General features: G+C 68.2%; 100 protein-coding genes, 1 tRNA gene and 2 riboswitches. Of the genes, 69 read left to right on the plus strand and 32 right to left on the minus strand.

The window, feature by feature from the left end; genetic code table 11:
* Positions 1-252: 252 nt before the first annotated feature.
* Positions 253-1,452 (plus strand): NAD(P)-dependent malic enzyme, encoded by a 1,200-nt coding sequence (locus tag ACYVF3_RS17015; protein WP_461155202.1) that lies wholly within the window; start codon positions 253-255, stop codon positions 1,450-1,452.
* A 359-nt stretch (positions 1,453-1,811) separates the two neighbouring features.
* Positions 1,812-4,601 carry a bifunctional diguanylate cyclase/phosphodiesterase gene (locus ACYVF3_RS17020; RefSeq protein WP_461155355.1) on the plus strand — a complete coding sequence of 930 codons (2,790 nt, stop codon included), beginning with the start codon at positions 1,812-1,814 and terminating at the stop codon, positions 4,599-4,601.
* A 12-nt stretch (positions 4,602-4,613) separates the two neighbouring features.
* Here ACYVF3_RS17020 and ACYVF3_RS17025 read toward each other — a convergent pair whose 3' ends face one another.
* Positions 4,614-6,146 carry a bis-aminopropyl spermidine synthase family protein gene (locus tag ACYVF3_RS17025; RefSeq protein WP_461155203.1) on the minus strand — a complete coding sequence of 511 codons (1,533 nt, stop codon included), beginning with the start codon at positions 6,144-6,146 and terminating at the stop codon, positions 4,614-4,616.
* Positions 6,147-6,335: 189 nt separating this feature from the next.
* On the opposite strand from ACYVF3_RS17025, the gene ACYVF3_RS17030 reads away from it, so the two are divergent.
* The 4 genes from ACYVF3_RS17030 to ACYVF3_RS17045 are packed head-to-tail and all read left to right on the plus strand — an operon-like array spanning position 6,336 to position 9,611.
* Complete coding sequence (locus tag ACYVF3_RS17030) at positions 6,336-7,418, plus strand: ABC transporter ATP-binding protein (RefSeq protein ID WP_461155204.1); 1,083 nt, start codon at positions 6,336-6,338, stop codon at positions 7,416-7,418.
* Positions 7,415-8,056 (plus strand): ABC transporter permease, encoded by a 642-nt coding sequence (locus ACYVF3_RS17035; RefSeq protein WP_461155205.1) that lies wholly within the window; start codon positions 7,415-7,417, stop codon positions 8,054-8,056. Before ACYVF3_RS17030 ends, ACYVF3_RS17035 begins: the two co-directional genes overlap by 4 nt.
* The gene (locus ACYVF3_RS17040) at positions 8,056-8,739 is read left to right on the plus strand and encodes an ABC transporter permease (RefSeq protein WP_461155356.1); all 684 of its coding nucleotides are present in this window, start codon (positions 8,056-8,058) and stop codon (positions 8,737-8,739) included. The genes ACYVF3_RS17035 and ACYVF3_RS17040 overlap by 1 nt, the downstream gene beginning before the upstream one ends.
* Positions 8,736-9,611: an ABC transporter substrate-binding protein gene (locus ACYVF3_RS17045; protein WP_461155206.1), complete on the plus strand. Its 876-nt coding sequence runs from the start codon at positions 8,736-8,738 to the stop codon at positions 9,609-9,611. The genes ACYVF3_RS17040 and ACYVF3_RS17045 overlap by 4 nt, the downstream gene beginning before the upstream one ends.
* A 33-nt stretch (positions 9,612-9,644) precedes the next feature.
* Here the strand turns inward: ACYVF3_RS17045 and ACYVF3_RS17050 are convergent, their stop codons facing one another.
* The gene (locus ACYVF3_RS17050) at positions 9,645-10,427 is read right to left on the minus strand and encodes an IclR family transcriptional regulator (protein WP_461155207.1); all 783 of its coding nucleotides are present in this window, start codon (positions 10,425-10,427) and stop codon (positions 9,645-9,647) included.
* Between the two features lie 77 nt (positions 10,428-10,504).
* Between ACYVF3_RS17050 and hutH the strand changes: the two genes are divergently transcribed.
* The 7 genes from hutH to ACYVF3_RS17085 all read left to right on the plus strand — a co-directional run bounded on the left by hutH (position 10,505) and on the right by ACYVF3_RS17085 (position 19,290).
* Positions 10,505-12,040 (plus strand): histidine ammonia-lyase, encoded by a 1,536-nt coding sequence (gene hutH, locus ACYVF3_RS17055; protein WP_461155208.1) that lies wholly within the window; start codon positions 10,505-10,507, stop codon positions 12,038-12,040.
* Positions 12,037-13,683, plus strand: coding sequence for a urocanate hydratase (gene hutU / locus ACYVF3_RS17060; RefSeq protein WP_461155209.1), 1,647 nt, complete (start codon positions 12,037-12,039; stop codon positions 13,681-13,683). The genes hutH and hutU overlap by 4 nt, the downstream gene beginning before the upstream one ends.
* The gene (locus tag ACYVF3_RS17065; protein ID WP_461155210.1) at positions 13,680-14,864 is read left to right on the plus strand and encodes an allantoate amidohydrolase; all 1,185 of its coding nucleotides are present in this window, start codon (positions 13,680-13,682) and stop codon (positions 14,862-14,864) included. The genes hutU and ACYVF3_RS17065 overlap by 4 nt, the downstream gene beginning before the upstream one ends.
* Before the next feature lie 4 nt (positions 14,865-14,868).
* A complete protein-coding gene (locus ACYVF3_RS17070; protein WP_461155211.1) occupies positions 14,869-16,158 on the plus strand; it encodes a formimidoylglutamate deiminase in 1,290 nt (429 codons plus the stop codon).
* A 14-nt stretch (positions 16,159-16,172) separates the two neighbouring features.
* Positions 16,173-17,333, plus strand: coding sequence for an imidazolonepropionase (hutI, locus tag ACYVF3_RS17075; protein ID WP_461155212.1), 1,161 nt, complete (start codon positions 16,173-16,175; stop codon positions 17,331-17,333).
* A gap of 108 nt (positions 17,334-17,441) precedes the next feature.
* The gene (locus ACYVF3_RS17080; protein WP_461155213.1) at positions 17,442-18,206 is read left to right on the plus strand and encodes a class I SAM-dependent methyltransferase; all 765 of its coding nucleotides are present in this window, start codon (positions 17,442-17,444) and stop codon (positions 18,204-18,206) included.
* Positions 18,207-18,324: 118 nt separating this feature from the next.
* Positions 18,325-19,290 carry a zinc-binding dehydrogenase gene (locus tag ACYVF3_RS17085; RefSeq protein WP_461155214.1) on the plus strand — a complete coding sequence of 322 codons (966 nt, stop codon included), beginning with the start codon at positions 18,325-18,327 and terminating at the stop codon, positions 19,288-19,290.
* A gap of 44 nt (positions 19,291-19,334) precedes the next feature.
* On the opposite strand, the gene ACYVF3_RS17090 is transcribed toward ACYVF3_RS17085, so the two are convergent.
* From ACYVF3_RS17090 to ACYVF3_RS17125, 8 genes are all read right to left on the minus strand, one after another.
* Positions 19,335-19,511, minus strand: coding sequence for a DUF6104 family protein (locus ACYVF3_RS17090; protein WP_186459597.1), 177 nt, complete (start codon positions 19,509-19,511; stop codon positions 19,335-19,337).
* A gap of 201 nt (positions 19,512-19,712) precedes the next feature.
* Positions 19,713-23,336: a multifunctional oxoglutarate decarboxylase/oxoglutarate dehydrogenase thiamine pyrophosphate-binding subunit/dihydrolipoyllysine-residue succinyltransferase subunit gene (locus ACYVF3_RS17095; protein ID WP_461155215.1), complete on the minus strand. Its 3,624-nt coding sequence runs from the start codon at positions 23,334-23,336 to the stop codon at positions 19,713-19,715.
* Between the two features lie 583 nt (positions 23,337-23,919).
* Complete coding sequence (locus ACYVF3_RS17100) at positions 23,920-27,690, minus strand: ABC transporter ATP-binding protein (protein WP_461155216.1); 3,771 nt, start codon at positions 27,688-27,690, stop codon at positions 23,920-23,922.
* 136 nt (positions 27,691-27,826) lie between these two features.
* Entirely contained in the window at positions 27,827-28,681 is an 855-nt protein-coding gene (locus ACYVF3_RS17105) for an ABC transporter permease (RefSeq protein WP_461155217.1), read from the minus strand.
* Entirely contained in the window at positions 28,681-29,664 is a 984-nt protein-coding gene (locus ACYVF3_RS17110) for an ABC transporter ATP-binding protein (protein ID WP_461155218.1), read from the minus strand. The genes ACYVF3_RS17105 and ACYVF3_RS17110 overlap by 1 nt, the downstream gene beginning before the upstream one ends.
* A gap of 124 nt (positions 29,665-29,788) precedes the next feature.
* Positions 29,789-30,304 (minus strand): hypothetical protein, encoded by a 516-nt coding sequence (locus ACYVF3_RS17115; protein ID WP_461155219.1) that lies wholly within the window; start codon positions 30,302-30,304, stop codon positions 29,789-29,791.
* Positions 30,305-30,809: 505 nt separating this feature from the next.
* Positions 30,810-31,925, minus strand: coding sequence for an alanine dehydrogenase (gene ald, locus ACYVF3_RS17120; protein WP_461155220.1), 1,116 nt, complete (start codon positions 31,923-31,925; stop codon positions 30,810-30,812).
* A gap of 186 nt (positions 31,926-32,111) precedes the next feature.
* Entirely contained in the window at positions 32,112-33,665 is a 1,554-nt protein-coding gene (locus tag ACYVF3_RS17125; protein ID WP_461155221.1) for a PucR family transcriptional regulator, read from the minus strand.
* 111 nt (positions 33,666-33,776) lie between these two features.
* A riboswitch (glycine riboswitch) is annotated at positions 33,777-33,872 on the plus strand.
* Positions 33,873-33,969, plus strand: a riboswitch (glycine riboswitch). It abuts the riboswitch before it with no gap.
* Positions 33,970-34,021: 52 nt separating this feature from the next.
* Here ACYVF3_RS17125 and gcvH point away from each other — a divergent pair.
* The 4 genes from gcvH (at position 34,022) to ACYVF3_RS17145 (ending at position 36,821) form a co-directional block, all read left to right on the plus strand.
* Entirely contained in the window at positions 34,022-34,393 is a 372-nt protein-coding gene (gene gcvH / locus ACYVF3_RS17130) for a glycine cleavage system protein GcvH (RefSeq protein ID WP_461155222.1), read from the plus strand.
* Positions 34,394-34,425: 32 nt separating this feature from the next.
* Positions 34,426-35,781: an L-serine ammonia-lyase gene (locus ACYVF3_RS17135; RefSeq protein WP_461155223.1), complete on the plus strand. Its 1,356-nt coding sequence runs from the start codon at positions 34,426-34,428 to the stop codon at positions 35,779-35,781.
* Between the two features lie 153 nt (positions 35,782-35,934).
* Positions 35,935-36,405, plus strand: coding sequence for a MarR family winged helix-turn-helix transcriptional regulator (locus tag ACYVF3_RS17140; protein ID WP_461155224.1), 471 nt, complete (start codon positions 35,935-35,937; stop codon positions 36,403-36,405).
* A complete protein-coding gene (locus ACYVF3_RS17145; protein WP_461155225.1) occupies positions 36,405-36,821 on the plus strand; it encodes an organic hydroperoxide resistance protein in 417 nt (138 codons plus the stop codon). Before ACYVF3_RS17140 ends, ACYVF3_RS17145 begins: the two co-directional genes overlap by 1 nt.
* Here ACYVF3_RS17145 and ACYVF3_RS17150 read toward each other — a convergent pair.
* The 4 genes from ACYVF3_RS17150 to ACYVF3_RS17165 form a co-directional block, all read right to left on the minus strand.
* On the minus strand, positions 36,818-37,144 hold the full coding sequence (locus ACYVF3_RS17150) for a DUF202 domain-containing protein (RefSeq protein WP_461155226.1): 327 nt from the start codon (positions 37,142-37,144) through the stop codon (positions 36,818-36,820). The two genes, ACYVF3_RS17145 and ACYVF3_RS17150, sit on opposite strands and share 4 nt — an antisense overlap.
* Position 37,145: 1 nt before the next feature.
* Positions 37,146-37,538, minus strand: coding sequence for a YidH family protein (locus tag ACYVF3_RS17155; protein ID WP_461155227.1), 393 nt, complete (start codon positions 37,536-37,538; stop codon positions 37,146-37,148).
* Between the two features lie 252 nt (positions 37,539-37,790).
* Positions 37,791-39,122, minus strand: coding sequence for an AMP-binding protein (locus tag ACYVF3_RS17160; protein WP_461155228.1), 1,332 nt, complete (start codon positions 39,120-39,122; stop codon positions 37,791-37,793).
* Between the two features lie 156 nt (positions 39,123-39,278).
* Positions 39,279-39,995, minus strand: coding sequence for a MerR family transcriptional regulator (locus ACYVF3_RS17165; protein WP_461155229.1), 717 nt, complete (start codon positions 39,993-39,995; stop codon positions 39,279-39,281).
* A gap of 127 nt (positions 39,996-40,122) precedes the next feature.
* Between ACYVF3_RS17165 and ACYVF3_RS17170 the strand changes: the two genes are divergently transcribed.
* The 9 genes from ACYVF3_RS17170 to ACYVF3_RS17210 all read left to right on the plus strand — a co-directional run bounded on the left by ACYVF3_RS17170 (position 40,123) and on the right by ACYVF3_RS17210 (position 52,521).
* Positions 40,123-41,253: a CaiB/BaiF CoA transferase family protein gene (locus ACYVF3_RS17170; protein ID WP_461155230.1), complete on the plus strand. Its 1,131-nt coding sequence runs from the start codon at positions 40,123-40,125 to the stop codon at positions 41,251-41,253.
* A gap of 115 nt (positions 41,254-41,368) precedes the next feature.
* Positions 41,369-42,511 (plus strand): acyl-CoA dehydrogenase family protein, encoded by a 1,143-nt coding sequence (locus ACYVF3_RS17175; protein WP_461155231.1) that lies wholly within the window; start codon positions 41,369-41,371, stop codon positions 42,509-42,511.
* Positions 42,512-42,571: 60 nt separating this feature from the next.
* Positions 42,572-43,723, plus strand: a complete 1,152-nt coding sequence (locus ACYVF3_RS17180; protein WP_461155232.1) for an alkaline phosphatase family protein — start codon at positions 42,572-42,574, stop codon at positions 43,721-43,723.
* A 69-nt stretch (positions 43,724-43,792) separates the two neighbouring features.
* Positions 43,793-44,572, plus strand: a complete 780-nt coding sequence (locus ACYVF3_RS17185) for an oxygenase MpaB family protein (RefSeq protein WP_461155233.1) — start codon at positions 43,793-43,795, stop codon at positions 44,570-44,572.
* A gap of 210 nt (positions 44,573-44,782) precedes the next feature.
* Positions 44,783-46,285 carry an FAD-linked oxidase C-terminal domain-containing protein gene (locus ACYVF3_RS17190; protein WP_461155234.1) on the plus strand — a complete coding sequence of 501 codons (1,503 nt, stop codon included), beginning with the start codon at positions 44,783-44,785 and terminating at the stop codon, positions 46,283-46,285.
* Complete coding sequence (locus ACYVF3_RS17195; RefSeq protein WP_461155235.1) at positions 46,285-47,529, plus strand: FAD-binding oxidoreductase; 1,245 nt, start codon at positions 46,285-46,287, stop codon at positions 47,527-47,529. The genes ACYVF3_RS17190 and ACYVF3_RS17195 overlap by 1 nt, the downstream gene beginning before the upstream one ends.
* Entirely contained in the window at positions 47,529-48,845 is a 1,317-nt protein-coding gene (locus tag ACYVF3_RS17200) for a (Fe-S)-binding protein (RefSeq protein ID WP_461155236.1), read from the plus strand. The genes ACYVF3_RS17195 and ACYVF3_RS17200 overlap by 1 nt, the downstream gene beginning before the upstream one ends.
* A gap of 227 nt (positions 48,846-49,072) precedes the next feature.
* Positions 49,073-50,287 (plus strand): acetyl-CoA C-acetyltransferase, encoded by a 1,215-nt coding sequence (locus ACYVF3_RS17205; protein WP_461155237.1) that lies wholly within the window; start codon positions 49,073-49,075, stop codon positions 50,285-50,287.
* Positions 50,288-50,301: 14 nt separating this feature from the next.
* Positions 50,302-52,521: a 3-hydroxyacyl-CoA dehydrogenase NAD-binding domain-containing protein gene (locus ACYVF3_RS17210; protein WP_461155238.1), complete on the plus strand. Its 2,220-nt coding sequence runs from the start codon at positions 50,302-50,304 to the stop codon at positions 52,519-52,521.
* Positions 52,522-52,584: 63 nt separating this feature from the next.
* Here ACYVF3_RS17210 and ACYVF3_RS17215 read toward each other — a convergent pair whose 3' ends face one another.
* The 3 genes from ACYVF3_RS17215 to ACYVF3_RS17225 form a co-directional block, all read right to left on the minus strand.
* The gene (locus ACYVF3_RS17215) at positions 52,585-52,833 is read right to left on the minus strand and encodes a hypothetical protein (RefSeq protein ID WP_461155239.1); all 249 of its coding nucleotides are present in this window, start codon (positions 52,831-52,833) and stop codon (positions 52,585-52,587) included.
* 216 nt (positions 52,834-53,049) lie between these two features.
* Entirely contained in the window at positions 53,050-53,829 is a 780-nt protein-coding gene (locus ACYVF3_RS17220) for a hypothetical protein (protein ID WP_461155240.1), read from the minus strand.
* A 186-nt stretch (positions 53,830-54,015) separates the two neighbouring features.
* The gene (locus ACYVF3_RS17225) at positions 54,016-54,621 is read right to left on the minus strand and encodes a TetR/AcrR family transcriptional regulator (RefSeq protein WP_461155241.1); all 606 of its coding nucleotides are present in this window, start codon (positions 54,619-54,621) and stop codon (positions 54,016-54,018) included.
* 82 nt (positions 54,622-54,703) lie between these two features.
* Between ACYVF3_RS17225 and ACYVF3_RS17230 the strand changes: the two genes are divergently transcribed.
* From ACYVF3_RS17230 to ACYVF3_RS17245, 4 genes are all read left to right on the plus strand, one after another.
* Positions 54,704-56,191: a flavin-containing monooxygenase gene (locus tag ACYVF3_RS17230; protein WP_461155242.1), complete on the plus strand. Its 1,488-nt coding sequence runs from the start codon at positions 54,704-54,706 to the stop codon at positions 56,189-56,191.
* A 226-nt stretch (positions 56,192-56,417) separates the two neighbouring features.
* Positions 56,418-56,999 (plus strand): DUF6319 family protein, encoded by a 582-nt coding sequence (locus ACYVF3_RS17235; protein WP_461155243.1) that lies wholly within the window; start codon positions 56,418-56,420, stop codon positions 56,997-56,999.
* Between the two features lie 293 nt (positions 57,000-57,292).
* Positions 57,293-58,426 (plus strand): MFS transporter, encoded by a 1,134-nt coding sequence (locus ACYVF3_RS17240; RefSeq protein ID WP_461155244.1) that lies wholly within the window; start codon positions 57,293-57,295, stop codon positions 58,424-58,426.
* 153 nt (positions 58,427-58,579) lie between these two features.
* Complete coding sequence (locus ACYVF3_RS17245) at positions 58,580-59,011, plus strand: hypothetical protein (RefSeq protein WP_461155245.1); 432 nt, start codon at positions 58,580-58,582, stop codon at positions 59,009-59,011.
* Here the strand turns inward: ACYVF3_RS17245 and ACYVF3_RS17250 are convergent.
* Positions 59,004-59,381: a hypothetical protein gene (locus ACYVF3_RS17250; RefSeq protein ID WP_461155246.1), complete on the minus strand. Its 378-nt coding sequence runs from the start codon at positions 59,379-59,381 to the stop codon at positions 59,004-59,006. The genes ACYVF3_RS17245 and ACYVF3_RS17250 overlap by 8 nt on opposite strands.
* 287 nt (positions 59,382-59,668) lie before the next feature.
* On the opposite strand from ACYVF3_RS17250, the gene ACYVF3_RS17255 reads away from it, so the two are divergent.
* From ACYVF3_RS17255 to ACYVF3_RS17275, 5 genes are all read left to right on the plus strand, one after another.
* The gene (locus ACYVF3_RS17255) at positions 59,669-61,771 is read left to right on the plus strand and encodes a transglycosylase domain-containing protein (protein WP_461155247.1); all 2,103 of its coding nucleotides are present in this window, start codon (positions 59,669-59,671) and stop codon (positions 61,769-61,771) included.
* 132 nt (positions 61,772-61,903) lie between these two features.
* Positions 61,904-62,842 carry a CPBP family intramembrane glutamic endopeptidase gene (locus ACYVF3_RS17260; RefSeq protein ID WP_461155248.1) on the plus strand — a complete coding sequence of 313 codons (939 nt, stop codon included), beginning with the start codon at positions 61,904-61,906 and terminating at the stop codon, positions 62,840-62,842.
* A gap of 88 nt (positions 62,843-62,930) precedes the next feature.
* Complete coding sequence (locus ACYVF3_RS17265; RefSeq protein ID WP_461155249.1) at positions 62,931-64,298, plus strand: serine hydrolase domain-containing protein; 1,368 nt, start codon at positions 62,931-62,933, stop codon at positions 64,296-64,298.
* Positions 64,299-64,408: 110 nt separating this feature from the next.
* A complete protein-coding gene (arfB, locus tag ACYVF3_RS17270; protein WP_461155250.1) occupies positions 64,409-64,843 on the plus strand; it encodes an alternative ribosome rescue aminoacyl-tRNA hydrolase ArfB in 435 nt (144 codons plus the stop codon).
* A gap of 63 nt (positions 64,844-64,906) precedes the next feature.
* Entirely contained in the window at positions 64,907-65,854 is a 948-nt protein-coding gene (locus tag ACYVF3_RS17275) for a patatin-like phospholipase family protein (protein WP_461155251.1), read from the plus strand.
* Here the strand turns inward: ACYVF3_RS17275 and ACYVF3_RS17280 are convergent.
* The 5 genes from ACYVF3_RS17280 to ACYVF3_RS17300 form a co-directional block, all read right to left on the minus strand.
* Positions 65,829-66,692 carry a hypothetical protein gene (locus ACYVF3_RS17280; RefSeq protein ID WP_461155252.1) on the minus strand — a complete coding sequence of 288 codons (864 nt, stop codon included), beginning with the start codon at positions 66,690-66,692 and terminating at the stop codon, positions 65,829-65,831. The two genes, ACYVF3_RS17275 and ACYVF3_RS17280, sit on opposite strands and share 26 nt — an antisense overlap.
* A gap of 46 nt (positions 66,693-66,738) precedes the next feature.
* Positions 66,739-67,371 carry a GTP-binding protein gene (locus ACYVF3_RS17285; RefSeq protein ID WP_461155253.1) on the minus strand — a complete coding sequence of 211 codons (633 nt, stop codon included), beginning with the start codon at positions 67,369-67,371 and terminating at the stop codon, positions 66,739-66,741.
* Between the two features lie 80 nt (positions 67,372-67,451).
* Positions 67,452-67,787, minus strand: coding sequence for a DUF742 domain-containing protein (locus tag ACYVF3_RS17290; RefSeq protein ID WP_246110141.1), 336 nt, complete (start codon positions 67,785-67,787; stop codon positions 67,452-67,454).
* Between the two features lie 334 nt (positions 67,788-68,121).
* Positions 68,122-68,562, minus strand: coding sequence for a roadblock/LC7 domain-containing protein (locus ACYVF3_RS17295; protein WP_461155254.1), 441 nt, complete (start codon positions 68,560-68,562; stop codon positions 68,122-68,124).
* 32 nt (positions 68,563-68,594) lie between these two features.
* Positions 68,595-71,543 carry a sensor histidine kinase gene (locus ACYVF3_RS17300; protein ID WP_461155255.1) on the minus strand — a complete coding sequence of 983 codons (2,949 nt, stop codon included), beginning with the start codon at positions 71,541-71,543 and terminating at the stop codon, positions 68,595-68,597.
* 828 nt (positions 71,544-72,371) lie between these two features.
* Between ACYVF3_RS17300 and ACYVF3_RS17305 the strand changes: the two genes are divergently transcribed.
* Both ACYVF3_RS17305 and ACYVF3_RS17310 read left to right on the plus strand, forming a co-directional pair.
* Positions 72,372-72,791: a DUF485 domain-containing protein gene (locus ACYVF3_RS17305; protein WP_461155256.1), complete on the plus strand. Its 420-nt coding sequence runs from the start codon at positions 72,372-72,374 to the stop codon at positions 72,789-72,791.
* A complete protein-coding gene (locus ACYVF3_RS17310) occupies positions 72,791-74,353 on the plus strand; it encodes a solute symporter family protein (protein ID WP_461155257.1) in 1,563 nt (520 codons plus the stop codon). Before ACYVF3_RS17305 ends, ACYVF3_RS17310 begins: the two co-directional genes overlap by 1 nt.
* Before the next feature lie 128 nt (positions 74,354-74,481).
* Here ACYVF3_RS17310 and ACYVF3_RS17315 read toward each other — a convergent pair whose 3' ends face one another.
* The 3 genes from ACYVF3_RS17315 to paaI are packed head-to-tail and all read right to left on the minus strand — an operon-like array spanning position 74,482 to position 76,869.
* Positions 74,482-75,099 carry a TetR/AcrR family transcriptional regulator gene (locus ACYVF3_RS17315; RefSeq protein ID WP_461155258.1) on the minus strand — a complete coding sequence of 206 codons (618 nt, stop codon included), beginning with the start codon at positions 75,097-75,099 and terminating at the stop codon, positions 74,482-74,484.
* 22 nt (positions 75,100-75,121) lie between these two features.
* Positions 75,122-76,468: a phenylacetate--CoA ligase PaaK gene (paaK, locus tag ACYVF3_RS17320; protein ID WP_461155259.1), complete on the minus strand. Its 1,347-nt coding sequence runs from the start codon at positions 76,466-76,468 to the stop codon at positions 75,122-75,124.
* An 11-nt stretch (positions 76,469-76,479) separates the two neighbouring features.
* On the minus strand, positions 76,480-76,869 hold the full coding sequence (gene paaI, locus ACYVF3_RS17325) for a hydroxyphenylacetyl-CoA thioesterase PaaI (protein WP_461155260.1): 390 nt from the start codon (positions 76,867-76,869) through the stop codon (positions 76,480-76,482).
* A gap of 366 nt (positions 76,870-77,235) precedes the next feature.
* On the opposite strand from paaI, the gene paaZ reads away from it, so the two are divergent.
* The 8 genes from paaZ (at position 77,236) to ACYVF3_RS17365 (ending at position 85,536) form a co-directional block, all read left to right on the plus strand.
* Positions 77,236-79,278 (plus strand): phenylacetic acid degradation bifunctional protein PaaZ, encoded by a 2,043-nt coding sequence (gene paaZ / locus ACYVF3_RS17330; RefSeq protein WP_461155261.1) that lies wholly within the window; start codon positions 77,236-77,238, stop codon positions 79,276-79,278.
* The gene (gene paaA / locus ACYVF3_RS17335; RefSeq protein ID WP_461155262.1) at positions 79,278-80,225 is read left to right on the plus strand and encodes a 1,2-phenylacetyl-CoA epoxidase subunit PaaA; all 948 of its coding nucleotides are present in this window, start codon (positions 79,278-79,280) and stop codon (positions 80,223-80,225) included. The genes paaZ and paaA overlap by 1 nt, the downstream gene beginning before the upstream one ends.
* Positions 80,222-80,509: a 1,2-phenylacetyl-CoA epoxidase subunit PaaB gene (gene paaB / locus ACYVF3_RS17340; RefSeq protein ID WP_461155263.1), complete on the plus strand. Its 288-nt coding sequence runs from the start codon at positions 80,222-80,224 to the stop codon at positions 80,507-80,509. The genes paaA and paaB overlap by 4 nt, the downstream gene beginning before the upstream one ends.
* 7 nt (positions 80,510-80,516) lie before the next feature.
* Positions 80,517-81,401 carry a 1,2-phenylacetyl-CoA epoxidase subunit PaaC gene (gene paaC, locus ACYVF3_RS17345; protein WP_461155264.1) on the plus strand — a complete coding sequence of 295 codons (885 nt, stop codon included), beginning with the start codon at positions 80,517-80,519 and terminating at the stop codon, positions 81,399-81,401.
* Positions 81,395-81,886 (plus strand): 1,2-phenylacetyl-CoA epoxidase subunit PaaD, encoded by a 492-nt coding sequence (gene paaD, locus ACYVF3_RS17350; protein WP_461155265.1) that lies wholly within the window; start codon positions 81,395-81,397, stop codon positions 81,884-81,886. The genes paaC and paaD overlap by 7 nt, the downstream gene beginning before the upstream one ends.
* On the plus strand, positions 81,870-82,967 hold the full coding sequence (paaE, locus tag ACYVF3_RS17355; protein ID WP_461155266.1) for a 1,2-phenylacetyl-CoA epoxidase subunit PaaE: 1,098 nt from the start codon (positions 81,870-81,872) through the stop codon (positions 82,965-82,967). Before paaD ends, paaE begins: the two co-directional genes overlap by 17 nt.
* 194 nt (positions 82,968-83,161) lie before the next feature.
* A complete protein-coding gene (locus tag ACYVF3_RS17360) occupies positions 83,162-84,052 on the plus strand; it encodes a dihydrodipicolinate synthase family protein (protein WP_461155267.1) in 891 nt (296 codons plus the stop codon).
* Between the two features lie 524 nt (positions 84,053-84,576).
* Entirely contained in the window at positions 84,577-85,536 is a 960-nt protein-coding gene (locus ACYVF3_RS17365) for an LCP family protein (RefSeq protein WP_461155268.1), read from the plus strand.
* Between the two features lie 250 nt (positions 85,537-85,786).
* On the opposite strand, the gene ACYVF3_RS17370 is transcribed toward ACYVF3_RS17365, so the two are convergent.
* Positions 85,787-85,859, minus strand: a tRNA-Arg gene (locus ACYVF3_RS17370).
* Between the two features lie 243 nt (positions 85,860-86,102).
* Here ACYVF3_RS17370 and ACYVF3_RS17375 point away from each other — a divergent pair.
* Entirely contained in the window at positions 86,103-87,020 is a 918-nt protein-coding gene (locus ACYVF3_RS17375; protein ID WP_461155269.1) for a cation diffusion facilitator family transporter, read from the plus strand.
* A 43-nt stretch (positions 87,021-87,063) separates the two neighbouring features.
* Here ACYVF3_RS17375 and ACYVF3_RS17380 read toward each other — a convergent pair whose 3' ends face one another.
* Together ACYVF3_RS17380 and ACYVF3_RS17385 are read right to left on the minus strand one after the other, a co-directional pair.
* Complete coding sequence (locus tag ACYVF3_RS17380) at positions 87,064-87,732, minus strand: DUF305 domain-containing protein (RefSeq protein WP_461155270.1); 669 nt, start codon at positions 87,730-87,732, stop codon at positions 87,064-87,066.
* Complete coding sequence (locus ACYVF3_RS17385; RefSeq protein WP_461155271.1) at positions 87,729-88,511, minus strand: DUF3105 domain-containing protein; 783 nt, start codon at positions 88,509-88,511, stop codon at positions 87,729-87,731. Before ACYVF3_RS17385 ends, ACYVF3_RS17380 begins: the two co-directional genes overlap by 4 nt.
* A gap of 254 nt (positions 88,512-88,765) precedes the next feature.
* Between ACYVF3_RS17385 and argS the strand changes: the two genes are divergently transcribed.
* The 6 genes from argS (at position 88,766) to rho (ending at position 97,976) form a co-directional block, all read left to right on the plus strand.
* Positions 88,766-90,427: an arginine--tRNA ligase gene (argS, locus tag ACYVF3_RS17390; RefSeq protein WP_461155272.1), complete on the plus strand. Its 1,662-nt coding sequence runs from the start codon at positions 88,766-88,768 to the stop codon at positions 90,425-90,427.
* Positions 90,428-90,520: 93 nt separating this feature from the next.
* Positions 90,521-91,939, plus strand: coding sequence for a diaminopimelate decarboxylase (gene lysA, locus ACYVF3_RS17395; protein WP_461155273.1), 1,419 nt, complete (start codon positions 90,521-90,523; stop codon positions 91,937-91,939).
* Entirely contained in the window at positions 91,940-93,244 is a 1,305-nt protein-coding gene (locus tag ACYVF3_RS17400; protein ID WP_461155274.1) for a homoserine dehydrogenase, read from the plus strand.
* A complete protein-coding gene (thrC, locus tag ACYVF3_RS17405) occupies positions 93,241-94,329 on the plus strand; it encodes a threonine synthase (protein WP_461155275.1) in 1,089 nt (362 codons plus the stop codon). The genes ACYVF3_RS17400 and thrC overlap by 4 nt, the downstream gene beginning before the upstream one ends.
* Positions 94,326-95,243, plus strand: a complete 918-nt coding sequence (gene thrB, locus ACYVF3_RS17410; protein ID WP_461155276.1) for a homoserine kinase — start codon at positions 94,326-94,328, stop codon at positions 95,241-95,243. Before thrC ends, thrB begins: the two co-directional genes overlap by 4 nt.
* Positions 95,244-96,104: 861 nt before the next feature.
* A complete protein-coding gene (rho, locus tag ACYVF3_RS17415) occupies positions 96,105-97,976 on the plus strand; it encodes a transcription termination factor Rho (protein ID WP_461155277.1) in 1,872 nt (623 codons plus the stop codon).
* A gap of 139 nt (positions 97,977-98,115) precedes the next feature.
* Here rho and ACYVF3_RS17420 read toward each other — a convergent pair whose 3' ends face one another.
* A complete protein-coding gene (locus ACYVF3_RS17420; protein ID WP_461155278.1) occupies positions 98,116-98,526 on the minus strand; it encodes a hypothetical protein in 411 nt (136 codons plus the stop codon).
* 243 nt (positions 98,527-98,769) lie between these two features.
* On the opposite strand from ACYVF3_RS17420, the gene rpmE reads away from it, so the two are divergent.
* The 3 genes from rpmE to prmC all read left to right on the plus strand — a co-directional run bounded on the left by rpmE (position 98,770) and on the right by prmC (position 101,056).
* A complete protein-coding gene (rpmE, locus tag ACYVF3_RS17425; RefSeq protein ID WP_145737802.1) occupies positions 98,770-98,982 on the plus strand; it encodes a 50S ribosomal protein L31 in 213 nt (70 codons plus the stop codon).
* A 123-nt stretch (positions 98,983-99,105) separates the two neighbouring features.
* On the plus strand, positions 99,106-100,173 hold the full coding sequence (gene prfA, locus ACYVF3_RS17430; protein WP_461155279.1) for a peptide chain release factor 1: 1,068 nt from the start codon (positions 99,106-99,108) through the stop codon (positions 100,171-100,173).
* Between the two features lie 10 nt (positions 100,174-100,183).
* Complete coding sequence (gene prmC, locus ACYVF3_RS17435; protein WP_461155280.1) at positions 100,184-101,056, plus strand: peptide chain release factor N(5)-glutamine methyltransferase; 873 nt, start codon at positions 100,184-100,186, stop codon at positions 101,054-101,056.
* 101 nt (positions 101,057-101,157) lie between these two features.
* Here the strand turns inward: prmC and ACYVF3_RS17440 are convergent, their stop codons facing one another.
* Positions 101,158-102,792 (minus strand): alpha/beta fold hydrolase, encoded by a 1,635-nt coding sequence (locus tag ACYVF3_RS17440; RefSeq protein ID WP_461155281.1) that lies wholly within the window; start codon positions 102,790-102,792, stop codon positions 101,158-101,160.
* 204 nt (positions 102,793-102,996) lie between these two features.
* Between ACYVF3_RS17440 and ACYVF3_RS17445 the strand changes: the two genes are divergently transcribed.
* The 14 genes from ACYVF3_RS17445 (at position 102,997) to ACYVF3_RS17510 (ending at position 114,593) form a co-directional block, all read left to right on the plus strand.
* Complete coding sequence (locus tag ACYVF3_RS17445) at positions 102,997-103,647, plus strand: L-threonylcarbamoyladenylate synthase (protein WP_461155282.1); 651 nt, start codon at positions 102,997-102,999, stop codon at positions 103,645-103,647.
* A 218-nt stretch (positions 103,648-103,865) separates the two neighbouring features.
* The gene (locus ACYVF3_RS17450) at positions 103,866-105,032 is read left to right on the plus strand and encodes a glycosyltransferase family 4 protein (protein WP_461155283.1); all 1,167 of its coding nucleotides are present in this window, start codon (positions 103,866-103,868) and stop codon (positions 105,030-105,032) included.
* A complete protein-coding gene (locus ACYVF3_RS17455) occupies positions 105,032-105,499 on the plus strand; it encodes a hypothetical protein (protein WP_461155284.1) in 468 nt (155 codons plus the stop codon). The genes ACYVF3_RS17450 and ACYVF3_RS17455 overlap by 1 nt, the downstream gene beginning before the upstream one ends.
* 274 nt (positions 105,500-105,773) lie before the next feature.
* The gene (atpB, locus tag ACYVF3_RS17460) at positions 105,774-106,553 is read left to right on the plus strand and encodes a F0F1 ATP synthase subunit A (protein ID WP_324265816.1); all 780 of its coding nucleotides are present in this window, start codon (positions 105,774-105,776) and stop codon (positions 106,551-106,553) included.
* 105 nt (positions 106,554-106,658) lie between these two features.
* Positions 106,659-106,916, plus strand: coding sequence for an ATP synthase subunit c family protein (locus ACYVF3_RS17465; RefSeq protein ID WP_029534827.1), 258 nt, complete (start codon positions 106,659-106,661; stop codon positions 106,914-106,916).
* Between the two features lie 35 nt (positions 106,917-106,951).
* Entirely contained in the window at positions 106,952-107,509 is a 558-nt protein-coding gene (locus ACYVF3_RS17470) for a F0F1 ATP synthase subunit B (RefSeq protein ID WP_461155285.1), read from the plus strand.
* Positions 107,510-107,531: 22 nt separating this feature from the next.
* On the plus strand, positions 107,532-108,362 hold the full coding sequence (locus ACYVF3_RS17475; RefSeq protein WP_461155286.1) for a F0F1 ATP synthase subunit delta: 831 nt from the start codon (positions 107,532-107,534) through the stop codon (positions 108,360-108,362).
* Positions 108,363-108,456: 94 nt separating this feature from the next.
* Positions 108,457-110,100, plus strand: coding sequence for a F0F1 ATP synthase subunit alpha (gene atpA / locus ACYVF3_RS17480; RefSeq protein WP_461155287.1), 1,644 nt, complete (start codon positions 108,457-108,459; stop codon positions 110,098-110,100).
* Between the two features lie 11 nt (positions 110,101-110,111).
* The gene (locus ACYVF3_RS17485) at positions 110,112-111,032 is read left to right on the plus strand and encodes a F0F1 ATP synthase subunit gamma (RefSeq protein ID WP_461155288.1); all 921 of its coding nucleotides are present in this window, start codon (positions 110,112-110,114) and stop codon (positions 111,030-111,032) included.
* Between the two features lies 1 nt (position 111,033).
* The gene (gene atpD / locus ACYVF3_RS17490) at positions 111,034-112,464 is read left to right on the plus strand and encodes a F0F1 ATP synthase subunit beta (RefSeq protein ID WP_461155289.1); all 1,431 of its coding nucleotides are present in this window, start codon (positions 111,034-111,036) and stop codon (positions 112,462-112,464) included.
* A 171-nt stretch (positions 112,465-112,635) separates the two neighbouring features.
* On the plus strand, positions 112,636-113,001 hold the full coding sequence (locus ACYVF3_RS17495) for a F0F1 ATP synthase subunit epsilon (protein ID WP_461155290.1): 366 nt from the start codon (positions 112,636-112,638) through the stop codon (positions 112,999-113,001).
* A gap of 10 nt (positions 113,002-113,011) precedes the next feature.
* The gene (locus tag ACYVF3_RS17500; protein WP_461155291.1) at positions 113,012-113,449 is read left to right on the plus strand and encodes a DUF2550 domain-containing protein; all 438 of its coding nucleotides are present in this window, start codon (positions 113,012-113,014) and stop codon (positions 113,447-113,449) included.
* Positions 113,450-113,622: 173 nt separating this feature from the next.
* Positions 113,623-114,093: a GNAT family N-acetyltransferase gene (locus ACYVF3_RS17505; RefSeq protein ID WP_461155292.1), complete on the plus strand. Its 471-nt coding sequence runs from the start codon at positions 113,623-113,625 to the stop codon at positions 114,091-114,093.
* 29 nt (positions 114,094-114,122) lie between these two features.
* Positions 114,123-114,593 (plus strand): GNAT family N-acetyltransferase, encoded by a 471-nt coding sequence (locus tag ACYVF3_RS17510; RefSeq protein WP_461155293.1) that lies wholly within the window; start codon positions 114,123-114,125, stop codon positions 114,591-114,593.
* Here the strand turns inward: ACYVF3_RS17510 and ACYVF3_RS17515 are convergent.
* Positions 114,590-115,162 carry a cob(I)yrinic acid a,c-diamide adenosyltransferase gene (locus ACYVF3_RS17515; protein WP_461155294.1) on the minus strand — a complete coding sequence of 191 codons (573 nt, stop codon included), beginning with the start codon at positions 115,160-115,162 and terminating at the stop codon, positions 114,590-114,592. The two genes, ACYVF3_RS17510 and ACYVF3_RS17515, sit on opposite strands and share 4 nt — an antisense overlap.
* Positions 115,163-115,343: the final 181 nt, after the last annotated feature.

Genomic DNA, 115,343 nt, shown 5'->3' on the forward strand with positions numbered 1-115,343 from the left:
TAAACTTCTTAACTTTTTGCTGGCAAGAGGTGTGATCCCTGTCGCTGACATAGGTTCAAGGGGCTGGCACACTTATCGCACCGCAGCGTCCACCGGCGCCGCTATCCCGAACAGGGTTGCCGGCATCGGTATTTCGGTAGACGCCTTCATTTCCGGTACGCCCGGGGAGTCGGCGTCGAAGGTGACCGCAAGAGGTCGCATCCGCCCGGCTCGTCGCGTTCGGGCCGCAGGCATGGCAACAGGAGGGACGCCGTGACCACGATGAACGAGAGCACCGCCAATGGAATCGGTGCTGATCTGACCCACGAAGAGATCTTCGCTGCGCACGAGGGGGGCAAGCTCACCGCTTCGGTGAGCGCTCCGCTGGACAGTGCGCGCGACCTGTCGATCGCGTACACGCCTGGGGTGGCGCAGGTCAGCAGGGCGATCGCGAGCGATCCGACCTTGGCCGACCGCTACACCTGGACTCAGCGCCTAGTGGCCGTGGTCAGCGACGGATCGGCGGTTCTCGGCCTGGGCGACATCGGGCCGAAGGCTTCGCTGCCGGTCATGGAAGGCAAGTCCGCGCTGTTCAAGACCTTCGCCGGGCTCGACTCGATTCCGCTGGTCCTGGACACCAACGACGTCGACGAGATCGTGGAAACCCTGGTCCGGCTGCGTCCGTCCTTCGGCGCCGTCAACCTCGAGGACATCTCCGCTCCGCGCTGCTTCGAGCTCGAGCGCCGGGTCACCGAGGCCCTGGACTGCCCGGTCATGCACGACGACCAGCACGGCACCGCCGTCGTGGCGCTGGCCGCGCTGCGCAACGCCGCCCGGGTTGCCGGTCGTGAGCTGGGCTCGCTGCGAGTGGTCATCTCCGGTGCCGGTGCGGCCGGTGTCGCCTGCGCGAAGATCCTGCACACCGCGGGCGTCGGCGAGATCATCGTGCTCGACTCGCGCGGCGTCATCAGCGCCGGCCGCGAGGGGCTCACCCCGATCAAGGAAGAGCTCGCCGAGTTCACCAACCCCCGGGGCATCACCGGTGGCCCGGCCGAGGCGATGAGCGGTGCGGACGTGTTCATCGGCGTCTCGGTCGGCCAGGTCCCCGAGGAGCACGTGGCCGCGATGGCCGACAAGCCCATCGTGTTCGCGCTGTCGAACCCGGACCCGGAGATCCACCCGGAGATCGCGGGCAAGTACGCGTCGGTCGTCGCGACCGGGCGCAGCGACTTCCCGAACCAGATCAACAACGTCCTGGCGTTCCCGGGCATCTTCAAGGGCGCGCTGGACGTGGGCGCCCGCCGCATCACCGACGGCATGAAGGTCGCCGCGGCCGAGGCCATCGCGGCCGTGGCCGCCGACGACCTCAGCGCGGACTACATCGTCCCGTCGCCGCTGGACCCGCGGGTCGCTCCTGAGGTCAGCGCGGCGGTGTCGAAGGCCGCCCGTGCTGAAGGTGTGGCCACTGCGTGATCAACAAACCCTGTCGCCGGCCGGTAGGTCGGCGGTAGTTTCTAGACCGGCATCGAGTGAGGCCGGGAGGGTCCTCCAGGACCCTCCCGGCCTCACTCGTAGGTGGTGTCGGGGGATCGACTTCACAAAGATTTCGGTAGTCGGCGTCATCATGCCGGGCGAAGGCTGTCACCTCTTCAGGGAACCGGCCTCAGGGCCCGGCACCATGGCAGTACGGCTGTGCGCGGACAGGTAAGGTCTGCGATACGACTCGCTGTGGCGCGCGTCACTAACGGTGCGCCATCGGGGCCGTCATCAGCGGCCGTTGCGGCTGCAACGCAGGAGGGGTGCAGTTGACCGAGCGGAGCGAGCGGACCCGGATGCCTTCGGCAGCCGGGAGCTTCGGGCTGGCCGGACCCCCCGCGCGCGTGCAGGTCCCGAAAGTGGCACTTCCGGACGCACCTGCGTTTTTGAGCAGGGAAGACGGCCTGGTGATCGCTGCGACCCAGCAGGCCGCCACCTTGGCCGGGCACGGCGAGCCCGGCGACCTCATCGGCGGCAAGCTCGTCGACCTCATCGACCGCGACGGCCGCGACACCTGGCTGATCGGACCCACCCGACGCGTGCCGGTACGCCTGCAGAGCTGGCCTCACCCGGACGACCCGACGCTCCGAGTCACCCTGCTGGTGGATGTCGCCGACCTCGCCGCGGAGAAACCGGGCGCCTCCGACGGGCCGCGCGACTCCGAGGAGCGCTACTGGCTCATCGACGCCCAGCGCCTCGCCAAGGTCGCCAGTTGGGTCTTCTACCCCGACACCGGTGCCATCTACCGCAGCCCGCTGCTGGCGGACTTCCTGGGCGCGGGCGGAGCCGACCACGCCGACGACGCCACGGCGATGATCTCCACCACCCACCCCGACGACCGCGAACGAGCCGCGCAGTTCTACGCCGACGTGCTCACCGCGGCCGAGGGGCAGCTCTTCGAAACCGAGCTGCGCAACCTCCACGGCACCCGCGTCTTCCTGTGCACCGGCAGCGCCGAGTACGACGGAGCCGGGCAGATCGTGCGCGTGCAGGGCACGGTGCAGGACGTCACCGAGCACCGCGCGCTCGAACGCCAGCTGCGCGACGAGCGGCGGCGGTTGCAGGACGCCCAGCGCATCGCCCGGCTCGGCACCTGGGAAGTCGATCCGCGCACCAACGTCATGCGGCTGTCGAGCATGCTCTACGAGATCCTCGGCCAGCCCGTCACCACCACCGGCACCTTCGACCGGTACCTCGACCACGTCCACCCGGACGACCGCAGGTGGGTTCGCCAGGCGTGGCGGCCGCTGATCGAACGCGGCATGCCAGTCGAGATCGAACACCGCTACCTGCGCAACGGCGAGAACGTCCGCATATTGCGGATCCACGGCACCAAGATCATCGATGCGGACGGCAGGGACCTCTTCGTCGGCACCGTCCAGGACGTCACCGAGCAGCGCGCCGTGGTCACCCGGATGGAGCGCTCCAGCCAGCGCTTCTCCGACCTGGTCAACATCACCCCGGTCGGGATCGGGCTGTTCGACCGCTCCGAGCGCATCGTCAACGCCAACGAAGCCCTCTGCGAGCTGCTCGGATACCGCCTCGACCAGATGCGCGGGCTGAGCATCCGCGACATCACCCACCCCGAGGAAGCCGACCCGAGCCTGCCCGCGCCCGACGAACCCTCCGGCATCCGCCGCCGCGCTCCGCAGCGCGTCATGGTGCGCTCCGACGGCGAACCCGTCTACTGCGAGCTGCACACCTCCACGTCCGTACAGGACGACGGCACCGAGTTCTGGCTGGTGGTGTTCCAGGACATCACCGAGCGCCGCCGAGCCGCCGAAGCGCTGCGCTACCAGGCCAACCACGACGACCTGACCGGCCTGCCCAACCGCACCGCCGTCAAGGAACTGCTCGGGAGGCTGCTGGGCAGGGCCGACTCACCCGGCATCGCGGTGCTGTTCTGCGACATCGACAACTTCAAGCGGGTCAACGACTCGCTCGGGCACGACGCAGGCGACGAACTCCTCGTCGCCCTGGCGCGGCGCCTGGAAGGCGGTCTCCCGGAGGCGTGCACGGCGGCACGACTGTCCGGCGACGAATTCGTCATCATCTGCTCCGACGTCGACGCCAGCGGCGGGGTCGACCAGCTCGCGACCCGCGTGTCCGCGCTGCTGCGCACCGCGGTGCCCGTGCACGGCCAGTTGGTCCGTGTGTCCTCGTCGATCGGCGCGGCCGTGCCCAACGGATCCGGCGCCGGCGGTGAAGACCTCCTGCGCTTCGCCGACGCGGCCATGTTCGAGGCGAAACGACGCGGCACCGGCAAGGTCTCGCTGGCCAGCCCGGCGCTCATGGCCGCCGCCGACCGCCAGCTGCACCTCGAAGGTCAGCTCCGCGAAGCCCTGAGCAACGACGGCCTCGCCCTGCACTACCAGCCCGTCGTCGACGCCGAGGGCACCGTCGTCAGCGCCGAGGCGCTGATCCGCTGGCCCCATCCGGAGCGCGGCATGCTGTCGCCCGACGCGTTCCTGCCGGTCGCCGAACAAGGGGACCTCCTGCGCGAACTCGACCGCTGGGTCCTGCGCACCGCGCTGCGGGAAGCCTCGACGTGGCCGACCCGCAACGGGCGCGCCGTCAGCATCGCGGTGAACCTGGCGGGACTCGTGCCCGGCGGACACGACTTCGTCGACTCCGTGGCCGACATCGTCGCGGACACCGGGATCTCCTGGGACCGGGTGATCCTCGAACTGGTCGAGACCTCGCTGGTCGACCTGCCCTCGCGCACCCGCCACGAGATGGGCGAGCTCGTCTCCAGGGGCGTGCGGTTCGCCGTCGACGACTTCGGCACCGGCTACTCGTCGCTGGCCCGGCTCAAGGACCTCCCAGCGCAGATCATCAAGGTCGACCGGCGATTCGTCGCCGGGGTCGGCGGTGACGCCTCCGACTTCGCGGTGGCGCGCGCCGTCGTCGACATGGCCTACGCGATGGACCGGCAGTGCGTCGCCGAAGGCGTCGAGGACGCCACCCAGTTCCGGCTGCTCCGGGGCGTCGGCGTCGAGGCCTACCAGGGGTGGCTGTTCTCCGGCGCGGTTCCCGCCGCGAAGTTCCGCGAGATGCTCGCCGACGGCCCCCTCACGACCCCGTAGCCGCCGGCGCGATCACCGGAATGCCCGCAGCACCTCGGCGATCCGGTGCCGGGGGAGATCGATCAGCCGCAGCTCCAGGTCCTCCGGGCGCGGCGCGAGTGCGGCGACCTTCTCCCGCGCTTGGCGCTTGGTGAGGTCCCCGCCGGTGGAGATGAGGGCCTCCCGCCAGATGTTGCCGAGCTTGCCGTGGGCGCGCTGCAGCAGGAAGTCCTCCGCCGACCCGGTCTCCGCTCGCTCGGCGACGACCACCGCGTGCTTGCCGTCCGGGGTGCTGCGGTGCAGCTTCACCCGGTACTTGGCCGCCACGAGATCGCGCAGCTCCGACTGGGCCCGCTCACTGGTGATGTCGGGGTGGTTGTTGGACAGCACGAAGGCCACCTTCTGCGCGCCGCACGCCAGCAGCATCCGCAGCAGCCACGGCCCCGGATCCGCGCGCAGGTCGAACGCCACCGGGCCGCCCTCGCGCACCGGACGAGCCCAACCTGCGCGGCGCAGCTCGGTCACCGGGGCCCCGAGCCGTTCGGCGGCGGCCTGCGGCAAGGCCTCCGCCGTGTCACCGGAAGCCTCCACCGACTGCGGGCCGTGGGTGTAGATCGCCTGGTCCTGGCGCAGCGCCAGCTTGCGGGTCTGCGCAGTCGGCTGGCACACGTACAGATCGCTGGCGCTGCCGATGGCCTGCGCGCCGTAGTAGCGGTGGAACTTCGGGAGGATCGCCTCGAACGCGAATCCCAGCCGCACCAGCTCCTGCTGGACCTTCAAGCCGAGCGCGGGGGTGAGCGCGCTGTAGCCGTAGGCCAGCACCATCCGGCTGTTGTCCGGTGCCAGGCATTCGGCGGCGCGCGCGGCGAACAGCCCGATTCCCTCCGGGGTGTAGGGCGGATCCGTGAACACGGCGTCCGCCCAGCCCTCCAACGTCGGGGGCACGCCGAAGCGCAGGTCGGCGTGGTTGAGGCCGATGGTGAACCCGTTCCTGGCGGCGACCGCGTCGATGTGCTGGAGGATGCGCTCGTCCAGGTCCACGACGCGCACCTCGGCCGACGGCGCCACCAGCGACAGCGCCAACGACGTCAGGTCGTGATCGCCCAGGCACAGGATCCTCCGGCCATCGAGGTCGAAGTTGTCGCGCAACCACAGCGCACGGCGCAGCGCGGTTTCCGGCGTGGCCGTGACGTGGTCCAACGCCGATCGCGGGCGGGGACCGGCCTCGACGAAACCGCGCATCGCCTCCAGCGCCACCGCGTCGAGCCCGGCCTCGACGTCCGGCGCCGGCACCGCGTCGAGGGAGAACTCCTGGCGGTAGCGCGCGAGGAAGGAGTCCTTGATGCGGTGAATACCTGTCTGCTCGTCGAGGTCGTCACCTGCTGCGGCGAGCACGCGCTCGACGGTCCGGCGCGGCACACCGGTGCGCCGGATCAGCTCGTCCAGCGACCGCGGGCCCGAGATGAGCTCGGCCAGCACGCGGCGCACGTCGTGGCCGAGAAGTCCGTGCTCGGCGTGGAGAGATCGGACGGCTTCGATCGGAGTGGGTGGCTGGGCGTTGTCCATGGGACTGCAAAGCCTAATCGGTGCGCTGGAACCCCGACGCACACGTGCGACCTACCGCGGACGGTTCAACGCGCTGCGATTTCTCGCATCATGGGAGCAGATCACGCATCGATCTCAGTGGATCGCGGGAGAAGGACCCTCCGACTATGGTCGGCCGGGTTTGGGGGACCAGCGCGAGAGGGGGCTCGCTTGATCGAGTTCCAGTCCGTCCGAAAGCAGTACCCGAACGGCACCGTTGCCGTCGAGGAACTCAGCCTGTCCGTCGAGACGGGAACCATCACCGTCCTGGTGGGACCTTCGGGCTGCGGGAAGACCACCTTGATGCGGATGGTCAACCGCATGATCGACCCGTCATCGGGCACCGTCTCCGTCGACGGCACCGACGTGCGCGACCGCGACCCCGCTCAGCTGCGCCGCGGCATCGGCTACGTCATCCAGCAGGCAGGTCTGTTCCCGCACCGGACCGTGCTCGACAACATCGCGACCGTCCCGATGCTGGCCGGTGAAACCCGCCGTGCTGCTCGGGAACGCGCGGGCGAGCTCCTGGACCTGGTGGGGCTCCCCGCCGACCTCGGTGCGCGGTACCCGGCGCAGCTGTCCGGTGGACAGCAACAACGCGTCGGCGTGGCGCGGGCGCTGGCCGCCGACCCGCCGGTGCTGCTGATGGACGAACCGTTCAGCGCCGTCGACCCGGTCGTGCGTGAGGGGCTGCAGGAGGAACTGCTGCGGCTGCAGGACGAGCTGGACAAGACCGTCCTGTTCGTCACCCACGACATCGACGAGGCCATCAAGCTCGGCGAGAAGGTCGCCGTGCTGCGCCAAGGCGGCCACCTCGCCCAGTACGCGCGGCCCGACGACCTGCTGGCCTCACCCGCCGACGACTTCGTGACGTCCTTCGTCGGCCGCGACCGCGGCTACCGCAGGCTGTCCTTCGTGGACTCCGCGCAGCTGCGCCCGAGCCCGGTGCCGACCGTCCGACTGGGAGAGAAGATCCCATCCGACGACCGTTGGCGGCTCGCGGTGGATGAAGGTGACCATCCGCGCGGCTGGCTGGCCCCGGGAGTCGACTCCGACGGCCAGCTCGTGGAGCGCACTCTCGTGGCCGGCGGTTCGCTGCACGTCGAGCATGGGAACCTTCGTGGCGCTCTGGACGCGGCGCTGTCCGCACCGTCGGGGCTCGGCGTCGTCGTCGACTCCGGTGGCCGTGCGGTCGGAGTCGTCACGGCCGACGAGGTGCTGTCGCTGCTGGACGACCACCGGGCGGCGACGTGATCGACTTCTTCGACTCCCCGAGCAACCGCGAACTGGTGCTCACCCAGCTCGTCGAACACCTCTACCTGTCGCTGCTCCCACTGCTGCTGGGCGTGCTGCTCGCGCTCCCGCTGGGGCGCCTGGCGCAACGGGTCGGCTGGTTGCGCGGAGCTCTGCAGAACACCGCGAACGCCTTCTACACCATTCCTTCCCTGGCGCTGTTCGTGATCCTGCCCGGAATCATGGGAACCCCGCTGCTGTCGCCGCTCAACGTCATCATCGCGCTGACCCTCTACACCGCGGCGCTGCTGGTGCGGCCGGTCCGCGACGCCCTCGACTCGGTGCCCGGACACATCGTCGCCGCCGCCACGGCCATCGGGTACCGGCCGGGACGAAGGCTGTTCGCGGTGGAACTGCCCTTGGCGGTACCGGTGCTGGCCGCGGCCGTGCGCGTGGCCTCGGTGAGCAACATCAGCCTGGTCAGCGTCGGAGCGCTGGTCGGAATCGGCGGGCTGGGGCGCTTGTTCACCGACGGCTTCCAGCGCGACTACCCCCAGCAGATCGTCATCGGCATCGTGCTGACCCTGCTGCTAGCCCTGGTGGTGGACCTGTTGCTCGTACTGCTCTGGCGCCTCGCGACCCCGTGGGCGCGGCGATGATCTTCAGCGAACTGATCGCGTGGCTCGGCGACCCCGCCCACTGGAGCGGACCCGAAGGAATCCCCGCGCAAACGCTGCTGCACCTCTACTACTGCGTGCTGTCGGTCCTGGTCGCCGCGCTCGTCGCGATCCCGCTCGGCGTCTACATCGGACACACCGGGCGAGGGTCGGTCCTGGTGGTGGGATTCAGCAACGCGATGCGCGCGCTGCCCACCCTCGGCGTCGTCACCCTCCTGGTGCTGGGCTTCGGCCTGGGCGTCGCACCCGCCCTCGCCGGACTGGTCATCCTCGCGATCCCGGCGATCCTCTCCGGCGCCTACGCGGGCGTGCGCAACGCCCCCGCCGACGCCGTCGACGCGGCCAGGGGAATGGGCATGCGACCGATCCAAGTGCTCTGGCAAGTGGAGCTGCCGACCGCGCTCCCCCTGGTGCTCGGCGGCATTCGCAGCGCGATGCTGCAGGTCGTGGCCACCGCCGCGGTCGCGGCCTACGTCGGCCTGGGCGGTCTCGGGCGGATCCTGCTCGACGGGCTGAAGGTCAGCGACTACGCGCAGATGGCTTCGGCAGCGGTCATCATCGCGGTGCTCGCGGTGGTGCTCGACTTGGCTTTGGCCGGGCTGACCCGGCTGGTGGTGCCGCGCGGTCTGGTCATGGCCGCCCGACGAGGAGGTAGTGATCGATGAGACGACTGCTGGCATTGGCCGCCGCAGCGCTGGTGCTGACCGGCTGCGGTGCGCAGGACCCGCTGGAGGCCAACAAGGCCGAGGGCGGCCAGGTGGTGATCGGTTCGGCGGACTTCGCCGAGAGCGAGCTGCTGATGCACATCTACGCCGAAGCGCTCAAGACCACCGGCGCCGACGTCCAGACCAGGCCGCGCATCGGTGCCCGCGAGTTCTACGTCAACGCCGTCCGCAACGGTGAGCTGACCCTGGTCCCCGAATACACCGGCAATCTGCTGGAATTCCTCGACCCGGCCTCCAACGCCACCGAATCCCAGCAGGTCTACGACCAGTTGCGCACCAAGGTCGGCCCCGACATGGAACTCCTCGGCCAGTCCCCGGCCGAGGACTCCGACGTCCTCACCGTCACCAAGGCCACCGCCGACACCGGCCTGCGCTCGATGGTCGACCTCGGACCGCGCTGCGGCGAGATCGTCCTCGGCGCCCCCGCCGAGTGGAAGACGCGGTGGGAGGCCAAGATCGCCCAGGACTACGGCTGCACCTTCAAGGAGATCCGCAGCGTCGAAGCGGGCACGATCACCGTCGACGCCCTGACCTCCGGCGAGATCCAGGCCGCGAACCTGTTCACCACGTCCTCGCAGATCACCACCAACGACCTGGTGAAGCTGGACGACCCGAAGAACATGTTCCCGGCGCAGAACGTCGTCCCGCTCGCCGGCAAGGGCAAGCTCACCCCGCCCCAGGCCGAAGCGGTCGAGAAGGTATCCCAGGCCCTGACCACCGAGAAGCTCACCGAGCTCAACAAGCGCCTCGAGGTCGACAAGGCGAACCCCGCCGACGTCGCCAAGGAATTCATCGCCACCGCAGGTCTCTGACCGTCCTGACCGGCCGCCTCCCGAGGCGGCCGGTCAGGCGCTGCGACCGCTGATGCGGGACGTCAGCTCGGCAGCCGAGTGCGCGACCTCGTCGGCCAGATCCACCCACGTCTCACGGCACCCGGACCCCTCGCACGCGTGGCGGAAAGTCACCCCGATGGCAGCGATGGGCCGCGCCGAGTGGTCGAAGACCGGACACGCGACCGACGCGAACCCCGGGGTGACGAGACCGTCCTCCACCGCCCAACCCCGGCGGCGCTCCTCCGCCAGCAACCGCCGCAAAGCAGGCAGGTTGCGCGGGCCCCGATCCGTGCGCAGCACGAAGCTGTCGGTGGAAGGGAACATCGCACGCACCTGGGCCGCGGGGAGATGCGCCAGCATCGCGCGCCCCGAAGCCGGCAGCTGAGCCGGCAACCTGACACCCACATCGGTCACCAACGTCTGCGGCTGCGAAGGACGCTCCTTGAGCAAGTAGAGGAGCTCACCGCCGTGCAACACCCCCAGCTGCGCGGTCCGCCCCACCCGGTCCACCAGGCGCCGCAGGACAGGACCCGCCAAGCGCTCCAGCGGATCGTGCCGCAGATAGGCAGACCCCAGCTCGAACGCCGCCACCCCCAGCCCGTAGCGGCGCTCCTCCGGCAGGTGCACCACGAAACCGCCCGCCACCAGCTCCGCCAGCAGGTGATACGTCGTCGACCTCGGCAAGCCCAGCTCGCGCGCCAGCACCCCCGCAGAGACCGGCCCCGCACGACCGGCCAACGCCCGCAGGATCGCCAGCCCGCGCCGCAACGCGGGCACATCACTGCTGTCACCCACGCCTGAAGTCTGGCATCCCAGACGAAGTCCCTCCATCAGGGCTTCTGCCAGGAGCTTCCACGAGCTGGGATGGAGACATGCACAACGAGGTGTTCATCGATCCGCGACCGCTCTCGCGCGCACAAGTCGTCTCCGTCGCGCGCGGCGGAAGCGCTGTGCGGCTCAGCGAGGTCGCCGAACAAGGCATCGTCACCACCCGCAAGCACATCGAAGCCCTGGCAGCCGAAGAACGACCCGTCTACGGGGTCTCCACCGGATTCGGCGCCCTCGCCGTGCGCCACATCCCCAGTGAGCGAAGGGCGGCCTTGCAGCAGTCCTTCGTCCGCTCCCACGCCGCAGGCGCCGGCGATCCCGTGGAACCCGAAGTGGTGCGCGCGCAGATGCTGCTGCGCCTGCACACCGTCGCCACCGGTCACACAGGAGTCCGACCCGAAACCGCCCAGGCCCTGGCCGCGATGCTCAACGCCGGAATCGTTCCCGTCGTGCACGAGCACGGTTCGCTCGGCTGCTCCGGCGACCTCGCCCCCCTCGCCGCCGTCGCCCTCGCGCTCACCGGTGAAGGCGAGGTCCTCGACGCCTCCGGCCGCCGCGCACCCGCAGCCGACGCGCTCGCAGACGCCGGGATCGAACCGGTCGTCCTGGCCGAGAAGGAGGGCCTCGCGCTCACCAACGGCACCGACGGCATGCTCGGCATGCTCGTGCTGGCCCTGCGCGACATCAACGCCCTCATCGACGTCGCCGACCTCACCGCCGCGATGAGCGTCGAAGCCCTGCTCGGCACCGATCGTCCCTTCGCCGCAGACCTGCAAGCCCTCCGCCCCCACCCCGGGCAGGGGGTGTCGGCTGCGAGGATGGCCTCCTTCCTCTCAGATTCACCGATCGTGGCCAGCCACCGGGGCCCGGGCTGCCCACGGGTCCAGGACGCCTACTCGCTGCGCTGCTCCCCGCAGGTCCACGGAGCCGCGCGGGACACCGTCGGCCACGCCGAAACCGTCGCCGACCGCGAGCTCGCCGCAGCCATCGACAACCCCGTCGTGCTGCCGGACGGCCGGATCGAATCCAACGGGAACTTCCACGGCGCCCCGCTCGGATACGTGCTGGACTTCCTGGCCATCGCGCTGGCCGACGTGGCCAGCATCTGCGACCGGCGAACCGACCGGATGCTCGACGTCGCCCGCTCGCACGGGCTCCCGGCTTTCCTCGCCGACGATCCCGGCGTCGACTCCGGGCACATGATCGCCCACTACACGCAGGCCGGAATCGTCTCCGAACTCAAACGCCTCGCGGTGCCGGCCTCCGTGGACTCCATCCCGACCAGCGCGATGCAGGAAGACCACGTGTCGATGGGCTGGGCGGCGGCCCGCAAGCTCCGGCGGGCCGTGAACGGCCTGACCACGGTGCTGGCGGTCGAACTGCTCACCGCAGCTCGAGCTCTCGACCTGCGCGCCCCGCTGGAGCCCGCACCCGCCACCGGCGCGGTCCGCGACCTGCTGCGCCGTGACGTGGCAGGCCCCGGCCCCGACCGGCACATCGCCCCCGAGATCGCCGCCGCCGAGCAGCTCATCCGCAGCGGTGACGTCCTCGCCGCCGCCGCATCAGGGAGGAACCGATGACCGACGTGCGCGCCCCACGCGGCACGAAGCTGACCGCGCGCAGCTGGAGCACCGAGGCACCGCTGCGGATGCTGCAGAACAACCTCGACCCCGACGTCGCCGAACGGCCCCAAGACCTCGTCGTCTACGGCGGAACGGGCAAAGCCGCCCGCAACTGGGCCTGCTACCAGGCGATCGTGCGGGAACTGACCACCCTTGGCGAGGACGAGACGCTGCTCGTGCAGTCCGGAAAGCCCGTGGGAGTGCTCCGAACTCACGAGTGGGCCCCACGGGTGCTCATCGCCAACTCCAACCTCGTCGGGGACTGGGCGAACTGGCCGGAGTTCCGCCGCCTCGACGACCTCGGCTTGATGATGTACGGCCAGATGACCGCCGGATCCTGGATCTACATCGGCACACAAGGGATCCTCCAAGGCACCTACGAGACTTTCGGCGCCATCGCCACCAAGCGCTTCGGCGGAACCCTCGCCGGAACCCTGACCGTCACCGCAGGACTCGGCGGCATGGGCGGCGCGCAGCCGTTGGCGATCACCATGAACGACGGTGCCGCGCTGGTCGTGGAATGCGACCCGGAACGCGCCCACCGCCGCGCCCAGCAGGGCTACCTCGACGAGGTCGCCGACTCCCTCGACGAAGCCATCGACAAGGCCGTCGCCGCCAAGAGGGAGCGCCGCGCCTACTCGGTCGCCGTCATCGGCAACGCCGCGCGACTGCTTCCCGAACTGCTGCGCCGCGGCGTGCCTGCCGACATCGTCACCGACCAGACCTCGGCCCACGACCCGCTGTCGTACCTCCCGCCGGACGTCGAACTTTCCGACTGGGCCGACTACGCCGCCCGCAAACCCGACGAGTTCACCACCCGCGCACGCGACGCGATCGCCCAGCACGTCGAAGCGATGGTCGGGTTCCTCGACGCAGGCGCCGAGGTCTTCGACTACGGCAACTCGCTGCGCAGCGAGGCCCAACTCGGCGGCTACGAACGCGCTTTCGCCTACCCGGGGTTCGTCCCCGCCTACATCCGTCCCTTGTTCTGCGAGGGGAAGGGACCCTTCCGCTGGGCCGCGCTGTCCGGTGACCCCGCCGACATCGCCAAGACCGACGCGGCCGTGCTGGAGCTCTTCGGCGAGGACGAACACCTGGCCCGCTGGCTGCGGCTCGCTGACAGGAAGGTTCCCTTCCACGGACTACCGGCCAGGATCTGCTGGCTCGGCTACGGCGAACGCGCCCAGGCCGGACTGCGGTTCAACGAGATGGTCGCCTCCGGAGAGCTGGCCGCCCCCGTCGTCCTGGGACGCGACCACCTCGACTGCGGATCGGTCGCCTCCCCCTACCGCGAGACCGAGGCGATGGCGGACTCCTCCGACGCGGTAGCCGACTGGCCGCTGCTCAACGCCCTGGTCAACACGGCATCGGGGGCGACCTGGGTGTCGCTGCACCACGGCGGAGGTGTCGGCATGGGTCGTTCTTTGCACGCGGGTCAGGTGACGGTCGCCGACGGCACGGAGCTCGCCGCGCGCAAGCTCGAGCGGGTGCTCACCAACGACCCCGGCATGGGCGTGATCCGGCACGTCGACGCCGGTTACGAACAAGCCGACGAGGTCGCTGCGGAACGCGGCGTGCGGACCCCGCTGGTGGGTCGATGAGCGGGCTGGACGCCATCGCCGGGATCGGCGCGGATCCACGCCGCGGCGGGTACTCGCGGCACGTCTTCGACGACGCCGAGCGACACCTGCGCGAATGGTTCGTCGAGCAGGCGGAAAGCCGCGGTCTCGGAGTGGAAACCGACGCCAACACCAACCTCTGGGCCTGGTGGGGAGAACCCGGTGACGACGCGGTCGTCACCGGAAGCCACCTCGACTCGGTGCCCGGTGGCGGTGCCTTCGACGGGCCGCTCGGTGTGGTCTGCGCCCTGGAGGCCGTGGACCTGCTGCGCGAACGCGGTTTCCAGCCGACCCGGCCGCTGGCCGTGGTGGTGTTCGCGGAGGAAGAAGGAGGCAGGTTCGGCGTCCCGTGCCTGGGCTCGCGGCTGATGACGGGAACCATCGACGCAGACCGCGCGCGCGACCTGCGCGACACCACCGGGATCTCGCTCGCCGAGGCGGTGGGCTCCTTCGGCTCGGACCCGGAGCGCATCGGGAGGGATGAAGGAGCCCTTCGACGCATCGGGCACTTCGTCGAACTGCACGTGGAGCAGGGAAAGGGCTTGGTCGACCTGAATCGACCGGTCGCGGTTGCCGATTCGATCCTCGGCCACGGCAGGTGGCGATTCAGGTTCCGAGGTCAGGGCAACCACGCGGGTGCCACGCTCATCGATGACCGAAACGATCCCATGCTGCCGGCCGCCCAACTCGTCGTCGCCGCGCGCCGGACAGCGGCCGCGACGGCGGACGGGCGTGCCACCGTGGGCAGGTTGGTGCCCAACCCGGGCGGAACCAACGTCATCGCCTCCACGGTGGACCTCTACCTGGACGCCCGTGCGCCACGCGGCGCACGGGCGATGGTGGAGGACCTGACCGGGCAGGCGGTGGACCTGGCTTCGCAGGAGGGGTGCTCGGTGGAAGTCACTGAAGAATCCTTCGGCGACACCGTCCACTTCGACGCCGCTCTCCGGGACCGGTTGCGGGGAGTCCTCGACGGCGTTCCCGTCCTACCCACCGGTGCGGGTCACGACGCGGGAGTGCTGGCCGGGGAGAAGCCGACGGCCATGCTGTTCGTGCGCAACCCGACGGGCATCAGCCATGCCCCGGAAGAACACGCAACCGCTGAGGACTGCGAGGAAGGTTCCCATGCCCTGGCCCGCGTCCTGACCGATTTGGCGGGGTGAGCGGATGTTCTGGTGCGAATGGGCTTGGTTGCCCGGAGGACCTGGTCAGGACGTGTTGTTCGAAGTGGACGACGGTCGGATCACCGCTGTGCGGTCGGGTCAACCGCCCGGTGATGCGCGCAGGCTGCCCGGCTTGGTGTTGCCGGGCCTGGCCAACGCCCACTCACACGCCTTCCACCGAGCCCTGCGCGGCGACACGGGACGCGGCACGTTCTGGACCTGGCGGGAACAGATGTATCGGGTCGCGGGGAAACTCGACCCCGACAGCTACTACCAGCTCGCGCGCGGCGTGTACGCGGAGATGGTGCAGGCCGGCATCACCGGTGTCGGGGAGTTCCACTACGTGCACCACGCACCGGGCGGTTCCCGTTACGAAGACCCGAACGCGATGAGTCACGCACTGGCGCAAGCGGCGCGCGACGCCGGGATTCGGCTGACGATGCTGGACACCTGCTACCTGACAGGTGGTTTCGGTCGGGAGCTCGACGCCGTCCAACGGCGTTTTTCCGACGGCGACGCCGTGGGGTGGACGGAGCGCGCGGGAACGTTCACCTCGGACGGCGTGCTCGTGGGCGCTGCGGTGCACTCGGTTCGAGCCGTGCCTGCGGAGGCGATCGAGGAGGTCGCCGGGTGGGCGAGTGACAGAAAGGTTCCCCTGCACCTGCACCTGTCGGAACAACGCGCGGAGAACGACGCGTGCTTGGCCGCGCACGGGCGAACCCCGTCGCAGCTGCTGGCGGAGCGAGGTGCGCTCGGGGACAACGTCACCGCCGTGCACGCCACCCACCTCGCGGCCGGCGACGTCGCGTTGCTGGGTGGCAGCGGTACCGGAGTGTGCCTGTGCCCCACCACCGAAGCGGACCTCGCGGACGGGATCGGTCCTGCCGGAGCGCTGGCGGTCGCGGGAAGTCCTCTGTCGTTGGGCAGCGACGGACATTCGGTGATCGACGTCCTCGCCGAGAGCCAGGCCGTCGAGTCCTACCAGCGCTTGGCGACGGAGACCCGAGGCCATCACCAGCCGCAAGAGCTGCTCGCGATGGCCACGGCGCACGCCTCGATCGGCCATCCCGACGCCGGGCGGCTCGAGGTGGGCGCACGCGCGGACTTCGTGGCGGTCGACCTCGACACCCCGCGGCTAGCCGGTGTCGACCCGCACGCGGTTCCTGCCGTCGCCCGCGCCGACGACGTGCGCGAAGTGATCGTCGACGGTAGGAGCGTGGTCGTCGACGGAACCCACACCGCCATCGACACCGCGCGTGAACTGCGCGAATCCATCACGAGCCTGCGAACGTGAGGAAATGGTCAACGATGACAGCCACTGTTATCACTGGAATAGGTGAAATCACGACCAACGAGCCGGAGCTCGGCACCCTCGCCGACGCGGCGCTGGTCTTCGAAGGCGACCGGATCGTCTGGGTGGGTCCGTCCGGCAACGAGCCGGAGGCGGACGAGCGCATCGACGTCGAGGGCAGAACCGTCCTGCCTGGCTGGGTCGACAGCCACACCCACCTCGTCTTCGCAGGTGACCGGACCGCCGAGTTCGCCGATCGCATGGCCGGCCGCCCCTACCAGGCAGGCGGCATCGCGGTCACGGTCAACGCGACCCAGCGGGCAACCGACGACGAACTTGCCCACAACCTGCGTCGGCACGTCAGCGAGGCCGCCTCTCAAGGCACGACGTGCCTGGAGACCAAGACCGGTTACGGCTTGACCGTGGCCGACGAGCTGCGCGCGGCGAAGATCGCCGCCGAGCACGTCGACGAGGTCACCTTCCTCGGCGCACATCTCGTCCCCCCGGGTGCTGACGCGGCCGATTACGTGGACCTGGTGTCGGGGGAGATGCTCGACGCGGTCGCGGCCCACGTCGGCTGGTGCGACGTGTTCTGCGAGGAAGGGGCCTTCGACGCCGACCAGTCGCGCCGGGTGCTGACCGAGGCCCGTCGGCGAGGCCTGGGCCTGCGAGTGCACGGCAACCAACTCGGCCCGGGGCCTGGCGTCGGGCTGGCGGTCGAGCTGGGTGCGGCCAGCGTCGACCACTGCACCCACCTGGAGCGCGCCGACATCGACGCCCTCGGCGGGTCCGACACGGTGGCGACCTTGCTGCCCGCGTGCGACCTGTCAACGCGCCAACCCCTGCCGGACGCACGGGCCCTGCTCGACGCCGGCGCTACCGTCGCCCTCGCGAGCAACTGCAACCCCGGGTCGTCCTACACCTCGTCCATGGCGTTCTGCGTGACCACAGCGGTTCTGCAGATGCGGATGAGCGTGGCTGAGGCCGTGCGTGCCGCTACCTGGGGAGGTGCCCGAGCGCTGCGACGCGACACCGGCGACGGTGCGGTGGGCGTGCTGCGCCCAGGCGCTCGCGCCGACCTCCAGGTGCTCGACGCCCCCAGCGCCACGTGGCTGGCCTATCGCCCAGGGGTTCCCCTCACCCACGCGGTGTGGCGCAAGGGCGACCGCGTGCGCTGACGTTACCCGGCCCGAGCATGGGAACCTTCCTGTCAACACCGCCGCGGCTTCGTACACTGCGCCCATGACCTGCGGTTCGGACAGAGCTCGGTGAGCGGGGGAGAGGGGATGCGCTTCGCGTTCTCCGAGGACGCTGAGCGCTACGACCGGGCCCGCCCGGGGTACCCGGCGGAGCTGTTCGACGTCCTGACCGCCGCCGTCGGTGAGGCCGCACGAGTGCTCGAGATCGGCTGCGGCACCGGGCAGGCGAGCGTGCCGCTGGCAGCCCGCGGCTTCGCGCTCACCGCTCTCGAACTGAGCGAGGAGCTGGCGGCGCTGGCCCGGCGCAACCTGGGCGAATACCACTCAGCGCGCGTGGTCGTCCAGTCGTTCGAGGAGTGGGCGCTTCCGCCCGTCGGTTTCGACCTGGTCGTCGCCGCGATGTCGTTCGACCGGCTCGACCCCGAGCAGCGCATGACCAAGGCCGGCGATGCGCTGCGCCCGCGCGGAGCGCTCGCCGTCATCTCCACGCACCACATCGCAGGGGGCAGCGAGTCGTTCTTCGCGCAGGCCGGGCAGTGCTACGAGTGCTTCGCCCCCACTGCGGCGCCCGAGCGGCCTCTGCCCACTCCGGGTGAGATCCCGAGGAACTCGGAGGAATTCCACCGCTCACGTCGTTTCGGCGCACCGGAGTTCCACGAGTACGAGTGGGAAGCGCAGTACACCAGCGCCGAGTACCTCGACCTGCTGCGGACGTACTCGGATCATCGGAGGATGCCGGACTCCGCGCGCGAACAGCTGCTGGGTTGCATCGAAGGGCACATCGACGATCACGGCGGCGTGGTCAGCAAGCGATATCTCACGCAGCTCGCCCTGGCTCAGCGGCTCGGCTGATGCCCACGGGCGGTACGACCCTCACGAGCGCACCCGCGGATGGTCACCTGCGGCCTTGACTTCCAGTTAACTCGAGGTTGGATGCTCGCCGAAGCCAACTGAGAGCGGAGTGATCGAGATGCGCGGGGTGCAGGTCGGCGAATTCGGAGGGCCCGACGTGCTGACGGCGGTCGACAAGCCCGACCCCACGCCGAAACCGGGGCAGGTTCTGGTGCGGATGACGGCCGTGGACGTGCTGTTCCTGGACACGAGGCTTCGGCAAGGTTGGGGGCGGCAGTACTTCGAGATGAACCCGCCCTACATCCCCGGAGACGGCGTGGCCGGAGAAGTGGTGGCGCTGGGCGAGAACGTCGATCCCGCATGGCTGGGCCGAACCGTCGTCGCCAGCACGGGCAACGGCGGAACCTACGCCGAACTGGTCGCCGTCGAGGAATCCGAGCTCGCCGCGGTCCCCGACGGGTTGGACGAGCGGTCCGCCGTGGTGCTGCTGCACGACGCCACCACGGCGCTGCTGCTCTGCGACCACGCGGCCGTGCGGCCAGGAGAGCGGGTGCTCGTCACGGCCGCCGCCGGTGGAGCGGCGTCGGTCATCATCCAGCTGGCCCGAACTGCCGGGGCGCACGTCATCGGCGCCGCGAGGGGAGAGCAGAAGCTCGACCTGGTGCGCCGGCTAGGAGCCGAACCCGTTGACTACGGCGAAACGGGCTGGGCTGAGAAGGTCCGCGATCTCACCGGCGGCATCGACGTCGTCTTCGACGGCGCCGGCGGACGATACGGGCAGGAGGCGTTCCAGACCGTCGACGACGGTGCGCGCATCATCACCTACGGAGCATCCGACTCGGACTTCGCCGACATCGACGCGGACGAAGCGACACGACGTGCCGTGACTGTCACCGGACTGCTCGAAATCCAGTACACCTCGCGCCGCCAGCGCCTGGACCTGCTCAAGAAGGCCTTGGCCGAAGCAGCCGCCGGGCACATCACCCCCACCATCGGGAAGAGCTTCCCCTTGGCGCGAGCCGCAGACGCGCACATCGCCATCGAGCAACGGGCCATCGTCGGGCGGGCCGTGCTGCTGGCCTGATCGGCTCCCGACCGCGCCTGTCAGGGTGCGCGGCCGGGAGCGGATCACTCGTCGTCGACGTCGTCGCGTGCGAGGAAGGTCGCCAAGCGCTCAGTGGCGTCCTCGAAGTCCGGGTTGAGGTCCACGAAGGCCCGCATCCGGTCAGCGACCCACGCCAAGGTGACCTCGTCGTCACCGCGACGCTCTTCAAGTTCCTCAATGCCGCGGTCGGTGAAATACACCGCTCCTCCTCATGGTCCATCGATCTTCAACGCGGTGCGGTTGGGAACAGCAGGGTACGAAACCGGTCTCCAGGACCGGAAGCGAGCCCCGGTCGAGATGAGCGGAAGGTTCCCATGCACACTCCGCCGCCCCAGTCCGAGCGCAAACGAACGGGCCGCCGGTTCCCGAAGGAACCGACGGCCCGCTCTCGTGCTGGAAGGTCAGGCGAAGGCGTTCTGCACGACCTCGGCCTGCTCGACCTCGTGGACCTTGGCCAGGCCGGTGGCCGGCGCGGCCATCGGACGGCGCGAGACCCGCTTGAGCTTGCCGACCAGCTCCGGGAACTGCTCGGTCAGCGCCAAGCCCAGGAACGGCCACGCACCCTGGTTGGCCGGCTCCTCCTGCGTCCAGCGGACCGACTCGAGGTTCGGGTACCGCTCGAACAGGGCGCCCAGCTTGCGGTGCGGCAGCGGGTAGAGCTGCTCGAGCCGCGCAACCGCGGTGTCGGTGATGCCGTTCTTCTCCCGGTAGGCGGCCAGCTCGTAGTAGAGCTTGCCGGTGCACAGCACCAGCTTCGTGACCTGCGACGGGTCCGGCTGCGCCGGGTCGTCGATCACCGAGGTGAACTTGCCCTCCGTGAAGTCCTCCACCGGGCTGGTCGCGGCCTTCAGGCGCAGCATCGACTTCGGCGTGAACACCACCAGCGGGCGGTGGATCCCGTCGAGGGCGTGCCGACGCAGCAGGTGGAAGTAGTTCGCGGGGGTCGACGGCATGGCGACCGTCATCGAACCCTCGGCGCACAGCTGCAGCCACCGCTCGATGCGGCCCGAGCTGTGGTCGGGGCCCTGGCCCTCCTGGCCGTGCGGCAGCAGCATCACGACGTCCGAGCGCTGGCCCCACTTGGCCTCACCGGACGAGATGAACTCGTCGATGATCGACTGGGCGCCGTTGAAGAAGTCACCGAACTGCGCTTCCCACAGCACCAGCGACTCGGGGTTGCCCACCGAGTAGCCGTACTCGAAGCCCAGCGCGGCGAACTCCGACAGCGCCGAGTCGTAGACCAGGAACTTGCCCTGGTCGCCCGAGAGGTTCTGCAGCGGCGTGTACTCGGAGTCGTTCTTGCGGTCGATGAGCACCGAGTGGCGCTGACCGAACGTGCCGCGGCGACTGTCCTGACCGGTCAGGCGGACCTGGCGGCCCTCCATCACCAGCGAACCGAACGCGAGCAGCTCGCCGAAGGCCCAGTCGATGCCACCCTCACGGCCCATCTTGGCGCGACGCTCGAGCACGGGCTTCACGCGCGGGTGCGGGGAGAAGCCGTCCGGCAGGTTGATCTGAGCCTCGGAGATGCGCTCCAGGGACTCCTGCGAGATCGCGGTGGACAGACCGCGCGGGACCTGCTGCTCGGCCTCCACCGACGGGCTCGGTGCCGGCGGGTGCTTCTCCAGCTCTCGGACCTCGTTGAACACGTGCTCCAACTGCGCGGCGTAGTCCTTGAGGGCCTTCTCCGCCTCGTCCACGGTGATGTCACCGCGGCCGATCAGCGACTCGGTGTAGACCTTGCGGACGCTGCGCATCTTGTCGATCGCGTCGTACATCTTCGGCTGCGTCATCGACGGGTCGTCGCCCTCGTTGTGACCGCGACGGCGGTAGCAGACCATGTCGATCACGACGTCCTTGCCGAACGCCTGGCGGTACTCCACTGCCAGCCGCGCGACCCACACGCACGCCTCGGGGTCATCACCGTTGACGTGGAACACCGGCGCGCCGATCATCTTCGCGACGTCGGTGCAGTACTTGCTGGAACGCGAGTGCTCCGGAGCCGTGGTGTAACCGACCTGGTTGTTGACGATCACGTGGACCGTGCCACCGGTGCGGTAACCGCGCAGCAGCGACAGGTTCAGCGTCTCGGCGACCACGCCCTGACCGGCGAACGCGGCGTCACCGTGCAGCAGCACCGGCAGCACCGTGAAGCCCTCCTGGCCCTTGTCCAGGATGTCCTGCTTGGCGCGGACGATGCCTTCCAGCACCGGGTCCACGGCCTCCAGGTGGGACGGGTTCGAGGTCAGCGACACCTTCGTCTCGCCGTCGCCGAACATCCGGAAGTACTTGCCCTCGGCGCCCAGGTGGTACTTCACGTCACCGGAACCGTGGGCCTGACCGGGGTCGAGGTTGCCCTCGAACTCGCGGAAGATCTGCGAGATCGGCTTGCCGACGATGTTGGCCAGCACGTTGAGCCTGCCGCGGTGCGGCATGCCGACGACGACCTCGTCGAGCTCGTTGGCCGCGGAGTTGTCCAGCACCGCGTCCAGCAGCGGAACCACGGTCTCCGCGCCTTCCAGCGAGAACCGCTTCTGCCCGACGTACTTGGTCTGCAGGAACGTCTCGAAGGCCTCGGCCGCGTTGAGCTTCGACAGGATGTACTTCTGCTCGGTCGAGTCCGGCTTGGTGTGCGGCTTCTCGACCCGCTGCTGCAGCCATTCGCGCTCGTCAGGCTCCAGGATGTGCATGTACTCCACGCCGACGGTGCGGCAGTAGGAGTCACGCAGCACGCCGAGCACGTCGCGCAGCTTCATCTTCTCGCGACCGGCGAAACCGCCCACGGCGAACTCGCGGTCCAGGTCCCACAGGGTCAGGCTGTGCGACAGGACGTCGAGGTCCTCGTGCCGGCGCTGCCGGTAGTTCAGCGGGTCGATGTCGGCCATCAGGTGGCCGCGGGTGCGGTAGGCGTCGATCAGCTCGAGCACGCGGGCGGTCTTGTCCACCGCGCCCTCGGGGATGTCCTGCGTCCAGCGAACCGGCTCGTACGGGATGCGCAGCGAGGCGAAGATGTCGTCGAAGAAGCCGTCCTCGCCCAGCAGCAGCTGGTGCACCCGGCGCAGGAAGTCGCCGGACTCCGCTCCCTGGATGACCCGGTGGTCATAGGTGGACGTCAGCGTCACGATCTTGCTGATGCCCATGTCGACCAGCGTCTTCTCGCTGGCGCCCTGGAACTCGGCGGGGTAGTCCATCGCGCCGACGCCGATGATCGCGCTCTGGCCCTTGGTCAGCCGCGGCACCGAGTGGTTGGTGCCCGACGGGCCCGGGTTGGTCAGCGAGATCGTGGTTCCGGCGAAGTCGTCCGCGGTCAGCGCGTTGCTGCGGGCCTTGCGGATGATGTCCTCGTAGGCCTGCCAGAACTGCTGGAACGTCATGTCCTCGCAGCCCTTGATGGAGGCGACCACGAGGTTGCGCGAACCGTCCTTGCCCGGCATGTCGATCGCCAGGCCGAGGTTGATGTGCTCCGGCGCGACCGACGCGGGCTTGCCCTTGGCGTCCTCGCCGTAGTGGCTGTTCATGTTCGGGAAGTCCTTGACCGCCCTGACCAGCGCGTAGCCGATCAGGTGCGTGAAGGAGATCTTCCCGCCCTTGTTCCGCTTGAGGTGGTTGTTGATGACGATGCGGTTGTCGAACAGCAGCTTGGCGGGCACCGCGCGCACGCTGGTCGCGGTGGGGACCGTGAGCGACTGGTCCATGTTCTTGGCGATCGCCGCCGCAGCGCCGCGGAGGGTCTTCACGTCACCCTCGGCCTGCGGCTGCTTGACCGGCGCGGCCTTGGCGGCCTGCTGCGGAGAGGGCTTCGGGGCGGCAGCGGGCTTGGCCGCAGACGCGGCAGCCGCTGGTGCCTGGCCGTTGGTCTCGCCGGTGCGCGTCGCGGTGGCCGTCGTGCCTGGGGGTGCCGCAGTGCCGGCCGCCGCAGCGGTAGCGGTGTTCTCGTTTGTAGCCTGACCCGACTTGTAGTCGGCGAAGAATTCGTGCCACGCCGAGTCTACGGAAGTGGGATCTTGGAGGAACCGCTCATACATCTCCTCGATCAACCACTCATTGGGGCCGAACTGTGACGCGGGGCTGCTGGACACGGCTGGCGTTCGCCTCGATCCATATGCTCGTGATTTACAGACACACTCGGGTACCAGGCTAGCCGCCCGATTCGCGAGGTTGACACACAGGACGGCCGTTCGGCCGATCGATTCCGCGCACGGAATCGATCAGGATCGTCCGGCCAGCGGCGATGGGCCCCGAGTCGGGCCGTGCGATCGATCATCAACCGCCCCTGACGTGCTTGGTTCGCTGATCAGCGCTGCTTGGCACTAGTCCATACGGGTTGTCGTACCTGTTCATTATGGCGTTTCACCGACACGCTGTGTTCCCACTTGGTAACCGGCTCAGCCCGCATCGCGGGAACAGGCTCGCCCGCTCGGCCAGTCGGTCCTTTTTGTCCGGTTCTTGATTCCGGAGCGTGTCCGCGTCATCTCAGTCCGTGCACGCGTGTCGCAGATGTGGCGATCGTGACAGAAAGGTTCCCTTCCTCACATCTCGCTGCGATCTCCCGGTGAGACCGGCGAGAGGTTCGCGCCGCCTCGCAGACGGCGAAGAAGGGAACCTTCCTCACGCGATGTTGCTCGCCTCCGCGGACGCATCGGCTTCCTCGGTCCCGTGCACATCGGCCGCCCGCCACAGCCTGGCGTAGTGACCGCCTCGATCCAGCAGCTCCTCGTGCCGTCCCTGCTCGACGATCCGCCCGCCGTCGACCACCACGATCCGATCGGCCCGGGCCGCAGTGCCCAACCGGTGCGCCACGACGAAGGTCGTTCGTTGCGCGGCGAGCCGATCGCTGGCGGCCACCACCGCCGACTCGGTCGCCGGATCCAGCGCGGCCGTCGCCTCGTCCAGCAGCAGCACGTCCGGGTCCACCAGTTGCGCTCGCGCCAAGGCGACCAGCTGCCGCTGGCCCGCCGAGAGCGCGCGACCGCGCTCACCGACCTCCTGCCGGAACCCGTGCGGCAGCATCGAGATCCCTGTGAGCGCCCCCACTGAGCGGGCAGCGCCCTCGACCTCCACCGGTCCGGCGTCCGGGCGCGCGTAGGTGATGTTGTCGGCGATGTCGCCGGCGAACAGATGCCCTTCCTGAGGCACCACCGCCAGCCGCTGGTGGAAGGAGCCCAGCTCATAGCCGCGCACATCGACCCCATCGACCAGAACCGTGCCCTCGGCGACGTCGTAGAACCGGGCGATCAGCTTGATCAGGGTCGACTTGCCCGCACCGGTCGCGCCCACCAGCGCCACGGTCTCGCCAGGCCGGACCCGCAAGTTCACGTCCTTCAGCGCGTACTGCTCAGTGCCGGGATAGCGGAAGGAAACCGCCCGCAGCTCCACCTCGCCGCGAAACCGCTCGGGCACTGCCACCGGGTCGGCAGCAGCCGGCACCGACGTCGGCGTGCGCAACAGCTCACCGATGCGCCGCAACCCGACCTTCGCCTGCTGATAGCCGTCGAACACCCCGGACAACTGTTGAACCGGTGAGAAGAACAGGCTCAAGTACAGCAGGAAGGCGACCAGCACGCCTGCCGTCAGCTCGCCGGAAGCGACGCGCGCAGCGCCCACCCCCAGCACCGCCGCCTGCGCGATCTCCGACAGCAACGCCACGAACGGGAAGTACGTGGCGATGTAGCGCTGAGCTCGCAGCCGCGAACGGCGGTAAGCGTCGCTGCGCTGTGCGAACACCTTCGCCGCATGTCCCTCGCGGCGGTGCGCCTGAGCGACCCGCATACCGGAGACGTTCTCCTGGAGATCAGCGTTGACGGTGCTGACCCTCTCCCGCGCCTCGGCGTACGCGGTGGAGGAGACCTTGCGGAAGATGACCGTGGCGACCACCAGCACTGGAAGCACCGCCATCGCCACCAGAGCCAGCGACGGGTCGGTGAACAACAGGGCTCCCGCGATGCCCAGCAACGTCAGCACGCTGACCACGAACGTCGCCAAGCCCGTCTGCAGGAACGTCGACAACGCGTCGACGTCGGTGGTCATGCGGGTCATGATGCGGCCCGCCAGCTCCCGCTCGTAGAAGTCGAGACCCAGTCGCTGCAGGTGCGCGAAGCTGCGCAGGCGGAGCACGTAGAGCAGGGTTTCGCCGGTCCGCGCCGTGATCACGGTCTGCAGCTTGATCACCAGCCAGCCACCGGCCACGAGCAGAGCCGCGAGGCCCGTGGCCAGCCACAACGTGTTCAGGTGCCCGGTTCCGACGCCGCTGTCGATGCCGTGCCGCACCAGCGACGGCAACAGCACGGAGGTCAGCGCATCACCGGCCACCAGGGCGATCGTCAGAGCGAGCCCCCAGCGGATCGGCCGCAGCAGCCGCGCCAACCGAAACTGCGGATCCGGGGCGGTGGGATCGGTTTCCCCCACCGACGGCGCATCCCGGGTCGGCGGCAGCTTGCGGATCCCCTCGATCAGCTCTGCTGTCGGGGGAACCGCCGTGGTGCTCATGCCATGGCGACTCGGCATGGGTGCAGCAACGCCCGAATCCGACGGTTCGGACGACTGATCCTGCGGCCACAGCTCAGGGGTGATGCCGGCAGGGGCCGCCTCCACGTGATCGTCGCGCCGATCGTCGATGGCCTGCCCCGGACCGGACAGCAGCGAGCGGAACAGCTCGCACCGCTCCCGCAGTTCGGCCTCGGTCCCCACGTCGACCACGCGTCCCTCGTCGAGCACCGCGATCCGGTCGGCCAGCCCCAGCGTCGAGCGGCGGTGCGCGATGAGCAACGTGGTGCGCTGCGCGGTCACCGAACGCAGCGTGTCGTGGATGGCGGCCTCCGTCGCCGGATCGACCGCCGACGTCGCGTCGTCGAGCACCAGAACCCGCGGGTCCGACAGCAAAGCCCTGGCCAGCGCAACGCGTTGGCGTTGACCACCGGAGAGCGTCAGACCGCGCTCACCGACGGTCGTGTCGTACCCGTCCGGGAGGCTGGTGATGAACTCGTGCGCTTCCGCACCCTTGGCCGCGGCAATCACGTCCTCATCGCTGGCGCCGGAACGTCCGTAGGCGATGTTGCCGCGAATCGTGTCGGAGAACAGGAACGCTTCCTCGAAGACCACGCCCACCGCGCTGCGCAGCGAACCCAGCCGCAGATCGCGGATGTCGAAGGTCTCCCCGGTGTCGGCGGAGCAGATCGCGAGCCGGCCCGAGTGCGCGTCGTAGAAGCGGGGCAGCAACAGCGACACCGTGGACTTCCCCGAGCCGGCCGGACCCACCAGCGCGACCGTCTCGCCCGGGCTCACGTGCAGGTCGACTTCCCGCAAGACCGGCTGGTCACGGGTGTAACCGAACCCGACCCCGTCCAGACGGACCTCCAACGGACCTTCTGGCAGCGAACGGGCATCGGGCTTCTCCACGACCTCCGGCTGGGAGTCGGTGAGTTCGTGGATTCGCTCGACCCCGGCCCGCGCCAGCTGGGCTTGGATCACCACGCTGGAGAGCATTCGAGCCGGCCCCGACAGCATCGCCACGTAGCCGGCGAATGCGACGAAGGTTCCCAAGCTCACCTGGCCCTGGAACACCAGCCAGCCGCCCAGACCCAGCACGCCCACCTGGCCTGCCGCGGGCAGCGTCGCCAGGCTCGCCGTGGGCAGGGACGTCATCCGCGCCGCGCGCAGCCGCTCGGCGAACAACCTCCGCGCCCGGGACTCCAGTCGGCCGACCTCGCGCTCCTCCTGGCCGAAGCCCTTGACCACCCGCACGCCGGTGACGGTTTCCTCGACGTGCTGAGCGATATCGGCCGCGCGCTGCTGAGCCGACCACGTGGCGGGGAACAACCTCTTCTTGCTGCGCGCCGTGACCACCGCGATCAACGGCGACACGATCAGCGCCACGAGGGTGAGCAGCGGCGAGAGGAACAGCATCGCTGTGATCGCGAAAACCGCCAGCACGGCAGTCCCGGCCGCCAGCGGCAGCATCGACAGCAACGAGTGCACGAGCTGCAGGTCGCTGATCGAACGGGACACGACCTGCCCGGTGCGCAGGGCGTCCTGCTTGCCTCCGTCCAGGCGCTGCATCGCGGCGAAAACGGCCCGCCGCAGGTCGTGCTGCACGTTGAGGGCCAGTTGTCCGGCGCTGTAGCGGCGGACGAAGGCCGCGCCGAACCGGAAGGCGCCCAGAACCAGCAGCAGGACCACGATCCACCACAGCCGCTCGGTGCTGCGCGCCACGGCGTCGTCGACCGCGAGCTTGGTCAGCAGCGGAACCAGCGCCTCCAACCCCACCGCGGTCACGGAGGCGCCCAACGCCAACACCAGTGCGACCGGGTGGCGCCGACAAGCGGCGAAGAGGCGACGGATCCAGCCGCCGGAGGAACGGCGGGGATTCTCGGAGTCGCTCACCCCGCCAGGTTAGGCGGCGGCACCGACGCCGCAGCACCGCCAATGCTGCGGTGTGACCGGCGCCAACGAGTGAGGAAGGGAACCTTTCTGCCATTTCGCCGACGGCCGGTCTGGCAGAAAGGTTCCCTTCCTCACCTCACGCCACGTCTCGCCGCGTTCCCACGAACCAGCCGCCGGCCACGAACACCGCGGTGTAGCCGAGGAACGTCAACAGGCTCGCCCACCACGGGTGGCCGTAGGTGCCGCCGAAGAACAAGTGCAGGAGTTCGAAGGCCACGCGCGGTGTGTTCGGTTCGTCCGCACCCGCGACAGCGGAGACGAACAGCGGAACGGCCAGGTTGGACACGATGCCGTTGCCCGCCGCGCCCGGCAGGTAGGGACCGAGGCCCGACACCGCGGTGTCGGCCAGGCTGATCGACAGGATGAACTCGACGACGAACTTGTAGACCAGCGGCAGGATGACGACCAGCACGGAGTTGGCGATCAGCGCACCGAACCCGACCCCGAGCAGCGTCCACAGCACCATCGACAGCACGCCCGCGCCGCCCACGCTGAGCCAGCTGCCGAACCCACCGAAGTTGCCCATGTCCTGACCGGTGCCGAGCAGCGCGCCGAGGCTCGCGAACAGGACGTTGGTCAACCCGTAGATGACCCCGCCGCCCGCGTAGACGATCAACTTCGCCCACAGCACGCCGCTGCGCGGGTTGGCGGTCAGGTACGTCGTGGTGATGGTCTTGGCGCGGAACTCGCCTGCGAAGGCCATGGCTCCGAACAGCAGCGCGAAGATCGTTCCGAAGTTCGTCGACAGCGCGACCGCGAGCAAGCCCAGCGGCAGCGAGGCGCTGAGCTCTTCGACCATGTCGATGATCCCGCCGAACGCGGTGCCCAACCAGCCCGCGCCGAATCCCAGCACCACCACGGGGATCAGCAGCGCCCACCACAGGCTCGTGGTGAAGATCTTCCGGTACTCGGCCTTGATCAGCCCGATCATCACATGCCCCCGCCCTCGCCCGGCCGTGCCCACATCTCCGGTGTCGGCGGCGCGTGTTGCGCCAGCCCCGCGAACTGGCCGTGGGTGAGTCGGAAGAACAACTGCTCCAAGTCGACGCGCTCGTCCTGCATCGCGTAGAGCGCGACGCCCGCTTGCAGCGCGAGGTCTGCGACGGTGCGGGAGTCGGCGCCGAGCACGGCCAGCCGCCCGTCGGGGAGGTGCTCCACGCTGTAACCGGCCTCCTGCGCCTTGGCGACCAGCGCTTCCGGGGAATCGGCCTGCACCAGTGCGCGTGATTGCTGCGCGGCGCGGAGCTCTTCGATGTGCCCGTCGTAGACGCACCGGCCTTGGCTGATGATGACCAGCCGGTCCGCGGTGTGCTCGATCTCCCGGAGGAAATGACTGGACATCAGCACGGTCCGGCCGCCCGCGGCGAAGGCGTGCAGGAAGCCCCGCAGCCATGCGATGCCTTCCGGGTCGAGCCCGTTGGCCGGTTCGTCGAGGATCAGGATCTGCGGATCGCCCAGCAGCGCTGTAGCCAGTGCCAGGCGTTGCCGCATGCCCAGCGAGAATCCCCCGGCCTTGCGGTCCGCGGCGGCGGCGAGCCCGACGAGCTCCAACGCGCGGTCGACCTGCCCGTCGGGAACGTCCATGGCAGCCGAGTAGCAGCGCAGGTGGTGGCGCGCTGTGCGGCTGGGATGGAATCCGTGCGCGTCGAGCACGGCGCCGACCACACCACCCGGTTTCGGCAGCCGGCCGAACGGCAGGCCGTTGATGGTGGCGGTGCCCGAGGTAGGGGTGATCAGGCCGAGGATCATGCGCAGCGCGGTGGTCTTCCCCGCCCCGTTGGGGCCGAGGAAACCGGTGACGGCACCGGGCTGCACCGTGAAGCTGAGGTCCTGCACCGCGTGCACGGGACCGAATCTCTTGTTCAGTCCTTGCACGTGGATGCGGCCGCTGCCGTCGTGCACACGCCCTCCCACGTCCGGTCACCCGTCAGTGTGCCAACCCTGATGGCCCCCATCCTGCCGGACAGGTCGACCTGCGAGGGCGCGGCGTCGTGGCCGGAGCTGAAGGCGGGAACCGGACGTGGGCGAGTTCGGCAGGTCAGGCGCGTTCGACGACCGCTGCGCGGTAGGTCTTGCCGTGCTCGGCTTCTGGTTGTTCGGCCAGCGGCGGCGGGCTCGGGGGAACGGTCGTGAGGTCGGGGCGGATGAACTCGTCGGTGTCCCAGTCGGACGGTCCGGGACCGGTGGCGGACACGATCGGCTGGCTGATCACGGCGACGGGTTCGGAGGTGCGCGGAGCGTGGGTGCGCAGCGTCTGGCGGCGAAGTCCGCCCCTGCGCCCCGGAAAACCGGATAGCTCGGTGATCAACTGCTGGTGCGCCGCCTGCCACACCTTGCAGGGCCAGGGGCGGCGGCGGAGCGTGCCCCGGCAGGACGGGCAACGTCCACCGGAGTCCGGCTCGTGGTCGTCTAACAGCGTTTTGAGGGCTTCGGTAAAGCGATAGAGCTCCGTCCGGGCAATCGGTAGCAGCACTTCGGGAGCGTCTTCGCCCACTGCTCGGTCCAGGGCGTCGAGCCGGTCGAGAACAGCCTTGCGCAGTGCCGTGTCCGTCACGTTTATCTCCCACCCGTCAGCGCGTTTTCGTGCATCGGAGTTTCCGGCGGACGGCAGCAGATGATCAGTCACCCGTCGTTACTCCGATGGGTGACATCGGCATCGAGAGTTCACGCCTGCACGGCCACTCGACCAGACTCACCCCATCGAGTGGTTATCGATTCGGCTGGAAATTGGCGGCGAAGCTCTCGCTCACGTCGTCGGCAAACCGGCGATCTTGGCCTACACTGAGAGTGGCGGCCTGCTCCCGGTGACCCCCAGGCTGGTTGAGCGGGCCGCCCCTATTCGCCGTTTTGAGCGCCTTTCCCATTCTCGGGCATGTCGGGTTTATTCGCATTCTCGCTAAAGTTGGGAATCAACCAATTCGAATTCAACCCGGTGCAAATTCCCAGGCCTGACGCTGCGGCCTCGTGCGCAGGGGAACCTTCCTGTCATCGGGAGAAAAGCGGGCTGCGAGGAAGGGAGCCTTCCTCGCAGCCCGTGGCGCGAACAACCCGGGAACGAATCAACCCAGGACGTCGCCCAGCGGCAGAGGAGTGCGGCCGTGGGCCTCGGCGACGGCCCGGTTGACCAGCTTCCCGTCGTGGGTGTTGAGACCGCCGGCCAGAGCCGCATCCGCGCGGCAGGCGCGCTGCCAGCCGGCATCGGCGATGCGCAGCACGTAGGGGAGGGTCACGTTGGTCAGCGCGTGCGTGGAAGTGGTGGGCACCGCGCCGGGCATGTTCGCCACGCAGTAGAAGACCGAGTCGTGGACCTGGTAGGTGGGCTCGTCGTGCGTGGTCGGACGGGAATCGGCGAAGCACCCGCCCTGGTCGATGGCGATGTCGACCAGCACGCTGCCCGCCTTCATCTCCGAGACCAGGTGGTTGGACACGAGCTTCGGGGCCTTGGCTCCAGCGATCAGCACGGCGCCGATCACCAGGTCCGCCGAGCGAACGGCCTGCTCGACCGCGTAGCGGTTCGAGGCCACCGTGCGGATCTGACCGTGGAAGTCCCGGTCGATCTCGCGCAGCTTGTCGACGTTGGTGTCCAGCAGCTCTACATCAGCACCCATTCCCAGGGCCACGCGAGCCGCGTTGAGGCCGGCGACGCCGCCGCCGATCACCACCACGCGTGCCGGGTGAACTCCCGGCACTCCGCCCGGCAGCACGCCGCGACCACCGCTGGGGCGCATCAACGAATGCGCGCCCACCAGCGGCGCCAGACGCCCGGCGACCTCGCTCATGGGGGCCAGCAGCGGCAGCCCGCCGCCTTCGGTCTGGACCGTCTCGTAGGCGATGCCGGTGATGCCCGATGCCAGCATCGCGTCGGTCAGGTCAGCCGACGCGGCCAGGTGCAGGTAGGTGAACAGCACCTGATCCCCGCGCAGGCGCGGGTACTCCTGCGCGATCGGCTCCTTGACCTTCAGCACGAGGTCGCCTTCGGCCCACACGTCGTCGGCGGTGGCCAGCACCTTCGCGCCTGAAGCGAGGAAGTCCTCGTCCGGGATGGATGAGCCCGCACCCGCACCTGCCTCGACGAACACGTCGTGACCGCGGGCCGTCAGCTCGTGCACACCGGCCGGGGTGATCGCGACCCGGTACTCGTTGTTCTTGATCTCGCGAGGCACTGCGATCTTCACGGTGGGGTCCTTTCGTCGTGTGAGAACAACGATCGGACGACGTGACGCACGGCGCATCATTTCCACAGCATGAGATGAGGCGGGGGTGTTTGTTCTGCCAGCACAACGTCCGTGCGTGCGGGCGGACTGGGGCAGGAGTGGCAGATCGGTTCCCATGCTCGCGACCGCGACGGTTCGCTCACCGGCTCACCCGTGCTGCGCCCACCTCTCGGTCAGCAGCTGGACCAGCAGGGCCGACCGGACGTCCGGGTCGTCGAGGTCGACGTCGACCAGCTGCCCGATCCGCTTCATCCGGTACCGGAAGGTGTTCGGGTGCACCTGGAGCTCGCGGCCGGCTTGGCGGGGGTCGCCGGGATACCGCAGCCACGCGTGCAAGGTCGCTTGGTACTCGGTGCCCTGCGCGCGATCGTGGCCGCGCAGCACCGTCAAGGGTCCCAACGTCGCGGCGCCCGCATCAGCGGCGGCCCCGGCCATCCGACTGAGGACCAGCAGGTGCCACAACTCCTCGTAGATCGCGACCCGTTGCTGCACCAATCCAGTGCGCAGGAGGCCGATCAGCTCATCGGCTTGGGCTCGGGACTGCGGCACGTCGGTGACCGGCACGGAGGTTCCCACGGCTACGAGCGGGCGAGGGGAAAGATCGTGGGAGGTCAACGCCTGACGCAGCTCCGGCCAACCGCCGCCGCGCGCCCGGTCGGGCACCAGCGCGTACAGCACGGTGCCGACCTCCGTGACCAGCGGTCGCCGCCCGATCCCGCGCGTGATCCACTCCCACATCGCCAGCCGCTGCCCCTCCGCCGGTTCTTCGGAGGCGGCCATCTCGATGGCGATCACGCGGTGCTCCTCGTGGGGGACCGCCAGTTCGTTGGCTGCGGCACGCCAGCCCTCGCTGCCGTCGAGCACCAACCGCACCTGCTCGGCCGATCGTCGCCGCTGCACGTCGGCGACCGCCCGCCAGCGCAGCAGCTGCAGCGCCACCAGCGGTGCGGTGTCGGCGAACGCGGTCGCGCGTTCCTCCGAGACGGGGCCGGGCACCACCGCCCACATCGAGCCCAGCAGCTCGCCGCCCATCCGGATCGGCATCACCAGGCGCGGCAGCGTCCCGTCCTGCTGAGCGGGCACGAAGATCGCCGAGCTGCCCTTGGTGAGCTGGCGGAACGTGCCGCGGGCGCGGAACTTCGCGAGCACGTCGTCCGGCTGCTTGCGGCCCATGATCGTGGAGATCCGCGCCGGATCGGTCAGGTCTTGCCGGGCCGAGTAAGCCAGCACCTGCGAATGGGCGTCCTCGACGGTCACCGGCGCGTCCACGACGTCGGCGACCGCGTCGGCTAGGCGGAACAGGTCCGCGACGCCGCCCCCGCTCTCCTCCGCCTGCCTGATCCCGCCTGCCAAGGCCGCGCGGATCAACCACACCAGCTGCGCCCAAGCGGTGCCGGGGCGAACCTCCACGAGGGCGACATCAGCGGTGCGCACGGCCTCCACAACAGCGCTCTGCACCGACACGGGCGGCTTGAGCAACACCGCGGCCGCGCCCTGCTCGCCGCAATCGCGCACCAAGCGCATCGCCTGCTCGGCGTCGTTGACACCCACCCCCAGCACGAGGTCACCGCCTGCGGCGGTCGTGGGCTGATCCGGTTCGGCGATGACCACGTCGCCGGCGATCGTGTTGGGCTCCGGGCTGAACACCGTGCGCAACAGGGCCGGGCCCACCCGCTCCACCAGTGCCCGGATGTCGAGCATCGAAGGGGCCTCCTCGAGGCAAGGACGTGCCGGCAGAGATCACATGTGCATTGACAGTCTCGCTGGCCCGTTTATCGTTGCTGAGCAAATCGACAATCGCATACCGGCCATCGACCCCGTGCGGGAGAGACTCTGCCAGCAGTGCAGGGCGCCGAAGGAGCAACACTCCCCAGCAAACTCTCAGGCACCCATGACCGCTCGGGCGAGGCGACTCTGGAAAGCGCTCGTCGACGTCGACGAAGCCACCCACGGTGCAAGCCGCTCCGGCGGCGAAGCTCTCAGGTTCCGCAACAGAGGGGGAGGCCCAGCCGAAACCGGGGCGCAACGGCCCCTCCAACAGCTACGGAGCCTCCCTCATGTCGCTGCCCGCGAACCTGTCCTACACCGAAGAGCACGAGTGGATCGAGGACCGGGGCGAGATCGTTCGCATCGGCATCACCGAGCACGCCGCCAGTGCCCTCGGTGACATCGTCTTCGTGCAGCTCCCCGACACCGGCGACAAGATCGAATCCGGTCAGGCCTGTGGTGAGCTCGAATCCACCAAGTCCGTCAGCGACCTGTTCGCGCCCGTCACCGGCGAGGTCGTGACCATCAACGAGTCCGCTGTGGACGACCCCGCCGTGGTCAACTCCGACCCCTACGGCGAAGGCTGGCTGATCGAGGTGCGGGTCAGCGAGACCGGTGCGACCCTCACGGCCCAGCAATACGCCGAGTTGATCAACGAGTAGCCCGGGGAACCCGGAACGAGGCGAGGCGATCAATGACGATCGGTGTCTTCGACCTGTTCTCGGTGGGGATCGGCCCGTCCAGCTCGCACACGGTGGGACCGATGCGCGCAGCGCAGCGGTTCACCGAGAGGCTGCGCGAGAACGGGTCGATCTTCAAGGTCAACAGGGTCAAAGCGGAGTTGTTCGGGTCCCTTGGCGCGACCGGTCATGGTCACGGCAGCCCGAACGCGGTCCTTCTCGGTCTGGAAGGGCATCGCCCGGAGTCGGTGGATCCGGTGGCGGGTGCGCAACGGGTCGGCGAGATCGAGGGGAGTGGTCTGCTGCGGCTCGGCGGAGACCACGTGCTGCCCTTCGACAGCGCGCGAGACCTGGTGCTGCACCGGCGCAAGTCGCTGCCGGAACACCCCAACGGCCTGCGGTTCACCGCCACCGGCAACGACGGCGGCGAGCTGGATTCTGCCGTCTACTACTCCGTGGGCGGTGGCTTCGTCGTCGACGAGGGCGCGGTCGGTGCGGACCGCGTCAAAGCGGATGAGACAGCGGTTCCCATTCCCTTCAACACCGGGGCCGAGCTGCTGTTGCGCTGCGAGGAAGCCAACCTGCCGATCAGCGGCGTGATGCTGGCCAACGAGTTGTCGTGGCGCGAGGAATCCGCGGTGCGGGCGGGCCTGCTGGACATCTGGCGGGTCATGCGGGAATGCGTCGACAACGGATGCGGCAACACCGGCGAGCTGCCCGGTGGTCTGAAGGTGCGACGGCGTGCGGCGGAGTTGGCCGCGGCGCTGACCGATCAGGACGACCCGATGGAATGGGTCACCCTGTTCGCGCTGGCGGTCAACGAGGAGAACGCGGCAGGCGGTCGCGTGGTGACCGCACCGACCAACGGTGCGGCGGGCATCGTGCCAGCGGTGCTGCACTACTACGCGCGGTTCGTTCCCGGAGCCGACGAGGACGGCGTGGTGCGCTTCATGCTCACGGCCGGGGCGATCGGCGTTCTGTTCAAGGAGAACGCATCCATCTCCGGAGCCGAGGTGGGCTGCCAGGGTGAAGTCGGCTCAGCGTGCTCGATGGCCGCAGCGGGTCTGGCCGAGGTCCTCGGCGGCACGCCGAGCCAGGTGGAGAACGCCGCGGAGATCGCGATGGAGCACAACCTGGGGCTCACCTGCGATCCGATCGGCGGGCTGGTGCAGATCCCGTGCATCGAGCGCAACGCCGTGGCTTCGGTCAAGGCGATCACCGCTGCCCGGATGGCGCTTCGCGGCAACGGCACGCACTTCGTGTCCTTGGACAAGGTTATGAAGACGATGCGGGAGACCGGCCGCGACATGAAGGTCAAGTACAAGGAGACCGCGCGCGGCGGCTTGGCCGTCAACGTCATCGAGTGCTGAGGACGCCCGGGGTGAGGATGGGAACCTTCCTGTCACCACCTCGGGCCTCTTCGTAGCTGTGACCTGCGCGGTTCATCTTCCCGACGTCTTCCAAGGGAACAGTTGTGGCCAATTAGGTTGTGCACAACTTAGTTGTGCACTACCGTTTCCGGTGTGACGACGGAATCGGGATCGACGCTGGACCGGCTGCTCTGCTTCGCGCTGCACAGCGCGTCGCGGGCCTTCACCAACCTCTACCGGCCGTTCCTCGACGAGATCGGCCTGACCTACCCGCAATACCTGGTGATGTTGGTGCTGCGGGAGCGCGAGTCGCTGACGGTCAAGGAGCTGGGCGCGCTGCTCAGGCTCGATTCGGGAACGTTGTCACCGCTGCTGAAGCGACTCCAGGCCCGCGACCTGCTCGTCCGCACTCGCAGCGAGACCGACGAGCGGTCCGTTCGCGTGGCGATCACCGAGGACGGGCGCGCCCTGTGGCAGCAGGCGCGCGACATCCCGCAGCGGATGGTGTCGGCGACGGGGATGGACCTGGGTGAGGTCGAGCAGCTGCGGACCACGTTGGAAGCCCTGACGACCACGTTGAACGACGCGGCCAACCGGGTCACCGAGAATCGGGAGACGAAGTGATGACTGTTCTGTACACGGCGGAGGCGACCGCGACGGGCGAAGGCCGCAACGGGCGAACCCGCACCTCCGACGGCTTGGTCGACCTCGAACTGGCCATCCCCAGGGAGATGGGCGGCTCCGGCGACGCGACCAACCCGGAGCAGCTGTTCGCGGCCGGCTACTCGGCGTGCTTCCACAGCGCCCTGCAGCTCGTGGCCCGCAAGAAGAAGCTCGACATCGAAGGCTCCTCGGTCACCGCCGAGGTCGGCATCGGATCGAATGGCGAAGGAGGCTTCGGCCTCAGCGTCGCCCTGGTCGTCGACCTGCCGGGCGTACCCGGTGAGCAGGCTCAGCAGATCGCGGAAGCCGCGGATGCCGTGTGCCCGTACTCCAACGCCGTCCGCGGGAACATCAACATCGACGTCCGCGTCGCCTAAGCGAACAGGACGTACACCAAGCCGGTAGCGCCGGCGAGCATCGCCAGCACCGCTGTCGCGGCGGGCAACCCCCCGCCCGGCAGCGGTGCTCGTGCGCGCAGACGACGCTCGCTGTGCTGGTGGCGGCGCCACACCAGCCACGCCACCAGCCCGCTGACCGGCAAGGTCGCCACAGCGCAGACGATCGCCGCCGTCGCGCTCTGATGCGTGATCAGCTTCAGCAGCACCAGCAGGCTCACGGTGAACGCCAATGCCGTGCGCGACCAGGCCAGCGTCGTGCGCTCGATCTGCAACCCCGGATCCCAGGGCCGGCGCTCGCTCACCTCAGAACCCGGTCACGAACAGCAGCACGCAGGCCGCCACACCGATCAGTCCCAGCCCGTAGCCCAGCGCGGGAGCGAGTCGAGGCGCGGGCAGCGGCTGACCGCGGCGCAAGGCGCGCTCGGTGGCGACCCACCTCGTGAAGGCCGTTGCGCTGCACAGAACCCCGGCCAGGAGCAATGCGATCGCCAGCACGACCCGCAGGTCGCTGGGTTCGGCCGCCACGGCGTTGAGGGCTTCGACGCCCACACCACCGGCCATCAGCGCCAACGCGGTGCGGATCCAGGCCAGGAAGGTCCGCTCGTTGGCGAGCGTGAACCGAGGATCAGGCTCCTCGCCATCTTGGTAGAGCCGCCGCGGCCAGCGCGAGCTCCCGCTTTCGCCATCGGTAGCCATGGCCTCACGTTATCTCCTCCGAATGGCTCAACGAGAGCCAGTGCCCAGTGCAAATCCCAGGCCCGGAGGGTTCGTTGCGGAAGAGGGCTGGACGTTCTCGCGATCACGGGACATCGCGAGCGCGAGCCCTCTGCGCGGTGCGCTGCGAACCGACCCGCTGGTCCCGCCGAGCGGAGCGCTGGCAGCCGATCGACTCCACGGGACCGGAGCCAGCCGGAGTGACAGGAAGGTTCCCATGCGCGGAACCCGCCGTCACAGCGCAGGCGGGAGCTCAGCGTCGAACAGCTCGGGTTTGTGGCCGGTGATCGTCAGGTACCCATCGGCGTCCAGCACGCCGACATCGCCCGTCGGCAGCCAGCCGTCGGCATCGGTGACGGGCCGGATCATGCCGTCGGCCTCCAGGTAGCCGGCGCACACCAGCGGGCCGCGCACCAGCACTTCGCCGTCCGCTGCGATGCGGACCTGGGTGCCGGGCATCGCGCGACCGACCGTTCCGGTGCGGCGCCCTCCCGAGTGGTTCGTGGTGGTGCATCCGGTCGTCTCGGCCAGTCCCCACAGTTGGCAGATCTCCAGGCCGATGCCGCTGAACTGCTCCAGCACGTCGAGATCGATCCGGCCGGTCCCGGTCGCAGGCAACACCGTCCGGCCGAGCCCGAGGCGGGCCCGCGCCCGTTGCGCGTCGCGGGCCGATCTGCGCTGTTCAGCGGAGATTTCGCGAAGCGCGCCCACCAGTCGCGACCACACCGGTGGGGAGGCGATCAGCAGAGCGGGTCTGGTTTTCGGCAGCGTGGCCAGCACGTCCTGATCAGCGCAGAAGTGCACGTGAGCGGCGTCGTGGATCGCCGCGCAGATCCCCACCAGTCGTTCGGTGATCTGGCTGAGCGGCAGGTAGCTCAGCCGCCTCGCGTTCGGCTCTGAACGGGTGAGCTGGTGCAGCGCCGCAGCGGCGAAGCAGAGGTTGCGCTGGGTCAGCACCACGCCCTTGAGACGATCGCTGTCCTCGTTCGGGTAGATGACGGTCGCCGGTGTGCCAGGAGTGATCACGTCGCTCTCGCGCCGGAGCAGCCCGGGATCCGCGCGCACGCGCTCGTCCCCTCGTCTTCGAAGATCCGCCCAGGTGTGGAAGCGGTGATCCGCGCTGATCATCACCGCGTCGTCGAGCACCACCACGTGCTCGATCGTGCTTGCGTTGCGCAGCGCTTTCGCCCATCGCCGCAGCTGATCGCCGCTCTCCAGCACCACCATTCGCGCGCGGCTGTGGGTGGCGATGGCGTGCACCTGGTCCTGGCTCAGCGCGGGATGCAGGGTGCCGGCAACGGCGCCCAGATGCGCTGCGGCGACGTCCGAGAACCAGTGCTCGGTGCGGTTGGACATCATCAGCAGGATCGTCTGACCTCGCTGCAGGCCCAGTGCGGTGAACGCGGCCGCCAGCAGCTCGACCTCCTCACCCGCCTGCTTCCAGGTGAAGGTCCGGTTGGCGTCGGTCAGCGCCGGCTCGTCGGGGAACTGCGCGATGGTGCGGGAGAACAAGCGGGGGATCGTCGTTTCCAGTGCCGCCTCGGCCCAGCCGTCCAAGGTGCTCATCGCAGCCGATCTCCCCTCGCCCCGAACAACGGTTGCGACTGACGCGCGTTGAGGCGATGAAACCTGATCGGGGCGGACCGAAACCAGCGCCGAATGCTGGAACACGTTCCGACGAACCGGTACACCCCGACGGCGTTCCGGAAGAATCAGGCGAAATCAGACGTGGTCGCGGATCACGTCGTTGACCGCGCGCTGGAAGCCGTTGACCAGGACCTGAATGGTCAACGGGCGGAGCTGGTCGGTCACCACGCGCACCCGATCGCGCTCGTTCTCGGGACGTCCTTGCTCGACGTAGGGGCGCAGCACGTTCTCGGCGAACAGCTCGCGCAGCTCGGTCGCGATCTGCGCGGTGTGCCGCTCGACGATTCCCTTGGCCTGCACCAGCATCTGCAGCGGTAGCCCCAGGTCGAGGATCTGCAGGCCCACTCCCAGCATCGCCGGGCTGGGCATCTGCAGCTTGTCCGGATCGTCGAGCCGCTTCAGGATCCCCAGCTCCACCAGGTGCTCGACCAGGTCGTCGTCGAGGTGCCTGCCCGCGCGGCGATCCAGCTCGTGGCGGTCGAGCTCCTCGGCGTGGTCGTCGGTCCACGGCGCGATCAGCGCGCGCTGCAAGGCGAGTTCATCCGGCGAGGAACCTTCCGGGATGCGCTGCAGGTGTCGCTCGATGGCGGACAGCGTGAAACCGAGCGTCTGCAGCTCGCGGATCAGATCCAGTCGCGCGAGGTGTTCAGCGCCGTACAGTCCGAGACGACCGCGCAGACGTGGAGCCGGCAGCAGCCCGCGCGACGAGTAGAACCGGACCGTTCGCACGGTCACTCCGGCACGGGCGGCCAGTTCGTCGATGGTGAGCTCTTCGTCCGCAGTTCGGAGCATGCCGACACGTTACTCCTTGACCGCTGTAACACCAACGATGTAACACTGATTGCGTCATGATTCTTGTGTCGCGTGGCACAGCGTTGTCCGAGGGCTCGGGCTTCCGCGTCGTGGAGAGGATTTTGTCGTGACGGCAACGGGTGGCCCGCTGGCCGGGGTGAAAGTCGTCGAACTCGCCGGCATCGGTCCAGCGCCCTTCTGCGCGATGCTGCTGGCCGACCTCGGCGCGGACGTCGTCCGCGTCGACCGGCCGGGCGTCAGCGGCGACGACGACCTGCTCAACCGCGGCAAGCGGTCCGTGCAGGTCGACCTCAAGCACGAAAGAGGCCCAGAAGCCGTGCTAGCGCTCGCGAAAGAGGCCGACGTGCTGCTGGAAGGCCTGCGTCCCGGTGTCACCGAACGGCTTGGAGTCGGCCCCGACCAGTGCTGGGAGCTCAACCCGAAACTCGTCTACGGGCGCATGACCGGGTGGGGCCAGGACGGCCCGCTGGCCCCCACCTCCGGTCACGACGTCGGCTACGTCTCGCTCACCGGCATGCTGCACGCCATCGGCCGCCAGGGCGGTCCGCCGCAGATCCCGGCGAACCTGCTCGGCGACTTCGGCGGCGGAGCGATGTACCTGGCGGTCGGAGTCCTCGCGGCACTGCTGGAAGCACGCGCCAGCGGTCGCGGCCAAGTCGTCGACGCCGCCATCGTCGACGGAACCGCGCACCTGGGATCCATGCTGTGGAGCTTCTTCGCGAGCGGCGGGTGGAGCACTGAACGCGGCACCAACCTGCTCGACACCGGTGCCCCCTACTACGACGTCTACGAAACGTCCGATGGCGAGTACATGTCGGTCGGCGCGCTGGAGCCCAAGTTCTACGCGGAGCTGCTCGAGAAGCTGGAACTGACAGGAAAGGTCCCAGACCGCGACGACGCCTCGACATGGCCGGAGCTCAGGGAGGCCTTCGCCGAGCGGTTCAAGCAGCGCACCCGCGCCGAGTGGACCGAAGTCTTCTACGGCACCGACGCCTGCGTCGCCCCCGTCCTGTCGATGGCCGAGGCGGAACAACACCCGCACCTGGCCGCCCGCCAGACCCTGGTGCGCCGCGAGGGCACGCTGCAACCAGCGCCCGCCCCGCGCTTCAGCCGCACCCCGAACCCCTCGCCCGGAGCGGTCGCCACTCCCGGCGCGCACACCGAAGAAGTGCTGAGCGAATGGGGCCTTTCCCACGACCTGCTCGACTCGGGCGCCATGCGCTCCGCGCCTCGGTGATCCGCGACGCGAACCACAGACAGATTCGTTCCCACACAGCCACCTCGCGGGATGACGGTGACAGGAAGGTTCCCCTCCTCGCTCCGCCCGCCACGAACCGGAAGGACGCGTGAAGATGCGCAGGGAGTTGTTCGAGCCCGAGCACGAGGCGTTCCGAGAAACGGCTCGGACCTTCATCAACAAGGAACTCGTCCCGCACAACGAGGAGTGGGAAGCCGCAGGTCAGGTCAGCCGGGAGTCCTGGCGGGCCGCCGGTGAGCACGGCCTGCTCGGTTTCGCCGTCGACGACGAGTACGGCGGTGGCGGCGTCGACGACTTCCGGTTCAACGTCGTCTTCGACGAGGAGCTGGTGTCCGCGGGCATCTCCGGGTTCGGATCGCCGCTGCACAACGACATCATCGCTCCCTACCTGACGAAGCTGGCCAACGACGAGCAGAAGCAGCGCTGGCTGCCGGGCTTCTGCTCCGGGGAACTGATCACCGCCATCGCGATGACCGAACCCGGCGCGGGCAGCGACCTTCAGGGCATCCGCACCACCGCGGTCCGCGACGGTGACGACTACGTGCTCAACGGGCAGAAGACCTTCATCAGCAACGGCATCATGTCCGACCTGGTGATCGTCGTGGCCCGCACCGACCCGGACGCGGGACACCAGGGCATCAGCCTGCTGGTCGTCGAGCGCGATATGCCCGGCTTCGAGCGCGGTCGCAACCTCGACAAGATCGGCCAGAAGGCCCAGGACACCGCCGAGCTCTACTTCACCGACGTGCGCGTGCCCGCCCGCAACCTCCTCGGTGAGGAAGGGCAGGGCTTCATCTACCTGATGCAGAACCTGCCGCAGGAACGGCTCTCGATCGGCGTGGCCGCTATTGCCTCGGCCGCCAAGGTTCTGGAGCTCACCAAGGACTACTGCCGCGAGCGCACCGCTTTCGGCCGGCCGATCGGCAAGTTCCAGAACACCCGATTCGAGCTCGCCGAGATGGAAACCGAGGTCCAGATCGGGCAGGTCTTCGCGGACCGTTGCGTGCAAGAGCACGTTCGAGGCGAACTGAGCATCGAACACGCCGCGATGGCCAAGTGGTGGCTCAGCGAGCTCAACAAGCGCGTCGTCGATCGCTGCCTGCAGCTGCACGGCGGTTTCGGCTACATGACCGAGTACCCGGTGGCCAAGGCCTACCTGGATTCCCGCGTTCAGACCATCTACGGCGGCACGACCGAAATCATGAAGGAGATCATCGGCCGTTCCATGGGATTCTGACGGTGTCCGCGGGGACCGGCGCCAGCCGGTTCCCGCGTCCCGCCGCGAAGGAGGCGAACCGTGGACTGGATCGTCGCCCCAGATCCCGATGGTCGCGCGCTGCGCGACGTCTTCCCATCGATGCTGGCCGCGATGGGCGTCGAGAGCTTCACCGACACCATCGGCATCCCGCCGTGCCGCAGTGCCCTGGTGCTGCTGGTGGACGGGCTCGGCCACGAGCTGCTGCGCGCGCACGAAGCCGACGCGCCGTTCCTGTCGAGCCTGCAGAACCCTCCGCCGCTGACAGCAGGGTTTCCCACCACCACCGTCACCAGCATCGCCTCGCTGGGCACCGGTCGTTGCGCGGGGGAGCACGGCATCGTCGGCTACACCTTCGCCGAACCGGGCGGAGGTCTGCTGCACCCCTTGAGCTGGACGGTCCGGGACTCGCCTGACGACGACCGGGCGAGCCTGATGGAGCGGTGGCCACCGGAACAGGTGCAGCCCCACGCCACCGTGTTGGAACGGGCCTCGGCGGCCGGAGTCGACGTTCGCCTCGCGGTCCCCCGTCACTTCAAGGGCACCGGCCTGACCGAGGCCTCGCTGCGCGGTGCGAATTTCCGCGGCGTACGGGAACTGGGAGACCTCGGCGCAGAGCTCCTCGACGCGGCCGAGAGCCCTGGCCCCAGCCTCTGCTACGGCTACCACGCCGGGGTGGACCATCTGGGACACGTGTACGGACCCGGTTCGATCCAGTGGCGCATGCAGCTGCGGCAGATCGACGCGTTCGCGCAGATGGTCGCCGAACGACTACCACCGGGCGTCGTGCTCTCGGTCGTCGCCGACCACGGCATGGTCGATCTGCCCCCGGAGCAGCTGATCGACGCCGACGGCGATCCAGCGCTGCTGGAGGGAGTCCGCCTGCTCGGCGGCGAGGTGCGGGCCCGCCACATCTACACCCGGCCCGGCGCGCGGGACGACGTGCTCGCCACCTGGCGGGACACCGTCGGCGAGACCGGCAGCGTCATCACCGGCGAGCAGGCGATCGACGAGGGCTACTTCGGCCCGGTGACCGACGCGGTGCGGCCGCGCATCGGCGACGTGCTCGCCCTGTTGCGCACCACCGGCGTCATCCGGTCGGTGGCAGAGCCAGGCGAATCGAAGATGCGGGGCCATCACGGCTCCCTGACCTCGGCGGAGCAACTGATACCTGTACTGATCGCAGGAGGCTGATCGGTGATGGCGGATGGTGGACTGTTCGGACCGAGAACGGTGTCCTGGCATCTGCACGGTGATCCAACGATGTGGATCGCGGGGATCTGCAGCTTGTTCCTGCAAGCGCTGCACCCGCGGGCGGTGGCCGCGGTCGTGCAGAACTCGCGGTTCCAGGAAGATCCGATCGGCAGGTTGCGCCGCACCAGCGACTTCGTCGGTGTCGCCACCTACGGGACGACGGACAAGGCCCACACCGCCGCCGAACGCGTGCGACGCGTCCACCGCAAGCTGAGTGCCGTCGATCCGCGGACCGGCGACGAGATCCGACTGGACGACCCGGACCTACTGCTCTGGGTGCACTGCGCCGAGGTCGCATCGTTCTCCGAGGTCGTGCGACGAGCGGGGTTTCCGCTCAGCGACGCCCAGCACGACCGCTACTTCGCCGAGCAGCGCCGCTCAGCGGAGCTGGTGGGCCTCGACCCGGACCAGGTGCCCGGATCACGCAGCGAGATGGATGACTACTTCCGACGCGTGCGCCCTGAGCTCGAGCGCACCCGGGAGTCGGACGTGGTGTTCCGGTTCCTGCACCACCCCTTCACGACGTGGTGGTTGCGGCCGCTCAACGTCGGCTATCTGCCGGTGGGGCACTTGGCGTATTCGCTGCTCCCGGACTGGGCGCACGACCTGCACGCCAGGCCGGCGATGCCCGGCCCGGTCGCAACGGCAGGGGCCAAGGCGTTCCGCGCGTTCGGCGGGTCGGTTCCCGACCGGATTCGGTACCGGTTCCCCAGCGGACACGTGCTGGCGGCGGTGGACCGGCTGGGGGAGCAGGCCTTCCCCTCGGCCAAGGCTCTGGTGAGTCTTTAGGACGTTCGGGTGGTGGATGGGAACCTTCCTCCCATTCCTGCCGCGCCGGTTCGACCTGCGGAGATCGTCTCTGAAGTGCATATTCGTGCACACTCGGGGTGACGGTGTTCCATCTTGTCCACCTCTTGTATCTATGTTGTGGGCAACCTAGGATTTCCGTCCACGGAACCGTTTTTCTGCCAGGCGGAAGTTTCCCCGGGAGGCTGAACGATGCAGTCGGCCAGTGTCGAAGCCGAGCGCGCGGCGGGAAGTCCGGCCGCGCTGGAGACCGCTGCAGCGGAATTCCGCGCGGCGCTGCCGGACGGCGCGGTGATCACCGATCCGCAGCGCCTGCGCACCTACGAATGCGACGGGCTCGCCAGCCACCGGGTGATCCCGGCCGTGGTTGTGCTGCCCGAGACCGCGGAGCAGGTCCGGGACGTCGTGCGAACCTGCGCCGCGCAAGGGATTCCCTTCGTCGCACGAGGGTCGGGCACCGGCCTGTCAGGCGGTGCGCTCCCGCACTCGTCCGGGGTCCTCGTGGTCACCTCCAGGATGCGCAGCATCATGGAGATCGACGTCGTCAACGAGCGCGCCGTCGTAGAGCCCGGCGTGATCAACCTCGACGTCACCAAAGCCGCTGCGCCGCAGGGCTACTACTTCGCTCCCGACCCCTCCAGTCAGCAGGTCTGCTCGGTGGGCGGCAACGTCGCCGAGAACTCGGGCGGCGCGCACTGCCTGAAGTACGGGTTCACCGTCAACCACATCCTCGGCCTCGAGGTCGTGACTCCCGACGGCGAGCTCGTCGAACTCGGATCCGATGGGCGCGAAGCTCCCGGGTACGACCTGATGGGAGCCTTCATCGGCAGCGAGGGAACGCTCGGCATCGTCACCAAGATTACCGTCCGGCTCCTGCGCAAACCAGAAGTGGTGCAGACGCTGCTCGCGGGGTTCCCTTCAACCGACGAGGCGGGCGCGGCGGTCTCGGCGATCATCGCCGACGGCGTGACGCCGGCAGCCATCGAGATGATGGACGCGCTGGCCATCGAGGCAGCGGAACAAGCCGTGCAGTGCGGATACCCGGACGACGCCGGTGCGGTCCTGGTCGTCGAGCTCGACGGGCCGGCAGCAGAGGTCGAGCACACCTTCGCCGAGGTCGAAAGGCACTGCCGCGCGCACGGAGCCTTCGAGATCCGCGTCGCCGCCGATGACGCCGAGCGGGCGACGATCTGGAAGGGCCGCAAGTCCGCCTTCGCCGCCGTGGGGCGCATCAGCCCCGACTACATCGTTCAGGACGGCGTCATCCCGCGCACCGCTCTGCCCGAGGTGCTCGGCCGCATCTCCCGCCTCTCCAGCGAATCCGGCGTGCGCGTGGCCAACGTCTTCCACGCCGGCGACGGCAACCTGCATCCGCTGGTGCTCTTCGATGACGCCGAGCCCGGTGCCGGGGAGCGTGCCGAAGCCGTGTCCGGGGCGATCCTCGACCTGTGCATCGAGCACGGCGGCTCCATCACCGGCGAGCACGGCGTCGGTGCGGACAAGGTCAAGTACATGGGCCGCATGTTCACCGCCGACGACCTCGACACGATGCAGCGAGTGCGCTGCGCCTTCGACCCGGTCGGAATCTGCAACCCGGGCAAGGTCTTCCCGACGCCCCGGCTGTGCGGAGAAGTCCCGGGACGGCGCAGAGGCGTGCACCCCCTGACCGAAGCGGGATTGGCGGACCAGTTCTGATGCAGACGAAAGACACCGAGGCCGCCCACGACGCGCTGGCGGCAGCGCTCGGCGCCGACAACGTGCGCCGGGCCGACGAGAACAGCGCGAACGAGGGGATCGGTCACCAGCTGGTGGCCGCAGTGGCCGGAACCGAGCAGGCATCGGCCGCGATGAAGGTCGCTGCCGAACACGAACTTCGCGTCGTGCCCAAGGGGTCGGGCAGCAAGCTCGACTGGGGTCCTCCGCCCCGCGACGTCGACCTGCTGCTCGACTTCTCACCTGCCAACGAGATCGTCGAACACGCGGCGGGCGACCTCGTCGTGCACGCGCTGGCAGGCACCCCGATCACCGAGATCAACCGGTTCGTGGGCGAAGGCGGGCAACAACTCGCCATCGACCAGCCCATCAGCACCGCGACCGTCGGTGGAGTCATCGCGACCGCGACCTCCGGGCCCTGCAGGCACCTGTTCGGTGGTGTCCGGGACCTGCTGATCGGCGTCACCGTCGTGCTCGCCGATGGCACCGTCACGACGGCGGGCGGCAAAGTCGTGAAGAACGTCGCCGGTTACGACCTCTGCAAGCTCTACACCGGCTCGTTCGGGACCCTCGGCGTGATCACCGAAGCGGTCTTCCGGCTGCATCCCGTCGCCGCAGAGCACCGGTGGATCACCACCATCACCGACGACCCCGCCGCGGCCGCCCGAGCCGCGGACACCATCCGCCAATCCCAAGCCATGCCCACGGCCATCGAGATCGATCGGCCCGCAGGGGGTCCTTTCACCGTCTGCGGACAGTTGGAAGGACGCCCTTCTGCCACTCACGACCGCGCGTTGCAGCTGGCGGCCGCGGTGGAGGGTGACGTCGTCGACGGGCAGCCCGAATGGTGGGGACAGCACCCCTTCGACCCCGACGGAACCGGGCTGCGAGTCGGGGCCGAACCCGGCGCCATGTCCGCGCTGCTGACCGCCATCGAGCAAAGTGCCGGTGATCTACCCATTTCCGCGCGCGGTGCGATCGGGCTCGGCGTGCTGCACGTGGGACTGCCCGCGTCCGCAGACCCGTCCGCGATCGCCCGCCTGACCTCGGAGCTGCGGGCCCGCGCCGATTACGTGGTCGTCGAACGCGCACCGCGCGCAGTCCTCGACCTCGTCGACCCGTGGGGACCCATCGCGGCAGGACCGCTCGCGCTCATGCGCCGCACCAAGGACCAGTTCGATCCGCAACACCGGCTCGCCCCCGGCCGGTTCGTGGGAGGAATCTGATGACCGAGACCCCGACCGGCCCTGGCGCCTTCGACGTCTTCCACCCGCCGCAGCGCGAACTCATCGACGACTGCGTGCACTGCGGCTTCTGCCTGCCGAGCTGTCCCACCTACGAGCTGTGGGGGGAGGAGATGGACTCCCCCCGCGGTCGCATCTACCTGATGAAGGAAGGGCTCGAGGGCGAACCGCTCACCGACAACATGGTCGAGCACTTCGACGCCTGCCTGGGTTGCATGGCATGCGTGACCGCGTGCCCTTCGGGCGTTCAGTACGGCACCTTGATCGCGGAGACGCGTGCCCAGGTCGAACGACACCACGAGCGCGGCCGGTTCGAGAAGCTGCTGCGCACGGCGATCTTCACGATGTTCCCCTACCCGAAGCGGCTTCGCGCGATGCGCGGCCCGCTCGCCCTCTACCAGCGGACCCGGCTCGGCCGGTTGCTCAAGCGCACCGGGCTGATGGACAAGCTGCCCGCTGGCCTGCAAGTCATGGAGTCCTTGGCGCCGCCCATCTCCAGAACCGAGAAACTTCCCCAGAGAACGCCGGCGAAGGGGCCTCGGCGAGCCACGGTCGGCATGATCACCGGCTGTGTCCAGTCGGCGTTCTTCCCCGACGTCAACGCGGCCACCGCCAGGATCCTCGCCGCCGAGGGCTGCGACGTGATCGTTCCTCCGTCGCAGGGCTGCTGCGGCGCGTTGAGCGAGCACTCCGGGCGGGAGGAAGAGGCCATCCGGTTCGCCCGCGAGCTGCTGGACGACTTCGAGGCCGCAGGCGTGGACCACGTGGTCATCAACTCGGCCGGATGCGGTTCGACGCTCAAGGAGTACCCGCGCCTGCTCCAGGACGACCCGGTTTACGGGGAGAAGGCCGAACGCTTCTCGTCGAAGGTGCGCGACATCGCCGAATTGCTGGTGGAGCTCGGTCCGGTGGCCGAACGCCACCCGCTGGAGGTGAAGATCGCCTACCACGATGCCTGCCACCTCGCGCACGGACAGGGTATCCGGTCGCAACCGCGCGAATTGCTTCGTGCGATCCCCGGATTGCAGCTCAGCGAGATCAACCGGGCCGAGCTGTGCTGCGGTTCGGCCGGCGTCTACAACCTGCTGCAGCCCGAACCAGCCCGGGAACTCGGTGACCGAAAGGCGGCCAACGTGCTCGACACGGGCGCGGAACTGCTGGTGACGGCCAACCCCGGTTGTTCGATGCAGATCCGCACCGCGCTGGAGCGACGCGAGGAGACCATGGCGATGGCCCACACGGTGCAAGTGCTGGATGCCTCCATCCGCGGCTTGGGCGTTCAAGCCCTCTTGCGGTGATCCCGCTCGGCGGGAGCGGGCACCAGCGGCCCCGCTCCCGCCGTGATGTGGTGGGTCCCTTCGTCATGGAATCCGGCCTTGTTCGTTGGTGGATGGTGAACGGAAGGTTCCCAAGCTCTTCCCCCACGCTGCTCCATCCGGCCGACAGCGGGGTTGTCATTGACTGTGACAGCATTGGTGTCACACTCTGGGTGGAGCACCTGCCGGAATGAGGAGGCACGCCACACATGTCCGAGGCGTTCGTCTACGACGCGATCCGCACACCGCGGGGTCGTGGAAAGAAAAACGGGTCACTGCACGGGGTGAAGCCGATCACCCTCGCAGTGGGCCTGATCGAGGAGCTGCAGCGCCGCCATCCGCAGCTCGATCCCGCGCTGATCGATGACCTCGTGCTCGGCGTGGTCTCGCCCGTCGGTGATCAGGGCAGCGACATCGCCAAGACCGCCGCGCTCGCCGCGGGCCTGCCCGAAACGGTCGCGGGTGTTCAGCTCAACCGCTTCTGCGCCTCGGGGCTCGAAGCGGTCAACATCGCCGCGCAGAAGATCCGGTCTGGTTGGGAGGACGCCGTCCTCGCCGGCGGTGTCGAGTCCATGTCGCGCGTCGCGATGGGCTCCGACGGCGGTGCGTGGGCCCTGGACCCCGAGACCAACTACGAGACGTCCTTCGTCCCGCAAGGCATCGGCGCCGACCTCATCGCCACCATCGAGGGCTTCGACCGCGGCACCATCGACGCGTACGCGGCCGAATCGCAGGACCGCGCCGCCAAGGCCTGGGCCGACGGCCGCTTCGCCCGCTCCGTGGTCCCGGTCAAGGACCGCAACGGGCAGACCATCCTCGACCGCGACGAGCACATCCGTCCCGGCACCACGGCCGAGTCCCTCGGCGGGCTCAAGCCCTCGTTCGCCGACATCGGCGAGATGGGCGGGTTCGACGCCGTCGCTCTGCAGAAGTACCACTGGGTCGAGAACATCGACCACGTCCACACCCCCGGCAACTCCTCCGGGATCGTCGACGGCGCAGCGCTGGCGCTGATCGGCAGCGAGGGGCTCGGGGAGCGCACCGGGCTCAAGCCGCGCGCCCGCATCGTCTCGGCCGCCCTGTCGGGCGCCGACCCGACGATCATGCTCACCGGCCCTGGTCCCGCCGTGCGCAAGGCGCTGGGCAAGGCGGACATGACCATCGACCAGATCGACCTGGTCGAGATCAACGAGGCCTTCGCCGCGGTGCCGCTGAAGTTCATGAAGGAGTTCGGCGTCGACCACGACAAGGTCAACGTCAACGGCGGTGCCATCGCCATGGGTCACCCGCTGGGTGCCACCGGCGCGATGATCCTGGGCACCGTCATCGACGAACTCGAACGCCGCAACCTCCGCTACGGCCTGGCAACGCTGTGCATCGGTGGCGGCATGGGGATCGCGACCATCGTCGAACGGATCGGCTGAGGGACACATCAGACATGAGCGAGCAGAACACCATCCGCTGGGAGTCCGACGCCGACGGAATCGTCGTGCTGACCCTGGACGACCCGCAGCAGCAGGCCAACACCATGAACCTGCGCTACCAGGCGAGCATGGACGAAACCCTGCAGCGCCTGGAAACCGAGCGCGACAACATCACCGGCGTGGTCCTCACCTCTGCGAAGAAGACCTTCTTCGCAGGGGGCGACCTTCGTGAGCTCATCCAGGCCCGCCCTGGAGACAGCGAGTCGGTCACCGCCACCACCGCCAACGTCAAGAAGCAGCTGCGCCGCCTCGAAACCCTCGGCAAGCCCGTCGTCGCCGCGCTCAACGGGACCGCGCTCGGCGGCGGCCTGGAGATCGCGCTGGCCTGCCACCACCGCATTGCGCTGAACAACCCCAAGGCGCGCTTCGGCTTCCCCGAGGTCAGCCTCGGTCTGCTGCCCGGCGCCGGTGGCGTCGTGCGCAGCGTGCGGTTGCTCGGCATCGCCGACGCGCTGCTCAACGTCCTGCTCCAGGGCCAGCAGCTGCGTCCGGAGAAGGCCCTCAAGACCGGGCTGATCCACGAGCTGGTCGACACCCAGGAAGACCTGCTCGGCAAGGCCAAGGAGTGGATCAAGGCCAATCCCGAAGCCACTCAGCCGTGGGACACCCCGGGGCACAAGATCCCGGGCGGAACCCCGTCGAGCCCGAAGTTCGCCGCCAACCTGCCCGCGTTCCCGGCCAACCTGCGCAAGCAGCTCAAGGGCGCCCCCATGCCCGCTCCGCGCAACATCATGGCCGCCGCTGTCGAGGGCAGCCAGGTCGACTTCGACACCGCGCTGGACATCGAGGGCCGCTACTTCGTGGAGCTCGTCTGCGGGCAGACCGCGAAGAACATGAGCAAGGCCTTCTTCTTCGACCTCCAGCACATCAACGCCGGTGGCAGCCGTCCCGACGGTGTGCCGGAGTTCCGCGCGAAGAAGGTCGCCGTTCTCGGCGGCGGCATGATGGGCGCCGGCATCGCCTACGTCTGCGCCAAGGCGGGCATGCAGGTCGTGCTCAAGGACGTCTCGCTGGAGAACGCCGAGAAGGGCAAGGACTACTCGGCGAAGCTCCTCGAGAAGGCCGTCGCCAGGGGTCGTTCCACGCAGGAGAAGGCCGACGAGCTGCTCGGCCGGATCACCGCGACCGACCAGGTCGAGCCGCTGTCGGGATGCGACCTGGTCATCGAGGCCGTCTTCGAGAACCTCAAGCTCAAGCATCAGGTCTTCAGCGAGATCCAGGACGTCGTCGACAGCGACGCGCTGCTGTGCTCCAACACCTCGACGCTGCCGATCACCGACCTCGCTGAAGGTGTCCGCAACCGCGAGGACTTCATCGGCCTGCACTTCTTCTCGCCGGTCGACAAGATGCCGCTGGTCGAGATCATCTCGGGTGCGCAGACCAGCGACAGCACGTTGGCCCGCGCGTTCGACGTGGTGCGGCAGATCAACAAGACGCCGATCGTGGTCAACGACAGCCGGGGCTTCTTCACCAGCCGGGTCATCGGCACCTTCATCAACGAGGGTGTGGCGATGCTGGCCGAGGGCATCCACCCGGCCTCCATCGAGCAGGCCTCGTCGCAGGCGGGCTTCCCAGCTCCGGTGCTGCAGCTGTTCGACGAGCTGACCCTGACGCTGCCCCGCAAGATCCGCGACGAGTCCAAGGCCGCGGTGGAAGCAGCGGGCGGCACGTGGGATCCGCACCCGGCCGAGCAGGTCATCGATCGCATGGTGGAGGAGTTCGACCGCACCGGGCGTTCCGGTGGCGCCGGCTTCTACGACTACGCCGACGGCAAGCGGACCGGGCTGTGGCCCGGACTCGCCGAGCACTTCGGATCGGCCGACACCGATCCGGCTTCGGTCAGCTTGGTTGACCTCATCGAGCGGATGATGTTCGCCGAGGCGCTGGAAACGGTGAAGTGCCTCGACGAGGGCGTGCTGACCTCGGTGCCGGACGCCAACATCGGCTCGATCATGGGTATCGGTTTCCCGGCGTGGACCGGAGGCGTCGTGCAGTACATGAACGCCTACCCCGGTGGTCTGGCCGGATTCGTCGCCCGCGCCCGCGAACTCGCGGAACGCTACGGCGACCGGTTCCAGCCGCCGGAATCGCTGGTCAAGCGCGCTGCCAACGGCGAGCCGTTCGACATCGGCGAGCCGGACGCGGAGATCGTGAAGGCGACTTCTGCGGCGTGAGCTGATATGACGAGGCGCCGGGCCCGAAAAGGGGCCCGGCGCCTCGTTGTTCGCTCAGCGAGTTCAGCCCTGGGGGTGGTCCACGACCGGGGCGTTGACGCACTGCGGGGTCTGCGGCGACAGAACCGGGACGACGGCGCCCAGGACGGCGACGTTGTCACCGCAGGCCTGCACCGGCACGGCGCTGATGTTGTTGTCGTTCGCCCCGTTGACGCCCTCGTTGTCCGCGCTGTCGGCGAACGCCGGGCCGGCCAGGGCCAGCATGGCGGTGGCGGCGCCGGCAACGCCGGCGATACGTGCAGCGGTACGCACTGTGGCACTCCTTATGGATGACTGTTCTTCAGGGTATTAACCCTTGCGGCACAGGGAATTTCTGCTCTTCTCCTGTGTCGCGCGGCAGAGTCTGCGACATGGCTCGTGTCCAAGTCGAACTCAGAAGGGCGTTTTCAGCCGAATACCCTCGATGGAGTGACCGGAACCGGACATTCCACTATGGATTTAGGGCTGGGCCCGATGATGCGACGTTCCTCAGTTCTGCGGCAGGACACCGCTGATCCGCTGAAGAGGTGCCTCGGCGACGGCTCCGACGACCTTGTCGGCCTCGGACACGACCGGGGTGTTCTTCGTGGCGGGAAGCACGTCGCTGGGCTTGGCGAGCGTCAGCGGCTCACCGGAGGTCTGCAACGGGTTGTTGTTGAGCGTCGGCGCGACCAGGGCAACCGGGTTGCTGATCGGTTCGGACTCGTAGCCCTGGGCGGCGGTCAGTTCCACCGCGGTGTCCACGGCCGAAAAGCCCTGGTGGTTCGGCTCGCGCGGGCCGACCTCGGTGTCCAGCAGCGTCGCGTCGGGCGTGTGCTCGTAGATGACGCCGAGGTGGCCCGGGGTCACCGAACCGCCGACCGTGGGCCGGGTCTTGGTCATGTTCGAAACCCGCGTGGTTTCGGCGAAGACGTGCCCGAGCACGCGGTTCGGCTTCCCGGGGGCGAGCACGGGACGGCCGTCCTGCAGCTCGCCGGCCACGCCGTGCGCGGTCTTGGTGATGTCCACGCCGACCTTCTTGATGACGTTCGGCGAGCTCGCGTTCAGCTGAGCGTCCGCGCACGGCGCCTTGGTGGGGCTGAACGAGGGGCCTTCCTGCATCTGGCAGGCGTTGGCCGGGATTTCAGCGGCGATCTCGTCCGGCACGGACGTCAGATCGGGCTTTTGGATGTCGGTGGTTCCCGCCGCGTTCGCGGCACCGGTGCCGACGGTGGCGAGGCCTGCGGCCATGACGGCCGCCTTGACTGTGCGCGTGGTCCAGGAGCGCAAGATTGGATCTCCTCGAGTCTGAGGTGTTGGCACGGCTGACTCGACATCGGAGACGGCGTTAAAGATCTTGAGCCGTATTCGGCAAATGCAGCTCGAACGAGTGAATTCGGCGCGTGTGACCGACGGCGGTGGTGAGAGGAAGGTTCCCATGCGCCGGTCCGCGCGCCGGTGTCGGGCTTCGATGCGTCAGAAACCCAGGCCCGGAGCGAACAAGGTGATCATGTGCTCGGTGGCCTTCTCGGCGGTGACCTCCGGGCGGTGCTCGCGCCAGACCGCGAGCCGCTCGCTGGCGCCGATGATCACCTCCGCCCAGGCCTCCGCCTGCTCGTCGGCGAGGCTGTCGCAGACCGCGCGCAGCAGGTCGGCGGTGAAGTCGCGCTGCTGAACGCGGATGGCTTCCAGCTCCGTGTTGACCGAGCTGCCGGGGATGGAGAACTCGTTGCGCAGCAGCGCCCACGCCTGCGCGTGCTCGTCGCCGAAGCGGAAGAAGGCCAGCTGGCAGTCGTAGAGGAGCTCTTCCGGGCTGGCGGCGTTGGCCGCGGCCTGGCTGGTCGCGGCGAGCAGTTCTGCCTTCGCCCGCCGCAGGCATGCCAGCAGGAGTCCTTCCTTGGAGCCGAAGTACTCGTAGAGCATCGGCTTGGACAGACCCACCTGAGCTGCGATGTCGTCCATGGACGTCGTCTGGTAGCCGTTGCCGGCGAACACCCGCTCGGCGACCTCCAGGATTTGCGCTTCGCGCTCGGCCCGGGACATTCGCTTGCGGCCGCTGGTCGGTGCAGGAGAGCTCGTCACGAAACAACCCTACCGCAGGTAACCTACTCGTAGTAGCCTACTCCGGAGTAGATCGAGTGCCGGTGTCCGAGGAGGGGCTCTGATGGTGCAGAGGCAGTCGCCTGACCAGCGTCGATACGAGACTTCGGTAGTCATCGTCGGAACCGGCTTCTCCGGTCTCGGCATGGCGATCAAGCTCAAGCAGGCCGGTATCGATGACTTCATCGTGCTGGAGAAGAACAGCGACCTCGGCGGAACCTGGCGGGACAACACCTATCCGGGATGCGCCTGCGACGTGCCCTCGTTGATGTACTCGTTCTCGTTCGAGCAGAACCCGGACTGGTCGCGGCTGTTCGCCGAGCAGGGCGAGATCAATGACTACCTGAGCCACTGCGCGGACAAGTACGGGGTCCGCGACCACGTGCACTACGGCGTGGAGTTCACCGGCGCCGAGTACGACGAGCAGAGCAAGACCTGGCTGGTCACCACAGGCGACGGGACCGAGTACGTCGGCCGCGCCCTGGTGTCGGGTGTCGGTGCCCTGCACATCCCGAGTTATCCCGAGCTCCCCGGCGTGCAGGACTTCGAGGGCGAGATCTTCCACTCGGCGCAGTGGAACCACGACTACGACCTCCGGGGCAAGCGCGTTGCGGTCGTCGGAACCGGGGCCAGCGCGATCCAGTTCGTCCCCCGCGTGGCCGAGCAGGCGGACCAGCTGCACCTGTTCCAGCGCACGCCCCCGTGGATCCAGCCCAAGCCTGATCGCCCGATCCCGGAAGCGGTCCAGAAGCTGTTCCGCAGGGTCCCGCTGGCCCAGCGCGCAGCACGCGTCGCGATGTACTGGATCCTCGAGGCCCGGTTCTTCGCCGTGTTCAACAAGCGCCTCGGCAAGGCCGCAGAGTGGTTGTCCAAGCGCTACATCCGAAAGACGATCTCGGATCCGAAGCTGCGCAAGGCCGTCACGCCCGACTACTCGATGGGGTGCAAGCGCATCCTGCTCTCCAGCGACTACTACCCGGCGCTGAACCGGTCGAACGTCGACGTCGACACCAGCGGTGTCGCCGAGGTGCGCAAGAACTCCGTGGTGACCGGTGGCGGCCAGGAGCACGAGGTCGACGCCATCATCTACGGCACCGGCTTCCACGTCACCGACGCCTACGACCACCTCGCCATCGTCGGGCGAGAAGGGCGCAAGCTCCAGGACAACTGGCGCGAAGGTGCTGAAACCTACCTCGGTATCACCGTTTCCGGCTTTCCCAACCTCTTCTTCCTCCTCGGGCCCAACACCGGCCTCGGCCACAACTCGGTCGTCTTCATGATCGAGTCGCAGCTGAACTACGTGATCGACTGCATCCGCCGGATCCACAAGGGCGAGATCGGACAGGTCGACGTCCGACAGCCGGTGCAGGACGCCTTCAACCGCGAGCTGCAGTCCGAGCTGGGCGACGGCGTGTGGTCCGTGGGCGGCTGCCGGAGCTGGTACCTCGACGAGAACGGCGTCAACCGCACGCTGTGGCCGGGATTCACCTGGAAGTACTGGATGCGCACCAGGAAGGTCGACCTTGCCGACTACGAGGTCGCTCCCCGCTGAGGCGGGAGGTCATCAAACCCGGTTGAATCTTCGCACGGGCGTTCGATATAGTGGTCAAGCCACTGTCGAGCAGCCCCACTGGGGCGCACCCTAGCTAGGGGCGGCGATGTCACCGCTGTCGTCCGATGAACTGCGCGCAATCCGCGAGGAGCTCAGCGCCGGAACCACACCAACCGTGTGGTTCACCAGCTCCGCAGTCGGAGTCCAAGAAGGACGTTCCGGCAAGGTGATCGCGCTCGGCGAGCCGGCCGAAGGGGACTTCATCCAAGTCCGGCCGGCCGGCTCGAAGGACGTCCTGTCGTTCTCGACCGCAGAGATCACACAGGTCAAACCACCGCGCAAGAAGTCCACGCCGGAACCGGCTGCCAAGCCGGCCGCGAAAGCCCCGGCAGGCAAACCGAGTCCGGACACCGCAGCGAAGCCGCAGGAAAAGCCGGTTGCGAAACCGACTGCGGCCGCCCCTGCCACTACACCAGCCCGCACCACGGCCAAGTCCGCGGAAACCGATTCGGCACGACGCAAACCGCGCCCGGCCAAGCAGCCGGTCGGTGGCGCTGTCGTGACGCTCACGGCCGACGACAACGGCCAGTGGAGCGTTGAAGTGGCCAACACCAAGCGGAAGCTCGTCAAGCCGACCCAGGTCCCGGCCACCGCCGTCGCTCAAGCCGCGAAGGTGCTGCACGACGATGTCGCTGCGGCCGTGGAGCCGGTGATCGAAGCCGCCCGCGAGCAGCACCGCGCCCGCGTCGAGCAGCTCCGAGCCGAACTCGAAGCAGCCCAAGCGGCGCTGGAAGAACTGGACGAGTGAGACGAGTGTCGTCCCGCGTCGAGCGGGACGACACCGCGCCCACTTGAACGCGCCCCGATCAGGCCGGGGTGCCGACGTCACCTCCCCGCACGGGCACTTTCGCGCGCGCCGAGCATGGGAACCTTCCTGTCACTTCCCCGTTCCGGAGATGTGCCGCGCCCGTTCGAAGAGCGTGGACATACCGGTCCACGCCTGGCGTCACAGCGCTTGGCCGCCCAACGCTCGCCGGCGGAGAGCGTTCTCACCGGACGGACGAATGGACAGGCCATGTCCGCACCGCCTATCAAGAACAAGTGCGAACACCCGTCTCGTCTGAATCGACGACACCGCTGCGTCGGCGGTCGTTCCGTTACCTGCTGATCGCGACGGTTGGCGGGTTCTCCGGATACGCCCTGCTCCTACCGGTGGTGCCGTTGTGGGCGGTCGCAGGTGGTGCCGGCGAGATCGCAGCCGGTGCGACGAACGCCGTGTTCATGCTCGTCACCGTTCTCACGCAACTGGCGATGCCGTGGCTGCTCAAACGGACCGACTGCCGCGGCCTGTTCGCGCTGGGAACCGCGCTGATCGGAGCACCCACACCGCTGTTCGTGCTCTCCAGCGACATGTGGATGTTGTTCGCGGTCTCCGCGCTGCGCGGTGTCGGTTTCGGACTGCTGACCGTCACCGGATCGGCGCTGACCGCAGAACTCGTGCCGGTTGCGCAGCGGGGCCGCGCGGCTGCCTACTACGGCCTCGCCATCGGTCTGCCGAACGTGGCGCTGCTGCCCGCCGGGGTGTGGCTGAGCGGTCGAATCGGGTTCGGCCCCCTGTTCTGGGCTGCCGGTGTGGTTCCCCTCGCCGCCGCGCTGACGATCGTGGGCATCGAGCGAGTGCGCACCCGAGCCAGAGAACGAGGCGCGCCGGCCAGGCCCGCCGCGCTGCTGCCGTCCTGGACGATCATGGTGTTCAACACGGCGGCCGCCGGTGGCCTGACGGCATTCCTGCCGCTCGCCGTTGATCCCGCGGTCGCGCCCGCCGCACTCCTGATCTTCGCCGCCGCCACGATGTTCGGCCGCTGGCTTGCCGGGTGCCTCGGCGATCGGTTCGGCCTGCGAGGCGTCCTAGCGCCATCGGTGCTGCTGGGAGGCATCGGCGTGGTGCTGCTCGCGGTCGCCGCGTGGACGGCTGACCCGGTGGCGCTGGCTGGGGCCGCGGTGTTCGGCGCAGGCTTCGGAGCCGTCCAGAACACCACGCTGATCCTCATGCTGGAACGCGTGGACTCGGCCACGGCGAGCACTGCGTGGAACATCGCGTACGACGGTGGCCACGGACTCGGCGCGATCGGCTTCGGCGTCCTCATCGCCGCCTCCGGATATCCCGCGACCTTCGCGATCACCGGCGCGCTCCTGCTCGCCTGCCGCGCCCTGGCCGTCCGCCGGTTGGCGTGAGCAAGGGAACCTTTCTGCCACCTCCGCGCGGTCGCATCACGGTCCGGACCGCCTGTGCTGTTGGACACAGGAGTTGCTGACGTGGAGCGAGAGGGAGCTGCGGTTGGAGATGCCGGACATCGTGGTCCGGCGCGAGCACCTAGAATCGGACGCGTGTTGCGCAGCCTGTTGACCCCACGATGGCTGCTTCTGCATGCGCTGTTCATCGTGGCCACGATCGCCACCGGCTTCCTCGCCGTGTGGCAGTGGGATCGTGCGCATGATGCTGGAGGGAGCTTCCAGAACCTCGGCTACGCGCTGCAGTGGCCGCTGTTCGGAGCCTTCACGATCTTCCTCTGGATCAAGCTGATCCGAATGGATCGCGCGCAACAGCGAGGAGAGGGCGAGCCGGACGTCAATGCCGAGGTCGAACCCGAGGCGGAGGACGAGGGCTCAGTGGAGGCCTCCGAAGAGCCGGAACAGCGGCGGAGGAGGCCGCTGGTCCCGCCTCCCGCGCCGCCGGTCGACACCGAGGAAGATCCGGAACTCGCCGAGTACAACCGATACTTGGCCGGGCTCAACGAATCGGATCAGCGCGCTAGTTGAAGGTGATCCCGCCGTTGATCTCGCGGGCTTGCACCAGATTTCCGACCTGTCCGGTGTTGATGTTGACGACGTTGTTCGAGGCCGTGATGTCGTTGTGCACGGCCGCGCCCTCGTGCCGGAGCTCGCCGGCGAATTCCTCGTCCTCCGCGCACAGCTTGTCCAGGCGCTCTGCCAACGCGGTGATCTGAGCCGGTCCCGCGCTCTCGCTCTCGGCCGCTTCCAAGGCGGCGTGGGTCTCGGGATCCTGCTGAGACCTGCGTCGTAGCAGTTCGCGGACCTTCGCCAAAGCCATCGTTCCGGCCGCCCCCAGAGCGGTGGCGGCTTGCCCGCCCAAGGCCGTGGCCAACGAGTCCAGAAACGGGTCGGTCATGAGTCCTCCGCGATCAGGGGAACCGTTCTGTCACGAAGTGTAGTTAAATGAACCGTCTCCGTGTCGGTTTCGAGTTGAATTCAGTTGCCCGGCAGCGCGCGGGGCGTTCGGCTCGGTGTGATATCAACGAACTGGTTGGCGGCGACGCGAAATGGATGCAGAGAGCTTCCGCGCAGTGGAAGCTGGTGGTTCTTTCCGTAGCTCGGATCGGTGAGCGGGAGCATCGGTTCGCACCGCGTCCTGGCCGGCGGCTGGATCTTGCGAACACTTTGGTGATAGGGGCTGGCGTGCGCAGCGGCGTGCTGTTGAAGATGTTCGGACTGTGCGTCCTAGCCGGCGTACTCGTGGCGGCGTTGCTGCTGCCCGTTGCGACCGGGGCTGGGGCGATGGTCAACCAGACCACCAATGCCATGTCCAAGATGTCGAGTTCGCTTGCCAAGCGCGAAATGCCGCAGGTGTCGACCGTCACCGATCGCAACGGCAAGCCCATCGCTTACTTCTTCCGGGACTACCGGGTCGAAACCCGGCCGGATCAGGTCGCCGACACCATGAAGGCCGCCATCACAGCGGTCGAGGACAAGCGCTACTGGCATCACGGCGGCGTCGACTGGCACGGCACCATCCGCGCTCTCGCGACCAACATCGGTAGCGGCGAGACCGCGCAGGGCGCGTCGACGATCACCCAGCAGTACGTGAAGAACTACCTGGTGCATGTCGCGGCTACCACCGAGCTGGAGGCCGAGCAGGCCAAGGAGACCACGGTTGCCCGGAAGCTCCGCGAAGCCAAGATCGCCGTCGAGCTCGAACGCACCATGTCGAAGGAAGAGATCCTCACCGGCTATCTCAACGTGGTGCCCTTCGGCAACCAGACCTTCGGGGTCGGTGCCGCTTCGCAGACGTACTTCGGCACCACTCCCGACAAGCTGACGATCGCCCAGTCCGCGCTGCTGGCCGCGGTGGTCAACCAACCGGGGTCCCTGAACCCCAACAGCAACCCGCAGGACGCGCTGGCGCGGCGGAACCTGGTCATCGACCTGATGGCGGACGCCAACAACGACATCCGCATCACCAAGGAAGACGCCGAGATCGCCAAGCAGGAGCCCTTGGGCGTTCTGTCGCCGTTGGGGCGGCCGCCGAACGGCTGCGTCGGCATCGGTGACGGCACGACCGACGGCTTCTTCTGCACCTACGTCCGCGACTACCTCGAGCGCTACGGCATCGACACCGACAGGCTCAAGGTCGGCGGATACACGGTGCGCACGACGCTGGACCGCACCGCGTCCGATGCTGCCAAGCAGGCCGCGCAGAAGCAGGTCCCGACCCAGACCGAAGGCATCGCCAACGCCATGTCGGTCGTCGAACCGGGCAAGGACAAGCACAAGGTCCGCGCACTCGTCGCCAACCGCGACTTCGGCAATGACCCCAGCAAGGGGCAGACGGCTTACGACATCGTCAGCCGAGTGCAGCCCTTCGGCGCCGGGTCGATCTACAAGATCTTCACCGCTGCTGCCGCGATCGAACGCGGCATGAGCATCTACGACACGATCGACGTTCCGGCCAGCTACACGTCGCGCGTCTACAAGAACGGCTTGGCGCCCTACACGGTGCACAACGCCGACGGAGTCAGGCCGGGGCCGAGGACGCTGCAGAGCGCGCTGGCGACCTCGCCGAACACCGCGTTCGTGGCGTTGCTGGAGCGCGCGGGCCTGAACAACGCCGTCGACATGGCCGCCAAACTCGGCATGCGCAAGAGCATCAACGGCGTCAACTCGCTGGGTTCGACGTTGAAGGACGACGGATCCAACGGGCCTTCGCTGGGAGACTCGATCAAGCGGCGCAACAACGGGTCCTTCACGCTCGGCTTCACGCCGACCAGTGTGCTGGAGCTGTCGAACGTCGCCGCCACGGTCATGAGCGACGGCGTCTACTGCCCGCCGACGCCGATCGAGGAGGTCAGGGACCGCTACGGCAACCCGGTGCAGCTCAACGAACAACCCTGTGAGCAGGCCGTGTCGCCGGCCGTCGCGACCGCCCTCGCCCAAGGCTTGAGCAAGGACGACACCGAGGGAACCTCCCGCGCGGCGGCGCAGGAGGTGCAATGGGCACGCCCGATGATCGGTAAGACCGGCACGACGCAGGAGCACAAGTCCGCAGGTTTCATGGCCGCTACGCCGCAGATGGCCGGTGCCGTCCTGACCTACTCCGACGGCAAGCGTCCGCAGGGCATCTGCGATGGTGGCGGCAATTCACCGCCCTACCTGTGCGGGGACGGCAACATCTACGGCGGCAAGGTGCCAGCGCGAACGTGGTTCGACGCGATGACCAAGATCCACAGCGGTCTTCCGACCGCGCAACTACCGGGAACACCCGCAGGGCCACCCGCGCCCTGATCTGACGTGAGCATGGGGACCTTTCTGCCACTTCGATTGGCAGGAAGGTCCCCATCGTCATTCGTGGGGTGTGCTCAGCGATAACTCAGAATTCGTTGGCAAAATGCCAGGGTGGTCTCTGGACATGATCGAGTGGATGTTCGCGGCGCCGTCTGGTTCGTCGTTCTCGCCTACCTGCCCGCTTGGTTGTTGAGCGCGCCGCTCTGGCTGACGGGCGAAGGTCTGTCGTGGGAATGGGCGCCGGTCGCCCTCACCCTCATGATGTTCATGCCCGCCGTTGCGGCGGTGGTGGTCAACAAGTGGATCAGCCCCAGCCGCGAGCCATGGCGAAAACTGGGCATCACCACGGCCGCCGGCATCAAGAAGTGGTGGCCCTACGCGATCCTGGGCTGCGCAGGACCGCTGCTGGCCGCGTTGCTCGCACTGCTCGTCGGCTACCTGCTCGGCGTCTACGAAGCCGACTGGACCGGGTTCTCCGGCCTCGCGGAGCAGGCAGGCACCACCGTGGTCGGCGAGCAGAACCAGACGGCGCCGGCAACCCTCGCGGCGAGTCAGCTCGGCCAGATGTTCCTTCTCGGCTGGGTTCACACGCTGCTCGCGCTAGGTGAAGAACTCGGCTGGCGTGGCTACCTGGTCAAGGCGTTGCTCCCGCTCGGGCAACCCGGGGCCTTCCTCGTCACCGGAGTCCTGTGGGGCTTGTGGCACGCGCCGATCCTGCTCCTCGGCTACAACTACCCGACGGTTCCGATCGTGGTGTCGTTCCTGATGATGGGCTGCTTCTGCGTGCTGGTCGGGGTCTTGCTGAGTTGGTTGCGCTTGGCTTCCGACAGCGTGTGGCCGGCCGCGATCGCGCACGGATTCCTCAACTCCGCGGGGACCATGGCGCTCGTCTTCAGCCAGGCCGGTCATCCGGTCGACAACGCCAGTGTTGGTTTGCTGGGGTGGAGCGGCTGGATCGTGCTCGTGCTGCTCATCCTCGTGCTGATCATGATCGGGAAACTGCCCGTGCGGTTCGAAGCGGTCAAGCAGGGGATCAGCCAGGGAGTCCAGCGGCGCAGCCGCAAGGTGTGAACGGTGGAGGGGAACCGTTGTTCCACATCGGTCGGGCCGAACACCAAATTCGCGTGCGCACGCTCTTTGACGTGAAAGCATTGAGGCCATGGTGACGAGTCTGCTGCCCTCCACCCAGCGCGTGCTGCTGCGACGACTGGCCCTGGAGCAGAATGAAAACCGCGTTCCGTCCTTGATCGCCGGTGTCTTGCGCGACGGGGAGACGGCTTGGGTCGATTCCCGCGGCCTGGTGAACGGAACACCTTCCACGACGGACACCCAGTACCGGATCGGGTCGATCACGAAGACATTCGTGGGTGTTCTCGTCATGCGGCTGCGCGACGAAGGTCGTCTCGACCTGGCCGACAAGCTCGACGACCACCTGCCCGGCACGGCGTTGGGAAACCGCAGCGTCGGCGAGATCCTCAGCCAGTGCAGCGGGCTGACCGCCGAGTCCGCAGGCCAGTGGTGGGAACGCACGCCAGGTGGGAGTCCCGAGGAATTCCTCGCCACCATCGACGACAGCGCGCTGCGGCCCACCCCCCGTCACCAGTTCCACTACTCCAACGTGGGTTTCGGAATCCTGGGTGAACTCGTCGCCAGGATTCGCGGCGCCGCGTGGCACGAGGTCATGGACCGCGAAATCCTGCGTCCCCTCGAGATGCGGCGAACCACGCTGATGCCCGTCGCGCCCCACGCGCAGGGCCTGGCCGTGCACCCGTGGGCGGACGTGGTGCTGGACGAGCCTGCTGAAGACGCGGGAGCGATGGCACCCGCAGGCCAGCTGTGGTCGACCTTCGACGACATGGCCCGGTGGGCCCGATTCGTCCTGGGTGACACCGGCGAGGTGCTGCACCCGGACACGGTGGCCGAAATGCGCGTTCCCGGATCGGTCGACGACGGCCTGGAATGGCGTGCCGGCTACGGGCTCGGTCTCCAGCTGCTCCGGCACAACAAGCGCTGTCTGGCCGGTCACAGCGGTTCGATGCCGGGCTTCCTCGCGAGCGTGTGGGCCGACCCCGCGGAGCGCGAAGCAGTCATCTTCATGGCCAACACGACAGCCGGCGTCTCCGGGGCGCTCGGCACGGACCTGCTCGACGCGCTGTCCGAGCACGAACCGCGCATCCCGGACCCGTGGAGCCCCCAGCCTGATGTCGACATGGGCCTGCTGGAACTGACCGGCGAGTGGTACTGGGGTCCCTCGCCGCACGTGCTGCGCGTGCTCAGCAACGGGTTGCTCGACCTCCGGCCCGGCCACGGACGGCGAGGAAGGGCTTCACGGTTCCACCCCAACGGCGACGGCACCTGGACGGGCCTGGACGGGTACTACGCGGGTGAAACCCTGCGCATCGGACGAGATGCCGATGGCACGCCCAACCACCTGAACCTGAACACCTTCATCTTCACCCGCACCCCGTACGCCTCGGACGCACCGGTGCCCGGCGGTGTCTCGGGCTGGCGGCCCGCTCACGACTGATCCGGGCAGCCTGGGCCCCTTTCTGTCAACGAGCAGGCCGGGAGGGGCCCAGCACCGGCGGTCCTGGCCACCGCTGTGCCGGGCCCAGCGCGTACGGCATGCTTGGGGGCATGCCCGACGACCTGTCCATCACGAGAAGCTGGAGCATTCCGCCCGCGGAACTCTCCGAACGCTTCTCCAGGTCCTCCGGACCAGGCGGCCAAGGCGTCAACACCACCGACTCCCGAGTCGAGCTGTCGTTCGACCTGGCAGGGTCGCCCTCCGCTCCCGAGAACCTGCGCGCTCGCGCACTGGAGAGGCTCGGCAACCGCCTCGTTGACGGCGTGCTCACGATCACCGCATCCGAGCATCGTGCTCAGCTGGCCAACCGCCAGGCAGCTCGAGAGCGTCTCGCTCAAGTGCTGGCCTCCGCCGTCGCACCACCCCCGGCGAAGCGTCGGCCCACCAAGCCGACCAAGGGCTCGCAAAGGCGACGTCTCGCCGGCAAGAAGCGACGATCAGAGGTCAAGCGCCAGCGTCGACGAGGTGACCCCGGCGACGCCTGAGCTGCGGATACCGTGTTCCTCGTTACTCTTGCGCAGAGATGAGACGGAGAGGGGGACGAGCTGATGCGCACAGCATGGGTCATGCCCGGCGGATCCACCTTCGGGGCCATCCAGGCAGGTTTGGCAACAGCACTGTTCGAGTCCGGCATCGAGCCCGATCTCGTCGTCGGAACCTCCGCAGGCTCGCTCAACGCGGCGTGGTTGGCAGGTGATCCCACCCCCAGCGGAGTCGACAAGCTGCGCGAGATCTGGAAGTCGATGCGCCGGGCGGACGTGTTCCCGATCCAGCCCACCAGAATCCTCGCGGGCAAGCTAGGCCTGTCCAATCACGTCATGGGCAACCAAGGACTCGCCCGCTGGCTGCACGAGACCCTGCCCTTCCGCAGGTTGGAGCAGGCCGCGATCCCGCTGACCGTGACCGCGACCGATCTCGACACCGGTGAAGCCGTCTACTTCGAGGACGGCCCGGCACTGCCGCCACTGGTGGCATCGTGCTCGATTCCCGGGATGTTTCCCCCTGTCGAGGTAGGTGGACGCTGGCTGGTGGATGGCGGTCCGACGGCCTTCATGCCGATCAGCCGCGCGGTCGAGCAGGGAGCGCAACGGGTGTTCGTGCTGCCTTGCGGCGGTACGGAGCCGTTCGAGTTCAACCCAGACCGGCGGCGCGGGATCGGTTCGATCGCCACCTGGCCACCACCGAAGACGCCGCCGCGCTCGATCGGCGGTGTCAACGGTGCCGCTCTCGGCGCGGCGATGGTGTCGGCAGCCCGATTGGACATGCAGGTCAACGCCGCGCGTTGTGAGTTGTACGTGGTGCCTGCTCCTTCCATCGTCGGACTCTCGCCCTACTCGTTCGCGCACTCGAGCGCCTTGATCGACACCGCCTGGCGGGTCGCCCGCGATTGGCTTCCCAGCGCCGATCCCGTGCCTGCGGGACGCCCAGTCGACATCGCGGGAAGACCGGCAGACGATCACAGATTCGGCATCACGGACTCGGCGCCAGTGTTCTGAGGAAGGCGCGACCGAGCAGCCGGCCCGCGCTCAACAACGAACGACGGTCCCGCCGCAAGACGGGCGGTGGATGGACCGCAGATGAACGGGCAGCCACCCGCAGGAGGTCATGCGGTGGCGCCGTGCCGAAGGTGTAGGAGCGCAGCATCGCGCGCGGTAGGGCCGTTCCCCGGCGACTGCCGCTCTCCATCTCGGCGACCAGTTCTTCGAAGCGGCAGAGGTTCTCAGCCCTGATCGCCTCGAACAGCACCTGCCGGGTCAGGGCCGCCGAGAGGAAGGTCCGTGCGCCGTCCATCACCGCGCGCACCGGCGGAGCCACCGGGATCCCATCGATGTAGATGGGTTTGGGCGGGCGGATGGTCCGCTCGAACCTCGTTCCGGCGTAGCTCTGGATCTTCTGGCGATGCGGGATGAGCACGTGAATGTCCGCCGATTCCGGCGGTGACTTCAAGCCGTGCATTCGAGCGGCGTGCAGCCCGGTGAGCATCGCGTCCGGACCAGCTCGAAGCAGAGCGGCGTCGATGCGGTCCCGCACCGTCACCGGGCCAGGAGCCACGAGCACGATCCCTGGCGCCAAGCGAGTCCACGGGCCGTCAGCACGAGCCCAGCGGTAGGCCTTGGACTGGCTGATCCCGAGCTTTGCGAGTTCGCTGACCCGGTACACGCGTCGAGGGAGTTTCAGAGCGACTGCTTTGGCCGCGATCGTTTTCTGCATGCCCAGAACTATCCGCATGCAGGGCGAAAAATCCGTGAAGCAGGCCCGGAAGATGCGTGTGTCGGCATCGCCTGAACGGGTGCATATCCGGGACCCGGGCGGGTATGGGAACGTTCCTGCCAACTCGACGAGGCTGGAAGCGCTCCCACACCCACCGCGAGAATCGCGCTCAGCGGCTGGCCGAAAGGCTCCCTTGCTCCTCCGGATGCTTCTGCATCCACCACTTCATGGCGTATTCGACCAGCCGGATCAGAGATTGCTTGGTGGACTCCCGGTTTCGGGCATCGCAGGTGACGATCGGGACGTCTTCGGGGATCGCCATGGCTTCGCGGACCTCTTGCACGCGGTGGTTGAGGTTTCCGTCGAAGCAGTTGAGTCCGATGATGTAGGGGAGGTTCCGGTCCTCGAAGAAGTCGATGGCCGAGAAGCAGTCGGCGAGCCGACGCGTGTCGACGAGCACGACCGCGCCGATCGCGCCGCGGACGAGGTCATCCCACATGAACCAGAACCGGTGCTGCCCTGGAGTGCCGAACAGGTAGAGGATCAGGTCCGAATCGAGGGACAGGCGGCCGAAGTCCATGGCCACGGTCGTGGTCTGCTTGTTCGGGGTGGCGTGCAGGTCATCGATGCCGTGGCTGGCTTCGGTCATGACCGCCTCGGTGGTCAGCGGCACGATTTCCGACACTGAACCGACGAAAGTGGTCTTGCCGGCTCCGAAACCACCGGCGACGACGATCTTCGCCGAGGTGGTGCTCGGGGACCTGCGGGGGGATCCAGGTCGGGCTTGCGTATCAGGATTCATGTCTGCCCACTTCAGTCATCAAGTCAAGGCTGGATTTCTGCGTTCGGCGCGCTGCGAAAGGGATCGGCGCGCTCGCGGAGTCAGAGCCGGCGGAGTCCACTCAGAACCCGTTCCATCAGCAGGAAGTGCGACGAGCTGCTGTTGTCACTGACGGTCTCGTGCACCGTGATCAGCCCCAGATCCGCCATGTCACCGACCAACACCTTGGCCACCCCGAAAGGGACGCCCAGCATTGCCCCGACCTCCGCGATCGACCTCGGGTGCTGGCAGATCTCGGAGATCGAGTGGTGCTCGGTGCGCCGCAACCGTTCCGGCGTGCAGAACTCGCTCGCCGAGACGAGCGTTTCCAACTCCAGGTGGTGGTTGGACCTGGTCCGACCACCGGTCCACGCGTACGGGCGGATAGAGGTGGACATCGTTTCACCGGCCGGCGACGCATCCCGTGCACTCGGCGAACCGGACTCACGACTCGGTGCCGGGGCACCTGGGCCATCGGTGGGGGGCCACGGCGCCTCCATCCCGGGTGCGTTGGACGATGGCGGACCTGCTGGGGAAGCAGGTTCGCTCGGCGTCGGCTCGGGCTTGGCCTCCTGCGGTCCGGGGTCCTTCTGCGCACGTTTCCGACGCCACCCGCGGCGACCACTGTCCAGGGTGAACCGGTTGAAGACCTCCGCAACGCTGTCGCTTTCCGGCAAGTCGGTGGAGCGCCGGTGTTGCCCAGTCGGGTCCGGACCTTCGCTCATATTCGCCTCACACCGACTGTCCGGTCATCACTCGGTTCGTTCCCTGCAACTGAGAACGCAACTCCGGCGTGAGGATCTGGCCGACGCGTTCGACCAGCAGGGTCATCTCGTACGCGATCAGACCCATGTCGCACTGGGGAGCCGCCAACACCGTCAGGCAGGAGCCATCGCTGATCGCCATCTGCAGCATCAGGCCGCGCTCCATCTCGACGACGGTCTCCGTGACCGCGCCGGCCTCGAAGCACCGGGCCGCACCCTGGGTGAGGCTGAGCAGCCCGGACGCGACTGCCGCGAGCTGATCCGCGCGGTCGGTCGGGAGCTTCGCCGAGGCGGTCAGCAGCAGACCATCAGCCGAGACGACGACTGCGTGGGCGACACCGGGGACTCGCTCGGTGAAGTCCGTGACGAGCCAACCGAACTGGCTCGGCTGGGAATTTTGGGCGTTCATGGCGCCTCCTTTCCTCCTAACTGATTCGGGGTTCACCGGGACTCATCCGTTGACGGTTGTGGGTCGCGAAGGCTGTGCTTGCCTTCGCGGACACCGCGTTGGAAGCTGGCCAGCCTGCCGCGCATCACATCGGCGTCGCGCGGTGGTGTGGCAGCCGAATCGGTGGTCAATCCCGATACCAGCTGGGCTCTGGGGGTCCGCCGCGGCAGACCCGAGGGCGTGTACTGCTCGGCTTCACCGATCTCCGGCGACTCGGTCACCTCGGAGCTCTCGCTCTCGATCGGCTCCGGACGCGCGATGGTGGACTCTTCCGCGTTGGTGCCCGCAGCGTGCGAAGCCTGGTTCAAGCGGTGGCGGCCGCGTTGGACGCCCGCCTGGAAGCTCGCCAGCCGGCCCCGCGCGAGGTTCGGATCACGTGCGGGACGAGCCTCGGCGTCGTCCACCCGGTCAGCGCTGCCGGCCACGAGGTTCGCCAGCGGAACCCGCTGGGGCAGACCGGCGGAGGTGAAATCGGTCGGCTCAGCCGCCGCGACCTCTTCAGCGCGCTGCTTGACGTCGTCGCTGGCGAAGTTCCAGTCGCGAGCTTCAGCACCGTTCGCGGCGGGAGCGGCATCGGAGGACGGCGCCGCCTCTTCTGTCCTCACAACAGCGATGACCTCGGTGTTCGGGCCGTCCTCGGTTCCTTCCGGCCAGCGGAGTTCGGGCTCCGCGTCGGGGTCACCGTCCTCCCGCTCCAGGAACCACGCCGAGGAGAGCTCGTCGAGGATCGACTCCGCGGTCTCGGGAACCTCCATCGCAGGCGGCGGTTCCGTCGAAAGCTCGTGGGCGTTGAACAGGTCGTTGGGCGAGCTGTCCGCGGCGTCCTCTCCGGTGCTCCGGAAGAGGTGGAACCCGTTGTGGGTGGGCGGGTTGCTGATTGCGTCCTGCTCGGCCGCTTCCCAGTCGAACTGCCTGATCAGCGTGTCGTCGTCGTGTCCGGGACGGTAAACGCCGTTGGTGCGCGGCGTGGGAACGGAGACGTCGTCGACCAGCAGATCCGGCTGAAGCGTCATGGACACGCGAACTCCCGTGCCCTCCTGACCGGGCATCAGCTCCACCCGGATGCCGTGCCTGCGGGCCAGGCGGCCCACCACGAACAGACCCATGCGGCGGGAGGTGGACCGCTTGATCTCCTCGCCCGAGGTGAGCCTCTCGTTCGCCTCCGCGAGCTCGCCCGGGTTCATGCCGATGCCTTCGTCGTCGATGTCGATGCGCAGCGAGCCGTCGTCGCCCCGTTGTCCGGACACCGCGACCTGGGTGTGCGGTGCGGAGAAGTTCGCAGCGTTGTCGAGGAGTTCGGCGAGAAGTCGGACCAGGTCGCTGGCCACGTAGCCGACGAGCTTGGTGTCGGGCAGCTGCTGAACGTTGACCCGCGGATAGTGCTCGATTTCGGACACCGCTGCGCGCAGCAGGTCCGCGGGCGTGGTGGGGCGGGTGAAGCGCCTGGCCAGATCCGCACCGGAGAGCACCATGAGGTTCTCGTTGTTGCGGCGCATCCGGGTTGCGAGGTGGTCCAGTTGGAACAGCGTCGCGAGCTGGTCGGGGTCCTCTTCGTCGCGTTCGAGCTGTTCGAAGAGGCGCAGCTGGCGTTCCAGCAGGCTTTGGCTGCGGCGCGAGACGTTGATGAACGAGTCGCTGTAGCTCCTGCGCAGTTCAGCCTGCTCGGAGGCGAGGTTGACGGCTTGGGTGTGCACGTCGTCGAAGGCCCTGGCCACTTCGCCGACCTCGTCGGTGGTCTCGACCGGCACCGGGCGGACGGTTTGTGGCGCGTGCCCGGCTCGGATGTCGGCGACCGCGGTGGGCAGCTGGTGGTTGGCGGTGTCCAGCGCGCTGTGACGCAGGAGGTCGAGCGAACCGAGCAGATGCCTGGCGACCATGACCACGATCGCGCCGGCGATCAGCAGTGCGGTCAGCAGGATGACCGACGAGAGACCGGCGAGGTTGCCCGCTGAGTCCTGCAGTGTGAACGCGGTTTGGTGCAACTGGCGGTCGAGCTCGCCCTGGAGCGTGTTGAGCGCTTGAGCTGCGGTGCGTGACTGGTTCTTCCACGTGGCGGTCGAAACCAGGTGCGAGGAAAGACTGGACCCGGTGTTGTCCTGCTCAGCCATGGCCAGCTGGACCGAGGTTTCCCGGGCCGGTACCTCGGGGTTGGCGTAGAGCTGGTCGTAGCGGACCCGCTGCTGAGGATCGGCGGCAGCGCGGAACTCCTTGACCGCGGCGGTACGTCGGGATTCGCTGGCTGCGAGACGAGCGAGGTTGTCGCTGGTGAAGCTGTCCCGGGCCAGGCCGGTGAGCACCAGGGCCTGCTGCAGCTGCACCTCTTCGCTGATCTTGGCCAGCTCGTGCACGGTGGTGGCGGTGGCCACCAGCTCCGACGACGAGATCTGGCTGATCAGGGTGCGATCCAGCGCCAGCATCACGTCGATGAGCTCGGTGTAGGAGTTGGCGGTGATGCCGGGGTCGGCGCGACCGCCCTCCACGAGCCTGCGGATCGGGTCGAGCTCCGTGGACTGGCGCTCCGTCTCCTGCGAGGCGTATCGCACCGCAGCGCTGTCAGGTGCGGCGCGCAGGAGCCGCTGGGCTTCTGCGAGCGCCTGGTTGGAGGCGTTGAACCTGTTGTGCACGTCGGCTTCGGTCACCTGGCCGCGGACCAGGAATTCGGCCGACAGGCTCCGCTCTTCCTGGAGCCTGTCGACCGCAGTGCGAACCGCGCGGCCTGCTGAGACGACCCGGTCCATCTGCTCGTAGTTGTTGGCTTCGGTGATCTGCCCGCGAATCTGCAGGACGCCCAGCACGATCGCGAAGATGACCGGGACGAGTACAACAGCGGCGATCTTGACCGGGAGCTTCCAGTTGTGCCACGTGATGATTCGAGATGTGGCGCGCGACCACATGGATGCCCGGGTCGCGTTCGCGGGCGGGTCTTCTACTCCGCTGCTCACGACGCAGTCCTTTCCCGCGCGGTCGAAGCTTTCATCGCCAACTGCGCGTTCGTGTGGTGGGCAGGCCGGCCCGCCTCGGTGTGCGCGGCAGGTCATTCGTGGTTGGCGGCGCTGCCTGCGTTTCGGGGTTTTCGCGGGTGGCCGTGCGGTCTTCGACGGCGGTATTCGAAGGCCTGCGATGTCGGGGGTGATCGCGGCGGCATCGAAATTTGTTCGCACCGGTCGTCGGCGTGCAGAACACTACCTCACCGGAATGATCTACTACCTGGATTGAATCCAGTGCCCTGACCTGCGAATTCGCCAGATTGGAGATCATCTTCGTGGGTGGGGCCCGCATCGGTGGGCACTTTGGACACTGATCGTGTTCATTGCCCTAGAGACCGGAAGAGCTTGAGTCACCCGATAGGGAGAACCTGGCCGATCGGATGACCTCCGGGCCGGAAATGACAGGAAGGTTCCCATGCTCGAACCGTGTTATCCTCCCCTAATCTCGCCTCTGAGCAGCGAATACCGGCTTCGGTGGGGGCTCTCTCCGTTCGGTCTCGCTCCCGCCCGGCGTTCGATAAGGTACGAGTTCACTCTTGCTGCAATTACGCGTAGTGACTGCTTGATTCATCAATAGGTGTGGTGTGTCGCTGCCATGGTCCAGGTGGCTCGAATTGATCGTTAGACTTCCGCCCTGGTTGGCATCGCAAGTCGTGCGGTCACCGAACCTGTGGAATTCGAGATCAATGACGATCGAGAACACCAAGGGTTCGGACGAAGTTGGGGGACTTTGCGCATCGGCGGAGAACGCGTCGATGTTTGTCCGATTTCTTGGAAGGATGCATGCGCAACGCCACCCAGCCCCCGCCGCCCCCTCGACAAACCGAAGCGACCTTCGGTGAAATCGACAAATCCGCCAGGCGCACCGACATCGCGCTCCCAGGCGACGCGGGCCCCGACTTCCACCGCATCGCCCAGAGCAATGAGTTTCGCGAATTGCGCGGGAAGCTCCGCAGGTTCACGTTCCCGATGACCCTGGTGTTCCTGCTCTGGTACGTCGGTTATGTCGTTCTCGCCGCGTACTTCCCGGACTTCATGGGCATCCGGCTCTTCGGCGCGGTCAACATCGGGCTCGTTCTCGGCGTCGGCCAGTTCGCCAGCACACTGCTCATCACCGCTCTCTACCTGCGATACGCGGCGAACGAGATCGACCCGCGAGCAGCTGAGCTCTACCGCAACGTCACCGGAGAGGAGCGGCCGTGATGGACACCAACCCGATGCTCAACATCAGCATCTTCGCTGCGTTCGTGCTGATCACGCTGTACATCGTCTACCGGGTCAGCAGCGCGGGATCCACCACCGACTACTTCGCGGCCGGCTCGCAGTTCACCGGCGCGCAGAACGGCATCGCGCTCTCGGGCGACTTCCTCTCGGCTGCGTCGTTCCTCGGCATCGCCGGTGCTATCGCCGTGCACGGCTACGACGGCTTCCTCTACTCGATCGGGTTCCTGGTCGGTTGGCTGGTGAACCTGCTGCTCGTCGCCGAACTCCTGCGCAACACGGGCAGATTCACCATGGGAGATGTGCTCAGCTACCGGATGAAGCAGCGCCCGGTGCGCGCAGCCGCCGCGGTATCGACCATGGTCATCTCCTTCATCTACATGATCGCCCAGATCGCAGGTGCCGGAAGTCTGGTCGCTCTCCTGCTCGACGTGCACAGCGCCGGAGGTCAGGCGTTGGTGATCACAGCCGTTGGTGTGCTGATGATCGTCTACGTGCTCGTCGGTGGCATGAAGGGGACCACGTGGGTGCAGATCATCAAGGCGGTTGCCCTGATGCTGTGCGTGGCGCTCATGACGCTGTTCCTGATGGGCAAGTTCGGCTACAGCATCACCTCGTTGCTGCAGCACGCGGCGGAGAAGAACCCGCTGGGAGAGCGAATTTTCTCTCCCGGAGCCCAGTACGGGAAGGATGCGACCACCAAGCTCGACTTCGTCTCGTTGTCGTTGGCCCTGGTCCTCGGCGTTGCCGGCCTTCCGCACGTGTTGATGCGCTTCTACACCGTCCCCAACGCTTTGCAGGCCAGGCGTTCCGTGGTGTGGGCGACCGTCACGATGTCGGTCTTCTACCTGTGCACGCTGGTCATCGGTTTCGGCTCGGGTGCGGTCAGCGGCACGGATTTGATCCTGGCCGCTCCCGGCGGCGAGAACTCCGCGGCGCCCCTGCTGGCCTACAAGATCGGTGGAACCGTGTTGCTGGGAGTGGTCGCGGCCGTCGCGTTCGCCACGATCCTCGCCGTGGTGGCCGGTCTGACGTTGACGGCGTCCGCTTCGTTCGCCCACGACGTGTACGCGAACGTCTTCAAGGGTGGTCAGGCCGATCCGGACTCCGAGATCCGGGTGGCGAGGCTGACCGCGCTGATCATCGGCGCCACCTCGATCGTCGGCGGCATCCTGGTCAACGGGCAGAACCTCGCCTTCCTGGTGTCGTTGGCCTTCGCGTTCGCCGCCTCCGCGAACCTGTCGACCTTGCTGTACTCGCTGTACTGGCGGCGGTTCAACACGCGCGGCACCCTGTGGGGCATCTACGGCGGACTGGGAACCTGCCTGCTGCTGGTGATCTTCTCCCCGGTCGTGTCCGGTGCGTCGACATCGATCGTGCCCGGCGTCGACTTCGCGTGGTTCCCGCTCAACAACCCCGGTTTGGTGTCGATCCCGGCGTCCTTCCTGTTCGGCTACATCGGCACGTTGCTTGGCGAGAGCGACGAGGAGAACCGCGCCGACGAGATGGAGGTCCGCTCGCTCACGAGCATCGGAGCTTCTTGAGCCGTTTCGTCGCACAAGGGAACCTTCCTGCTACTTCCCTGGCAGGAAGGTTCCCTTGCATCGTGCCGAGGAACGGTGAGAACGAACGGGGAATCTGGTCCGAACCGATCGATCTTCGGTGCTGCCGGTCAGTCCTGCTTGCGGACCCGGAGGCCGTCGAAGGCGACCGCCGCCACCGTGTCGGCGAGCGACTCCGCGTCGGCTCCCTGACGGGGGCGATACCACTCCACCAGTGAGTTGACCATGCCGAACAGCAGGCGGGCTGCCGTCGCGGGCTCGACGTCCGGGCGCAGGTCGCCGTCGGCGGCGGCCTTGCTCACCAGGTCGGCGACGATCTGGTCGAACTCCCTCCGGCGGGCGAGTGCGGCCTTCTCGACCTTGGTGTTGCCGCGAATCCGCAGCAGCAGGGTCACGAAGGGCAACTGGTCGACGAGCACGCCGACGCTGGCTCGCACCAGGTATTCGAGCTTGTCGATGGCGCGGCCATCGATGCTCTCCAACTTGTCCGCTTCCGCGAACAGGCCGTCCAGCCCGCGGTTGACGGCCAGCCGCAGCAGTTCGTCCTTGCTGCGCACGTGGTGGTAGATCGCCGACTTGGTGATCTGCAGCTTGCGCGACAGATCCTCCATGCTGGTGCCGTCGTACCCGCGCTCGTTGAACAGCTTGACCGCCACCGCGAGCAAGGACTCCAGGTCGTAGCCGGGGCGACCACGCTTGGTGACACGGGTGCTGGGCGGTTCCGTCATGAGCGCATTATCGCAAGTCGTCTCAGTCGCGAGGGCGTTGGTCGATGACGCGGCGAAGCTTGCCGACCGAGCGTTCGAGGGAACCGGGATCGACGATCTCCACCCCCACGCTCACGCCCACGCCGTCCTTGACCCGATCGGCGATCTCCGCCGAAGCCTGCCCGCGCCGTTCCGGCGCCGTTTCAGGAAGCGCCTCGACCAGCACGGTCAGGCGGTCCATCCGGTCCTGGCGGGTGAGCCTGAGCTGGAAGTGCGGGGACAGGTCGGCGGTGTCGAGCACGATCTCCTCGATCTGAGTGGGGAAGATGTTGACCCCGCGCAGGATGATCATGTCGTCGCTGCGGCCGGTGACCTTGTCCATGCGCCGGAAGGCCGGCCGTGCAGTGCCGGGGCGCAACGCTGTGAGGTCGCGGGTCCGGTACCGGATGATCGGAAGAGCCTGCTTGGTCAGCGACGTGAACAGCAGCTCTCCGGTCGTCCCGCCGGGCAGGGGCACATCATCGATCGGATCGATGACCTCGGGGTAGAAGTGGTCTTCCCAGATGTGCAGGCCGTCCTTGGTCTCGACCGCTTCCTGCGCCACGCCGGGTCCCATCACCTCGGACAGACCGTAGATGTCGACCGCGTCGATGTCGGCGCGCTCCTCGATCTCTCGGCGCATCTGCTCGGTCCACGGTTCGGCTCCGAAGATCCCGACCTTGAGCGAGGTGCTGCGGGGATCGATCCCCTGACGCTCGAACTCGTCGAGGAGCGTGAGCATGTAGGACGGCGTCACCATGATGATCTCGGGACGGAAGTCGTTGATGATCTGCGCTTGTCGCGCGGTCATGCCACCTGAGGCTGGGATGACGGTCGCTCCCAGCTTCTCGGCGCCGTAATGGGCGCCGAGACCGCCGGTGAACAAGCCGTACCCGTAGGAGATGTGCACCTTGTGGCCGGGACGTCCGCCTGCGGCGAAGATCGACCTCGCGACCACAGTCGCCCATGCGTCGAGATCGGACTCGGTGTAGCCGACCACGGTAGGTTTCCCGGTCGTGCCGCTGGAGGCGTGCACCCGGCGCACCTGGTCCTGCGGGACCGCGAACATCCCGAACGGGTAGTTGTCGCGCAGGTCTTGTTTGGTGGTGAAGGGGAACTTCTCGAGATCGCTCAGTTCCCGGCAGTCATCCGGGTGGACACCGGCCTCGTCGAACTTCCTGCGGTAGAAGGGAACGTTCGCGTACGCGTGGTGCAGCGTCCACTGCAAGCGCTCCAGCTGCCGGGCGCGGAGCTCGTCAGTGCTCAGCCGTTCGGCCGACGAGAGGTCGTCCGCCGGGGGAGCGGCGCCCAGCCTTCGCGCGCTCGGCACCTCGTTGTGCGTGGTCGTCATGGGGGGACTCCTCAACGCTTGATCTGGCCGATGGTCCGGCTCCGGCCGCGGAACTCCGCGACGACCTCAGGTCCGGTGGGGGTGGACCTGTGCACCGTGACGTCGTAGATGCCGTTGCGGCCATATCGAGTTCGTTCTTGCGCGGTCGCCACCAGTTCGTCGCCGAGGTGTGCGCTCGTGACGAACGAGATCTCGGCTCCTGCGGCGACCGTGACTGGGCCGTGGCTGTTGCACGCGGCCGCGAAGGTCGTGTCGGCGAGCAGGAAGACGTAGCCGCCGTGGGTGATGTCGTGCCCGTTGACCATCTGTTCGGTCACCTTCATCCGGGCTACCGCGTTGCCGTCGTGAGCGGCGGTCACGTCGATGCCCAGCGACGCCGAAGCGGCATCGGATTGGAGCATCGACCGCGCGGAGTCGCTGAGTCGGTTCGTCGAGGATGACACCGGGTCCCACCGCCTTGCTTACTGACCGAATGGACGGTAAATAAATCCGCCCAAGTAAAAGCAGCGCGCACGCGGATGTCAAGGGTCGCGGATGTGGATGAATTCCCCCCGGCAGTGCGGCGTGAGGTCGTCGATTCCGCTTGCGCCCTAGATGGCCAGCGTAGGCGTAGGCGGAACCCCTGGCGGCCGTGAAGCCCTGGTCGCGTCGGCGGGTGGAGTGCCGCTGAGCGGGGGAAGGGAACCTTTGACGCTTTCGTTCTCCGGCCGGTCGCGCTAGCATTATTTCCCGACCGTTCGGTTAGTTATTCGGAGAGGCGAGGCGCGATGGCTCAGGAAGCGAGCAAGGTTCTGCGAAGCTACGCCAGCGGCGGCTGGCAGGTGGGCGAGGGCGAAGGCGCGCCACTGCACGACGCCGTCACAGGAGCCGAAGTCGCGCGCATCTCCTCCGCAGGCATCGACATGGCCGCCGCGCTCGACCACGGCCGCCAAGTCGGTGGCCCGGCGCTGCGGGGACTGACCTTCCACCAGCGCGCGGCCCTGCTCAAGGCGCTGGCCTCGCATCTCCGCGAGCACCGCGAAGAGCTCTACGAGCTCTCGGCCAAGACCGGCGCCACCGCTGGGGACTCCCAGTTCGACATCGACGGGGGGATCGGGGTTCTCTTCGCCTACTCCAGCAAGGGCAGGCGTGAGCTTCCCAACGACACCGTCTACGTCGACGGGAGCGTGGAGCCCCTCAGCAAGGGTGGCACGTTCCTCGGTCAGCACATCGCGACGCCGCTGCGAGGGGTCGCGGTCCAGATCAACGCCTTCAACTTCCCGGCCTGGGGTCCGCTGGAGAAGTTCGCCCCCGCCTTCCTCGCTGGTGTGCCGAGCTTGGTCAAACCAGCCAGCCAGACCGCCTACCTCACCGAGAAGCTCGTTGAGCTGATCGTCGGCTCGGGGCTCATCCCCGAGGGGACGCTCCAGCTCATCAGCGGGAGCGCGGGCGATCTCCTCGACCACGTCACCGGTCAGGACCTGGTGTCGTTCACCGGTTCGGCCTCCACGGCGCAGAAGCTGCGCGCCCACCCGGCCATCGTGCGCAACTCCGTGCGCTTCAACGCCGAGGCGGACTCGCTCAACTGCTCGATCCTCGGCCCGGACGCCACACCAGGCACCGCGGAGTTCGACCTCTACGTCAAGCAGCTGGTCACCGAGATGACAGTTAAGGCCGGGCAGAAGTGCACCGCGATCCGGCGCGCCTTCGTGCCCGCCGAGTTGATCGATGACGTCGCCGAAGCGGCCGCCGAGCGGTTGGCGAAGATCAAGGTCGGCAACCCCGCCAACAGCGACGTGCGAATGGGAGCGCTGGCGAGCATCGAGCAGCGCGAAGAGGTCCGGCGCTCGCTGAAAGCCCTGCAAGGAGCCGGGAACATCGTCTTCGGTGATCCCGGCCAGGTCGATGTCGTCGACGCCGATGCGGAGAAGGGCGCCTTCATCTCACCGGTTCTGCTCAAGGCGGATGCCGATCGGGCGGAGCCGCACGAGGTCGAGGCGTTCGGGCCGGTGTCGACTCTGATGCCCTACAACTCGGTGGAGCAGGTCGTCGACTACGCGGCGCGCGGGAACGGCAGCCTCGCGGGTTCGGTGGTCAGCGGTGATGCGCAGTTCGCCCGCGACGTGGTGCTCGGTGCCGCACCTTGGCACGGCCGTCTGCTGGTGCTCAACGCCGATGATGCGAAGGAGTCCACCGGCCACGGTTCGCCGATGCCGGCCCTCGTTCACGGTGGACCCGGCCGCGCCGGTGGTGGCGAGGAGATGGGTGGAATCCGCGGCGTGCTCCACCACATGCAGCGCACCGCGGTCCAGGCCAGCCCCGAAGTGCTGTCCCAGGTCACCGGGCGATGGGTGGAAGGTGCCCCTCGTTCAGAAGGTGACGTCCACCCCTTCCGCAAGTCCTTGGCCGAGCTGAAGGTCGGTGATGCTGTGGTGGCGGGCCCTCGCGCGGTCACCGATGCCGACGTCGCCCACTTCGCCGAGTTCACCGGCGACACCTTCTATGCGCACACCGACGAGGGCGCTGCCCGCGAGAACCCGCTGTTCGGCGGAATCGTCGCGCACGGGTACCTGGTCGTGTCCTTCGCGGCGGGCCTGTTCGTGTCACCGGAACCGGGCCCCGTGCTCGCCAACTACGGACTCGAGAACCTGCGGTTCCTCACGCCCGTCAAGCCCGGTGACGAACTGACCGTGACCTTGACGTGCAAGCAGATCACGCCCCGCGAGAACGCCGACTACGGCGAGGTCCGCTGGGACGCCGACGTCACCAACCAGGACCACGATTCCGTCGCCAAGTACGACGTGCTCACCCTGGTGGCCAAGGAGAAGTGATGACCACGACGTTGTCCGACGAGGAGCTCGAGCAGCACTTCGAGCGCACCATCGACAAGGACCAGCGGATCGAGCCCCGGGACTGGCTGCCCGAGGGCTATCGCAAGACGATGGTCCGTCAGATCGCCCAGCACGCGCATTCCGAGGTCATCGGCATGCAGCCGGAAGGCAACTGGATCACGAGGGCGCCTTCGCTGCGGCGCAAGGCGATCTTGCTGGCCAAGGTGCAGGACGAGGCTGGGCACGGGCTCTACCTGTACTCGGCGGCCGAAACGCTCGGTGGTGATCGTCAGGAGCTCACCGAGAAGCTGGTCAGCGGTCGGCAGAAGTACTCGTCGATCTTCAACTACCCGACGCTGTCGTTCGCCGACGTCGGCGTGATCGGCTGGCTCGTCGACGGCGCCGCGATCTGCAACCAGGTGCCTCTGTGCCGTTCCAGCTACGGCCCTTACGCGCGGGCGATGATCCGGATCTGCAAGGAGGAGTCCTTCCACCAGAGGCAAGGCTACGAGCTGCTGATGACGATGATGAAGGGAACCCAAGCGCAGCGGGACATGGTCCAGGACGCGGTGAACCGCTTCTGGTGGCCGTCGCTGATGATGTTCGGTCCGCCGGATGCCGAGTCGTCGCACACCGAGCAGTCGATGCTCTGGAAGATCAAGCGGCACACCAACGATGAGCTGCGGCAGCGCTTCGTCGACATGACCGTGCCGCAGGCCGAGGCACTCGGTGTGACTCTGCCCGACCCCGAGCTGAAGTGGAACGCCGAGCGCGAGCACTACGACTTCGGCCCGGTCGACTGGGATGAGCTCAAGCAGGTTATCAAGGGGAACGGCCCCTGCAACACCGAACGAGTCGCCCGGCGGCGTCAGGCGCACGAGGACGGTGCCTGGGTCCGCGAGGCTGCCGCTGCGCACGCCCGCAAGATGACGGAGGCGAAGGCATGAGCCGCACCGAACTGCCGCTCTACGAGGTTTTCGTGCGGGGCAAGCGAGGCTTGAACCACGTGCACGTCGGTTCCCTTCGGGCCGCCGACGACGAGATGGCCGTCCACCACGCGCGTGACCTCTACACGCGGCGCAACGAAGGCGTGAGCATCTGGGTGGTGAAGGCCTCCGCGATCACGGCGTCCAGCCCTGATGAGAAGGATCCCTTCTTCGCGCCCGCCGGGGACAAGGTGTACCGGCACCCGACCTTCTACGACATTCCCGACAACGTTCCCCACATGTGAGCCGACGATGTCCTTTGACAACGCCTACGAGGCGCTCATCGATGCGCACGACGATTCGCGCTGGGCTTTCGGGACCGGGTTCAAAGATCCGCTTGCCGGTGTCGACACCTCAGTTCCGTCCGGTGTGGATGGTGCGGACCTGGCTGAGTACTGCCTGATGCTGGGCGACGACGCGCTGGTCCTCTCCCACCGGCTGCAGCAGTGGTGCACCTTCGCCCCTGAGCTCGAAGACGAGGTCGCGATCGCCAACATCGGCTTGGATCTGCTCGGCCAGGCCAGGTTGCTGCTGGCGCGGGCGGGGAAGGCCGACGGCAGCGGTCGCGGCGAGGACGACTTCGCGTTCTTCCGCGATGAGAACCAATTCCGCAACGTCCGGCTCGCCGAGGTGGAACGCGGCGACTTCGCACACCTCATCGCGGTCCTGCTGCTGATGTCCACTTGGCGGCTCGCTCTGCTGCAGCGCCTGACCAGCTCTGGCGACCCGGTTCTCGCAGCCATCGCGAACAAGGGCGTGAAGGAACTGACCTACCACCGCGACTACGCCGCTCAGTGGGCGGTTCGGCTCGGTGACGGCACCGCCTTCTCCCGCGAGCGCATGCAGGCGGCCTTGACCGCGGTCTGGCCGTACGTGGACGAGATGTTCGTCGCCCACGACATCGAGGCCCGCCTGGCGGAGCCCGGCATCGCAGTCGACCCGGCCGCCGTGCGGGAGGAATTCGACGCGGTGCTGGCGCACGTCCTGCAAGCCGCGACCTTGGAATTCCCGGGGGTCGCCGGCAAGGCAGGAGTGGCCGGCGGCACCGGGCGGCACGGGCGCCACACGGAGGCCATGGGATACCTCGTCGCGGAGCTGCAGAGCGTCGCGCGCGCACACCCGGAGGCGACGTGGTGACCGCCAGGGCCGTCGCCGAGACCGTGTGCGACCCCGAGCTGCCGATGCTGACGCTCGCCGACCTCGGGGTGCTCCGCGAGGTGTCCGAACGGGACGGTGCGGTGAAGGTGTCCATCACGCCCACCTACACCGGCTGCCCCGCCATGGACACGATGCGCGACGACCTCGTCCACGCGCTGCAGGGAGCCGGCTACGCCAGCGTCGAGGTGAGCACTGTGCTGCAGCCGCCGTGGAGTTCGGACTGGATCAGCGAGCGGGGCCGCCGCAAGCTCGCCGAGGCCGGCATCGCGCCGCCGGGGGGAGCCCCCGCACGCGACCCCGGGCCGGTCCCGTTGACCCTGAACCCGCCTGAGCGGCAGGTCACCTGCCCGCACTGCGGCGCGGCGGACACCCAACTGCTGTCGGAATTCGGTGCCACGGCGTGCAAGGCGATGCGCCGCTGCCTCGCGTGCGCTGAACCGTTCGAACATGTCAAGGAGATCTGAGGTGACCGCGTCTACCCAGTCCCGGGTCCGGGGCGAGTTCCACACGTTGACGGTGGCCGAGATCAGCCGCTTGTGCGACGACGCGGTCGCGGTCACCTTCGCGGTGCCTCCGGAGCTCGACGGCACCTACGCCTTCAGGGCAGGTCAGTCGCTGACGTTGCGTCGGATGATCGACGGGCGGGAGGAGCGGCGGTCGTACTCGATCTGCTCGGCTGAAGGGAACCTTCCGCGCATCGGCGTCCGCGAAGTTCCGGACGGCTTGTTCTCCACGTGGCTGGTCAACGAGGTGCGTCCCGGCGACGAGATCGAGGTGGGAACCCCTACCGGGGTGTTCTGCCCGAAGTCCGGTTCCGGGCATCACGTTCTGATCGGAGCCGGTTCGGGGATCACACCGCTGTTGTCGATCGCGGCAACCATGTTGAAGGACCCCACCACCACCGCGACCGTCATCTACGGGAACCGCCGCACCGACACGGTGATGTTCGCCGACGAGCTGGCCGATTTGAAGGACCGCTATTCCGAGCGGCTGGAGCTGGTGCACGTTCTCTCGCGCGAACCGCGCGAGGCCGACCTGTTCACCGGGCGTCTCGACGAGGAGAAGCTGCGCGCCCTGATGGCGCTCGTGCCCGAGGTCGGCGATGTTGACGAGTGGTGGTTGTGCGGGCCGTTCGGCATGGTCACCGGGGCTCAGCAGCTGCTCGGCGAACTCGGGGTGGTGGACGAGCGGATTCACCGCGAGCTGTTCTACGTGGACGACGTTCCGCCGGAACCCGTGAAGCACGTCGACGCACCGCCGTCGGGTGAGACGACCGAGACCACCATCGTGCTCGACGGTCGGCGCACTACCACGGCGCTCTCGCGGGAGACATCGGTCCTCGACGGCGCCCAGAAGGCCCGTCCCGACCTGCCTTTCGCGTGCAAGGGAGGTGTGTGCGGCACCTGTCGGGCGAAGGTCACCGAGGGGGAGGTCGACATGCGCCGCAATTTCGCTCTGGAAGAGGCGGAAGTGGCCGAAGGGTTCGTCCTGACCTGCCAATCGATCCCGGTCAGCGATGCCCTCACGGTCGATTACGACTCCTGAGCAGGTCCACGCCCGCACAAGGTCCGGTCTGCTCCGAGACGGCTCTTTTCACCACGCCGCTCGTCTTCGACGGAACGCGATGAAGGGGATCAGGCTGAGGGCGGCAGGCTTCGTTAGATTTCAGGAGCGTTGCGCAACTCGCGTGGCGGGGGCGTTCACGTCGTTCGTCCGGCCTGACCTCGTGGGGAGGACACATGCTCACCGGACTCAGCGCTTTCCCGCTGACGCCCGTCACCGACCGCGGTATCGATGAGAAGGCCTTCACAGGCCTGATCGAGCGGCTCGCGGCCGCGCAGGTCGACTCGATCACCGCGCTGGGTTCGACCGGTTCCTACGCGTATCTCGACCGCGCCGAGCGTGCCCGGACCGCGCGGCTGGCCGTCGAGCACGCCGGTGGTACCCCGGTGATCGTGGGCATCGGTGCGCTGCGCACCCGCGACGTCCTCGAGCTCGCCGAAGACGCGCAGGAGGCGGGCGCTTCGGGAGTGCTGCTGGCGCCGATGACCTACCAGCAGCTGACGTCCGACGAGGTGTTCGGTCTCTACGCCGACGTCACCGCGGAGCTCTCGGTTCCGCTGGTGGTCTACGACAACCCCGGCACCACGCACTTCACCTTCACCGACGAGCTCTACGCCCGCATCGCGGAGCTCCCGCAGGTCGCTTCGGTCAAGATCCCAGGGGTTCCGCGTGCCACCGGCGAGGCCGAAGCCCGGGTAGCTCGTCTTCGGTCGATGCTGCCCGCCACGATGACCATCGGGGTCAGCGGTGATCCGCTGGCCGCCGCGGGCCTCAACGCCGGGTGCGACGCCTGGTACTCGGTGGTGGGCGGAACCCTGCCCGAACCCGCTCTGGCGATCACACGAGCAGCTCTGGCAGGGGAGCCGGCGGCTGCCGTCGCGGAATCCGAGCGGTTGCAGCCCTTGTGGGAACTGTTCACCCGTCACGGGAGCCTTCGCGTGGTTTCCGCGATCGCCGAACTGCTCGACCTGGTCGCTCACCCCAACTTGCCGCTGCCTCTGAACGGCCTGGCAGTCGACGACCGGGCCGCGGTCGCTGAGATCGTCGAGCGACTCGGTCTGCGCTGATCACTGGTGGGAGGCCGTGACGCAAGTTGGCTCTGGCTGCGTCGGTTGGCTCGATCATGGGAACCAGCCGGTCGCCAGCTGTGGGGGCGGTAGCAGGCTCCCTTGTCGAACAGGATCCCTCGACGATCAAACGAGCCAGCCGCAGCCGGGTCCGCGGGGTCAAGGTCGCGTTAGGGTGGGACACGAAGGCCTCCGGTTGATGAAGCGGTTCCTAGACAGCTCCACTTCACAACCAGAGGCCTTCACCTGTCCACGGACAACCCACCGGAACAACCTCCCCGGGCATCACGACTAGTCCTTACTGGCACGGGTGGTTTTGGAAGCCCACCCGCGGTGTCCTCGGAAGATTCGAACCTGCGACGCACCTTCCGGAGAGCGGTGCTCACTGCACTGAGCAGCGAGGGCTTGTTGTGCGGAGCGGACAACCTCCGGTCAGCTGGGGCGTCTTCATTGATATGAACGCCAATAGGATCCGGCGCGACTGGACTGCGCAGCCGCAACCGGTGGTAGGTAGGGCGGGGCGGGTGCCGAGGCGGAGCCGCAAGGGGCGGGTAGCTGCGCTGCTGGTAGTCGTGCTGGTGCTGCCGGCGGTGTTCGCCGGCTGGCTCTGGTTCCACGTCGACTCGTCGGTCCACCGGATCGATGCCTTTCCGGACTACCCGGGTCGGCCGGAAGCGGCTGCGGGCGCGAACTGGCTGGTAGTGGGATCGGACAGTCGGGAAGGGCTCGACCCGGAGACTGCGGCCGGCCTGCACGTGGGGGATGCGTCCGGTCAGCGCACGGACACGATCATGGTCGCCCACCTGCCGGACAACTCGACGGATCCCACGCTGATCAGCATCCCGCGCGACTCGCGAGTGCCGGTCCCGGGACGGGGCCGGACGATGATCAATGAAGCCTTCGCCGTCGGCGGCCCCCGCCTGCTGGCGCAGACGGTGGAGCAGGCGACCGGGCTGCGCATCGAGCACTACGCGGAAGTCGGGTTCGGCGGCTTCGCGGGCCTCGTCGCAGCGGTCGGCGGCGTCGAGATGTGCCTGGACGGGGAGATGCACGACACCAAGACGGGCCAAACCCTCCAGGCCGGCTGTCAGACGCTGAACGGCCCGGACGCCCTGACGTTCGTGCGGATGCGCTACAGCGACGCGACCCCGCGATCGGACCTGGACCGGGTCGCCAACCAACGCGAGTTCATCGGTGCCCTGGTCTCCGAGGCATCGAGCATCACCACGTTGATCAACCCGTTCCGGGCGTATGCGCTGGCGGACGAGGGTGCGGATGCGTTGACGATGCTCGACTCGGACGGTCCGAGCGACATGCTGTCGCTGGGGTGGGCGATGCGCGGAATGTCCTCGGGCGGCGTGGTGACGACGACCGTTCCGGTCACCGATGCCACGGCCAGCCGGTGGGACAAGGAGAAGGCGCTGCGGCTCTTCGCGGCGATGGAATCCGACGACCCGGTCCCGGAAGATCTGATCGTGAACTGACGTCCCGAGGTAATCCTCGGAAGGCCATGCGCGGGAAGAGCTTCCGGCCTTCCCACCACCTCCCCTGCCTAGCGGGAAAGGTTGAGCGGGAACATGGTCTGCCAGGGCTATCTCGGTTGGCCGGCGCAGTAGGGCCGCACGCTCATTGCACGCCAGCAGTGGCCGAGACCGGCCGACAGTGGCTGACGCGCAAAACCGCCCCTGGCCTACTTCTTGCTGGCCAGGGGCGGTTTTGGATGTCCATCTGCTGTGCCCTCGGCAGGATTCGAACCTGCGACACCTGCCTCCGGAGGGCAGTGCTCTATCCACTGAGCTACGAGGGCTCGTCGCTGCGGACGATCGATAGCTTAACGCACGCTCGGCGTGGGTCCGGGGCGGGGTCGGCTTGCGCGCCTCGGTGGTGTTCATCGCGGCGTCGTCGTCCGGAGGGTGCCAGGGAACCTTTCTGTCACTGCCGCGGACGAGCGCGAGGGGTGGTGATCTACGTTTCAGGCCGCTTTCGCCCCGCCGACGAAATCATGCATACTTTGCTATGTATCCGCTGTGGATGTGAGGAGGCGAAAGAGATGGGGCACGGCCACGGGCACGGATCCGCCGCTGACGCGGCCCACGCGTCCGGTCGCTATCTGACCAGGCTTTCCATCGCGTTCTGTGTGCTGCTCGCCTTCTTCGTGCTCGAAGCGGTCGTCGGATGGCTGACCTCGTCGCTTGCCCTGCTGTCCGACGCTGGTCACATGCTCACCGACGTGCTCGGGGTCGGCATGGCGCTGGCCGCGATCACGGCGGCCAGGCGCTCGGCGGGCAACAAGCGCACCTTCGGCCTCTACCGCGTCGAAGTTCTCGCCGCGCTGGCCAACGCCCTGCTGCTCTTCGGCGTCGCCGGCTACATCTTGTTCGAGTCGGTGGAGCGCTTCCGTCATCCCCTGGAAGTCGCGGGTCTGCCGATGATGGTCACCGCCGCAGCCGGTCTGGTGGCCAACCTCGTCGTGTTCGCGCTGCTGCGCAAGGGGGCCGATGAAAGCCTCAACGTGCGCGGTGCCTACCTGGAAGTCCTCGCCGACACCATCGGCTCGGCCGGTGTGCTGGTGGGCGGCTTCGTGACCTGGGCGTTCGGCTGGTACTTGGCCGACCCGATCATCGCCGTGTGCGTAGGGTTGTTCGTCCTGCCCCGCACGTTCAAGCTGGCTCGCCAGGCGCTGCGGATCCTGGTGCAGCAGGCGCCGGAGGGGCTCGACGTGCGGGAGATGCGCAGCGATTTGGCCGCCCTGCCGTCGGTCACCGAGGTCCACGACCTCCACGTGTGGACGCTGACCTCAGGCATGGAAGTCGCCTCCGCTCACCTGACGACCGAGACGGACGTCGATCACGGGGGCGTGCTCACCGCAGCGCAGCGCCTGCTGTCCGAGCGCTATCGGATCGAGCACGCGACCCTTCAGGTCGAGCCGGCCGACTGCGCCGCGCGCTGCCGGGAACTGACCTGGTGAACGAGGTGGCTCCCCGCTCGGAGTGAGCGGAAGGTTCCCATGCTCAGCTCAGCGGCTGAGCACCGCGCTGTCCGAGCATGGACTTCATCAGTTCCATCTCGCTGCCCTGGGAACCGAGCATGTTCTTGGCCAGGGCGCGGACCGCGGGCACGGAGCCGTGGGTCGCGCCGTACTCGGCCATCGGCGCTCCGCCCTGGTGGTGGCGCAGCATCAGCTGGAGGAAGTAGACGTCGAACTCGGGCCCGCGCAGTGAACCGAGGCGGGAGAGTTCCTCGCTGGTGGCCATGCCGGGCATCAGCGCGCCACCGGACATCGGCATCGGAGCGGCGCCGTGCTGGTGGCTTCCGGTCTCGGTCATCCACTGCATGACCGGACCGGTCGTCTGCGCCGGCTGGTGCCAGATGCCCAGCCAGCCCTGCATGCGGCCGATCTGGTCGCGCTGGTTGGTCTCGATGTCGAAGGCCAGTTGCCGGACGGAGACGTCGTCGGCGCGTTCCCGCGCCAGTGTCGCCATGGTGACCGCCTGCTGGTGGTGAACGCTCATGTCCTGCGAGAACCCGACGTCGACAGGCGTGACCTCGGGTTCTGAGTTGTCGAAGGACGGCACCCGGATCAGCAGTCCGAGTGCCGCCCCCAACAGGAGCAGGGAGATCGCCGCGACGACGGCGACGATGACCTGTGAAACGCGTCGTGCCTGGGGCAACGGGCTCACTGCCCCATTTGGCCCGCGGTCGTGTTCGAGCCCTTGCCGTCCATGGTGACGGCGTCGGGCCCGGGCGGGCTCGCGTCGAACTTCGGCGGGTTGTTGGTGTCGAACGCGCCCGGGTAGGCCTGGCAGGAGCCGCCGATCTCGGGGTACACGCCGTTGTTGTTCAGCCGCAGCGCGGTGATGAACTGGTCGATCCGCGGGTCGTCGGCGCTGTCGACCTTGAGCTGGTGACCCCAGGACTGCAGGGACACCGGCTTGTCCAGGCCCGGGTACGGCGACAGCATCGTGTACGGCTTGCCCTGCGCGCGGACCTTGAGGCGGTCGAGAGAGGCCTCGTCGACCTTGTCCGGGTTGTAGGCGATCCAGACCGCGCCGTGCTCCAGCGAGTGGACCATGTTCTCCGTGCGAACAGGCTGCGGGTAGACCACGCCGGTGCAGTCGGCCCAAACGCCGTCGTGCGGGCCGCCGAAGGGCGGGTTCTTGTCGTAGGCGACGCGCTGCGTGGGTGTGACGTGCTGCTGCGCCTTGTAGTCACCGGTGACGACGCCCTGGATCCCCTTCGAGGGGTCGGGGTTCTGCGGCGACGGTTTGAACGCCTCGGTGGCCTTCTCCGCTGCGGCCTGCGCGTCGCGCGTCGCCGCTTGATCCGACCACCGGCTGTAGGCGTAGCCGAAGATGACCGACGCGAACACCGCGACCACGGTCACCCCGGCGACCAGCACCCACGGGATCGACCGTTGGTTCACCACCGCGGCGCTGCGCACCGCCTTGTTCTTAGCCATGCTGCTCGCAAACCTCGTCTCGCCAGAACCTGGGGACAGCGCCCGCCAGTGTAGAGATTGCCCATATGGCGGTGTGCCGATAGGCAAATGCTCGCCACGACACGTTCTCACACACAGACAACGGTGCGATCACGCCCTGTGGTCGCCTCGGTCGTGCGCACGTACCGGTCTGGGCCGAATGGCCTGACCGAGTCCACGGAGTGGGCGGCTACCCGGCGTCTGAACTGGGTCGAAGGATCCCTAGACTTCACAGGGTGACTCCTGCCGCGCTCGCTGAACTGGTCCGCACCACCGCCGTCGACGTGCTCTCCGCCCGTGGGCTGGACACGTCGGTGCTGCCCGAGACGGTCACGGTCGAGCGTCCGCGAAACCCGGAGCACGGCGATTACGCGACCAACCTCGCGATGCAGGTCGCCAAGAAGGCGGGCGTCGCCCCGCGCGACCTCGCCACCTGGCTCGCTGAGGCGCTGACCAGTCAGGACGGCATCGACGTGGTTGACGTCGCCGGTCCCGGTTTCCTGAACCTGCGGCTCGCCGCCGACGCCCAGGGCCAGATCGTGCGCGAGGCGCTCAACAGCGGTGCCGCTTACGGCGCCGGCGACCTCTACACCGGCCTGAAGGTGAACCTCGAGTTCGTCTCGGCCAACCCGACCGGCCCCATCCACCTCGGCGGCACCCGCTGGGCGGCCGCGGGCGATGCGCTGGGACGGGTACTTTCCGCTCAGGGCGCCGAGGTGACCCGCGAGTACTACTTCAACGACGCGGGCGCTCAGATCGATCGGTTCGTCCGCTCCCTGATCGCCGGGGCCACCGGCGAGCCCGCTCCCGAGGACGGTTACGGCGGCGGCTACATCGCCGAGATCGCCCAGCAGGTCCTCAAGGCGGAGCCGGGGGCGCTCGACCTGCCCGAGGACGAGCGGCACGAGGTCTTCCGCCGCGTCGGCGTCGGGACGATGTTCGAGGAGATCAAGCAGAGCCTGAACGACTTCGGCACCGTCTTCGACGTCTACTTCCACGAGGACTCGCTGCACAGCTCCGGCCAGGTCGAGTCCTGCGTCGAGCAGCTCAAGGCCTCCGACCACCTCTACGCCGCGGACGGCGCCTGGTGGCTGCGCTCCACCGAGTACGGCGACGACAAGGACCGCGTGGTCATCAAGAGCGACGGGGATCCGGCCTACATCGCCGGTGACATCGCCTACCTGCGGGACAAGCGCTCCCGCGGCTTCGACCTGTGCCTCTACATGCTCGGCGCCGACCACCACGGCTACATCGCCCGGCTCAAGGCCGCCGCGGCGGCGCTCGGTGACGACCCGGCCGTGGTCGAGGTCCTCATCGGGCAGATGGTGAACCTGGTGCGCGACGGCAAACCGGTCCGGATGAGCAAGCGCGCCGGCACCGTGGTCACCCTCGAGGACCTGGTCGAGGCCGTCGGTGTCGACGCCGCGCGCTACTCGTTGATCCGCTCGTCGGTCGATTCCGCCGTCGACATCGACCTGGACCTGATCAGCAAGCGCACCAACGAGAACCCCGTCTTCTACGTGCAGTACGCGCACGCCCGGCTCTCGTCGTTGCAGCGCAACGCCACGTCCCTGGGCATCGAGCGGGGAGCCGTGGAGAATGCCGATCTGTCGCTGCTCACCCACGAACGTGAGGGCGACCTGATCCGCACCCTGGGTGAGTTCCCGCGAGTGGTGAGCTCGGCCGCCCAACTGCGCGAACCGCACCGGGTGGCTCGTTACCTGGAGGACGTGGCCAGCGCGTACCACAAGTTCTACGACGCGTGCCGCGTTCTGCAGCCCGGTGACGACCAGTCCAATCCGCTGACCATCGCGCGGCTCCAGCTGTGCGAGGCCGCCCGCCAGACCCTGGCCAACGGCCTGGGTCTGCTCGGCGTGAGCGCGCCGGAACAGATGTAATCGCAGGCAGGCGGGTTCCCTCAACGGCGAGGGACCGTGCTGCCCATGTCACCGCCTGTCCAGCGGCAGGCTGCGCGAAGGAGCTTTGTCAACATGCGCGCCCATCCCGCCGGGCCGCGGCACGCCGACGTCGTGCCGCCCGGCAACACCGCAGGACCGTCCCCGGCGACGACCGGGGAGATCGATCTGCTGCACCCGCACGTGTGGCCGCGCAACAGCGAGCGCGGCCCGGACGGCGTCGTCCGCGTCGCGGGTCTGGACGTCCGGGAGCTCGCCGAGCAGTACGGCACACCGCTGTTCGTGCTCGACGAGGACGACTTCCGGTCCCGCTGCCGCGACTACGCCGAGGCCTTCGGCGATCCGTCCGCCGTGCACTACGCGTCCAAGGCGTTCTTGTGCACCGAGGTGGCGCGCTGGGTCGCCGAGGAGGGCCTGAGCCTGGACGTGTGCAGCGGCGGCGAACTGGCCGTCGCGCTGCGCGCGGGGTTCCCAGCAGAGCGCATCACGTTCCACGGCAACAACAAGTCCGTCGCGGAGCTGACAGCGGCCGTGGAGGCGGGCGTCGGTTCCGTCGTGCTCGACTCGTTCCACGAGATCGCCCGGCTCGACCACATCGCCGCGCAGCGAGGCACCGCGCAGCGCGTGCTGGTGCGGGTCACCGTCGGCGTCGAGGCGCACACCCACGAGTTCATCGCCACCGCGCACGAGGACCAGAAGTTCGGGTTCTCGCTGGCCGCGGGGCAGGCCGCTGAAGCGGTGCGCCGGGTGCTCAAGGCCGATTCGCTGAAGCTGGCGGGCCTGCACAGCCACATCGGTTCGCAGATCTTCGAGGTGGACGGTTTCGAGCTGGCCGCTCACCGCGTGGTCCGGCTGCTGGCCGAGCTGCGCGAGGAGCACGGCGAGGCGGCGCTGGCGGCGGCCGACACCGTGGACCTCGGTGGTGGGTTGGGCATCGCCTACACCTCCGAGGACGACCCCATGCCTCCCTCGCAGCTGGCGACCCGGCTGTTCGAGATCGTCGGCAAGGAAGCCGACAACGCCGGCCTGCCGACGCCCAAGATCGCAGTGGAGCCGGGCCGCGCCATCGTCGGCCCGAGCATGATGACGGTCTACGAGGTGGGCACGATCAAGGACGTCGCGATCGGCGCTGATGTCGAGCGGCGTTACGTCAGCGTCGACGGCGGCATGAGCGACAACATCCGCACCTCCCTCTACGACGCGGTCTACGACAGCCGATTGGTGTCCCGTTCGGCCGAGGCGGAGCCGGTTTTGTCCCGCATCGTGGGCAAGCACTGTGAATCCGGTGACGTAGTGGTGCGCGATTGCTGGCTTCCAGAGGACATTGCTCCGGGAGACCTGCTCGCGGTGGCTGCCACCGGGGCGTACTGCTACGTGATGGCCAGCAACTACAACCGCCTGCCCAAGCCGCCGGTTGTTGCGGTGAGCGCTGGTCAGGCACGACTGTTGCTGCGCAGGGAGACCGAGGACGACCTGCTCCGGCTGGAGGTGTGAGTGATCCGGGACCGTGAACCGATCAGGGTCGCGCTGTTGGGCTGCGGCACCGTGGGCACAGAGGTGCTGCGGCTGCTGCAGGACCAACCGGAGGAATTCGCGGCGCGCACCGGTGCCCCGATGCTGGTCACCGGCGTCGCCGTGCGGCGCCCGCACAAGCATCCCGAGGTGCCCGAGAACCTGTTGACCACCGACGCCCAGGCGTTGGTGGAGGGCGATGTGGATGTCGTCGTCGAGCTCATCGGCGGCATCGAACCGGCCCGGTCGCTGCTGCTGACGGCGCTGCGCTCGGGCAAGTCGGTGGTGACGGCGAACAAGGCGCTGCTGGCCGAGCACGGTTCGGAGCTCTACGCGGCCGCGGACGAGGCGGGCACCGACATCTACTTCGAGGCCGCCGTGGCGGGGGCGATCCCGCTGCTGCGCCCGCTGCGCGAGTCGTTGGCCGGGGACCGGATCAACCGGGTCATGGGCATCGTCAACGGCACGACCAACTACATCCTGTCGGCGATGGACTCCAGCGGAGCCGGCTATTCGGAGACTCTCGACGAGGCCGGGCGACTGGGCTACGCGGAGGCGGACCCGACGGCGGACGTGGACGGTTTCGACGCTGCGGCGAAGGCCGCCATTCTCGCGTCGCTGGCGTTCCACACTCGTGTCACGGCCAGCGAGGTGCATCGCGAGGGGATCTCGGCGGTCACGCCGGGCGACATCGCGGCCGCGGCCACCCTCGACCGCACGGTGAAGTTGCTGGCGATCTGCGAGCGCGTGGTCGACGACAACGGCGTGGAGTCGGTTTCGGCGCGCGTGCACCCGGCGATGATTCCCCGCAGCCACCCGCTGGCCGGTGTGGGCGGGGCGTTCAACGCGGTGTTCGTGGAGGCCGAAGCGGCCGGTCAGCTCATGTTCTACGGGCAGGGCGCCGGGGGTGCGCCGACGGCGAGCGCGGTGCTGGGAGATCTCGTCGCGGTCGCCCGGAACCTGGTGGTGAAGGGCAAGGGACCGCGCGAATCCGCGCACGCCCAGCTGCCGGTGCAGCCCATGGGCAAGACCCCGACCCGCTACCACATCAGTCTCGACGTGGCCGACAAACCGGGCGTGCTCTCGCAGGTCGCGGCGACGTTCAACGAGCACGATGTGAGCATTTCGGTGGTGCGTCAGCAGGGCAGAGGCGCGGAGGCCAGTCTTGTGGTGGTCACGCACACAGCCGACGACGCGGCACTGTCGTCCACAGTGGACAAAATTGCGCAGCTCCCGATTGTGCGCGAAGTGGTCAGCGTGATGCGCGTGGAAGGTGAACCGACGTGACGAACATCCAGAGTGCTCCGACCCGGTCCGGAGCCGGATGGCCGGGCCTGATCGAGGCCTACCGCGACCGGGTGGAGGTTCCGGACGGGGCGCGCATCGTGACCCTGCAGGAGGGCAACACCCCACTGGTGCCCGCGCCGTACCTGTCCGAGCAGACCGGGTGCACCGTCTACCTGAAGGTGGAGGGTGCCAACCCGACCGGTTCGTTCAAGGACCGCGGCATGACGGTGGCCATGACGCACGCGCTCGCCGAGGGGAGCAAGGCGGTCATCTGCGCTTCGACCGGCAACACCTCGGCATCGGCCGCCGCCTACGCGGCTCGTGCCGGGCTGACCTCCGCGGTTCTGGTTCCCAGGGGCAAGATCGCGCTCGGCAAGCTCGCGCAGGCCGTCGTGCACGGAGCGAAGATCCTGCAGGTTCAGGGCAACTTCGACGACTGCCTGGAACTGGCTCGCAAGACCTCCGCGGAGCACCCGGTCACGCTGGTCAACTCGGTCAACCCGGTTCGCCTGGAAGGCCAGAAGACCGCGTCGTTCGAGATCTGCGACGTCCTGGACCGCGCTCCCGACATCCACTGCCTGCCGGTCGGCAACGCCGGCAACATCACGGCCTACTGGAAGGGCTACGCCGAGTACCACCGCGACGGCCTCATCGACTCGCTGCCGCGGATGTTCGGCTTCCAGGCCGCCGGTGCCGCTCCGCTGGTGCACGGCCAGCCGGTGTCCGAACCCGAGACCATCGCGACCGCGATCCGGGTCGGCAGCCCGGCGTCCTGGGAGGGCGCGGTCAAGGCCAAGGAAGCCTCCGAGGGCTTGTTCTCGGCGGTGACCGACGAGGAGATCCTCAACGCCTACCGGGTGCTGGCCGCGCGGGAAGGCGTGTTCGTCGAGCCCGCCTCCGCATCGAGCGTCGCCGGTCTGCTGGCGAGCTCCGCCGACGGGCGCCTGCCGAAGGACTCCGTTGTGGTGTGCACGGTCACCGGGCACGGGTTGAAGGACCCCGACACCGCGCTCGCGGGCATGGTGGAGGTCGAGCCGCTGCCGGTCGACCCGAGCGCCGTCGCCGATGCGCTGGAGCTGCGTTGAGTTCGTTCCCGGCGCGCGAGGTCGGGGTCGAGGTTCCCGCATCGACGGCGAACCTCGGCTCCGGCTTCGACGCGCTGGGCATGGCCTTGTCCTTGCACGACAAGGTGCACGCGCGCGTGACCGACGGCCCGGCCGGTTCGGCGACCGTGTCGGTCACCGGGCAGGGCGCGGGTGCGCTCCCGGCCGATGAGCGCCACCTCGTCGTCCGCGTCGTGCACGACACCTTGTCGGAACTCGGTTTTCCGGAACCGCCTGCGCTGGACCTGCGCTGCGAGAACAACATTCCGCATTCCCGCGGGCTGGGTTCTTCGGCAGCGGCCATCGTCGCGGGGATCGCGCTCGCCCACGGCTTGGCGGGAATCGATGTGCGCGCAACGGAGAACGCCGAGCGGGCGCTGCACCTGGCGGCGGTTCGCGAAGGCCACGCCGACAACGTGGCGGCGAGCTTGCTGGGCGATTTCGTCCTCGCCTGGCGGGAATCCGACCGCTTCCGCGCGGTCAGCGTTCCCGCGCACCCGGACGTCGCGCCGGTCGCCTTTGTGCCACAAGCGGAATCGGCGACGCACCTGACGCGCGGGTTGTTGCCGGACCAGGTCCCGCACGCCGACGCGGCGTTCGCCGCAGGCCGTTCGGCGCTGGCCGTGCACGCGCTGACCAGGGATCCGTCGCTGCTGCTGGCCGCCACCGACGACCGGCTGCACCAGGACTACCGGGAGCCGGCTTGGCCGGAGACCGTCGCGTTGGTCCGGGCGCTTCGGGCCGAGGGGATCGCCGCCGCGGTGTCGGGAGCGGGGCCGACCGTGCTTGCTCTGCCGGTCAAGAACGTGGACGTTCGCGCCCTCGCTCCGAGCGGGTTCGCCGTCCTGGAGTTCCCGGTCGATCGAGAAGGGGTCCGAACGCGCGTCGCGGGTTAATGTCGGCCGCCGTTCGCGTCGGGGTCTCCTCCTGGACGCGCTGAGGAAAGCGCTGTTCAGCGGCCCCGAGCGCGGCGGTCCGGCGAGGAGTGGTAGAAAGGAAGTGTCGCCGACGGTCCGGCAGTGCGAGTCGCTGGTGGAAGTGTGGCGGACCCGATCTTCGAGTGAGGAGATCGCGACCGCTTTCCGGAGTTCTCGTTTCGCGGAAAGTCGACGGCTCGATCTGCAGGGCGCCACACGCCCAGGGGGTTGTTGCACCCGAACTACTGGGCGTCTACCCTCAAGGTCAATCAGTCACCGCGCCTAGGGCCGGTGCCGTGTCCGGAACATCGTTTTCCGGGGCGCATCTCCCGCTGTGAATTGGCTCCGCCCCGCCAAGGGCGAAGATCAACTTAGGCGGGTCTGGCGAACGCGGTGACCGAGGCAGGAGTTGTCAACTCAAAGTGAGTTCGCTTCGGGACGATCGGCGCCAATCCGTTGCCGATATCGGGGCGGGGGCCTTAAGTTCCACGGTGTGGCCTCCCAAGGTGACCATGACGCCGACCCGGATCCTGAAGTTTCCCGGTTCACCATCGGGGCAATCCGAGAGTCGGGGATTCCTGGAATGAGGCGGCAGGACGTGCATCGGCACGTGTGGATCGGAGTGGATGCGTCGCACATGGACCACGCGAGCCGGGTGCCTCCCACTGCCCGGTGCTGCTGGTTCCCCGAGCCAACGTCGAAGTCGGTAATGCTGCGTCCAAGGGGCGAATCCGACCGGCGAAAGGGCTGGTAGCACATACCGGCCGTCCGCACTCAAACGAGCGGGCGGGCAATCCGCTGGGTCGCGTAGGAGGCGCGGTCCGGTCAGGAAGGACATTCGTGAGCAACACCGAACTGTTGAGCAGCGAGGCCGCCGAAGGCACCTCATCTGCTGGCCAGCAGGACGCCGAGGCCAACGGCGCGCCGCGGCGACGCGGCGGACTTTCCGGCATGGTTCTTGCCGAGCTGCGCCAACTCGCGGGGGAACTGGGGATCGAGACCGGGGGCCTCCGCAAGGGCGACCTGATCGCCGCGATCAAGGAGAAGCAGGGAAGCGGCACCACGGCGCCGCGCGCCCGCTCGACCGCGAAGAAGGCGCAGGTGCGCAGCGAAGAATCCCCCGCCAAGGCCAAGCAGCCGACCCTCGAGAGCACCAGCAACGAGGGCGGGGACGCCTCGCGCGACACCACGGCCGAGTCGAACAACAACGGCTCCGCCCCCACGCGTACCCGCACCCGGCGGCAGTCCGGCGAGAGCGGCGGCGACGATGACAACCGCCGCGGCAACAACAACCGCCGGCGCCGCTCCAACGGGCGCAACAACGCGGGATCCGAGTCGGGCGGTTCCGACGACCAGCGCGGTGGCGGCAACGCCGAGCGCAAGTCCGACAACAACCGGCAGGACCGCGACAACCGGCAGGACCGGGACAACAACCGGCAGGACCGGCAGGACCGGGACAACCGGCAGGACGATGACGACGAGGGCGGTCGCCGGGGTCGGGGACGTCGCTTCCGCGACCGTCGCCGCAACCGCGGTCGCGGCGAAGGCGGAGAGCCGGAGGTCCGCGAGGACGACGTGCTGCTGCCCGTCGCCGGCATCCTCGACGTGCTGGAGAACTACGCCTTCGTGCGCACCTCCGGTTACCTCGCCGGCCCGAACGACGTCTACGTCTCGCTGTCCCTGGTGCGCAAGTACGGGCTGCGCCGGGGCGACGCGATCAAGGGCGTCATCAAGCAGCCTCGTGAGGGCGATCAGCAGCGGCAGAAGTTCAACCCGCTGGTGCGGGTGGACTCCATCAACGGCCTGGAGCCGGAGGCGTCCAAGAGCCGCTCCGAGTTCCACAAGCTGACGCCGCTGTACCCGAACGAGCGCCTGCGCCTGGAGACCGAGCCGCAGAACCTGACCGGCCGGATCATCGACCTGGTGATGCCCGTCGGCAAGGGGCAGCGCGCCCTGATCGTCTCGCCGCCCAAGGCCGGTAAGACGATGGTGCTGCAGGCGATCGCCAACGCGATCACCACGAACAACCCCGAGTGCCACCTGATGGTCGTCCTGGCGGACGAGCGTCCGGAAGAGGTCACCGACATGCAGCGCTCGGTCAAGGGTGAGGTCATCGCCTCCACCTTCGACCGCCCGCCGTCGGACCACACCACGGTCGCCGAGCTGTCCATCGAGCGCGCCAAGCGCCTGGTGGAGATGGGCCACGACGTCGTCGTGCTGCTGGACTCGATCACCCGCCTGGGCCGCGCCTACAACCTGGCGGCCCCGGCATCCGGGCGAATCCTGTCCGGTGGTGTCGACTCCACCGCCCTGTATCCGCCGAAGCGGTTCCTGGGCGCGGCGCGGAACATCGAGAACGGCGGCTCGCTGACCATCTTCGCCACGGCGCTGGTGGAGACCGGTTCGACCATGGACACGGTCATCTTCGAGGAGTTCAAGGGCACCGGTAACGCGGAGCTCAAGCTGGACCGCAAGCTCGCCGACAAGCGGCTGTTCCCCGCGGTCGACGTGGACTCCTCCAGCACCCGCAAGGACGAGATCCTGCTCTCGCCCGACGAGCTGGCCGTGACCCACAAGCTGCGCCGGGTGCTCGCCGCGCTCGACGCGCAGCAGGCTCTGGAACTCCTGCAGGACCGGTTGCGCAAGTCGCGCACCAACATCGAGTTCCTGATGCAGGTCGCCAAGAACACCCCGGGCAAGGACGACGACTGATCGTCGTTCCCGGCGAAGCAGGGCCCGCACCCGAGAGGTGCGGGCCCTGCTTTTTGTCTGCGGGTGACAGGAAGGTTCCCATGCACTGCTCAGCCGGGCCGTGGCAGGAAGGTTCCCATGCTCGCGGACGCGGAGCCGATCACGGCGTGAGGCAGTCGGCTTCGTCTTGTTCGGCGTTGTTGCGCATCAGCAGCGCTGCGAGGAGGACGGCTGCGACCGGGCCGATGATCAGGGCGGCGCTCGTCGGCAGCGTGAGGGCGTCGAGGGCGATGGCGCAGACGACCATCGCCAGCGGGTAGGCGAACCGCAGGCTCCGGCGCTGCCAGCGGAAGCGCCACTGCACCTGATCGGCGCTGAACAGCGCGAGGCCGGCAGCGAAGCCGAACAGCAGCGGCGCCGACAGCGACAGCTCGCTCTGCAGCGTCAGGTCGCGCTGCGACAGCACGAGGTCGATCAGCGCTGCGACTCCGGTGGCGCTGCCCAAGAAGAGCAGGGGGAGGGAGACCCACGACTTGACCGTGAGTTTTCCCAGCACAGCGCAGAACAGCACGGGCAAATGATGAACGGTGTTCACGGGGTCGCGCATCTGGTGCGGCGGTGGCCTCGGCAGGCGGTTGCTCTCCTGCGCCGGGCGGTCGCGCTGGTGCGACGAACGGCTCCGGGAATACTGCCCCGAATACCTGCGTTGCAGGTCGCGTGCCGTGGTCTGGCACAATTGAAGGCTGGTTCCGGTCCCGGTTCACCACGCGCGATGGGCGCGTGGACCCGGCGGCCAAGTTGAGAGGAAAAGCCGTTGAAGAGTGGCATTCACCCCGAGTACGTGGAGACGCAGGTCAACTGCGGTTGCGGCAACAGCTTCACAACCCACAGCACCCGCAAGAGCGGCCAGATCACCGTTGAGGTCTGCTCGAACTGCCACCCGTTCTACACGGGCAAGCAGAAGATCCTGGACACCGGTGGCCGAGTGGCTCGCTTCGAGGCCCGTTACGGCAAGCGCAAGAAGTAGCTGCGCCCACGGCGCCCGCTCTCCGCGTTGACGCGTGAGGGCGGGCGCCGTCTTTGCGTGAGGGTCGTCTCGACCTGGGACGGCATCGTCGGAGTGCAAGCCGTGTGAGGAAAAGGGTCCCCCGTGGAGACATCGAAGCTCGAAGGTCTGCTGGCCGAGTACGTCGATCTGGAGCAGCGGCTGGCCGACCCGAGCGTGCACGTCGATCAGGCCAACGCCCGCAAGCTCGGCCGCCGCTACGCCGAGCTCACGCCGATCGTGCGCACCTCGCGCGAGCTGGAGGAGACCCGTTCCGACCTGGAGACCGCCCGCGAGCTCGGGGCGGAGGACGCGAGCTTCGCCGAAGAGGCTGAGCGGCTCTCCGAGCGCCTCCCCGAGCTGGAGGAGAAGCTCACCGAGCTGCTGCTGCCGCGCGACCCGCACGACGGGTCCGACGTGGTGCTGGAGGTCAAGTCCGGAGAGGGCGGCGAGGAATCCGCGCTGTTCGCGGGTGACCTGCTGCGCATGTACCTGCGCTTCGCCGAGCGCCAGGGCTGGCGGGCCGAGGTGCTGGACTCCACGGATTCCGATCTCGGTGGTTTCAAGGACGCCACGGTCGCCCTCAAGGCCAAGGCCGGCGACAACAGCCCGGACGGCGTGTGGTCGAAGATGAAGTTCGAAGGTGGCGTGCATCGCGTGCAGCGGGTGCCGATCACCGAGTCCCAGGGCCGCGTGCACACCTCCGCGGCCGGTGTTCTCGTCTATCCCGAGCCCGAAGAGGTCGAGGTCGAGGTGGACGAGAAGGACCTGCGCATCGATGTGTACCGGTCCTCCGGGCCCGGTGGGCAGAGCGTCAACACCACCGACTCCGCGGTGCGCATCACCCACTTGCCGACCGGCATCGTCGTGTCCTGCCAGAACGAGAAGTCGCAGTTGCAGAACAAGCTGCGGGCGATCCAGGTGCTCAGGGCGCGGCTGCAGGCCGCTGCGGAGGAGGAGGCGGAGCGGGAGGCGTCGGAGACCCGTCGCAGCCAGGTCCGCACGGTCGACCGCTCGGAGCGCATCCGCACCTACAACTTCCCGGAGAACCGGATCTCGGACCACCGCGTCAACTACAAGGCGTACAACCTGGATCACGTTCTCGACGGTGATCTGGCCGGGGTGCTCGACGCGCTGCTCGCTGCCGATCGCGCCGAGCGCCTCGCGCTCTAAGCTGAGCGACGTGACCCGACAGCCACTGCGCTTGGCCATCCTGGATGCCGAGCGCACTCTTGCGGCGGCGGGCGTGGGAAGTCCGCGCACCGACGCCGAGCTGCTTGCCGCGCATCTCCTCGGCGTCGAGCGCACCAAGCTCATGATGGTGCCCCTCGTCGACCCACCGGTCGTGCAGGCGCTGCAGGACCTCGTGGGCCAGCGCGCCGCGCGGGTGCCGCTGCAGCACTTGACCGGTCGCGCCTTCCTGGGCGGGGTGGATCTCGAGGTGGGGCCCGGTGTGTTCGTGCCCCGTCCCGAGACCGAGCTGCTGGTCGAGTGGGGTGCGGACATCGTGGACGGTGTCGAGCGACCCACGATCGTCGACCTGTGCTCGGGTTCGGGCGCGCTCGCCCTGGCCCTCGCGCACGTCCGCCCGGACGCCTGCGTGTACGCCGTCGAGAAGGACCCGATCGCTCTGTCCTGGGCTCGGCGCAACGCCGGCTCGCGGTCGGAGGCCGGGGACACCCCGATCGGTCTCTACTCCGGTGACGTGACCGACCCGATGCTGTTCATGGAGCTGGAGGGCCTGGTCGACCTGGTCGTCTGCAATCCGCCTTACGTGCCCGACGGCACGCCGGTCCCGCCCGAGGTCCGCAACCACGACCCCCACGAAGCGGTCTTCGGCGGCCGCGACGGACTCGACGTCGTGCGCCACGTGGTGGCCTGCGCGGCCCGTCTCCTCAAGCCCGGCGGTGGCGTCGCGATCGAGCACGACGACACCCACGGCGGGTCGGTTCCGGCGCTCCTGCGCGCCCGCAGGGTGCTGACCGAGGTCCAGGAGCACCCGGACCTCGCCGGGCGCCCGCGTTTCGCCACCGCGCGGCGCACGCACCCGGAGTGACAGGTTGGTTCCCATCCTCGCGACGAGAACGGGCCCTGCCCGCCGGTGACGTGATGTCCGGCTGGGGGCAGGGCCCGGTGGTGCGCGAAAGGTTCCCTTGCTCAGGTCGAGGGCTTGTCGCTGGTGGTCTCGGGGGAGTCCTTCGCCGGCTTCTCGTCGGAGTCGGAGGGGCTTTCCGCGGTCGTGTCCGGGGTGTCCTCGGACTTGGTCGCGGGCTTCTCGTCTTCCGCGGTGTCGGTGGTGGTCTCCGTCTTCGAGCCGACCTTGAGGAAGCGGGTCGGTTCGTCGGTGGAGGCCTTCTTCGCGTCAGCGGGCTTCGACTCGGGGTTGTCCTCGGCGGTGTCGGCGTCGTCTGAGCTCGCCACCGCGGAACCTTCGGGATCGGCTGTGTCCTCGGACTCCTCGGACTCCTCGGACTCCTCGGACTCCTCGGACTCCTCGGACTTCGGGGACTTCTCGCTCTCCGTCGACTCGGAGTCCCCTGCTGCCTCGGAGCCTTCCTCAGGGGCAGCGGTCGCCTCAGCCTCGGAGCCCTCCTCAGGCTCGGCGGTCGCCGCCGACTTGGCGGCCTCGGCTTCTGCCGTCTCGGCCCTCGTCTCCGACTCGGTGCTCTCCGCCGGCTCCTCCGGTTCCGCGGATTCCGCGCTCTGCCCGCCGGTCTCGGTTGCGGCGCTGCTGGTGCCTACCTTGAGCATCTTGGTCGGGCCGTCCACGCTTCCACCCTCGGTGGCGGGCTGGTCCGCGTCCTCGGCAGCCGCGACCGGCTTCGGGGACTCGGCCGCTGCGCGGGTGTTGAGCCGCTGGGTGGGCGCTTCGGCGGTCTTGTCGCGCTGGGGCGTGCTGTGGGTTGCCGTCGCGGGCGCGGGCGCGTTGACGGCGTTGACGAACTCCCGGAGCAGGGCGTTGAACTCGGTGGGGCGCTCGCGGTTGGGCCAGTGCCCTGCCTGCGGCATGATCCGCAGCTGCGCACCGGGGATGGCGTTGGCCACCGCCTGGGCGGAGGAGACCGGGACGAGGGCGTCCTTCTCGCCGTGGATCACGGTGACGGGGCAGCTGATCCGCTCGAGCTGGGGCAGGTGGTTGATGCTCATCGACCGGTGGTTGATGGCGTCGGCGTGCCAATCGGCGAAGACGGATCGCCGGACACCCGCTTCGGCGCGCACTTCGTCGACGATGGACTCGAGGTCCCGGACCGAGGAAGCGTCGGCGAAGAACACCTTGTTCAGCGCGAAGCGCACCAGGCCGCGGTTGCTGCGAAGCAGTTTCGCCGCTGTCCGGCCACTGAGGTCGGTGCGCATCAGCAGGTAGGTGAGCAGGTGGTGCGGCATGCGGTGCTGCATCCCCGTGCTGTCGGCCAGCGCGAGGGCGCGCACCCGCTGCGGGTGACGCAGCGTGAAGCCGGTGGCGATGCTGCCGCCCATGGACAGGCCGACCAGGGTCGCCTGCGGGATCCGCCAGGCGTCGAGCAGCCAGCGCAGGACCTCTTCGAAGGTGCGCTGGTTGCCGCGCCCGCGCCACTGGGTGCTGCCTCCTTGGCCGGGCAGGTCGGGCGCGTACACGCGGTGGTCGGCGGCCAGGACACCGATGGTGTTGCGCCAGCTCAGCAGGGCGTTGTCCGGCCCGCCGCCGTGCAGCAGGACGATCGGCGGCCCGTCCGAGCCCGCCGTGTAGTAGCGGACCTTGCCGGCGGGGAATTCGATCTCGTCGACCTCGACACCCTGCGGTGGGGCGGTCATCTGCGTTCTCCTCGTTTCTCTGATCCATCGGTGCCCGTGTCCGGCAGACGCGTGGGAGGCCGGGTTCGTTTCGCGTTCGTGTCCGCGGCCACACCCGAATTGATCTCAGGCCGATGCCCCGGTGTTACTTGCCAGGATGCTCCTAGAACGTGATCTGCTGCACCACTCGAATGGGTCTCAGCGCGGCGTGTCAGGATGCGTGGAGTGAGCACTGTTTTTGACTGCAGCAGTCCGGACAAGCGCAAGGCGGGCCTCGCCGCCGCGGCGAACACGGTTCGCGCCGGCGGTCTCGTGGTGATGCCGACCGACACGGTCTACGGCATCGGCGCGGACGCCTTCGACGCGGAGGCGGTGCGTTCCCTCCTGGCGGCGAAGGGGCGCGGGCCCGACATGCCCGTTCCGGTCCTGGTCGGCTCGTGGTCCACTGTGGATGGGCTGGTCATGTCGGTCCCGGAGCAGGCGCGCGCACTCATCGAGGCCTTCTGGCCGGGTGGCCTGTCGGTGGTGCTGCCGCAGGCGCCGTCGTTGAACTGGAACCTGGGCGAGACCCGGGGAACCGTGAACCTGCGGATGCCGCTGCACCCGGTCGCGCTGGACCTGCTGCGCGAGGTCGGTCCGATGGCCGTTTCCAGCGCCAACCACACCGGCCAGCCGCCCGCGGCCAGCGCCGGTGAGGCCGAGGCGCAGCTGGGCGACCGCGTGCAGGTGTACCTCGACGGCGGGCCTTCGGGGGAGCCGGTGGCCTCGACGATCGTCGATCTCACCCAGGGCACTCCCCGGGTGCTCCGCGAGGGCGCTGTGAGCAGGGCGGAGCTGTCGGACGTGCTGGGTGTGGAGATCGAACCGGACCGGTGAGAGGTCCCGCCGCCGGGATCGATAGCGTTAGAGCGGACACTGTGCGGGCCAGCCGTCCCTGTCGGGGCGGGCGGCGGTCTCGCCGCTCGAGGCGCTGCGCGCCGCGGCGACGCCGGTGAAGGGCCGTGATTCTCAAGCGACGAGGAGCGCCGGGTTTGATTACTCCGTCCTGGGGGCCGAACTTCGACCTCGCGCCGCTGCGCGGGTGAGCCACCGGTATGGACTACGCACCCTTCGCCCCGGTCGGACTCCCTGCCCGTGAGTACCTGCTGGTCCTGCTCACGGCGGCGGTCACGACCTTCCTGCTGACCGGGCTGGTCCGGTTGCTGGCCATTCGGGTCGGCGCCGTGGCCTACCCGCGGGTTCGCGACGTGCACGTCAAGCCGATGCCGCGGATGGGCGGCGTGGCGATGTACGGCGGTGTGCTGGCCGCGACGTTCCTGGCCACCAACCTGCCAGCGTTGTCGCGGGGCTTCGCCTACTCCAAGGATTCGCTGGCGGTGCTCATCGCCGGTGGGCTGATCGTGCTGGTGGGGGCTCTCGACGACCGCTTCGAGCTGGACTCGCTGACGAAGCTGGCCGGTCAGGTCACCGCGGCGGGGATCCTGGTGCTCTCCGGTGTGCAGTGGTTCGTCTTCTGGGTGCCGTGGGGCGGCACCGACGGGCACGTGGGGCAGCTGCTGGTGCTGGGCAGCAACCAGGGGCAGCTGCTGACGGTGCTGCTGGTCGTGGCCATGATCAACGCGATGAACTTCGTGGACGGCCTGGACGGGCTGGCCTCGGGAATCGGGCTGATCTCGGCCGCGGCGACCTTCGTGTTCTGCCTGAGCGTGCTCGACCGCCAGAACGGCGACGTCAACGCCTACCCGCCGGCGATGATCGCGGCGGCGATCGCCGGGGCTTGCCTGGGATTCCTGCCGCACAACTTCCAGCCCGCGAAGATCTTCATGGGCGATTCCGGGTCGATGCTGATCGGCCTGATGCTGGCGACGGCGAGCACCTCGGCCTCGGGCCGGATCATCTACACGGGTTCGGGGCCCGGTGACACGATCGCCTTGCTGTCCCCGCTGCTGGTCGTGGCGGCCGTCCTGTTCGTGCCGCTGCTGGACCTGATCATGGCGGTGGTGCGGCGGACGAAGGCGGGCAAGAGCCCGTTCCACGCCGACAAGATGCACTTGCACCACCGGTTGCTCGAAATCGGCCATTCGCAGCGTCGAGCGGTGCTGCTGATGTACCTGTGGGCGGCGGTGATCGCCTTCGGCGCGGTGTCGTTGACACTGTTCAACACGTGGGTGGTCGGCTGGGTCGTGGCCTTGACCGTGCTGCTGGCCGCTATCATTTCGGTGATTCCGCGCATGCGAACCCGAGCCGATCGAGAGTCCTGATGAGCGAAGCGTCCGAGCACGCCAGCACCGGTGAGCAGTCCGAGCCGGTGAACCCGCACGGCGAGGTCGTGCGCAGGTTGGCCACGGAGATGCTGCGCACGGCCGTGTGGCCGGGTCTGGCGACCGTGGTGATCGGGGCCATCGTGGCCACCGTCCTGGTCGGTGTCACCGGTCTCGTCGGTGCGGTGATCGGTGGGGTCGTGGCTTTCGGATCCTCATTGCTGACCATTTGGTTGATGCGCTTCTCCGGCGGCATGAACCCGCAATTTGTGATGGTTATCGCACTTGGTGGATATGTGGGCAAGATGTTCGTGCTGCTGGTGGTGATGACGTTGCTGGGAGGCATCGACGCCATTCACCGGGAGTCGCTCGCGTTCACGATGCTGGCCACGGTCATGGTCTGGGCGGGTGCGGAGGTCGTGGCGTTCAAGCGCGCCAAGATTCCGACCATCATTCCGAGCAACTGAACCGTTCTCACGGCGTAATCCAGTCCTGCGGATGGGTGCATTCGCAGGAGTAGCCACCCAGCATGTCGGACGGCTACTTACCCGCTGGTAGGGTTCGTCCCGAATGCCTTCCCTGCGCAGCGGGTTGAAGGGCACCACAAGGTCGGCCTTCAGGCACCACTAGGTGGGGAGGGCCCCTCCGCGTGCCGGATCGCGTATCAGGTACGTTAAGTGCAAAACGTGACGATTCCCCCGGAAGAGTGAAGTTCGGCCGGGAGAACCGGAAGGAGCCCAGTTGGGCGCGCTGATGCTGGCCGAAGGCGGAACATTCCAGCCGCCGGGCGCCGATAGCTTTTTCCTCCCGCCGATCGCCGGCGGAGTCACCAAGCCGATGGTTCTCGTCGTGGCTTCGGCGATCATCGTGGGCGCCTACTTCCTGATCGCCACCCGAAACCTGAAGCTGGTTCCGGGCAAGGGTCAGTTCGTGGCCGAGTTCGCCTACGAGTTCAGCCGGAACAAGATCGCCCGGGAGCAGATCGGCGCCAAGGACTTCCGTCCTTTCGTGCCGCTGATCTTCGCGCTGTTCACGTTCGTGCTGGTGAACAACCTCTTCGGGATCATCCCGATCATCCAGTTCCCCACGATGTCCAAGATCGGGTTCCCGATCGCGCTGGCCGCCGTGGTCTACCTGGTGTTCCACGGCGTCGGCTTCGCCCGCCACGGCTTCCTGGGCTACTTCAAGCACATCATGTTCCCGCCCGGGGTTCCGAAGCCGATCTACGTCCTGCTGGCACCGATCGAGTTCCTGCAGAAGTTCGTAGCGCAGCCGGCCGCTCTCGCGGTCCGAGTGTTCGCCGCGATGTTCGCAGGACACCTCATCCTGCTGGTGTTCACGCTCGGCGGTGAGTACCTGCTCCTCGAGGCGAGCGTGGCGTTCAAGCCCATCTCCGTGGTGGCTTTCGCCTTCGCTATTGCCCTGACCTTTGTCGAAGCCCTGATCCAGGTGCTTCAGGCCTACATCTTCGCCCTGCTCACCGCGAACTTCATCGGTGCTGCGCTGGCCGAAGGCCACTGAGGGCCTGACACAAATTAAGAACCGGGCGACGACAAAGACTTTCCGATCCGAAAAAGGACCTGTCGATCCGCCCATGTAAAGCGGACCGAGTGAAAGGTAGTGAAAGTGAGCAACATCGTTCTCGCGCAGGCCGCTGAGGCTGCGGGCAGCATCAACCCCGGTCTCGCCGCGATCGGCTACGGCCTCGGCGCCGTCGGCCCGGGCATCGGCGTGGGTCTGATCTGGGCCGCCGTCATCAACGGCACCGCCCGTCAGCCGGAGGCCCAGGGTCAGCTGCAGGGCATCGCCTGGATCTCCTTCGTTCTGGTCGAGGTGCTGGCGCTGATCGGTCTGGTCGTCTACTTCATCGCGTCGGCTGCCTGATCATCTGACGGCTCAACGCGTTGGGAGACGTTGTGGTGAAGACCCAGATGCTGCTCGCCGCTGAGGGCGAGCACAACCCGATCGTCCCGGAGCCCGCGGAGATCGTGGTCGGTCTCGTCGCGTTCGGGCTGCTGCTGTTCGTGCTCTGGAAGTTCGCTGTCCCGCGCTTCGAGAAGATCTACGCGGAGCGCAGCGAGCGGATCGAGGGCGGGATCGCGAAGGCGGAGGCCGCGCAGGCCGAGGCACAGCGGACCCTGGAGCAGTACAAGTCGCAGCTGGCCGAGGCTCGTGCCGAGGCTGCGCGCATTCGCGACGACGCCCGTGCCGAGGGACAGCAAATCCTCGAGGAGATGCGCACCCAGGCTCAGACCGAGTCCGAGCGCATCGTCAGCCAGGGCCAGTCCCAGTTGGCGCACCAGCGGGCCCAGATCGTCGCAGAACTGCGCGCTGATCTGGGACGTCAGGCCGTCGACTTGGCCAGCCGAGTGGTCGGCGAGTCCCTCGAGGACGAATCGCGTCGTCGCGGCACCGTTGACCGGTTCCTCGACGAGCTGGACGCGACCTCGGCCCCGGCCGAGTCGGCCAAGCCCTGAACCTAGTGAAAGGCGCTGAGAGTTGAGCACCCTCGTGAACGCCGCGAGCCGCGAAGCAATGGCAGCGAGTCAGCTGCAGTTGCTGCAGGCCACTGACGGGGCTCAGGCTGCGGAGATCACCGGGCTCGCCGATGAGCTGTTCGGCGTGGCCGCTCTGCTGGGCCGCGAGTCCACGCTCCGGCGGGCGCTCGCCGACGCCTCCACCGACGCGCAGTCCAGGGAGAACCTGGCCCGCGGGTTGCTGGAGCCCAAGGTCGGCGCCCGGGCGCTGCCGGTGATCGTCGAAGCCGTCCGCGCACGCTGGTCGACCCCGGGTGACCTGGTGGGCGGGCTCGAGCAGCTCGCCCGCACCGCGCTGCTGGTGCAGGCCGAACGGGCAGGTCGCCTCGACGCCGTCGAGGACGAGCTGTTCCGGCTGGGCCGCATCATCGGCTCGGAGGTCGACCTGGAGCGCTTGCTGTCGGATCCCTCCGGGGAACCCGCCGGCAAGACCGCTGTGCTGGATCGGCTCATCGAGGGCAAGGTCGAACCGGTGACCCTCGAACTGGTCCGGCAGCTCGTGGCCCGGCCGCGTGGCCGGCGGGTCAGCGAGGGGCTGGAAGAGCTGGCCGAGCTGTCGGCGAAGCGCCGGGAACGCTCGGTGGCGCACATCCGATCCGCTTTCCCGCTCAGCGAGGAACAGCAGGAGCGGTTGTCGCGCACCCTGCAGCGGATCTACGCCCGTCCGATCGCTCTGCACCTGGAAGTCGATCCCGGTGTCGAGGGCGGGCTGCTGATCAAGGTCGGTGACGAGGTCATCGACGGCAGCGTGACGGGACGCCTGCAGACGCTGCGGCGCGACCTGGCCGACTGATGCCGACGCCGCGCCCCGGTCGCAACACCGGGCCGGGCGCGCGGCGCGCAACACCAACTCCCTTCCAAGAACTAACCGAGGGCAGGAACGAGACATGGCGGAGCTGACGATCTCGTCGGACGAGATCCGCAGTGCGATCGAGAATTACGTCTCCAGCTACTCCCCGGAGGTCAGCCGCGAGGAGGTCGGGGTCGTCACCGATACTGGTGACGGCATCGCCCATGTCGAGGGCCTGCCTTCGGTGATGACCGAGGAACTGCTGGAGTTCCCCGGCGGCATCTACGGTGTCGCGATGAACCTTGAGGCTCAGGAGATCGGTGCGGTCATCCTGGGTGACTCCGAGAAGATCGAAGAAGGCCAGGAGGTCAAGCGGACCGGCAAGGTCATGTCGACCCCGGTCGGCGACGCCTTCCTCGGTCGCGTGGTGAACCCGCTGGGTGAGGCCATCGACGGTCTCGGCGAGATCGCTGCCGAGCAGCAGCGCCCGCTCGAGCTGCAGGCCGCCACGGTCGTGCAGCGGCAGGGCGTCGGCGAGCCGATGCAGACCGGCATCAAGGCCATCGACTCGATGACCCCGGTCGGCCGCGGCCAGCGCCAGCTGATCATCGGTGACCGCAAGACCGGCAAGACCACGGTCGCGGTCGACACGATCATCAACCAGAAGCAGAACTGGGAGTCGGGCGACCCGACCAAGCAGGTCCGCTGCATCTACGTCGCGATCGGCCAGAAGGGCTCCACGATCGCCGGTGTGAAGCGGTCGCTCGAGGAAGCCGGCGCGATGGACTACACCACCATCGTCGCGGCTCCGGCCTCCGACTCCCCGGGTCTGAAGTGGCTGGCCCCCTACACCGGTTCGGCCATCGGTCAGCACTGGATGTACCAGGGCAAGCACGTCCTGATCATCTTCGACGACCTCACCAAGCAGGCCGAGGCCTACCGCGCGCTGTCGCTGCTGCTGCGTCGTCCGCCGGGCCGCGAGGCCTACCCGGGTGACGTCTTCTACCTGCACTCGCGTCTGCTGGAGCGCTGCGCGAAGCTGTCGGACGAGCTGGGCGCCGGCTCGATGACGGGTCTGCCGATCATCGAGACCAAGGCCAACGACGTGTCGGCCTACATTCCGACCAACGTCATCTCGATCACCGACGGGCAGTGCTTCCTGCAGTCGGACATGTTCAACGCCGGTCAGCGCCCGGCCATCGACGTCGGCATCTCGGTGTCGCGTGTCGGTGGTTCCGCGCAGATCAAGGCGATGAAGGGCGTCACCGGTTCGCTGCGTCTGGACCTGGCGCAGTACCGCGAGCTGGAGGCCTTCTCGGCCTTCGCCTCCGACCTGGACGCCGCTTCCAAGGCCCAGCTGGACCGCGGTGCCCGCCTGATGGAGATCCTCAAGCAGGGTCAGGGCGAGCCGCTCCCGGTCGAGGACGAGGTCGTGTCCCTGTTCATCGCCACCAAGGGTCACCTCGACTCGGTGGCGATCCCGGACGTGCGCCGCTTCGAGAGCGAGTTCATCTCGCACATGCGCCGCTCGCACGAGACCACGCTCAAGGACATCGTCGAGACCGGCAAGCTGTCGGCCGATGGCGAGAAGGCCATCGTCGACGCGGTCGAGGAGTTCAAGAAGAGCTTCACCGGTTCGGCCGGCTCCTCCGCGCCGAGCGGTCCCGACGCCGAGGCTCTGGCCGCCGATGAGGTCGGGCAGGAGACCGTGAAGGTCGCCAAGCCCGCGCCGAAGGAGTGACCGGATAAGCCATGGCCAACCTTCGGGAACTCCGGGATCGCATCCGGTCGGTGAAGTCGACCCGGAAGATCACCAAGGCGCAGGAGCTCATCGCTACCTCGCGCATCACCAAGGCGCAGGCCAGGGTCGAGGCCTCGCGGCCGTACGCCGACGAGATCACCAACGTCCTGTCCGCGCTGGCTGACGTGAGCACGTTGGACCACCCGCTGCTGACCGAGCGCACCAACCCCAAGCGGGCCGGTGTGCTGGTCGTGACCAGTGACCGGGGTTTCTGCGGCGGCTACAACGCCAACGTCATCAAGGCCGCCGAGGAGCTGCAGTCCCTGCTCCGCGAGCAGGGCAAGCAGCCGGTGCTCTACGTCGTCGGCCGCAAGGGCGAGTCGTACTACCGGTTCCGCCAGCGCGAGATCGAAGCGAGCTGGTCCGGGTTCAGCGACCGCCCCGAGTACGCCAACGCCTCCGAGGTCGGCGAGACCCTGGTCAAGGCGTTCCTGGCGGGTGCTGATGACTACCTCGACGACGGTGGTCCGGACGGTAAGCTGGGAGTGGACGAGCTCCACCTGGTCAGCACCGACTTCGTGTCGATGCTGACGCAGAAGCCGACCGTTCGGCGGATCGCTCCGTTGGAGGTCGAGTACACCGACGAGCGCAAGCTCAAGCCCGTCTACGAGTTCGAGCCGGACGCCGAGACGCTGTTCTCCGCCCTGCTGCCGAAGTACATCAAGACCCGCCTGTTCGCGGGTCTGCTGGACGCGGCGGCCTCGGAGCACGCGGCTCGCCGGACGGCGATGAAGTCGGCGACGGACAATGCGGACGAGTTGATCCGCAACCTCAGCCGCGAGGCCAACCAGGCCCGCCAGGCCCAGATCACCCAGGAAATCAGCGAGATCGTCGGCGGTGTCGAGGCGCTCTCGTCCGCAGGAAGTGAGTGACATGACTGCTGCTACTGCCACCAGCACTGGCACGGGCCGCGTCGTTCGGGTGCTCGGCCCCGTCGTGGACGTCGAGTTCCCGCGTGACCAGGTGCCGGACCTCAACAACGCCCTCACAGCCGAGATCACGGCTGAGGACATGGCCAAGACGCTGACCCTCGAGGTCGCCCAGCACCTGGGCGACAGCGTGGTGCGCACCGTCTCGATGCAGCCCACCCAGGGCCTCGTCCGCGGCGTCAACGTCGTGGACAGCGGTTCGGCCATTTCCGTCCCGGTCGGCGACAAGGTCAAGGGCCACGTGTGGAACGCGCTGGGTCACTGCCTCGACGAGCCGGGCTACGGCTCGGACGCCGAGCGCTGGGAGATCCACCGCAAGGCCCCGGCCTTCGACCAGCTCGAGGGCAAGACCGAGGTGCTCGAGACCGGCATCAAGGTGATCGACCTGCTCACCCCGTACGTGCAGGGTGGCAAGATCGGTCTGTTCGGTGGTGCCGGTGTCGGCAAGACCGTTCTGATCCAGGAGATGATCCGCCGAGTCGCCAAGAACTTCGGTGGTACCTCCGTGTTCGCCGGTGTCGGCGAGCGCACCCGTGAGGGCAACGACCTCTGGGTGGAGATGGACGAGTCCGGCGTTCTGGCCGACACCGCTCTGGTGTTCGGTCAGATGGACGAGCCGCCGGGCACCCGCATGCGCGTGGCGCTGTCCGCTCTGACGATGGCGGAGTACTTCCGCGACGTCCAGAACCAGGACGTGCTGCTGTTCATCGACAACATCTTCCGGTTCACCCAGGCCGGCCAGGAGGTGTCGACCCTGCTGGGCCGCATGCCTTCGGCCGTGGGTTACCAGCCGACGCTGGCCGATGAGATGGGTGAGCTGCAGGAGCGGATCACCTCCACGCGTGGTCGTTCGATCACCTCGATGCAGGCGATCTACGTGCCCGCGGACGACTACACCGACCCGGCGCCGGCGACGACCTTCGCGCACCTCGACGCCACCACGGAGCTGTCCCGTCCGATTTCGCAGATGGGCATCTACCCGGCGGTCGACCCGCTGACCTCGAGCTCCACCATTCTCGACCCGTCGGTCGTGGGTGACGAGCACTACCGCGTGGCCCAGGAGGTCAAGCGGATCCTGCAGAAGTACAAGGAGCTGCAGGACATCATCGCCATCCTCGGCATGGACGAGCTGTCCGAAGAGGACAAGGTGACGGTGCAGCGGGCACGTCGCATCCAGCGCTACCTGTCGCAGAACTTCTTCGTCGCGAAGCAGTTCACCGGCCAGGACGGCTCCTTCGTCTCGGTGAAGGAGACCATCGAGGCCTTCGACAAGCTCTGCAAGGGCGACTTCGACCACTACCCGGAGCAGGCCTTCCTGTCCATCGGTGGTCTCGACGACCTCGAGCAGGCGTACAAGAAGCTCACCGAGCAGTGAGCTGCCACCCCGCCCGCGAGCCGGGCGGGCAGTGGTGAAGACCGGCGAGCGGGGTCGGGGCCCGACGGGTCCCGACCCCCTTTGCCACTAGGCATTTCCGGCCCCGCCAGTCAAGATCGCCCCGGTGGGGTTGGCTAGACTGCGGGCACACACCCGACAAAGGAGACGCGCGTGGCCAACATGTCCGTCCAACTGGTCGCCGTCGAGCGCCTGCTGTGGTCCGGGGAGGCGACCACGGTCGTCGCGCAGACCGCCGAAGGAGTGATCGGCATCCTGCCGGGCCACGAGCCGCTGCTGGGACAGCTGGTCGATGGTGGCGTCGTGCGCATCACCACCACCGACAAGGAGACCGTGACCGCTGCGGTGCACGGTGGTTTCCTCTCGGTGTCCGGCGACGGCGTGAGCGTGCTCGCCGAGTCCGCGGAGCTGGCCCACGAGATCGATGTGGCGCAGGCCCGCAAGGACGTCACGAGCGAGGACGAGCTGGCCAGAACGCAGGCGTCCGCCCGATTGCGAGCAGCGGGCCAGACGGACTGATCGGGCCAGCATGGGGTCGCCGGTCGTGTTGCTCGTCGTAGCCTTCGTGCTGCTGGTGCTCGCCGCCGCCCTGGTGGTGGGCCTGCTGGCGTGGAGACGAGTGCGCGAACTGCGGGTCGGAGGCATCGACGTGGCGCTGCGCGCCACCGATGGCAAAGGACGCGGGTGGCAGCTGGGTGTGGCGCACTACCGCGGCGAGGAATTCGCCTGGTACCGCATCCTGAGCCTTCGCTCCGGCCCGAACTGGGTGATCAACCGGCGCACGGTGGACATCGCCCAACGACGTGAACCCTCGGTCGCCGAGGCGTACGCGATGCCGGGCGGCTCCACGGTCCTGGACCTCACCGGTCCGGACCTGGAGCTGGCGATGAACAGCGACGCGCTGACCGGCTTCCTGTCCTGGCTCGAATCGGCACCACCGGGACGTTCGGTGCCGTGGGCGTCTTAGAACGCCGACGAACAACAGCGGGGTCCGACCACGGGCCCCGCTTTTTCGTGCCCTGGGGCGCGAGCATGGGAACCTTCCTGTCATTCCCCGGGGCCGGGAGTGGCAGGAAGGTTCCCATGCGCACAACGGTCCCCAGCGCGACCTCGGCGGCGGGAGTGCGGAGACTGGTCGGCGTGAGCGAGCAATTCACCATCCGGCCGGAGCCCTTCGACAGCCCCGAGGCTCAGCAGGCGTTGGCTCAGTACGTCGCTGAGCTCGTGGAACGCTTTCCGGAGGGATTCGATCCGGGTAAGGGCGCTGCGCCAGCTGACGACGATTTCACGCCCCCGAAGGGCGCGTTCCTGCTGGTGCGGGTCGCCGGATCGGTGCTGGGGTGCGGTGGCGTCCGGACCACGGCTGAGGGCACCGCCGAGATCAAGCGGATGTGGATCTCGCCTGCGCTGCGCGGCAGGGGAGCCGGCCGCGCGCTGCTGGGCAGCCTGGAAGATGAGGCGCGACGCCTGGGGTGTGCGCGGGTGCGGCTGGACACCGCCGCCGAACTCGGCGAGGCGCAGGCCATGTACGCCAAGGCCGGGTACACCGAGATCCCCGCCTACAACGACAACCCCTACGCCGCGCACTGGTTCGAAAAAAGGCTTCGCTGACCAGGCCCGGAGCCGATTAGGCTGCGGGTGTGCGCTTCGAGATCGTCGCCTACGACCACCCCGATTCCGCGCGGTTGATCGAGGATTTGCAGCAGGAGTACGTCGTGCGCTACGGCGAGGCTGACCTGACTCCGGTCGATCCGGCGGAGTTCTGCGCGCCGAAGGGCCTGTTCATGCTCGGGTACCTGGGCGATGAGCCGGTCGCATCAGGTGGCTGGCGCGTGCACGACGCCGACGAGGAGGGGTTCGAGGACGGCGACGCCGAGCTCAAACGCATGTACATCGTCCCCGGGCAGCGCGGCAACGGTTGGTCCAGGCGGATGCTCGCCGAACTGGAGTCCGCCGCCGCGCTGGCCGGGCGCAAACGACTGGTGCTGGAGACCGGCACCAAGCAGCCCGAGGCGATCGCGCTCTACCTCTCCTCGGGCTACGAGGCGATCGCGAACTTCGGCGTCTACCGCTGCGATCCCGAGAGCCGCTGCTTCGGCAAGGAGCTCTAGGCGTTGCCGCCCGGTTTCCACAACACGTCACCGTCCGGGTTGGCGACCCTGGCCAGGATGAACAGCAGGTCGGAGAGCCGGTTGAGGTACTTCGCGGGCAGCGCAGAGGTGCGCTCCGGATCGGCTTCCTGCAATGCCCAGGCGGCACGTTCCGCCCGGCGTGCCACGCAGCGTGCCTGGTGCAGCAGGGCTGCCCCGGGCGTGCCGCCGGGCAGGATGAACGAGTCGAGCTTGCCGAGTCGCGAGTTGAACTCGTCGCACCAGCCCTCGAGGCGGTCGATGTAGTTCTGGGTGACCCGCAGCGGGGGGAACTCGGGGTTGTCCACCACGGGTGTCGACAGGTCCGCGCCCACGTCGAACAGGTCGTTCTGCACGGCGCGCAGCGCAGTCGCGACGTCGTCGGGAAGCTGCGCCGTCGCCAGGGCCACGCCCAGCACGGAGTTCGTCTCGTCCACGTCGGCGTAGGCGACGAGGCGCGGATCGGTCTTGTGCACCTTCGAGTTGTCCGACAAACGCGTGGTGCCCGCGTCCCCGGCCCGCGTGTAGATCTTCGTCAGGTGGACTGCCATGCCCACAGCCTAGGCGTGCCCGCGTGGCTGTGAAGTGACAGGAAGGTTCCCATGCACCACACCTGCCGCTGCGGCACCACCGGTGACAGGAAGGCTCCCCGGCCCGCCACCCGGTGGGAGGAAGGTTCCCTCACCCGCTCGTGACCCGCCCCGATGCGGACTGGACGAGGGCCGTAACCTC

This window comes from Saccharopolyspora tripterygii (genome assembly GCF_054778355.1).

Coding starts and splice junctions, on each gene's coding strand:
- ACYVF3_RS17250 (WP_461155246.1), bottom strand. CDS start 59,381: ATGACCGACCCGTTTCTGGACTCGTTGGCCACGGCCTTGGGCGGGCAA.
- ACYVF3_RS17275 (WP_461155251.1), top strand. CDS start 64,907: ATGCGCACAGCATGGGTCATGCCCGGCGGATCCACCTTCGGGGCCATC.
- ACYVF3_RS17160 (WP_461155228.1), bottom strand. CDS start 39,122: ATGAGCACCTTGGACGGCTGGGCCGAGGCGGCACTGGAAACGACGATC.
- ACYVF3_RS17190 (WP_461155234.1), top strand. CDS start 44,783: ATGCAGTCGGCCAGTGTCGAAGCCGAGCGCGCGGCGGGAAGTCCGGCC.
- hutH (WP_461155208.1), top strand. CDS start 10,505: ATGCACAACGAGGTGTTCATCGATCCGCGACCGCTCTCGCGCGCACAA.
- lysA (WP_461155273.1), top strand. CDS start 90,521: ATGCGCGCCCATCCCGCCGGGCCGCGGCACGCCGACGTCGTGCCGCCC.
- ACYVF3_RS17025 (WP_461155203.1), bottom strand. CDS start 6,146: ATGGACAACGCCCAGCCACCCACTCCGATCGAAGCCGTCCGATCTCTC.
- arfB (WP_461155250.1), top strand. CDS start 64,409: ATGCCCGACGACCTGTCCATCACGAGAAGCTGGAGCATTCCGCCCGCG.
- ACYVF3_RS17070 (WP_461155211.1), top strand. CDS start 14,869: ATGTTCTGGTGCGAATGGGCTTGGTTGCCCGGAGGACCTGGTCAGGAC.
- ACYVF3_RS17515 (WP_461155294.1), bottom strand. CDS start 115,162: ATGGCAGTCCACCTGACGAAGATCTACACGCGGGCCGGGGACGCGGGC.
- paaB (WP_461155263.1), top strand. CDS start 80,222: ATGAGCCGCACCGAACTGCCGCTCTACGAGGTTTTCGTGCGGGGCAAG.
- ACYVF3_RS17315 (WP_461155258.1), bottom strand. CDS start 75,099: ATGACGGAACCGCCCAGCACCCGTGTCACCAAGCGTGGTCGCCCCGGC.
- ACYVF3_RS17305 (WP_461155256.1), top strand. CDS start 72,372: ATGCGCAACGCCACCCAGCCCCCGCCGCCCCCTCGACAAACCGAAGCG.
- ACYVF3_RS17205 (WP_461155237.1), top strand. CDS start 49,073: ATGTCCGAGGCGTTCGTCTACGACGCGATCCGCACACCGCGGGGTCGT.
- ACYVF3_RS17385 (WP_461155271.1), bottom strand. CDS start 88,511: ATGGCTAAGAACAAGGCGGTGCGCAGCGCCGCGGTGGTGAACCAACGG.
- hutI (WP_461155212.1), top strand. CDS start 16,173: ATGACAGCCACTGTTATCACTGGAATAGGTGAAATCACGACCAACGAG.
- ACYVF3_RS17165 (WP_461155229.1), bottom strand. CDS start 39,995: ATGCTCCGAACTGCGGACGAAGAGCTCACCATCGACGAACTGGCCGCC.
- ACYVF3_RS17200 (WP_461155236.1), top strand. CDS start 47,529: ATGACCGAGACCCCGACCGGCCCTGGCGCCTTCGACGTCTTCCACCCG.
- ACYVF3_RS17285 (WP_461155253.1), bottom strand. CDS start 67,371: ATGAATCCTGATACGCAAGCCCGACCTGGATCCCCCCGCAGGTCCCCG.
- paaA (WP_461155262.1), top strand. CDS start 79,278: ATGACCACGACGTTGTCCGACGAGGAGCTCGAGCAGCACTTCGAGCGC.
- ACYVF3_RS17085 (WP_461155214.1), top strand. CDS start 18,325: ATGCGCGGGGTGCAGGTCGGCGAATTCGGAGGGCCCGACGTGCTGACG.
- ACYVF3_RS17095 (WP_461155215.1), bottom strand. CDS start 23,336: ATGTATGAGCGGTTCCTCCAAGATCCCACTTCCGTAGACTCGGCGTGG.
- ACYVF3_RS17485 (WP_461155288.1), top strand. CDS start 110,112: ATGGCCAACCTTCGGGAACTCCGGGATCGCATCCGGTCGGTGAAGTCG.
- ACYVF3_RS17020 (WP_461155355.1), top strand. CDS start 1,812: ATGCCTTCGGCAGCCGGGAGCTTCGGGCTGGCCGGACCCCCCGCGCGC.
- ACYVF3_RS17195 (WP_461155235.1), top strand. CDS start 46,285: ATGCAGACGAAAGACACCGAGGCCGCCCACGACGCGCTGGCGGCAGCG.
- ACYVF3_RS17080 (WP_461155213.1), top strand. CDS start 17,442: ATGCGCTTCGCGTTCTCCGAGGACGCTGAGCGCTACGACCGGGCCCGC.
- atpA (WP_461155287.1), top strand. CDS start 108,457: ATGGCGGAGCTGACGATCTCGTCGGACGAGATCCGCAGTGCGATCGAG.
- gcvH (WP_461155222.1), top strand. CDS start 34,022: ATGTCGCTGCCCGCGAACCTGTCCTACACCGAAGAGCACGAGTGGATC.
- ACYVF3_RS17230 (WP_461155242.1), top strand. CDS start 54,704: ATGGTGCAGAGGCAGTCGCCTGACCAGCGTCGATACGAGACTTCGGTA.
- paaC (WP_461155264.1), top strand. CDS start 80,517: ATGTCCTTTGACAACGCCTACGAGGCGCTCATCGATGCGCACGACGAT.
- ACYVF3_RS17210 (WP_461155238.1), top strand. CDS start 50,302: ATGAGCGAGCAGAACACCATCCGCTGGGAGTCCGACGCCGACGGAATC.
- paaE (WP_461155266.1), top strand. CDS start 81,870: ATGTCAAGGAGATCTGAGGTGACCGCGTCTACCCAGTCCCGGGTCCGG.
- ACYVF3_RS17360 (WP_461155267.1), top strand. CDS start 83,162: ATGCTCACCGGACTCAGCGCTTTCCCGCTGACGCCCGTCACCGACCGC.
- ACYVF3_RS17155 (WP_461155227.1), bottom strand. CDS start 37,538: ATGGCTACCGATGGCGAAAGCGGGAGCTCGCGCTGGCCGCGGCGGCTC.
- ACYVF3_RS17440 (WP_461155281.1), bottom strand. CDS start 102,792: ATGACCGCCCCACCGCAGGGTGTCGAGGTCGACGAGATCGAATTCCCC.
- ACYVF3_RS17450 (WP_461155283.1), top strand. CDS start 103,866: ATGGACTACGCACCCTTCGCCCCGGTCGGACTCCCTGCCCGTGAGTAC.
- ACYVF3_RS17125 (WP_461155221.1), bottom strand. CDS start 33,665: ATGCTCGACATCCGGGCACTGGTGGAGCGGGTGGGCCCGGCCCTGTTG.
- ACYVF3_RS17310 (WP_461155257.1), top strand. CDS start 72,791: ATGGACACCAACCCGATGCTCAACATCAGCATCTTCGCTGCGTTCGTG.
- paaI (WP_461155260.1), bottom strand. CDS start 76,869: ATGCTCCAATCCGATGCCGCTTCGGCGTCGCTGGGCATCGACGTGACC.
- ACYVF3_RS17500 (WP_461155291.1), top strand. CDS start 113,012: ATGGGGTCGCCGGTCGTGTTGCTCGTCGTAGCCTTCGTGCTGCTGGTG.
- ACYVF3_RS17135 (WP_461155223.1), top strand. CDS start 34,426: ATGACGATCGGTGTCTTCGACCTGTTCTCGGTGGGGATCGGCCCGTCC.
- paaZ (WP_461155261.1), top strand. CDS start 77,236: ATGGCTCAGGAAGCGAGCAAGGTTCTGCGAAGCTACGCCAGCGGCGGC.
- ACYVF3_RS17065 (WP_461155210.1), top strand. CDS start 13,680: ATGAGCGGGCTGGACGCCATCGCCGGGATCGGCGCGGATCCACGCCGC.
- ACYVF3_RS17455 (WP_461155284.1), top strand. CDS start 105,032: ATGAGCGAAGCGTCCGAGCACGCCAGCACCGGTGAGCAGTCCGAGCCG.
- ACYVF3_RS17265 (WP_461155249.1), top strand. CDS start 62,931: ATGGTGACGAGTCTGCTGCCCTCCACCCAGCGCGTGCTGCTGCGACGA.
- ACYVF3_RS17295 (WP_461155254.1), bottom strand. CDS start 68,562: ATGAACGCCCAAAATTCCCAGCCGAGCCAGTTCGGTTGGCTCGTCACG.
- ACYVF3_RS17375 (WP_461155269.1), top strand. CDS start 86,103: ATGGGGCACGGCCACGGGCACGGATCCGCCGCTGACGCGGCCCACGCG.
- ACYVF3_RS17145 (WP_461155225.1), top strand. CDS start 36,405: ATGACTGTTCTGTACACGGCGGAGGCGACCGCGACGGGCGAAGGCCGC.
- ACYVF3_RS17175 (WP_461155231.1), top strand. CDS start 41,369: ATGCGCAGGGAGTTGTTCGAGCCCGAGCACGAGGCGTTCCGAGAAACG.
- ACYVF3_RS17045 (WP_461155206.1), top strand. CDS start 8,736: ATGAGACGACTGCTGGCATTGGCCGCCGCAGCGCTGGTGCTGACCGGC.
- ACYVF3_RS17185 (WP_461155233.1), top strand. CDS start 43,793: ATGTGGATCGCGGGGATCTGCAGCTTGTTCCTGCAAGCGCTGCACCCG.
- ACYVF3_RS17290 (WP_246110141.1), bottom strand. CDS start 67,787: ATGTCCACCTCTATCCGCCCGTACGCGTGGACCGGTGGTCGGACCAGG.
- paaK (WP_461155259.1), bottom strand. CDS start 76,468: ATGACGACCACGCACAACGAGGTGCCGAGCGCGCGAAGGCTGGGCGCC.
- hutU (WP_461155209.1), top strand. CDS start 12,037: ATGACCGACGTGCGCGCCCCACGCGGCACGAAGCTGACCGCGCGCAGC.
- atpD (WP_461155289.1), top strand. CDS start 111,034: ATGACTGCTGCTACTGCCACCAGCACTGGCACGGGCCGCGTCGTTCGG.
- ACYVF3_RS17105 (WP_461155217.1), bottom strand. CDS start 28,681: ATGATCGGGCTGATCAAGGCCGAGTACCGGAAGATCTTCACCACGAGC.